The following is a 97,710-nucleotide window of genomic DNA, read 5'->3' as shown; positions in this document are numbered from 1 at the left end:
CACGCTGCGCGTCACGCACGATACGCGCTACCGCTACGCCGCGCGGGTCGAATCGGCCCAGCACCAGGCGCGGCTCAAGCCGCTCGACCTGCCGCGCCAGCAACTGCTCGATTTCTCGCTCCACATCGAGCCCCTGCCGGAAGGCGTGGGCGTCGAGATCGACGCCTTCGGCAACCAGCGCACCTCGTTCGCCCTCAACCAGCCGCACGAGGAGCTGTTCGTGCGCAGTCGCAGCGTGGTGCGCGTGAGCCCGCCCAAGCGCTCGGCCGGCAAGCGCGGCGAGCCGCCGCCCGCGGTCGCGATGCCCGCGCCGGGCACCGCCAGCGCCTGGGAGGCCGTGCGCGACCGGCTCAGCTACCAGGCCGGCCAGCCCTACGACGCCGCCAGCGAGTTCGTGTTTCCGTCGCGGCACGTGGCCAGCCATCCCGAGCTGGCCGCCTACGCGGCCAGGAGCTTCGTGCCGGGGCGGCTGCTGGTGCAGGCGGCCTGGGAATTGATGCGGCGCATTCATGCCGATTTCGCCTACACGCCGAACAGCACCGACGTGAACACCTCGGCGCTCGACGCGCTGGCCTTGCGCAAGGGCGTCTGCCAGGACTTCGCGCATGTGATGATCGGCGCGATGCGCTCGCTGGGCCTGGCCGCGCGTTACGTCAGCGGCTACCTGCTGACCCAGCCGCCGCCGGGCCAGCCGCGCCTGATCGGCGCGGACGCCTCGCATGCCTGGGTCGAGGTCTACGATCCGGCCTGTCCCGAGGACGGCGGCTGGCTCCAGCTCGATCCGACCAACGATCGCGCCCCCGGCAACGACTACGTGATGCTGTCGGTGGGCCGCGACTATGCCGACGTCACGCCATTGCGCGGCGTGATCCGCGGCGGCGGCGCCGACCAGGTGCTGACGGTGGGCGTGACGGTCGAGCCGATCGAGGACGCCGAGCCGCGTCCGGCGTGACCGAGGAATCGCGGCCGGGCCGGCACGGCGCGACGGCTGGCGATCCGGCAGCCCATGACCGGCCGGGAGGTTCCCGGCCGTATCGTTTTCCAGGCTTGCCCCGGGCCACCCGGCGGCGGCGCGCGTCGTCGCAGTCTTTTGCCGTCCATCGCCGTCCATCGCCGTCCATCGCCGGATCGCCGTGATTGCTTAATTCAATCGATACGGATTGAATATTCGCGCGCCTGAACCGTTATCTCCCTCGCAGACCTATTCGAAATCCAGTCCGGCGTCCCATCGGGAGACCAGCGCCGGGCTCACGGGCACACGCGAACACGATGGCGGCATTTGATCGGAAGACGGGGATCGTCGGCTTGGCGGCCGCGCTCGCCCTTTGCCTGGGCGCGAGCCGCGCCTCGGCCCTGGAAGTCCGGGTACAGGATCGGCAGGGCGCGCCGCTGCAGGACGCGGTGGTCTACGCGATCCGCACCGACGGCGCCATGCCGCGCGTGAAGCCGGCGCCGGCCGCGATCGTGCAGCAGGATCGAATGTTCATGCCGCTGGTCACGGTGGTGCAGAAGGGCGCCTCGGTCGACTTCCCCAACCACGACGACATCGCCCACGACGTCTACTCGTTCTCCCCGCCGCGCAGCTTCGAGCTGAAGCTCTATCGCGGCGCCTCGCGCCCGGTGGTGATGAGCCGGGCGGGGCTGGAGGTGATCGGCTGCAACATCCACGACACCATGCTCGCCTACGTGCTGGTGGTCGACACCCCTTACTTCGCCAGGACCGACGCGCAAGGCCTGGCACGGCTGCCCGAGCTGCCGCGCGGCAGCTACCGCGTGCTTGCCTGGGATCATCGCCAGCGCGACCAGCAGGCGCGCGCCGAGCAGACGATCCGCGTGCCGGCGGCCGGCCCGCTGCGCTTCTCCCTGTCACTGGGCCCGCGCTGACGCGCCCCGCCATGAGGAGAGCCGCCGTGCCCCTGCGCAAGCTGCGCTCGAAGATCGCGCTGGTCTTCGTGCTGATGATCCTGATCGTCCAGGCCGGCGTGCAACTGGCCACCGGCGATGCGCTCGATCGCACCGCGCTCGACCAGGTCAACGCCCAGCTGGTGGTGGGCGACCGCCTGTTCCACAACGCCCTGCAATCCGAAGCCGGCAAGCTGTCCCAGGCGGCCGCGATCGCCGCCGCCGATTTCGGCTTTCGCGAGGCGGTCGCGCTGCACGACACCACCACCGTGCGCTCGGCCCTGCAGAACCAGCGCGAGCGGCTGGGCGCCGGCATCTCGCTGCTGGTCGGGCTGGACGGGCAGGTGGTGGCCAGCGCGCCGCCGGCCGAACTGGTCGGCCGGCGCTTCCCCTATCCGGAGCTGGTCGGCGGCGCGCCGCGCGGCACCGGCTCGCTGATCGGCGTGCTCGACGGCCGGCCCTACGAACTGGTCAGCGTGCCGGTCAGGACGCCGCTCACGGTGGCCTGGATGGTGATGGGCTTCGCGATCGACGACCGGCTCGCGCTCGACATGCACGGCGTGGCCGGCCTCGATATCTCCTTCCTGGTGCGCGGCGCCGGCCATCGCTGGCAGGTGCTCGCCAGCTCGCTGGCCGCGTCGGGCCGCGCTTCGTTGCAGGCGGCCGCCGCCGACCTGGTGTCGCACGACGCGCGCGGCGGGCAGCCGCGCGTGGGCCGCTACGTTTCGCGCATCCTGTGGCTCGCGCACGGGCCGGCGCCGGTGGTGGCGGTGCTGCAGAATTCGCTTGACGAGGCCGCCGCGCCGTTCCGCGCGCTGCGCTCCACGCTGCTGCTGCTCACGCTGGGCGGCATCGCCATCTCGATCGCCGGCGCGGCCTTGCTGGCGCGGGGCGTGACGCGCCATTTCGGCGAACTGACGCGCTTTGCCGAGCGGGTCGGCCGCGGCGACTACGGCGCCTCGATCGAGATCGCCAGCCGCGACGAGACCGGCGAGCTGGCCGCCGCGTTCCGGCGCATGCGCGACGACATCGCGCGACGCGAGGCGCGCATCACCGAGCTGGCCTATGTCGACCCCCTGACCGGGCTGCCGAACCGCGTGTCCTTCAACGAATGGCTGCAGCGCGAGATCGACGTGGCGGGCGAGGCAGGCGCGAACGCCGCGCCGTTCGCGATGATGCTGATGGACCTGGACCGCTTCAAGGACGTGAACGACACGCTCGGCCACCATGTCGGCGATCGGCTGCTGAACGAGGTCGGCAAGCGCCTGGCCGGCAGCCTGGCCGGCTCGGGCGCGGCCGCGGCGCGGCTCGGCGGCGACGAATTCGCGATCCTGCTGCGCGGCGGCGACCGGCGCGCCGCGCGCGATTGCGCCGCGATGCTGGTGGCGGCGCTGGAGGCGCCGCTGCTGATCGAGGGCCAGCCGCTCGACGTGGGCGCGAGCATCGGCATCGTCTGCTTCCCGGAGGACGGCGCCGACATGCACACCCTGCTGCGCCGCGCCGATACCGCGATGTACGCCGCCAAGCAGGCCAATGCCGGCGTGGCCGTGTACGAGCACGGCGCCGAGCGCCGCGACCTCGAGCGCCTGTCGCTGATGGGCGAGCTGCGGCGCGCCATCGAGAACCACGAGCTGATGCTGGTCTACCAGCCGAAGATCCATCTCGCCAGCGGCGGCATGCGGCACGTCGAGGCGCTGGTGCGCTGGCGGCATCCCGAGCGCGGCCTGGTGCCGCCCGACGAATTCATCCCCTTCGCCGAGCAGACCGGCTTCATCCGCTCGATCTCGCGCTGGATCGCCGCCGAGGCGATCGCGCAATGCGCGCGCTGGCAGGCGCAGGGGCTCGAGATCGACGTCTCGATCAATTTCTCCGCGCGCGATCTGGCCGATCCGGCCGCCTGCGACTGGCTGGGCGCGCTGCTGCGCGAGCACCGGGTCGAGCCGGGGCGGCTGTGGATCGAGATCACCGAGAGCGCGCTGATGGACGATCCGGCGCGCGCGCTCGACACGCTCGAACGCCTGCGCGGGCTCGGCATCCGCATGTCGATCGACGATTTCGGCACCGGATATTCGTCGCTGGCCAACCTGAAGCGCATGCCGGTCAGCGAGCTGAAGATCGATCGTTCGTTCGTGATCGGCATGACGCGCGACGCCGACGACGCCTTCATCGTGCGCTCGACCATCGCGCTGGCCCACGACATGGGCCTGCAGGTGGTGGCCGAGGGCGTGGAGGACGAGCCGACGCTGGGCCGGCTGCGCGCGCTGGGCTGCGACCTGGCCCAGGGATACGGCATCGGGCGCCCGCTGGCCGGCGGCGACCTGGGCGCCTGGATCGAGGCATGGACCGGCCGGCTCGCCGCCACCGCGTAAGCGGTGCGCGCCGCGCGTTTCCCTCAATTGGCTTGCTCTCTCAAGGTAAAGGGTTCGACATGACCATCGTTCGCCGCCTGATCCTCACCCTCGGCGTGGCGCTCTGCGCGCTGGCCCTGGTGGGGGGCTATGGGCTCTACCAGCTGCATGCTTCCTACCAGCGCATCGACGGGCTCGAGACGCGTACCATTCCCGGCCTGAAGCAGGTGTCGCTGGCGCGCGACCAGGTGGCGGCGATGCGCTTCGCCGTGTACCGCTACGTGGTGGACGGCATCGACGAGGCGAGCCGGGCCGCCAGCCGGCGCGAGGTCGAGGCGGCCGATCGCGGCTTCGACGCGGCGCTGGCCGACTACGAGGCGCACGACATGACGGACGCGCGCGACCGCTCGCTGCTGGCGGCGGATCGCGCCAGCATGGCCGCCTACCGGGCCCAGCGCGCGATCTTCTTCCAGCGCATCGAGGGCGGCGATCGCGACGGCGCGCTGGCGATGCTGCACGACGGCGGCGCCGTGCACGACGTGGCGCTGACGCTGAACCAGGCCCTGCAGGGCCATGTCGAGGCGGTGCTCGGGCATGTGGACCAGGTGCGCGACGAGAACGCCGGCGCCTATCGCGTCGCGCGGGTGCTGATGCTGGGCGTGGTCGGCCTGGCGCTGCTGGCCACCGGCCTGCTCGGCGCGAAGCTCTACCGCGTGGTCAGCCTCGGGCTGGGCCGCCTGCGCGAGACGCTCGACGCGGTCGGCCGCACGCTCGACCTGTCGCTGCGCCTGCGCGTGGAGCGCCGCGACGAGGTCGGCCTTACCGCCGAGGCGATCAACCAGCTGCTCGAACGCATGATGACGGTGGTGTCGGCGGTGCGCGCCTCGAGCGACACGGTGGGCGTGGCCTCGCGGCAGATCGCCGCCGGCAACCTCGACCTGTCCTCGCGCACCGAGGAGCAGGCCGCCTCGCTGCAGCAGACCGCCAGCAGCATGACCGAGCTCGGCGACACGGTGCGCCGCAACGTCGACGACGCGCATGCCGCCCGGTCGCTGGCCGGCAGCACCACGCAGATCTCCGACGAGGGTTCGCAGGCGGTGGAGCGGCTGGTCGGCACGATGAACCAGATCGCCGCGAATTCGACGCGCATCGCCGAGATCACCTCGCTGATCGACAGCATCGCCTTCCAGACCAACATCCTCTCGCTGAACGCGGCCGTCGAGGCGGCGCGGGCCGGCGAGCAGGGACGCGGCTTCAGCGTGGTGGCCACCGAGGTACGCAGCCTCGCGCATCGCTCGGCCGACGCGGCGCGCGAGATCAAGCAACTGATCGACCGCTCGACGGCGACGATCCAGGCCGGCTCGAAGCAGGCCGAGGAAGCCGGCCGCGCCACCGAGCAGGTGCGCCTGGCGATCCGCCGCGTCGCCACCCTGGTGGACGACATCGCCAGCGCCTCCGATGCGCAGCGCCGCGGCATCGACGAGGTCAGCCGCGCGGTGGTGCAGATCGACACGGTCACCCAGCAGAACGCGGCGCTGGTCGAGCAGGCCGCCGCCGCGGCGAGTTCGCTCGACGAGCAGGTGGCGAACCTGAATCGTTCGGTTTCGGTGTTCAGGATCGCCGACGGACTCGCGCTGGCGTGAAGGGGCGGGGCGCCGCTGCCGCCATGCCGTGCTTGCGCGCGGCGCCCATCCCTGTATCCTGCGAGGCGCTCCGAGCGAGCCATGGCGGATCGCGAGGCCGAAGATCGCGACAGGTTGCCGGGATTTCGTCGACGGCCGGCATATAGGGTGGTGAATCGGGTGGTGAATCGAATCGAGCATGCCGGTGCCGCGTCCGAGGAGCAGGCGCCCTCGCTGAAGGCGCTGGCCGAATCGGAGCTGCGCCGCTCGGGTTTTCGCCTCGCCTTCGCCGGCCCGCTCGAGGCCCGCTACTGGCGGGACATCGCCGCCGAGCGGCTGCGCGAGCTGCGCTTCATCGCGATCTGGGGCGTGTCCGGCTATTTCTGCCTGGGCGTGCTGCTGAACCTGATCGTCATCCCGGATCCGGACTGGAAGGGCGTCGCGGTGCAACTGGCGGGCTCCAGCCTGCTGGTCGCCGCGATCATCCAGACCTGCCTTCGCGAGCGCGTCGCCGTGCGGATGCGCGAGCTCGCGCTGCTGGCCTGCTGCCTGATCTGCAGCGTCGCCGCGATCCTGATCGTCGCCGCCAAGCCGACGCCCGCCACGCTGCGCGATTTCCTGCTGGCGATTCCGCCCGCCAGTTTCGTGCTGATCTTCATCCGCCTGCGCTTTCACCAGGCCGTGGCGTTTTTCCTGGCCAATCTCGGCGTGTATGCGCTGAGCCTGTTCGTCCGCCCGGAAATCGGCCACGACGACGCCATGTTCCTGATCGGCTTCATGAACACGCTGCTGCTGCCGGCCCTGGTCGGCGGGCACGCCTTCGAGCGCGCCTCGCGGCGCATCTACCTGCATCAACTGCTCGATCGCCTGCGCAACGAGCGCCTCGCGGCGGAAAACCTGACGCTGGCGGGGCTGTCCTATACCGATCCGCTGACCGGCGTCGCCAATCGGCGGCGGCTCGACGCGGCGCTCTCCGAACTGGTGACGGCGCCCGGCCCGGCCGGCGCGCTGCTGCTGATCGATATCGACCGCTTCAAGGCCTTCAATGATCGCCACGGGCACCTGGCCGGCGACGCCTGCCTGTGCCATGTCGCGCAATGCCTGGCTTCGCAGTTGCAGGGCTTCGACCTGCTCGGCCGCTTCGGCGGCGAGGAATTCGCCGTGCTGCTGCCGCAGGCGAGCGCCGACGATGCGATGCGAACCGCCGGCAAGCTGCGCGAGGCGGTCGGGAACCTGCGCTTTTCGATCGAGGACCGGCGCGTCGGCGTGACCATCAGCGTCGGGGTGGCCGCGCGCGAGGGGCTGGCCACGCCGGAAGCCTTGATCGGCGCGGCGGACGCGGCGCTTTACGCCGCCAAGCATGCCGGCCGCGACCAGGTGCGGCTGGCTCCGTCGGCTGCGGGGCCGCGAGCCGGCTAGTCGGGCGGGGCGAGGATTCGACGGATTGTCGGGAGGGCGGCGCGGCAGGCGTTAGAATGGCAGCCTTTTTCTCGGGAGACGCCCATGTCCTGGTTCCTTTACGAAGTGCCGGAGTACCACGAGGATGCGGCACGCATCGAACCCTTCGGCGACCTGCGTAGCCGCGTGCTGAAGGACAGCGGCCAGGCGATGGCCGACGAACTGGAGAGCATCCGCGAGAATGCCGCGCAGACGGCGGACAAGCCGGCGCATCCGCTGCTCGCGCCCGACAATCCGCAGGTGTTTCCGATCCCCTATGCCGATTCGATGATCCTGGTGGGCTTCATCTTCGATCTGAAGCGCGAGGGCCGGCAACTGGTGGTGTCGCCGGTGGAGATGCCCTGGCTGAAGGAAGCCTGACGCGCCGCCCATGGACGCGAGCGAGCTCGAACGCCTGGTCAGCTTCGTGATGCCCTTCGGCAAGTACAAGGGCAGGGTGATCGCCGACCTGCCCGGGCATTACCTGAACTGGATGGCCCGGGAGGGCTTCCCGCGCGGGGAGGTCGGCCGGCTGCTCGCGCTGATGCACGAGATCGACCATAACGGCTTGAAGGACATGCTCGAGCCCTTGCGCAAGCGGGGCTAGGGCCGAGGCTTCCGGATCGGATGACGGTGTCCCGACCGGGCTCGGTGCCTCGTTTCAGCAGCGATTCAGGACGGCCGTTTCCACCGGCTCGATCCACCGGCCCTGCACCGCCCCCGCCAGCACCACGCAGTTCCGGCCTTTCGCCTTGGCGGCATAGAGCGCCGCGTCGGCTCTCGCCATCGCCGCGGCCAGGGTATCGCAGGCGCGGAACTCGTCGACGCCGGCGCTGAGGGTGCAGGCCACGCATGCGGCCGGCCCTTCGGAAACCGAGCTCGCCACGATCGCGCGCAGGCGATCGACCAGGCGCAGCGCGTCCTCCTTGCCGGTGCGCGGCAGCAGCAGCGCGAATTCCTCGCCGCCGACGCGGCCCAGCACATCGGCTTGCCGGATTTCCCGCGAGATCGTCGCGGCGACGTTGGCGAGCGCCTGGTCGCCGGCCGCATGCCCATGGCGATCGTTGATGCCCTTGAAGTTGTCGATGTCGAGCAGCGCGATCGACAACGGCGACTTCGCTCCCCTGGCCGAACCCAGCAGCGCCTCGGCGCGCGCGATGAAGGCGCGCCGCCCGAACACGCCTGTCAGGTCGTCGATGGTGGCCAGGCGTTCCATGCGCTCGGCCAGTCGATCGTGGGCCAGCATCACCATGCCGACCGACAGGCAGGGCAAGGTCAGGGTGGCCATGCCGAGAAACGCCACGTTGACGGGCGTCGCTTCCAGGAAATCGGTTTCGTGCGCCAGGCCCAGCCCATAGACGGCACATCGGATCACATGGACGAAGGCCCCCAGCAGCGCGACACCCGAGACGAAGTAATAGCCGTATCGCGGCCGGCCCACCGGCCGATGCCGTTGCACCAGCCAGGCGATGACGAAGCGCACATAACCGAGGAAGGCCGAGATGATCACGACCCGGGCATCGATGTCGGGCGAGAGGTAGGTCCAGTAGACCAGCCCGGCCAGGATCGCGCCGACCGCGAGGTATTCGCCGCTCAAGGAGGCACGCAGGTGAAAGAAGCGCCGGAAACCCTGGAGCGCGGACAGCGAGGCCACCACCAGCAAGGCGCTCGCGCCCAGGATGATGCTCGGCGAGCGCTGGAACAGCAGGAGCAGCGCGGTGACCGCCGCCAGCACGCCGCTGGCCAGGCACCAATGGCGGATTCCCGGTATCTGGGCATGGAACAGCGAGCCGAGAACGGCGACGCTCATCAGGCAGGACAAACTCGCGATGCCGATAAGCGCGGTCGGGATGGACATGGCGGCGTAACGAAAGAGGGCGATCCGCGAAGGCACGGGGCGCAACGCAAGGTCGCGCGGCTGGGTCGGATGCCTTCTGGCAAAGCGCGTATCGTACCGGAAGAAGTTTGCATCCCGATGCAATCCGGATTTCTAATTTTTCAGCCGGGTTGGGTGCGCGCGATTAGGTATCAGGGCCTCGATATGGCAGTCGCATCATTTCGGTTGAACCGTTCGGTGGTCGTGATGAAAGACGCGCCGCCGCGCCCATGACGACATGCGACTCCGACACCACGCCACCGAGAGTGCCGGCGAAAACGGGAATATTTTCATAAACGGCCTCAATGCCCGACACGACCCTCGGATTACGTCTGCATTGTTTCCTTGCTTACGGAAATATTGCGTAATATTTGGGCGACGCCTAGAATGCCTCGGCCCGATAGCCATGCTCGGCTGAATCGATTCGCGCAAGGCATGGGGAGTTGTGTCGGCGATACGTTACGGCAGGCGATAGCGGGGCGAGATGTTCGAGCATCTTCGGTAGTTCGTCGTTATAACAATTCAATCAAAGCCCAATTAATATGAAAAAGAAAAATCTGCTTGCAGTGTGCTGCGTCGTGGCATTCGCGGGGTGCGGCGGTGGAGGCGATTCAAATGGCGGTGCGACCGGCGGCGCCAAGGATGCTGGAGCGGGAGACAGTAATACCACGGGGGCCACGAGATTCATCCAGGCAGCGGGAACCCAACGCGTCTGGGACGAAGGGCTGAAAGCCGACGGCACTTTCGTTGCCTTTCCCATCAAGCTGCAGGTCACCCTTGATGACAACGGTATTGCCCTTGCTTCCTGGCGGGATGGTTTCGCAGACAGGCTGATGACCGCGGTTGCCGGTGCCGACGGGCAATGGTCGACTGCGGAAAAGCTGGCAAGCGGGGTGGACGATGGATTCCCTTATGCGCTGCGAGCGAATTCCGCCGGGCGGCGCGTCCTGCTTGTCATGAAAGCTCGCGTCCATGACGGCGATTATCCTTATGCCGCGTATTTTTATACGCCATCGGTCGGATGGTCCGCGCCGGTTCCGCTGACGCGACAACTCGCTGCAAACGATCCAGGTGCTTCGGATCTCACGGTCGACGACGATGGCACGGCATTGATTTCCGTTCGCGGCTACGATCTCCTCGGCTCCAGTTCACAGAATCGCGCGGTACCCGCCGAGTTGTTCCGGCTGAGTCCGGACGGTGCGAAGACGACCGGGGTTCAGACGGTGCCGATGTCGCCGACGGGAAGCCCCATGCCGTCAGGGGGCACGTCGGTTTTCAATACCGTCTACGCGAAACCGCCCAGGAATTCCGCTGGCAACACCGGCACGGGTTATCTTTTCTGGCAGGAAACGGCGCAGCCGGGCAATTTCACGTCGTCGATACTCGGTGCGATGCTCGAGACGCCGCCGCGCTATACGGTCCCCGCCAGCAATATCCAGGTCAGCACGTTGAACGCCGCGGGTAGCTCGCCCACGTATTCCTCGATATGCGGATCCAGTCTTCTGCAAGCGAAAGCGTCAGGCAAGTTCAAGGCGACTGTCCTTTGGGGGGATGTGACCTCCGCCGGTAAATGTCGGCTCATGGCGACGCGCCTGAGCGAGTTGCCGAGCTTTCAGGCGCAGACCGACGTGCTGGATGTGACTCCGGAGGGAAATAATGGCGCCTTGTCCGGCGCGAAGCTGCTGATGGATGATTCCGGGAACGCCTTGGCGATATGGGCGAGTTCGAACGACAGCGGCACGCATTACTGGTGGAGTCAGTCCCTGGCTGGCGCCGCATGGAGTCGCCCCGCCGATTTGAAATCGAGTCTCGGCATTGCGGACGACATGAATGTGTGGAGTTCCGCCGTGGCGATGAGTGCCGGCGGTGACGCCGTGTTTGTCGCCGCCACCAAGTCCAAGTACCAGACTCCCGATGCGAAAGACCAATTGAGCTATGCGCATTTCGGCTTCGGTGCCGGGTGGGGCAGCAGGACGGTGATTGCGGAAGGTGTTTCCACTTCCGGCATCCAGGTCAATGTCGATATCAATCGACGCGGCAAGGCGACGATCATGTACGTGGCGGCGCCGTGTGATGACACGTCGAATGCCGGAAAAACCTGCAAATCGGCTGCCGTCTACGCCTACAACTTCTGAATCGCCATTCAGTGATCGGTGCCCGGCGCGTGCGCGCCGGGTGACGCCGAACCGTGACCGGATCGAAAAACCAGCCCCGCTCGATATCTCGAAGCGGGGCTGGTCGCAATGGGATGCTGCTTACGCCAGCAACTCGGCACGTTACGAGTTCGTGCGTCCGCCCTATCTTGCGGCCGGTTGGTGATGTCCTGATGTTCGTGACTTTACGGAAATCCGGCGGCAGCGGATGTCGGACGGATCCGAAACACGATCGTCGAAGTACGAAATCGAGGGCCGCGGGCGGGGCGCGTTCGGGCGCGTGATGCCTCAGGCCGCCGTGCAGGCCGGGCGGCAGTCGTCGTAGTCCGGCGCGTCGTCGCCCGCATCCGCGCGCACGAAACGGTGCTCGAGGCGGATCCGCAGCACGCCGTCGAGCGCCAGCAACTGCTCGCGCAGCAGCCGCGCGCGGCGCTCGCCGATGCCGTCGAGCACGATGGTCTGGGTCAGCAGTTCGCGACAGCGCGACACGCGCGGTTCACCAAGCGGCGCGCCTTGTTCCGAAAGGAAGCTGGAAACGCGCGCGACGGCATCCTGGCTGGCGGAGGAAACGATCTGGAACAGGTGGATCAGGCGGGAGCCCGGCAGACACGGCGAGGAATCGGCGATCAGGTCGGCAAGGGGGGAAAGGCGAGGATTCTGCTGCATGCAAGCTCCGGTGACTGACTGAATTCGAACCGGTGCCGGCTGGGCCGCTCCCGCTTCGTTGCCGACTATCGGCCGCATCGCCTGGTGGCGTCCACCTTGCCCGGGTAGGCAGGTTGGCGTCGGGGAACCCGACTCTGGATGCAAGTGCACATCATAAGAAAAAACGCAGCCCTTGCCAAGCGGGCCGCATTTCGTCCGTTCAAATGACATCAGGCCCGGGACTGGCCCGCGTCGGCCAGGGGCCTGGCGGCATCGCCGGGTTCGGCGGCGTGCCCGGCGCGGCATTCGGGCGGCGCGACTTCGGTCGCGACCTCGGCCGCGTCCTCCGCCACGTGCACCCGGCTCAGGAACGCGAAGGCGGCCAGCGCGCAGAGCAGGGTGATCGTCGTGAGCCCGTCGAGCAGGTGCGCGAACGCGGCGTGATACGCGGCACGCAGGCCCGCCGCGCCGACGTCCGGCAGCCGCAAGGCCGCCTGCGCGAGATCGCCGGTGGCCAGCCGCGCGGCCGCGTCGGCCACGGCGGAAGGCGCAGCCGGCATCGCGCTCAGCAGGTCACGCTGGGCGAACGCGGCCAGCACGGCGCCCGAGATCGCCAGCGCGATCCCTTCGCCGGCCACGCGCGTGGTGCTGAAGATGCCGGCCGCCATGCCTGCGCGCGATTTCGGCACCACGCCGACCGACAGCCCATCCATCAAGCCCCATGGCAGCCCCGCGCCGGCGCCGATCACCAGCATCGGCAGCAGCACGGCGCTGTCGGCGGCGCCCTCGCGCAGCGCGCCGTTCAGCAGGTGCAGGCCCAGCGCGGCAAGCGCCAGGCCGATCCCCGAGATGGTGCCGGCCGACATCCAGCGCGTCAGCGTCGCGGCGACGAAGGGCACCACCAGCATCGGCGCCGAGATCGCCAGCATCAGCCAGGCCGCGTGGATCTCGTCGTGGCCGTCCACGCCGATGAAGCGCAGCGGCAGCAGCACCAGCAGCACGATGTAGCAGTAGCAGGTGGCGATCGGCAGCAACTGCACGCCGACGAAGCGCGGGTAGCGGAACAGCGTCAGGTCGAGCATGGGCCGCTCGCTGCGCGTTTCGATCAGCACGAACAGCAGCGCGAACCCCACGAAGCCCGCCAGCAGCGAGACCACGGCGGGCGAGGTCCAGCCTAGCGAGGGCGCCTCGATCACGCCGCAGGTGAAGGCGCCGAGCGCGGCCGTGAAGCTCAGCGTGCCGCCCAGGTCGAGCCTGCGCGCCTGCGGGTCGCGCGATTCGCGCATGCGCGGCACGCCGAAGCCCAGCGCCAGCGCGCCGGCGAACGCGCCGCTGGCGAAGATCGCGCGCCAGCCGAAACGTTCGATCAGCGCGCCGGCGATCACCGGCCCGAACGCGAGGCCGATCCCGAAGGTGGTGCCCAGCGCGCTGAAGGCGCGCGTGCGGGCATGGCCGTCGAATTCCTGGGCCAGCGCGGCGGTGCCGCCGGCCAGCGCCGCGGCGGCGGCCACGCCCTGCGCTGCGCGCAGCAGGTCGACCGCCAGGATCGAGGGCGCGAAGCCGAGCGCGGCCGAGCTGAGCGTGAAGCCGGCCACGCCGAAGGCGAACAGCCGGCGGCGGCCGAAGCGGTCGGCCAGCGTGCCGGCCGCCATCAGCAGGCTGCCGAAGCTGAGCATGAAGGCATTGGTGATCCAGGCGATCGCGGCGGGGCTGCCGCCCAGGTCGCGGCCGATCGCCGGCGTGGCGACGGCGCCGCCGGAGAAGGCCAGCGGCAGGGCTAGCGCCGCCATGCACACGGCGCCGAGCACCAGCAGCCGGCGGGTGGAATCGGGAGAGGTCGGGGAAGGCATGTTCGCTCCTGGAAGGGGCGATGCCGGCCGGTCGACATGGCCGGCATCTGGAGCGACCAACGATATTCGGGAATCAATCGACGAAAAACAGGCTGGGATTCCTCAGATAAGGGATTTATATTCCGCAATGTGATCAAGCGATCGGGGTCGAAGCGACATGGACAATCTGAACGGCATCGTCGCCTTCGTGCGCACGGCGGAAACCCTGAGCTTCGTGGCGGCCGGCCGCAAGCTCGGCATCTCGGCCTCGGCGGTCGGCAAGACCATCGCCAGGCTGGAGCGCTCGCTCGGCGTGCGCCTGTTCCATCGCACCACGCGGCGCGTCACGCTGACCGAGGAGGGGCGCCATTTCCACGAGCGCTGCCATCGCATCCTGGAGGAATTGCGCGATGCCGAGGCGACGCTCTCGGCCTCGGCGCAGACGCCGCGCGGCCGCCTGCGCGTGAGCCTGCCGGTGATCGGCTATCGCTTCCTGCTGCCGGTGCTGCCGGCCTTCAGCGCGCGCTATCCCGACATCGAACTCGATCTCGACTTCAACGACCGGCTGGTGGACGTGGTGGAGGGCGGCTTCGACGCGGTGATCCGCAGCGGCCAGCTCAGCGATTCGAGCCTGATGTCGCGCCGGCTCGGCCCGTTTCGCTTCGTGCTGTGCGCCTCGCCCGGCTACCTGGCGCGTGCGGGCGTGCCGCGCGGCCTGGCCGATCTCGCCGCGCACGAGGGCGTGCGCTACCGCTTCCCGACCACCGGCAAGCTGCAGCCCTGGAGCCTGCTGCCCGACGGCGGCGAGCCGCCGAACCTGCGCTGCGCGATGACCTGCAACAACATGGAAGCCTTGCGCGGCGCCGTGATCGCCGGCTTCGGCATCGGCTTCATGCCCGACTTCCTGGCGCGCGACGCGCTGGCCGCCGGCTCGCTCGTCGAGGTGCTCGAGCCGCATTCGATCGCGCCGGGACAGTTCTCGATCCTGTGGCCGTCGAGCCGCCAGCTATCGCCCAAGCTGCGCGTGTTCGTCGACTTCATGTGCGAGCACCTGTTCCCGGCGCCTTGAGACATGCCGGTACGCCGGCGCTCAGGCGTGGCGTTTCGCGTTGCCTTGCTTGCCGCCGCGCCTGGCCACCAGGCACTCGACCAGGGTCGAGACGAAGGCATCGAGATCGTCGGGCTTGCGGCTGGTGATCAGGTTGCCGTCGTGCACCACGCGCTCGTCGACCCATTCGCCGCCCGCGTTGCGGATGTCGTCCTGCAGGCTGGGCCAACTCGTCATCCGGTGACCCTTGACGATGCCCGCCGACACCGGCAGCCAGCCGCCGTGGCAGATCACGGCGATCGGCTTGTCGGCGGCATGCGCCTCGCTGACGAAGCGGCGCGCGGCCGGAATCATCCGGATCGCATCGCCGTTGACCACGCCGCCCGGCAGTACCACGGCGTCGTAGTCGTCGGCGCGCGCTTCGTCGAACAGGCGGTCGACCCTGGTGGGATCGCCCTTGTCGACATGCTTGAAACCCTGGATCTCGCCCGCTTTCTGCGAAATCACCTCGACCTTCGCGCCTTCGGCCTGCAAGGCGCGTTGCGGCTCGGTCAGCTCGACCTGTTCGAAGCCGTCGACGGCGAGAATCGCGATCCTGCAATCGTTCAGTTTGCCTGCCATGACATCCTCCTTGCTCGGTTGCGGCATCGACATGCCGGAACCGGTAAGGAGAGCAAACGGCATGCCGCCGTCGTGCCTGGCGGTGGCGCCGCGCGAGGCGGTGGATTTTTCAAGCGATTGTCGTTTCGCCCGAGCGCGGCGGGGCGCCTAGCGCCAGATATCGAGCGCCATCTTCGCGGCCAGCGAGAACAGCATCAGCCCCATCACCCAGCGCTGCGCCCGCAGCCAGTTCGGCCGCTTCGCCAGGAAGCCCGCCAGCGAACCCGAGCCGATCGCGACGGCGCCATTGACCGCCGCGAAGGCGCCCACCAGCGAGGCGCCGAGCAGCATCGACTGGCGGAACACGTCGCCGGCCTGGTAATCGATGAACTGCGGCAGCAGGGACAGGAACAGCATGGCGAGCTTCGGATTGAGCAGGCTGGTGGCCGCGCCCATCACGAACAGGCGGTGCGGCCGTTCGGCCTGTCGCGCATCCACCTCGAACGGCGAGCGCCCGCCGGGACGCAACGCCTGCCAGGACAGGTACAGCAGGTAGAGCGCGCCGGCCGCCGCCAGCACCCGCGCCGCGCCGGGAATCGTCAGGAAGATCGCGGTGAGGCCGAAGGCGGCGCCGAACATGTAGGTCAGGTAGCCGAGCATCACGCCGGCCAGCGAGGTCAGGCCCGCGCGCGGGCCCTGCGAGACCGAGCGCGACATCACGTAGACCATGTTCGGCCCCGGCGTGACCGCCAGCATCCCGCCCACCGCGACGAATTCGATCATGGTTCCCATTTGCGCCTTCCCTGCTGTCTTGCATGGTGTCGATGAGGCCAGTATCGGCCAGTCGTTTCGACGCGTAAAACGGATTAAACTGAAAAAATTACTCAGCTTTTCTGACGAATATGAAACAGCTCGATCTCGATGTACTGGAAATGGTGGTGGCGATCGCCGACACGGGCTCCTTCGTGCGCGCGGCCGAAGCCGTGCACCGTTCGTCCTCGGCGCTCAGCATGCAGATCAGGACGCTGGAGGAGGCGCTCGGCAAGCCGCTGTTCGCGCGCAGCACGCGCAAGCTGTCGATCACGCACGAGGGCAGGATGATCGTCGACTACGGGCGGCGCATGCTGGCGATGCGCGAGGAAGCCTGGGCCTCGGTGGTGCGGCCCGAGGTGCGCGGCCGCGTGACGATCGGCGTGCCCGACGACTATGTCTCCACGCTGCTGCCTTCGGTGCTGCGCAAGTTCGCGATCGCGCATCCACGCGTCGAGATCCGCGTGATCGGCCTGCCCAGCAGCGCGCTGGTGCCGCTGATCAAGGACAACACGGTGGACCTGGCCTGCATGACGCGCACGCGCGGCGTGTCGGCCGAGTTCATCCGCCGTGAGCCGGTGGTGTGGGCGGCGCTGCCCGACAACCGCCCGATCTGGGAGGAGCGGCCCTTGCCGATCGCCGTGTTCGGGCACGCCAGCGCGGCGCGGGCGCGGGCGGTCGGCGCGCTGAACCAGGCCGGGATCCGCTACCGCATGTCCTACGAGAGCCCGAGCCTGCTGGGCGTGATCAGCATGGTGGAGGCGGGGCTCGCGATCGCGCCGCTGGCGCGTTGCAGCGTGCCGGCGCAACTGATGCAGCTGGGCGAGGCCGAGGGCCTGCCGCCGCTGGAGGACGTCGAGGTGGTGCTGGCGCGCAGCGCGAAGTCGGCGCGCCCGCCCTGCGATTTCCTCGCCGAGCAGATGTTGAGCGACCTGCGCTGAGCTGCCGGGCCGGGTGGACGGGGCACCGGGCCGCCGCCGCGAAGCGGCGCCCGGCTTCGCAAATCGCGACGCGAACGCAGCCCGGAGATGTTTCCGGGCATGCCCTCATGCCATACTGCGCGTTGATTCTTTTGTCAGCTCAATCGATCCCGAGGTATGCCCGAGCGTCTCCCCGCCAGATTCGGCAAGCCGGCGAGCAGCATGAACGCGCCCGAGGCGGCCGTCGACCGGATTCTCGCGGCGCTGAGCGCAGGCGAATTGAAGGCCGGCGACAAGCTGCCCGACGAGGTCGAACTCGCGCAGCACTTCGGCGTGGCGCGCATGGCGCTGCGCACGGCGCTCGGCGTGCTGCGCGATCTCGGGCTGGTCAACACCACGCGCGGGCGTTTCGGCGGCACCTTCGTGTCGACCGAGATCCGCGAGCGCTTGCGCAGCATGGCGCTGGAGCCGCGCTTCAGCGCCGGGGAGCTGCGCAGCCTGTCCGACTGGCGGCGCGCGATCTCGGGCGAGGCCTGCCATCTGGCCGCGCTGCGTGCCACGGATGCGCAACTGGCCCAACTCGCGGCGCTCGCGCAGGACTTCGTCGACGACATCCTCGATACCGACGCGCGGCGCCTGGCCGATGCGCGGCTGCACGTGCTGATCGCCGAAACCACCGGCTCGCGGCATCTGATCGAACAGGAGCGGGCGATCCAGGAGGCCTTCGGGCGGATCTACGACTCGCTGCCGATCGTCCGGCACCCCCTCAATATCGCCTCGATGGACCACGCGCCGCTGCTGCAGGCGCTGCGCGCCCGCGACGGCGAACGCGCGCGGGCCGCGATGCTGGCCCACGTCGAATCGACCTATGCCTGGTGTTGTTCGCTGCTGCGCGTGCAGCGGCTGGACTGAGCGCGGCGCGCCCGGCCGCCGGCGCTACATGATGTAGGCGGCGACGCTGATGAACTGGCAGAGGCTGCCGCCCAGCACGAACAGATGCCAGATGCCGTGGCCGTGGCGGATCCGCTCGTCGTTGATGAAGAAGTAGATGCCGGCGCTGTAGAGCACGCCGCCGGCCAGCAGCCAGGCCACGCCTTCCGAGGACATCGCCACCACCAGCGGGCGCAGCGCGATCACGCCGAGCCAGCCCATCAGCACGTAGAGCACCATCGAGATGATGCGCGTCCTGCGTCCCAGCGTGAGTTCCTGGACGATGCCGAACAGCGCCAGCCCCCAGATCACGCCGAACAGCGTCCAGCCCCAGGGGCCGCGCAGCGTGATCAGCGTGAAGGGCGTGTAGCTGCCGGCGATCAGCAGGTAGATCGCCGAGTGGTCGCATTTCTGCAGGATCGCCTTGAGGCGCGGCTGGTGCACGCTGTGATAGAGCGTCGAGACGGCGTACAGCACCAGCAGCGCCGCGCCGTACACGGCCGCGCTGACCACGCGGTAAGGGTCGCCCTTGAGCGCGCCCATCGTCACCAGGGTGGCCAGTCCGGCCATCGACATCAGCGCGCCGACTCCATGCGTGATGCTATTGAAACGTTCACCGACCAGCACGGCATGACCTCTTGTTGCTTGAATGCTTGCAGACCAAAAACAGCCGCGATGCCGACCGGGCCGATATCCGGGATGTCGGCAACGGGCAGGCAAGGCTGAAGGGGGCGCCACGCGCTCGATCCTGACCACATCCTGCGTCGGTCAAAAAAGCGTGGCGCGTCGTGATGCGCGAAAGCCACGGCGCGGACAAAAACCCTGCGATTTTACGCGAGCCGAGGCGCCGGGGGCGGTTCGGCCGCTGCGTCAGCTTCGCGCGAAGCGGTCGGTGGCGGCCAGCAGGGCGCGCAGGATGCCCGGTTCGTCGTAGGCGTGGCCCGCATCGGGCACGATTTCCAGGCTCGCTTCCGGCCAGGCGCGCGACAGGTCCCAGGCGGTGCGGGCCGGGGTCGCGACGTCGTAGCGGCCCTGCACGATCACGCCGGGAATCTTCGCCAGCCGGTGCGCGTCGCGCAGCAACTGGCCTTCCTCGACGAAGCCGCGATTGACGAAGTAATGGTTCTCGATCCGCGCGAAGGCCAGCGCGTAGTGCGGATCGTCGAAGTGGGCGGCCAGGGCGGGGTTCGGCAGCAGGGTGATGGTGCGGCCCTCCCAGACGCTCCAGGCGCGCGCGGCTGCGAGCTTGGCGGCTTCGTCGTCGCCGGTCAGGCGGCGGTGGTAGGCGGCCATCAGGTCGCCGCGCTCGGCTTCGGGGATCGGCGCGAGGAAGGCTTCCCACAGATCGGGGAACAGCCAGGAGGCGCCTTCCTGGTAGTACCAGAGCAGTTCCGCGCGCCGCATCGTGAAGATGCCGCGCACCACCAGCTCGCTGACGCGTTCGGGATGGGTTTCGGCGTAGGCGAGCGACAGCGCGCTGCCCCAGGAGCCGCCGAACACCAGCCAGCGCTCGACGCCGACCATCTCGCGCAGCCGCTCGATATCGGCCACCAGGTGCTGCGTGGTGTTGTTCTCCAGGCTCGCGTGCGGCGTGGAGCGGCCGCAGCCGCGCTGGTCGAACAGCAGCACGTCGTAGCGCGCCGGGTCGAACAGGCGGCGATGATTCTCGCCGCAGCCGGCGCCGGGACCGCCGTGCAGGAACACGGCCGGCTTCGCTCCCGGCGTGCCGCAGCGCTCCCAGTACAGACGATGGCCGTCGCCGGTGTCGAGGATGCCGTGCGCGTAGGGTTCGATCGGTGGGTACATGCGGCGTGCTCCGAGGCAGGGAGGAAGGGCGATCGCGCGCGCCAGCGGCCGCGCGACCGGTGTGGCGCCATTATGCCGAAGCCCCGAGCGCGTCGCGTTCGCGGCCGCAACAGACTTTACAGATGCTTACCCGAATCCATGCCGACCCGGGCGCGCGGGTTCCCTATACTCATGCCGTTTTCCCGATCGCGGGCCGTCGAGGCCCGTTACGACGATGCCCTCGCGTGTCTCCCGTTTCCCCGGTTTTTCCCGCGCCTCGCGTGTGTTCGCCTTGCATCCCGCTCCGGCGCTGATCCGTGCCGCCTGCTGCGTGCCGCTCGCGGCCGCCGCCTTGTTGCCGATGCAATCGGCCCTGGCGGCCGGGCTCGACGGCGGTGCGAACGGGTCGTGGCTGCTGGCGCAATCGGCGTATGGGCAGCCGGGTTACGGCAGCGATCCGTCGGCCTATGCGCCGCCGGCTTATCGCCAGGACGATGACAATGAGCCGCCCGTCTATGGCCAGCCGGCGAATCCCGCGCAGCCGGCCTATCCGCAGCGCGGCGCCGACGCGCCGGGTTATCCGCAACCGCCTTACGGCGGCCAGGCGAATCCGTTGTACGCGCAACCGAATGGGCAAAACGGCGGGCAGGCCTATCCGCCGGCCACGCGGCAATCCGATGGCGGCCAGGGTTATGGCGGCGCGCAGCAGGCGCCTTATGGACAGCCGAACGGTTATCCGCCGCCCGATGCCGCGCCGCCGCCCGATGACGGCGCCTATGACCAGGGGCAGCAAGATGGCCAGCCCGGTTATGGCGGGCAGCCCGCGTATCCGTCGCGGCAACCCGGTTACGGCGGGCAGCAGTCGGGCTATGGTGCCCAGCCTCCCGGTTACGGCGCGCAGCCGCCGGGCGCGGATGGGCAGGGGCAGGCCTATCCGCCGCCGAGCCCGCCGCCCGGTTATGCGCCGCCGCCTTATGGCGCACCTTCGGCACCGGCGTCGGGCGCCCAGCCCGGCTACGGACAACCCGGCTACGGCCAGCCCGCCTATCCGCAAGCCGCCTACGGCACCCAATACGGCACCGTGGCCGCGATCCGGCCGATCGGCGGCTCGACCAGCCCTTCGGGTGTGGCGGGAACCGTGGTCGGCGCGCTGGTCGGGGGCGTGCTCGGCAACCAGATCGGCCATGGCCGCGGCCGCGGCGCGGCGACCGTGATCGGCGCGCTGGGCGGCGCGGCGCTCGGCAACCAGGTCGGCCAGCAGATGAATGCGCCGGGCGGCTACCGGATCGACGTGCGGCTCTCCGACGGCTCGATGCGCGGCTTCGACGTGCCCGGTGCCGGCGACTGGCAGCCCGGCGATCGCGTGCGGATCGACGGCGGGAATCGCCTGTCGCGGTATTGATATCGAGCGGGGCGGGGCGCCGCCGCGGCGCTTATGGTTGGCGCTTAACGCGGGCGCTTCGGCCGGGTTTTCCTCGCCTCGGCGGCCGCGGCGTTGAGCGCGGCCGCTTCGCGTAGCAGGGCGATGAAGGCAGCTTCGTCGATGCCGGCGCCTTCATGCAGGTCGATCGCGCGCCGCACCTTGCCGTCCAGGCTGGCGTTGAACAGCCCGGCCGGATCCGGCAGCGAGGCGCCTTTCGCGAAGGTCAGCTTGACCACGGCCCGGTAGGATTCGCCGGTGCAGACGATGCCGTCGCTGGACCAGACCGGCGTGCCCATCCACTTCCATTCCTCGACCACCTCGGGCAGCGCCTGCCGGATCAGCTCGCGCATGCGCGCCAGGGTTCGGCCGCGCCAGTCGCCGAGTTCGGCGATGCGCGCGTCGATCAGATCGGAGGCGCCGGCCGGGGCCGCCTCGGCCGGTTTCGCTGCTCGATTCATGGCGTTCCTCCAGGTAGCCGGCGCGCCCGCTGGTGGCGTCGACCGTCTCAGATATTCCACTGCATCGACACGTCCTGCAGCCGCTGGCGCATCAGGTCGCATTCGCGCGCGATCTTGTCGTCGATCGAGACGAAGCCGGAAAGCTGGGCCGGCACCTCGGCGCCTTGCGGCACGCTGATCGCCGGCAGCGGATGCAGGCGCGCCAGCGTGCCGAACTTCAGCGCGCGGCTGGGCCCGATCAGCAGCCCGTGGATGCGGCGGTTCAGGCCGCGCAGCGTGGTCTGCACGTAGCGGCGGCCATCCACGTCGCCGTCGGCCGGCTTCACGCTGGCCAGCATCTCGAGCGAGCTGATCACCAGCCTCAGCGAACGCTGGATCGCGTCGAGCTGGGCCATGGTGATGTCGGTCTCCTTCGACACCCAGGGCATCAGCGAGCGCATCTGCACCAGCAAGGCGTTCAACGCGGCCATCTCCTTCAGGTGGGCGGTGTCGCTGACGGTCTTGTCGGCGACGATCCGCGCATGCACCACGGCGCAGGCGCGCAGGGCGTCGGCGAGCTTGTAGCGCCACGAATAGGTGGCATAGAGCGGCAGCGCGAACGAGAAGGCCAGCGCGATGCCGATCCCGACGATCACGTTCACGGCGCGCCAGAGGCCGTCGACGATCTCGTTGTCGCCGTGGCCGGCCACGATCAGGATCGTGATCGCCGACAGCAGGGCGATATAGCCGGCCTTGCCGATCGCGTAGTAGGCGCAGATCCCGCACAGCACGCTGATCACCAGGTAGGTGAGCAGGGGCCACTGCAGGGCGGATTGCAGGACGATCAGCGCGAGCCCGGCCACCGCGCCGATGGTGGTGCCGAGCGCGCGCTCGGCGGCTTTCTTGCGGATATTGCCGTGATGCTGGAGGCCGCCGATCACGATCAGCACGGTGATCGAGGACCACTCGCCATGCGGGATGTTCAGGCCGGTGGACAGCGCGATCGACACCAGCACGCTGAGGGCCACGCGCGCGGCATGGATCAGCTTGGCGTGGCGGTAGCGGCGATAGGGATCGAGCAGCGGGCGGAACAGCGTGCGCAGCGCGGCGGGCAGGCGGAGCGTCGGGGAAGCGGTCATGGAATGCGGCAGGGATACGACTGGATGCGGGCGCTCGCGCGGATGGCCGTGGTACCGGCCGCGGCCGCGGCCTGTACCACACGTTTCGTGATTCTAAAGGATGGTGTAGGGGGCGCACCCCCGTGAAAACGCGACGGGGAGCGTCGATGCGAACCGATGCATGCGGCGACCGGCGCATCGAGCGGAGATTATAGGTATCCGAATTGTTTCAAAAAAGAGATTCAATCGAGGGCATCGATTCGCGCGTCGGCGCTCGCGGTCTCCAGGGCAGGCGTGCCGCAAAACAAAACTGGTGCCGTTCGGCACCCGTTTTATCGTGGCTTGCGCCCGGCGTCGCGCGCCGCTCGGAGCTCAGCGCGTGAGCGCGCCGAACCCGTCGAGCAGCCGGTCGACATCGGCTGGCGAGATCGCGCCCATGGTCGAGACGCGGAACAGCGAGGCCGACAGGCCGCCCTGGCCGGCGTAGATCACGAAGCCGCGTTCCTTGAGGCCGTCGTGCAGCGACTCGTAAGCCACGCCCGCCGGCAGCTTGTAGGCGCGCAGCACCACCGAGGATTCGCCGTCCGGCAGCACCAGCGGCATGCCGCGCGCGGCCAGGCCGTCGCGGACCTGGTCGGCCAGCGCCTGGTAGCGCGCGTGGCGCGCCTGCCAGCCGCCTTCGTCCTCGAACTCGCGCAGCGCCTCGACCAGCGCGTAATAGGCATGCACCGAAGGCGTGAACGGCGTGTTGCGCTGCGCCTGCAGCTTGGCCAGCCGGCCCAGGTCGAGGTAGTAGGTGCGCGAGGCGGCGCGCGCCAGCGCCGCGCCGCGCACGATCACGAAGGCCGCGCCGGGCACGCCGTGCAGGCACTTGTTGGCGGTCGCGGCCACCGCGTCGGTCACGCCGTCGGCGAAGTCGATCGCCTCGGCGCCGAAGCTGCTGACGCCGTCCACCAGCAGCCGCGCGCCATGCCGGCGGCACAGCTCGGCGATCGGGCCCAGCGCGTTGAGGCGCCCGGTGGTGGTTTCGTGATGGATCACCGCGACGTGCGTGATGGCGCGATCGGCGGCCAGCGCGGCCTCGACGCGGCCGAGGTCGGGCGCTTCCATCCACTCGTGCTTCAGCACCTCGTGGGCGATCCGGTATTGCCTGGCGATCTGCGCGATGCGCTCGCCATACACGCCGTTCTCGATCACCAGCAGCTTGCCGTCCTCGGGCACCAGGGCGGCAATCATGCTTTCGACGGCGGCGGTGCCCGAACCCGTCATCAGCACCGCCTGCCATTCGGCCGGATCGAGCTCGTAGGCGGCCACCAGGCGGCGGCGCGCCTCGTCCTGCAGGTCGAAGAATTCGCTTTCGCGGTGGCAGAGGTCGGTCTGCAGCAGGCTTTGGCGCACGCGCTCGGTCAGCGTGACCGGGCCGGGGTTGAGCAGCAGCATCATTGGGCTCCCGCGCCGATGTGGCGCATCAGACGTTCCTTCACTTCGACCGGCGTCACGGTCGGGCGCGGCAGGCCATCGGGCACGCCGGCGCGGATCGACAGGCTGGCGAAGCGCGTGCCGTCGGCCGGCTCGGCGAACAGCGCGTCGATCACGCCCAGGTCGCCGCCTTCGCGCGCCGAGGCGTAGCCGCAGGCCGCCGCCACGCCCGCGAACGAGACGCAGGGCGAAACCGTCGACTGGCCGCCGGTCGATTCGTGCGCACCGTTGTCCAGCAGCAGGTGGACCAGGTTGCCCGGGCCATAGGCGCCGAGCGTGGCGAACGCGCCCATGCGCATGAGCGCGGCGCCGTCGCCGTCCACCGCCACCACGGTCAGGTCCGGGCGCGCCAGCGCCAGGCCCAGCGCGAGCGGCGTCACGCAGCCCATCGAGCCGACCATGTAGAGCTGGTTGGCGCGATCGTCGAGCGCGTAGAGCTCGCGGCCGCAGAAACCGGTCGAGGCCAGCACCACGGTGGAGTCGAGCGGCGTGCGCTCGATCACGGCGGCCAGCGCCTGCTGGCGCGTCGGCTGCTCGGCGGCCGCGGCGCGGGCCGAGACGGGCGTCGCCGCCTGCGCGCGCGGCGCCGGCATCGGCGCATCCTTGAGCGGATACGAGGCCACGCTGCCTTTTTGCATCACCAGCGCGTAGGGCCGGCCGGTCTCGTCCATGTGGCGGATCGCGCGCTCCAGCGCCGGGGCGATCTGGTCGGCCTCGGTCGGGAACAGCTCCCAAGGGATTTCCATGGTGTCGAGCATCTGCGGCGTGATCGGCCCCATCAGCGCGTGCTGCGGCTCGTCGTGCTCGCCCGGCTTGCCGCGCCAGGTGACGATCAGCAGTTGCGGCAGCTTGAAGGTCCAGGTCAGCGAGGTCAGCGGGCTGACCGCGTTGCCCAGGCCCGAGTTCTGCATCATCGCGATGCCACGCCGCCCGCCCAGCGTGGCGCCCGCCACCAGGGCGACCGCGTCGCCCTCGTTGGCGGCCGACACGTAGTGCAGCGTTGGGTCCTGCAGCACGTAGTTGATGAACGGCGTCAGGTACGAGCAGGGCACCCCCGCGTACCAGTCGAAACCGCGCTCGCGCGCGGCCTCGACGAACTGGGCTGCCTCGATCATTGCGCGTCCCCGGCGGCGGCGCCGTTGGCCAGCGGCGTCTGGCCGTGGGCGAAGTCGCCGGCGCGACGGAATTCGTCGAGGTCGTTCACGCCGCGCCAGTGGCCGTGCACGTATTGCACCGAGATCTGCTCGCCGGCTTCCACCAGCGCGTTGAGCAGGGCCGGGATGTCGAGCTGGTCGAAGTCCGGGCGTGCCTGCAGCTTCGCGATGGTCGCCTTGAGGCGCTCCACGCCGGCGCCGCGCACGTTCAGCAGGCCGACCCAGCGGCCGTGCGGCGCGCCGTTGCCGGCGTCGCCGGCCACGCGCTGCAGCGTGATCTTCTGGCCGAACAGGCCGCGATCGTCGGGCGCCGAGCACAGTGCGAAGTCGCGTACGCTCTGGTTCGGCGAATCGGTCAGCGAGGAATCGACCACCACCGTGAACTCGGCATCGCTCTCGGCCAGGTCGCGCACGATGTAGCTGCGGAACAGCAGGTCGCCGTAGGAGACGATGGTGTCGCCCTTGATGCGCTCGAGCGCGCAGGCCAGCGAGCTCAGTTCGCCGGTCTCGGCGTGGCGCTCGTTGACCACCAGCTTGATGCCGGCGGTGTCGATCGCGTCGGCGCGATAGCCGCCCACCACCGTGATGTCGTTGACGCCTTCCTTCTTGAAGCCGTCCACCAGCCAGCGCAGCAGCGGCTTGCCGGCGATCGGCAGCATCACCTTCGGCTTGTCCTCGGTGACGGCCTCCAGGCCCTTGCCGCGGCTGGCGGCCAGCAAGACCGCCGAGTTCGACGAACGCGAGGAGGAGGACAGGTAGATGCGCTCGGCCGCCGAGTACTCGTCGGCGTCCTGCAGGCGGAAGATCTCGTTGACGGTGGCGACGCGGTCCTCGACGTTCACCAGGGTCTGGTTCTCGAAGATGTCGCGCGCGGTGGCCTGCATCGAGGCCGCCGCCGAGCGGACCAGGTGGTTTGCCCAGATCACGGTGCTGATGCCGGCCTGGCGGAACACGTCGGTCGGCGTGCTGTAGTACTTGGTCGGCACGATCACGATCGGCGCGCGGTTGTTCCACTGGCGCGCGAATTCGAGGATCTCGTCCGGACGCGACAGCTTGCTGTGCATCAGGATCGCGTCGGCGCCGGCATCGGCGTAGGCATGCGCGCGGCGCAGCGCCTCGTCCATGCCCCAGCCGGCGATCAGCGCCTCGACGCGCGCCACGATCGAGAAGTCCGGATCGGTCTGCGAATCCTTGCCGGCCTTGATCTTGCCCGCGAACTCGTCGATCTCGGCCAGCGGCTGGCGCTCGCCGTCGATGAAGCTGTTGGTCTTGGGGAACTGCTTGTCCTCGATGCACACGCCGGCGATGCCGCGCTGCTCGAGCTTGCGCACCAGGCGGCGCATGTTGTTGAAGTTGCCGTAGCCGGTGTCGCCGTCGAGCAGGATCGGCAGGTCGCTGGCATCGGCCATGAACTCGAGCACGTCGACCACCTGGGTCCAGCTCGCCTCGTTGTTGTCGCGCACGCCGAGCGCGGCCGAGATCGACAGGCCCGAGCCCCAGATGCCCTTGAAGCCGGCCTCGCGCACGATGCGCGCCGACAGGCCGTTGTGCGCTTCCATCAGGAATTCGAGGTTGCTGCTGGTCAGCATGCGGCGCAGCCGAGCCGCGCGGGATTCGGTGAAATTGGGTTCGCGTGCGTTCATCGTGCGGCTCCTACGGTATTGCGCTGAATCAGCGGCAGAACTTCGTCGCGGGCACGCGCGACGTCGTTGGGGAAGTCGATTTCGATCCACGGGGCGCCGGTCACGTCGGCGACGTCGAAGTCGCGGCCGCCTTCGAGCAGCAGGTCGCGCACGGCTTCCTCGTGGGGCAGGTTGGCGCGGCCGGAATCGACATAGCCGGCCACGATCTCGGCGAGACGGCGGGCGGTGCCTTCGCTGAAGCGGAAGAAACCGACCGATTCGCCGATGGTGTCGTATTGGAGGTCGACGGCCAGCTGCTTGCGCAGCTCGACCGGCACGCCGTCCTTCACGCAGAGCTTGACCGGCTCGTCGCCGGCCTCGAAGTCGCGGTCGATCAGCAGGCGATCGACGGCCTGCTCCGGGTTCGCGACCAGCGCCTGCATGATGCTGTCGTCATAGAGCACGTCGGCGTCCATCAGCAGCACGTCGCCGCCGCGCGTGAGCGCCTCGGCCGCGGTATGCACCGTCAGCACGCTGCCGAGGTCGAAACGCGGGTTCAGGACGATCTCGGCCTGGCGGCCGAGGCGGGCCAGCTCGGCCTCGACCTTCTCGTGCTGGAAGCCCAGCGCGAGCACGATCTCGGTCACGCCGAGCGTCTCGAGCAGGCGCAGGTGGCGCTCGAGCAGGCTCACCTCGTCGAAGCGCAGCAGGCACTTCGGATATTGCGCCTCGGGGGGCAGTTGCAGACGCAGGCCGAGGCCCGCGGCGAGAATGATGGCTCGCATTGATTACTCCACGCAATGATTGTCACATGGCCGGAAGAGGGTCCGGCCGAGGGGCCGCCTGACGTCGATATCGGGTCGAACGGCTCCTAATCCGCGAGCTGCGGCGAACGGCGCCGCTGCCAGTTTCTTTCGCTGAAATGCAGGTACAGGATGCCGGGCAGGCCGAACGCGAGCTCGCGCGCGCGTTTGGCGAGCGAGAGCGCGAGCGCGGCATCCGGCGGCAGCCCGACGAGCGGGGCGAGCAGCAGGTAGCCGCCCTCCTGCGCGCCGAGCGAACCGGGAATCATGAAGGCCGCGCCGCGGATCGCCTGACCGACGCTTTCCAGCAGCAGCGCATCGACCCAGCTGACCGGGTGGCCCAGGAAATGCAGCGCGAGCCACACTTCGCCGGTGCCGAGCACCCAGCCGGCGAAGCTCAGCCAGAAGGTCGAGATCACGCGATCGCGCTTGCCGTACAACTCGCCGACCGCCGCGTCGATCGCGTCGGCGCGGGTGGCCAGCGAGGGCCAGTCGCGCGGGCCGAGCGCCTTCGAGACGATACGCAGGCCGCGACCGAACAGGCCGCGGCGCTGGGCGAGGTAGAAGCCGAACGCGCAGGCGGCGAGCAGGGCGGTGGCGATCAGGGCCGGCGTGCGCAGGTGCGCGGCGGCCGCGCTGTTGGCGCCGAAGCTGAAGATCGCGATGCCGGCCAGCGCGAACACGATCTGCGCGAGCGCCTGCATGGTGGTGCTGACGGTGACGGCGGCCGCCGCGCGCGGCATCGGCACGCCCTTTTGCGACAGGTAGCGCGCCATCAGCACCGGGCCGCCGATCTGGCCGGCCGGCAGCAGGCTGTTGACCGATTCCAGCACCCAGCGCGCGAACAGCGTGTCGCGCAGCGAGACGCCGGGCGTGCCGCGCGGGAACATCACGGCGATCGCGCGCGCGTCCACCACCAGCGGGATCAGATGGAAGGCGGCCACCAGCAGCAGGCCCCAGCCGGCCGTGGCGAGCGTCGACACGACCGCGCCGAAGCCCTGCCAGGACAGCAGGGCAATGAACAATGCCGTCCCGATGGACAGCAGGATAAGGCCGGCACGAGTCATTTCTGCTGGGGCGGACGGCGCGTGGCGAGTTGCTTGAACACCTGGCGGAAGCCGAAATACGCGATCGCGTCCTTCATGTTCGAGATGAAACGCTTCCAGGGCCGCATGCCGGGGTCGGTCACGTATTCGAAGGTCAGCGACACGCGGAGCTCGTTTTCCAGCATAGGCGTGATGCGGTGGCGCAGCTTGTCGCCGTCGAACAGCACGATGCCGCCGTCGGCGATCTGCACCGAACCCGGTTCGTCCTTCACCGCCGGGTTGCGCGTGTGCAGCTCGTAGTCGAGCCGGCACGAGGACTGGTCGATCACGCCGATCAGCAGCGTGTAGCGGCGGCCGTCGTAGTAGGAGGTGTCGTAGTGCCAGCCGATATGGTCGCCCGGCTTGGTGTAGTAGTAGAGCGCGTAGGCGTGCGGGTCGTCGGCGGGCGAGACCTGCAGCGTGTCGCCGGTGAGCTTCTCGAGGAACGAGATCAGCGCCTTCGAGCGGTACAGCTCGGCGATGAAGGGCGCCTTCTCGTCGATCTTGTGACGGCTCACGCTGCCGCCCTGCTTGTGGCCGGGCAGGTAGTTCCGGTTCAGCTCGGGCAGCAGTTCGCGCGCCAACTCGGCCAGGCGCCCATGGGCGTCCTTCGGCAGGAACTGGTCGAGGTAGATGAAGGCGCCCTGGCGGTCGAATTCGCCGCGCAGGCGGGCGGTGTCGAGCGGGGCGACCACCGAGGCGACGGCGCGCTCGGCGTCGGGCGCGGGAGTCGCGGCCGGGGCCGTCGCCGGGGCGCGCGGCGCGAGGCCGGCATCGATCTGGGTACTCATGGCTGGGGCTGGGTGGGGTTGGCTGCCGGGGCGCTGCCGCGGCGCACGACGCGCCAGTAGTCGATCACGACCCAGGCGGCGAACAGCGGCGCGCCGATCGCGGCGGCCAGCACGAAGCGCTCGACGCCGTCGAGCAGGGTCACGATCGGCAGCAGGTAAAGCACGTCCTCGGTCTCGAAGCCGCCCACCGACGCCTGCTTGGTGCCGGCCTTGCCGGCGAGGGATTCGATCCGCATGCGCAGGAAGAAGATCAGCGCGACGGCCGCGCCCGCCACGGTGCCGAGCAGCACCGGCGAGGCGAACATGTGGCCGCCCTGGGCGACGATGCCCGCGCCCATGCAGACGAACAGCGCCACGGTGATCACCGCGTCGCTGGCCAGGTCGTAGAAATGGCCGATCTTGCTGGTCTTGCCGCTGATGCGCGCCAGTTCGCCGTCGGTGTGGTCGACGAAGTTCGACAGGACGATCAGGAAGGCCCCGGCGTTGATCCAGCCGAAACCGCCCTGCGCGAGGCACACGGCGCCCGCCAGGCCGATCAGCAGGCGCAGCGTGGTCAGGTGGTTCGGGGTGACGGGGGTATCGACGAGCGGCGTGACGAGCCGGCGCGCGAGCCGCGCATCCCAGGTGCGGGGCGGCGGCGGCGCGATGAGTTTTCTTTGGTCCATCGGCGGATGTTATACGGATTTGTAACGATTTGCTTTTTCCAGGGCTCAATTTTGACACGGGGATGTCGAAACCGGGTTCGACCAAAATGCCCGGCGCGCCTGGGTGACCGGAAGCGCACGATGGATTTTGAGGCGTTTAGTCGCGTTTCTTGGCGTCGAGGCCGTGTCGAGCGCCTCCGCGGATGCCGTCGGCGCCTTGTCGGGATTGGCTCGAGGCGCGATTCTACAGGCTCGTGGCGGGAGCTGAATCGGCTGTATTCATCTGGATACGACCGATTTGTGGGCGCCTCGGAAATGTTGCGCGGATCCCAGTCCCGGGTGCCCGGCGGAACGCCCGGTTCGCGTACCGATTGATTCGGTTCGCCTGGCGGTGCAGGGCGTCGGGCCGCCGGCCCATCCGTCCCGGAATAATCGACGGCCGCCGCCTGTTCTTTGCTGGCGGAGCGGACGTGCCGATGGCGCCGTCCAGACGATTCCGATCTCAATCCATTTCAATCCAATTCAATTCCCGGGTAGATCATGAACATCCTGAAAACGAGCGCATGCGCGCTGCTGCTGGCCAGTTCGTCGGTTTTCGCCGCCCAGCCCAGCTGCATGGACAAGGCCACCACGCAAGCGGCGATGAATGCCTGCGCGGCCGGCGCCTACAAGCAATCGGACGCGGCGCTGAACAGCACCTACCGCGCCCTGGTCGCCAAGCTCGGCGAACCGGGCAAGACCCGGCTGAAGGAAGCGCAGCGCCGCTGGCTGGCCTGGCGCGACGCCCAATGCGCCTTCGAGGCGAGCGGCGTGGACGGCGGCAGCGCCGCGCCGATGGTCACGAGCCAGTGCCTGGACCAGCTCACCCAGGCCCAGACCAAGCTGCTCGACAGCCATCTCCATTGCCAGGAAGGCGATATTTCCTGCTCCAACTGAGGCCGATCCGGCGCGCCTGCCCGGGCGAATCCGCGTCGCCCGCCGCGCAGAAAGCTGCAGATACAGCGCCGATTTTCGTCTGATCAAAGTAGACTGTCGAACCCCGTGGATCCGTCCCCGATGGTCTCGCCCATCGGGCGGATTCGCGGGTGCCGTCGCGCGCTCCGGCAGCGGCTGGCCGATCGGCTCGGGCCGAGCCTGGCGCCGCCGCCCGGCGCGCGACACCGCGTTTCATTCCTATTCCACTGGAGGAGCAAATCCATGAAGCAGAACCACACGATCGACACGCGCAAGAAAATCGTGATCGGCGCCGCCGCGCTGTTTGCCCTGGCGGCCGCCGGCAACGCGATGGCGGACCAGATCGTGAAGATCGGCAGCGTCGAGCCGCTGACGGGCGGCATCTCGCACCTCGGCAAGGACAACGAGAACGGTGCCCGTCTGGCGATCGAGGAGATCAACACGAAGGGCCTGACCATCGGCGGCCAGAAGATCACGCTGCAACTGGATGGCCAGGACGACGCGGCCGACCCGCGCACCGCCACCCAGGTCGCGCAGAAGCTGGTCGACGACAAGGTCGTCGCCGTGGTCGGCCACCTGAACTCGGGCACCTCGATCCCGGCCTCGAAGATCTACAGCGATGCCGGCATCCTGCAGATCTCGCCCTCGGCCACCAACCCGGCCTACACGCAGCAGGGCTTCAAGACCACCTACCGGGTGGTCGCGACCGACGCGCAGCAGGGCCCGGCGCTGGCCGCCTACGCGCAGAAGGCCGGCGTCAAGACGGTGGCCGTGATCGACGATTCGACCGCCTACGGCCAGGGCCTGGCCAACGAGTTCGAGAAGAAGGCGAAGGCGCTGGGCCTGAAGGTGGTCTCGCATGACGCGACCAACGACAAGGCCGTCGACTTCCGCGCGATCCTGACCAAGATCAAGGGCGAAAACCCGGACGCGATCATGTACGGCGGCATGGATGCCACCGGCGGCCCGCTGGCCAAGCAGGCCAAGCAGCTCGGCCTGCGCGCCAAGCTGTTCGCGGGCGACGGCGTGTGCACCGAGCAGCTTTCCGACCTGGCCGGCGCTGCCGCCGACAACGTGGTCTGCTCGCAGCCGGGCGCGGCGCTCGAGAAGATGCCGGGCGGCGCCGAATTCCAGGCCAAGTACCAGAAGCGTTTCGGCCAGATCATCAAGTTCGACGCGCCGTTCGCCTATGACTCGGTGTACATCATCGTCGACGCGATGAAGCGCGCGAACTCGGTCGATCCGGCCAAGATCCTGGCGCAGATGCCCACCACCGACTACAAGGGCGTGATCGGCGAGACCGTGTTCGATGCCAAGGGCGACCTGAAGCACGGCGTGATCTCGCTGTACGGCTACAAGTCGGGCAAGAAGTCCTTCGTGGATGAAGTGAAGATGTAAGAAGGATGCCCGTTCCGGCCGTGCGGCCGGGACGGGCATGCGGCTTTACCTTTACTCGGCGTATGTCTCGCGGCGTTCGGATTCCGAGGTCTCGATGACGATCAGGCTGATGCCGCCCGAAGGATCGTCCGTCTCCGACGGCGGCAGCAGTTCGGGCGGAACGGTGCCATCTCCGCTGCTGCGCAACAGCTTGCGGGCCGATGCGCCGAGCACCTCGTCGAGAATCGAGTGGGCCGCCTGGCCATAACCGGCGCAGAAGCAGGCGTAAGCCGGAATCGAGTCGCCCTCGAAGCGCGAACTCGTCTTGGGATCGTGCGCCGTTCTGGTTCTGGTGAAGCCTTTTTTCAGGCCGTTGTCGATCAGGTCCCAGATCATGTGCGACCAGCCTCTCGCGCCGGTTCGGGTACCGAATTGCCTGCCATTGGACATCGCCAGGAATTCGAGCAGGGTTTCGCCGAGCGAGACGATCGTAAAGAGTGGTGACTCGGCCATCCATACCGCCATCGGATATTGCATAAATGGCGTCGGCGAATGTGAGAAGACCGGGTCGGAATCGACCAGCAGATACTGCGCGCCGGCATGTCGATTATGTGGCGTGACCGTCCTGGATTTGCCATGAAGCGTGCCGCCGTTCTTCATGTCGTATGTGAAGGTCGGCCAATGCTGATAAAGGAACAACTGATGCTGTTCGCTTGTCGGGACGGTCAGGCGCGGCGCCGATGGATCCGTCATTTTCGCCTGCAGCAACAGGGCATTGCGCTGCACGCTGCCTGATGTTCCCTGGTGGATGTGCACGAACAGGATATCGCCCAGTTCGCAGCGGGCCTTGGGCGTGGGGGCGGTGAATTTCACCATCGGCGACTGATGGCAGAACACGCCCGAGGTGGCGATCTGAATGCCTGAGCCCGCGAATACGGCGTCGAGCGCGGTCTTGATCAGGGGCACGCCGTGCTTGACCAGGCTGGCGATGAAATCCGGTTCTTCTGGAGGTTTCCCGCTTGGCTTCGCGCGGCGATAGGCATCGGACATCGATTTTATTGCAATGTCGTCGAAATCTTTTCGCAACTTTCCGCCATTCGCGTGCAGCAGAGTCAGATAGCTCACCAAGTTTATTCCCCGAGGAAATTATGCTGTTTTTGATTTTTGCCGATATTAAGGGATTTCAATTCGCCGCGGAATGAATTCTGCCTGATCGGAATGCCGGTCGATACGAATTCCGATCGAAACTCGATGTAAGCGGCATGGCGACGCCTATCATGTGAGCTTCTCGTCCCGATGCGCGTGAGGATGCATTCGCGCTTTCCGCCATGACCGAACCCACCACCCCCGCCCCCGACAGCACCGCCGCGCGCGTCGCCCTCTGGCGCGCCTTGCACGTCGAAGCCGACCCGCCGCCGCACGTGCTCGACGACCCGATCGGCCTGCAACTGCTCGCGCCCGGCGACGACTGGCGCAGCCGCGGCGACATGGATCTCGCCTTCACGCGGCCGTTTCGCGCCGCGATCGTCGCGCGGGCGAGATTCATCGAGGACTGGGTGGCCGAGCAGCTTGCGCGCGGCGTCGATCAGTACGTGATTCTCGGCGCGGGCCTCGACAGCTTCGTGCAGCGCCGCCCGGATCTCGCGGCGCGCCTGCGCGTGTTCGAGATCGATCGCCCCGGGCCGCAGGCCTGGAAGCGCGCGCGACTGGTCGAACTCGGTTTCGGCATTCCCGATTCGCTGCGCCTGGTCCCCGTCGATTTCGAGGCGGGCGCGAGCTGGCGCGAGGCGCTCGCGGCGACCGGCTTCGACGCCGGCAAACCCGCGGTGGTGGTCTCCACCGGCGTCAGCATGTACCTCAGCGACGAGGCGAACCGCGCCACGCTGGCCGAGGTCGCCGCGCTCGCGCCGGGTTCCAGCCTCGTGATGAGCTTCCTGCTGCCGTTGCACCTGGCCGATCCGGCCGTGCGCCCCGCGCTGGAAATGGCGGAAAAGGGCGCCCGCGCCAGCGGCACGCCCTTCATCAGCTTCCATACCCCCGGGGAGATTCGCGCGAAGGCTCGCGAGGCCGGCTTCGGCGAAGCCCGCCATGTCCCGGCGAGCGAACTCGCGCTGCGCTATTTCTCCACGCGCGAGGACGGCCTGCGCCCGCCCGACAACGCCGAGGAACTGCTGGTCGCGATCCGCTGAACGCGCATTCAGCGTGCCCCGCGCCGCGCCGACACCAGCATCATCATCGGCCGCTCGCGTTCCTCGGCCAGCGCCGGCTGCGCCTCGACCTGGGCCGGCGACGGCCCCCATTCGTCCAGGTGCGCGAGCGCGAAGCCCGATTCGATCAGCAGGTTGAGCAGGGTGCCGATGGTGCGGTGCTGCTTGACCACGCCCTCGGCGAGCCAGTCGGTCACGCGCGGGCCTTCGTTCTGGTAACCGTCCAGCGGCCAATGGCGCCAGCCCTCGGCATCGGTGCGAAAGCCCTGCCGGCTCGGCGCGGTCAGGATCGGGTGCTCGATCGAGAACACCAGCCGTCCGCCCGGCACCAGCGCGCGATGGATCGCCGCGAACAGCCCCGGCAGGTTCTCGATGTAGTGGAAGGCCAGCGAGCTGTAGACCAGGTCGAAGGCGGCGGCCGGCAGGTCGAGCCGTTCGAGGTCGGCGCGCCGGTAGGCGATGCGCGGGTTGGCGGTGTCGGCCCGGGCGCGCTCCAGCATCCGCTCGGAAACATCGAGGCCCAGCACGCTGGCCGCCTCGTGCTCGGCGGCCCAGCGGCAGAACCAGCCGTAGCCGCAGCCGAGATCGGCGATGCGCAAGCCGCGCGGCTCGGGCAGCAGCGCGCGCAGGGCCGGCCATTCCGGCGCGCCGTCGAGGCCCTCGACCGAGCGCTTGAGCTTCGCGTAGTTGTCGAAGAACGTCGGATCGTCGTAGATGTTCTGGGTCATCGATGCGCTCTCTCAGTGCCGTGGTCGACGGCCGGCGGCGCGAGGCCCGGGCACGCCGCGCCCTCGCGCCGCGAGGCGGCAGGTCGGCGTCATGCGGGGCCCGGCGCGCGCGGCATGCGCGACGGCGGTTGTCATGAACGAATTCGACGATCCTAGCGCGTAACGGGCGTGCCGCGCGAGCCCCCGATGCGTCGAAGCGGCCGCTTGGCGCCGCCCCTTGCACGCCTGTCCCTCAATTCCCGGACAACAGGCCGCCCGCGGCGCGCAATGCATCGGTGACGATCGCGGCGGCCGGCGTGGGCAGCCGGTCCGAGCGCGTGATGAGCCCGTAGTCGTCCATCTGGCATTGCATCGCCAGCGGCAGGATCTCGACCACGCGATGCGCGGCGTAATACTGCGCGACGTCGGCGGCCAGCACCGCGATCATGTCGCTCTCTTCCAGCAGCCGCGTGATGAACAGCAGGGCGGCGGTCTCCACGATGCGCGCCGGCGGCGCCAGGCTGGCGCGCTGGAACATGCGCTCGAAGCGGTGGCGCAGCACGCTGCCGGCGGGCGGCACCACCCAGTTGGCCTCGCGCACCTCGGCCAGCGTCAGCGCGGGCCCGCCCAGCAGCGGATGGCCCTGGCGCACCACCGCGTGGACGAATTCGTCGGCGAGAGTCTCGTAGCGCAGCGGCAGCTTGTCGTGCTCGGCCGACAGCCGGCCGACCACGATATCGAGCTTGTCCTGCGCGAGCCGTTCGAGCAGCACGTTGCTGGTCTCGATCTCGACCGAGATCCGCATCGCCGGATGCTGCTTCTTGACCGCGGCGATCGCGGCCGGCAGCAGGCGCACACCGGGCGAGGTGATGGTGCCGATCGCGACATGGCCGAGATGGCCGGCCTTGAGCGCATCGAGCTCCTCCTGCGCCTGCTCGAGGCTGCCGAGCACGGCGCGCGCATGGCGGATCAGCGCGTCGCCGTAGAGCGTGGGTTTCACGCCGCGCGGCATGCGCTCGAACAGCACCGTGCCGAGCATGTCCTCGAGCTCGCGCAGCAGCTTGGAGGCGGCCGGCTGGGTCATGTTCAGCACCGCCGCGGCGCGATGGATATTGCCTTCCTCCGCGAGCGCGACGACCAGCAGCAACTGCCTGGTTTTCAGTCGCGTGCGCACGTACCAGGGGTTCGCGTCGAGCATCGATTCAGTGTTTACGAGGATATGGAAACGTGTATCGGAGACGTCCGATTTTTCATTAGTAGGTTATCAACGATCTGACTAGACTGCTCGCAAATCCTGCTACCCACCTACGAGCATGTCGGACTCCAAACCCAAGCTGCGCTCCCAACACTGGTTCGGTCCCGCGGACAAGAACGGCTTCATGTACCGAAGCTGGATGAAGAACCAGGGTATTCCCGATCACGAGTTCGACGGCCGGCCGATCATCGGCATCTGCAATACCTGGTCCGAGCTGACGCCCTGCAACGCGCATTTCCGCAAGCTCGCCGAGCACGTCAAGCGCGGCATCCACGAGGCGGGCGGCTTCCCGGTGGAATTCCCGGTGTTCTCCAACGGCGAATCGAACCTGAGGCCCACCGCGATGCTCACGCGCAACCTCGCCAGCATGGACGTGGAGGAGGCGATCCGCGGCAATCCGATCGACGCGGTGGTGCTGCTGGCCGGTTGCGACAAGACCACGCCGGCGCTGCTGATGGGCGCGGCCAGTTGCGACGTGCCGGCCATCGTGGTGAGCGGCGGGCCGATGCTCAACGGCAAGCTGGAGGGCAAGGACATCGGCTCGGGCACGGCGGTCTGGCGGCTGCACGAGGCGCTCAAGGCCGGCGAGATCGACCTGCACCGTTTCCTCTCGGCCGAGGCCGGCATGTCGCGCTCGGCCGGCACCTGCAACACCATGGGCACCGCCTCGACGATGGCCTGCATGGCCGAGGCGCTCGGTGTGGCGCTGCCGCACAACGCGGCGATTCCTGCGGTCGACGCGCGCCGTTACGTGCTGGCCCACATGTCGGGCATCCGCATCGTGCAGATGGCGCTGGAGGACCTGAAACTGTCGAAGGTACTCACGCGCGCGGCCTTCGAGAACGCGATCCGCACCAATGCCGCGATCGGCGGCTCGACCAACGCGGTGATCCACCTGAAGGCGATCGCCGGCCGCATCGGCGTGCCGCTCGAGCTCGAGGACTGGATGCGGATCGGCCGCGATACGCCGACCCTGGTCGACCTGCAGCCCTCGGGGCGCTTCCTGATGGAGGAGTTCTATTACGCGGGCGGGTTGCCGGCGGTGCTGCGCCGGCTCGGCGAGGCCGGGCTGCTGCCGCATCCGGGTGCGCTGACCGTCAACGGCCGTTCGCTGTGGGACAACGTGCGCGAGGCGCCGAACCACGACGAGGAAGTGATCCGCCCGCTCGACAGGCCGCTGATCGCCGACGGCGGGATCTGCATCCTGCGCGGCAATCTCGCGCCGCGCGGCGCGGTGCTGAAGCCCTCGGCGGCGACGCCCGAGCTGCTGCGCCATCGCGGCCGCGCGGTGGTGTTCGAGAACTTCGACCACTACAAGGCCGCCATCAACGACGAGGCGCTGGAGGTCGACAAGGACTCGGTGCTGGTGATGAAGAACTGCGGGCCGCGCGGTTACCCGGGCATGGCCGAGGTCGGCAACATGGGCCTGCCGCCCAAGCTGCTGCGCCAGGGCGTGAAGGACATGGTGCGGATCTCCGACGCGCGCATGAGCGGCACCGCCTACGGCACGGTGGTGCTGCACGTGGCGCCCGAGGCCGCCGCGGGCGGCCCGCTGGCGGCCGTGCGCAACGGCGACTGGATCGAGCTCGACTGCGAGGCCGGCCGCCTGCATCTCGACATCAGCGACGAGGAACTGCAGCGGCGCCTGTCCGACGTCGATCCGGCCGCCGCGCCGGGCGTGGCCGAGCAGCAGGGCCGCGGCGGCTATGCGCGGCTCTATGTCGACCACGTGCTGCAGGCCGACGAGGGCTGCGACCTGGACTTCCTGGTCGGCATGCGCGGCGCCGAGGTGCCGCGCCACTCGCACTGAAATGACGTAGCGAGGCCGGCCCCGGGCCGGCACGTCGCATGACCGGGCCGCGCCCACGAAGCGGCCCGGCGGCCGACAGGGACGAGGGGGCCGTGAGGGCGCGAGGCGATCGCCGGGCCGGCCAGGGCCACCTGGCCCGCTTCGCGAATACGCCCGGCGGCAGCGGGCAAGGCGCCGTCGAGCGGCGCCCGACGAGATCCGCGCGAGCGCGAGCGCCGGGCGCCGCTGCACGACGCGGGCAGACGACATGGTGGAAGGAGACGCAATGACGAAATCGCAGGCAGCGCGTTCCGGCGAGACCGGTGCACGCGCAACCGATCCGGCGGCCGACGGCGAGGAGACACGCGTGGTCGGCCTGGTCGCGCGCCGGCTCCTGCCGTTCCTCGCGCTGATCTACGTGGTGGCCTATATCGATCGCACCGTGGTCGGCTTCGCGAAGCTGCACATGAACGCCGCGATCGGCCTGAGCGACGCCGCCTACGGCCTGGGCGCGGGCCTGTTCTTCATCGGCTACTTCCTCTGCGAGGTGCCGAGCAACCTGGCGCTGTCTCGCTTCGGCGCGCGCGTCTGGTTCGCGCGGATCCTGTTCACCTGGGGCGCCATCACCATGGCGACCGCCTTCGTCACGGGGCCGAACGGTTTCTACACGCTGCGCTTCCTGCTCGGCGCGGCCGAGGCCGGGCTCTATCCCGGCATCCTGTACTTCCTCACCCACTGGTTCCCGATGCGCCACCGCGCGCGCGTGATCGGCCTGCTGGTGCTGGCCCAGCCGATCGCCGGCATCATCACCGGGCCGATCTCGGGCCTGGTGCTGGAGATGCACGGCGTGGCCGGGCTCGCGAACTGGCAGATGCTGTTCATCCTGAGCGGGCTGCCGGCCGTGCTGCTGTGCTGGCCGACCCTGCGCGTGCTGCCCGACACGCCCGCCCAGGCGCGCTGGCTGGCCGAACCCGAGCGGCGCTGGATCGAGCAGGCGCTGGCCGCCGATCGCGGCCGCTACGCGCTCGATCCGCACCTGAGCCCGTTCGCGGCGCTCAAGGACCGCCGCGTGCTGCTGATGGCGCTGCTCTACCTGCCGTTCCCGATCAGCATCTACGGCCTGTCGCTGTGGCTGCCCACCATCATCAAGGCCTTCGGCGTGAGCGATTCGACGGCGGGCCTGATCTCGGCCGTGCCCTACATCTGCGCCGTGATCGGGCTGCTGATCGTGCCGCGCCATTCCGACCGGCATCGCGAGCGTCACTGGCACATCGTGGCGGTCACCGCCTTCGGCGCGCTGGCGATGGCGGCCAGTGCCTGGTTCCGCGCCCCCGCGCTGCAATTGCTGTTCATCAGCCTGACGGCCTTCGCGGTCTATTCGATCCAGGCCGTGGTCTGGGCGCTGCCGGGGCAGTTCCTGAGCGGGCCGAGCGCGGCGGTGGGGATTGCGACCATCAACTCGATCGCGAACCTCGGCGGCTACTTCGGCCCTTACAGCGTCGGCCTGATCAAGGACGCCACCGGCAGCCTGGCCGCCGGCCTGTACTTCCTCGCGGCCACTCTGCTGGTGGCCGTGCTGATGGCCTTCGCGGTGCGCGCCGCCTTGCGCGCGAGCTCACCGGCCGGGGCGCTGGCGGGCGACGCGCTCGCCCATCAAGAATCCTGACGTGCCCGCGCGGCGCATGCCGCGCGACTCAACCGACAACCGAAGCAGGACCGATGCCATGACTTCAAGCCGTCCCCCTCGCTACCGCGGTGTGTTCCCCGTGGTGCCGACCACCTTCAGCGATACCGGCGAACTCGACCTGGCCAGCCAGAAGCGCGCCGTCGACTTCATGATCGACGCGGGCTCGGACGGCCTGTGCATCCTCGCCAACTTCTCGGAGCAGTTCTCGCTGTCCGACGAGGAGCGCGAGATCCTCACGCGCACCGTGCTCGAGCACGTGGCCGGCCGCGTGCCGGTGATCGTCACCACCACGCATTACGGCACGCGGCTGTGCGCGGCGCGCAGCCGGCGCGCGCAGGAGCAGGGCGCGGCGATGGTGATGATCATGCCGCCGTATCACGGCGCCACCTTCCGCGTACCCGAGACGCAGATCCACGAGTTCTACGCGCGCGTGTCCGACGCGATCGACATTCCGATCATGATCCAGGACGCGCCGGCCAGCGGCACCGTGCTGTCGGCGCCGTTCCTGGCGCGCATGGCGCGCGAGATCGAGCAGGTGTCCTATTTCAAGATCGAGACGCCGGGCGCCGCCAACAAGCTGCGCGAGCTGATCCGCCTGGCCGGCGACGCGGCGCAAGGCCCCTGGGACGGCGAGGAGGGCATCACCCTGCTGGCCGACCTGAACGCCGGCGCGACCGGCTCGATGACGGGCGGCGGTTTCCCCGACGGGATCCGCACCATCGTCGACGCGCATCGCGAGGGGCGCCTCGACGAGGCCTTCGCCGCCTACCAGCGCTGGCTGCCGCTGATCAACCACGAGAACCGCCAGGCGGGCCTGCTGGCCTGCAAGGCGTTGATGAAGGAGGGCGGCGTGATCGACTGCGAGCTGCCGCGCCATCCGCTGCCCGCCATGCAGCCCGAGACCCGCGCCGAGCTGGTCGCGATCGCGCGCCGGCTCGATCCGCTGGTGCTGCGCTGGGGCCATTGAGCCGCGAGGAGATCGAGCAAGCATGAACGCTACCTATACCCTCGGCATCGTCGGCGTCGGCAAGATCGCGCGCGACCAGCACCTGCCCGCCATCGCCGGCAACGACGGTTTCGCGCTGGTCGCCAGCGCCAGCCGCAACGCCCACGTCGAGCAGGTCCGCAACTACCCCGATATCGACGCGCTGCTGGCCGCCGAGCCCGAGCTCGACGCCGTCTCGCTCTGCGCGCCGCCGCAGGTGCGCTACGCGCAGGCGCGCGCGGCGCTGCTGGCCGGCAAGCACGTGATGCTGGAAAAGCCGCCCGGCGCGAGCATCAGCGAGGTGGAGGCGCTGCACGCGCTGGCGAAGCGCCAGGGCCGCACGCTGTTCGCCACCTGGCATTCGCGCTGCGCCAGCGCCGTGGAGCCGGCGCGCGACTGGCTCGCCACGCGCGTGGTGCGCGCCGTGCAGGTGCGCTGGAAGGAGGACGTGCGGCACTGGCATCCGGGGCAGCAATGGATCTGGGAGCCGGGCGGGCTCGGCGTGTTCGATCCCGGCATCAACGCGCTGTCGATCGTTACGCGGATCCTGCCGCACGAGCTGCTGCTGCGCGCGGCCACGCTGCACGTGCCCGCCGATTGCGCCACCCCGATCGCGGCCGAGCTCGACTGCATCAACGCGGCCGGCGCCCCGGTGCGCGCCGAGTTCGACTGGCGGCACGGCCCGGTCGAGCAATGGGAGATCGTGGTCGAGACCGACGGCGGCCTGCTGCAGATCGCCGAGGGCGGCAAGCGCCTGACCATCGCCGGCCGGCCCGTGACGCTCGCGCCCGAGCGCGAATACGCGACGCTCTACGAGCGCTTCCACTGGCTGATCGCGCACGGCACCGACGAGGTCGACCTGAGCCCGCTGCGGCTGGTGGCCGACGCCTTCCTGCTCGGCCGCCATGTCGAGGTCGAGCCCTTCGGCCGCTGAACTGAACCCAATCCATACCGGCAAGCGCCATCAAGAGGCCATCGCCAATATCAGAGGAGACAGCAAGATGACCGGATTCACCCGCCGTACCACCCTGCGCGCCGTCCTGGCCGGCCTGTGCCTGGCCTCGTTCGGCGCTGCGCTGCCTGCCGGCGCCGACACGCCCGCCAAGATCGGTTTCCTGGTGAAGATGCCCGAGCAGGCCTGGTTCATCAACGAGCAGAAGGCCGCCACGGCGCTCGGCCAGAAGGAGAACTTCTCGGTGGTCAACATCGGCACGCCCGACGGCGAGAAGGTGCTGGCCGCGATCGACAACCTCGGCGCGCAAGGCGCGCAGGGCTTCGTGATCTGCGCGCCCGACGTGCGTCTGGGGCCGGCGATCCAGCAGCGCGCCAAGCACTACAACATGAAGTTCGTGACCGTCGACGACCAGTTGGTGGATTCCTCCGGCAAGCCGCTGGCGGGCGTGCCGCACCTGGGCATGTCGGCCTTCAAGATCGGCAACCAGGTCGGCCAGGCAATCACCGACGAGATGAAGAAGCGCGGCTGGAAGCCCGAGGAAGTCGGCGCGCTGCGCATCACCGACTACGAGCTGCCGACCGCCAAGCTGCGCACCGACGGCGCCACGCAGTCGCTGCTGGCCGGCGGCTTCAGGAAGGAGAACATCTTCGACGCGCCGCAGAAGACCACCGACGACGAAGGCGGCTTCAACGCGGCCTCGCCGGTGCTGGCCCAGCATCCCAACATCAAGAAGTGGGTGGTGTTCGCGCTCAACGAGGAAAGCGTGCTGGGCGCGGTGCGCGCCACCGAGCAGCTGCACCTGCCGTCCGCGGACGTGATCGGGGTGGGCATCAACGGCGCCGGCGAGGCCTTCGCCGAGTTCCAGAAGAAGCAGCCGACCGGCTTCTACGGCACCATCGCGGTCAGCTCGACCAACCACGGCAAGGACAGCGCGCAGAACCTGATCGACTGGATCCGCTCGGGCAAGCAGCCGCCCGCCGACACGCAGACCACCGGCAAGCTGATGACGCGCGAGAACTGGCAGGCCGTGCGTGCCGAGCTGGGTATCTGAGGCGGGCATGAGCGAGCGGGAGACGGAACCGATGAGCGATACCCTGGGCACCCTCGAGCGCTCGCCCGAACCGGGCGGCGCGCCTGCCGCCTGGCTCGAGCTGGACGGCATCGGCATGAGCTTTCCGGGCGTGCGCGCGCTCGACGGCGTGTCGCTGTCGGTGCGCGCCGGCGAGGTGCACGGTCTGATGGGCGAGAACGGCGCGGGCAAGTCGACCCTGCTGAAGGTGCTCTCGGGCGTGAACCAGCCGCAGCAGGGCCGGCTGCGGCTGGGCGGCGTCGAGCAGCGCTTCGCCGGCACGCGCGCGGCGATCGACGCGGGCGTGGCGATCATCTACCAGGAGCTGCACCTGGTGCCGGAGCTGACGGTGGCCGACAACCTGATGCTCGGCCAGTTGCCGAACCGCTTCGGCGTGCTCGACGAGCGGGGCCTGGTGCGGCGCGCCACCGAGGCGCTGCAGCGCCTGGGCGAGCGCATCGACCCGCGCACGCCGGTCAAGGAGTTGTCGATCGGCCAGCGCCAGATGATCGAGATCGGCAAGGCGCTGATGCGCGACGCGCGCGTGATCGCCTTCGACGAGCCGACCAGCTCGCTGTCCGCGCGCGAGACCGAGAACCTGTTCCGCATCATCGACGCGCTGCGCGCCGACGGCCGCGCGATCATCTACGTCACGCACCGGATGGACGAGGTCTACACGCTGTGCGACCGCGTCACGGTGTTTCGCGACGGCCGGCATATCGAGACCTTCGAGTCGGTGGCCGAGCTCGACCGCAACCGCCTGATCGCGGCGATGGTCGGCCGCTCGATCGCCGACGTCTACGGCTACCGGCCGCGCGAGGCCGGCGAGGTGCTGCTGGAGGCCAAGGCGCTGCTCGGGCCGGGGCTGGCCGAGCCGGTCTCGTTCGCGGCGCGGCGCGGCGAGATCCTGGGCTTCTTCGGCCTGGTGGGCGCCGGCCGCTCCGAGCTGATGAAGCTGATCTACGGCGCCACCCGTGCCAGCGCCGGCCATGTCGAGCTGGCCGGCCGCCGCGTGGCCTTCGCCAGCCCGCGCGACGCGGTGCGGGCCGGCGTCGCGCTGTGCCCCGAGGACCGCAAGCAGGAAGGCATCGTGGCGATCGCCTCGGTGGCCGACAACCTCAACATCAGCGCGCGCCGCCACTTCAGCCCGGCGCGCTTCCTGCTCGACGAGAAGCGCGAGCGCACGCTGGCGCGCGACTACATCGAGAAGCTGGCGATCAAGACGCGCGACGGCGATACCGCGATCGGTACGCTGTCGGGCGGCAACCAGCAGAAGGTGATCCTGTCGCGCTGGCTGGCCGAGCGCATCGAGGTGTTCCTGATGGACGAGCCCACCCGCGGTATCGACGTGGGCGCGCGCGCCGAGATCTACGCGCTGCTGTACGGCCTGGCCGAGGCGGGGCGCACCGTGCTGATGGTGTCGAGCGACCTGGCCGAGGTGATCGGCGTGGCCGACCGCATCGTGGTGATGCGCGAGGGGCGCATCGCCGGCATCGTGCCCAAGGCCGAGGCCACTCCCGACCAACTGATCAAGCTGGCGCTGCCGCGCTGAACCGACTCACCGCGGCCGGCGAGCGCCGATGCGCCCGCCGCCGCACCGAACCGATGGACCCGAGATGAACCAAGCCATGCCGAAGGGAACGCCCGCCAGCAACGACACCGCGCCGATCACGCCGTCGCGCGCGCGGATGTGGGACATGATCAACAAGTCGGGCATCGTGGTGGTGTTCGTGGTGCTGTTCGCGGTGCTGTCCGCGACGGTGCCGGACTTCCTCACGGTCCGCAATATCCAGGGCCTGCTGTTGTCGGTCACGCTGATCGGCTCGATCGCGGTGACCATGATGTTCGTGCTCGCGCTCGGCGAGGTGGACCTGTCGGTGGCCTCGATCGTCGCCTTCTCGGGCGTGGTGGCCTCCACCGTGATCACCGCCTCGCACAGCGTGCTGCTCGGCGTGGCGGCCGGCATCCTGGCCGGCGGCGCGGTGGGCCTGGTCAACGGCGTGCTGATCGCGCGCTTCCGGATCAATTCGCTGATCGCCACGCTGGCCATGATGGAGGCGGTGCGGGGCCTGGCCTTCCTGACCTCGAACGGCGATGCCGTGATGATCTCCGAGGAGCGTTTCTTCGAGCTCGGCAGCGGCGCCTTCCTCGGCATCTCGTTCCCGATCTGGAGCAACATCGTCGGCTTCGTGGTGTTCGGCTTCCTGCTCAAGAAGACCGTGTTCGGCAAGAACGTGCTGGCGGTCGGCGGCAACAGCGAGGCCGCGCTGCTGGCCGGCCTGCCGGTCACCCGCATCAAGGTCGCGGTGTTCGTGCTGCAGGGCCTGGTGACCGGCTTCGCCGGCGTGATGCTGGCCTCGCGCATGAGCCTGGGCGACCCCAAGACCTCGGTCGGGCTCGAACTCGGCGTGATCTCGGCCTGCGTGCTCGGCGGCGTGTCGCTGACGGGCGGCGTGGCCACCATCGCCGGCGTGCTGGTGGGCGTGCTGATCATGGGCGCGGTGCAGGACGCGATGAGCCTGATGAACGTGCCGACCTTCTACCAGTACCTGATCCGCGGCGGCATCCTGCTGCTGGCGGTGCTGTTCGACCAGTTCCGCCGCAGCAAGCGGGCGGTCTGAGCCGCGCGTGCCTAGCGCGCGTCGCGGATCAGTTGCACGAGGCGCCGGCAGTCCTTGGCCAGCCGCGCCTCGTCGAGGTTGGTCACGCTCAGCAGCAGGCCCTGCGGCCGCGGCGCCCGGCTGTACCAGGGCGACAGCGGCGTGGGCGCGATGCCGAAGGGCAGCGCCTGCAGCGCCAGCTCGGTATCGACCACGGAATCGGGCAGGCGCGTGACCACCGCCGTGCCGGCCACTGCCAGCACCGACATCAGGTCCGCCGGCACCGCCCGCAACTGGCGCAGCAAGGCTTCCCGCTGCGCGGCATAGAGGCGCTTCATGCGGCGCAGATGGCGCAGATAGTGGCCGTCGCGGAGGAATTCGGCCACCGCGTGCTGGATCGAGGCCGCCGGGGCCGGCGCCAGGCAGGCCGCGATCTCGCCGAAGCGGGCCGCCAGCTCGAGCGGCACCACCAGGAAGCCCAGGCGCAAGGCCGGGCTGATGGTCTTGCTGAAGCTGCCGATATGCAGCACGCGGCCGTGCTCGTCGAGCGAGGCCAGGGCGGGGGCGGCGCGCCCCGTCAGTTGCAGCTCGCTCAGGTAGTCGTCCTCGACGATCCAGCCGCCGCTGCGCCGGGCCCAGGCGAGCAGGGCCAGCCGCCGGGGCAGCGAGAGCGTCATGCCGAGCGGCGCCTGCTGGCCCGGCGTGATCACCGCCAGGGCGGCGCGCGGCGCGAGCGCGATGCCGGCTTGCACGTCGATTCCCTCGGCATCCACCGGCACCGGCTGCGTCTGCATCCCCGCCAGGTCCAGCGCGATGCGCGTGAGCGAAAAGCCGGGATCCTCGATCCAGGCCGGCCGGCCCTCGATGCCGAGCCCGCGGATCGCCAGCCCGAGCGCGCCGGAAAAGCCGGTGGTGACCAGCACTTGGGAGGGCTGGCAGCGCAGCCCGCGCGCAACGCCCAGGTAGGCCGCGATCTCCTTGCGCAGCGCCGGGTCGCCGCGCGGATCCGGGTAGCTGACGGGCGCCGCCGCGGCCTGGCGCGCGCCGCGCGTCAGCACGCGCGACCACAGCTTGAAGGGGAACTCGGCCTGCGAGGGCACGCCCATCTGGAACGCCAGCGGCGCCGCGCCGAAGTCGCGGAACAGGCCCGCCAGCGGCAGCGCATCGGGCGAGCGCGCCGGCGCCTGGGCCAGCGGCGGGCGTTCGGCCACGCGCGTGCCGGCCGGGCCGAGCACCACCGCGAACTGCTCGTCGACCAGCCGCTCGTAGGCCACCCGCACCGTGCCGCGCGCCACGCCGAGCTGGGCCGCCAGGTCGAGCCAGGACGGCAGGCGCGCGCCGGCGGCGAGCTGGCCGGTCTCGATGGCGTGGCGGATCTCGCGGTAGATCTGGGTGGACAAGGAGGCGCCGGCGGCGCGGTCGAGTCCGATGCGGAGCTGGGTCATGGGCGCCATGGTACAGCCGGAATCCGCATTCTTGGGTCTGTTTTCTGGTCCGGGCCGGACGTAATCTGGCACGCTTGCGCCAGTGCCCGCGCGAGCAGGCGCGCGCGGCGGGCGGCGCCATCACCCCACAGGATCCGACCATGACGAGCCATGCCGCCTTCGGCATCGACCTTCCCGACAGCCAACTGGCGCGCGAGGCCACCCAGTTGATCCGCGATACCGAGAGCGAGTTGCTGTTCCGGCATTCGACGCGCGTGTATTGCTGGGCCGCGCTGCTCGGCGGCCAGCGCGGCCTGGTGTTCGACCGTGAACTGCTCTACGTGGCCGCCATGTTCCACGACATCGGCCTGTGCGAGCACTACCACCACAGCCCGCTGCGTTTCGAGGTGGACGGCGCGAACGCCGCGCGCGATTTCCTGCGCGGCCACGGGATCGACGCGCACGATGTCGACAAGGTCTGGGCCGCCGTCGCGCTGCACACCACGCCCGGCATCCCCGAGCACATGCACCCGGAGATCGCGCTGATCCAGGCCGGCGCCGGCATGGACGTGGCGGGGCGCGGCTTCGAGCAGTTCAGCGATGCGCAGCGCGAGGCCGTGGTGGCCGCCTACCCGCGCGAGCGCGGTTTCGCCGAGCGGATGATCGAGGTGTTCTACCAGGGGCTCAGGCACCGCCCGGCCACCACCTTCGGCACCTTCAACGACGATTTCCTGGCCCACAAGGATCCCGGCTTCGCGCGCGTGAACCTGTGCAGCGTGATGCTGAATTCGCGCTGGGAGCGCTGAGCGCCCCCCGTGGCGACGCCGTTCTACACGGCTTCGAGCGCCTGCGCGAGATCGGCCAGCAGGTCGTCGAGATGCTCGATGCCGATCGACAGCCGCACGGTTTCCTCGCGCACGCCGGCCTTGGCCAGTTCCTCGGGCGAGAGCTGGCGATGGGTGGTCGAGGCGGGATGGGTGGCGAGCGACTTCGCGTCGCCGATATTGACCAGCCGCGTGAACAGCTTCAGCGCGTCCTGGAAGCGGGCGCCGCCGGCGCGGCCGTCGCGCACGCCGAAGGTCAGGATGCCGGGGCCGCGCCCCGACAGGTAGCGCTGCGCCAAAGCATGGTCGCGATGCTCGGGCAGTCCCGAGTAGTCGATCCATTCCACCTTGCCGTGGCCTTGCAGGAAGCGCGCCACGCCCAGCGCGTTGGCGCTGATCCGGTCGATGCGCAGGCCGAGCGTCTCGATGCCCTGCAGGATCAGGAAGGCGTTGAAGGGCGAGATCGCCGCGCCGGTATTGCGCAGCGGCACCACGCGCGCGCGGCCGATATAGGCGGCCTCGCCGAAGGCTTCCGTGTAGACCACGCCGTGATAGCTGACGTCGGGCTCGTTGAGGCGGCGAAAGCGCTCGGCGTGCTCGGCCCAGCGAAAGCGCCCCGAATCGACGATCGCGCCGCCGATCGCGGTGCCGTGCCCGCCCAGGTACTTGGTCAGCGAGTGCACCACGATGTCGGCGCCGTGCTCGAAGGGCCGCAGCAGGTAGGGCGAGGGCACCGTGTTGTCGACGATCAGCGGCACGCCGTGGCGATGCGCGATCTCGGCCAGCGCGGCGATGTCGGTGATGTTGCCGAGCGGGTTGCCGACCGATTCGACGAAGATCGCCTTGGTGCGGGCGTCGATCAGGGCGGCGAAGCTGTCCGGCTCGCGCGGATCGGCGAAGCGGGTGCCGATGCCGTATTGCGGCAGCGTGTGGGCCAGCAGGTTGTAGGTGCCGCCGTAGAGCGTGCTCGACGAGACCAGGTTGTCGCCGGCCTCGGCGATGGTCAGGATCGCGTAGGTCACGGCCGCCTGGCCCGAGGCCAGCGCCAGCGCGCCGACGCCGCCCTCGAGCAGGGCGAGGCGCTGCTCCAGCACGTCCTGGGTCGGGTTCATGATGCGCGTGTAGATGTTGCCGGGCACCTTCAGGTCGAACAGGTCGGCGCCGTGCTGCGTGTCGTCGAAGGCGAACGCCGCCGTCTGGTAGATCGGCACGGCGGCGGCGCGCGTGGTCGGATCGGGGCGGTAGCCGCCGTGCACGGCGATGGTGTCGAGATGCCAGTCGGCGGGTTCGCGGGCGGTGGTCATGCGGGCTCCTCCTGATGGTTCGTCGGTTCGGGATCCCGACGATTATAGGAAGCGCCGTCGCGCCGGCTTAGCGCGATTTCTTCGATCGATATGCCTGCTGCGCGGCCGTCGCGGCCCCTCGCGAGGTGGCCTGCGAGGGGCGGCGACGAATCATTGCGCGTAGCCGGGATTGTGCCGGTCGAGCTTGCGCAGCAGCGACGGCCAGACCAGGGTGCCCGGGCCCTGGTTGGTGGTGACGGTGGCCATCTGGCGGGTGATGCCGTCGAGGATCGGTTGGCCGATCGTGCGCAGCTTGCCGCCGCCGGCCTGCGCGCGCACCTGCATCATGCAGGCGGCCTCGAAGAAGTACATCGCGACGAAGGCCTCGGCCGGCGAGGCGCCCACCGTCAGCAGGCCGTGATTGCGCAGCATCAGGTGCGTGTGGCTGCCGAGGTCGGCCACCAGGCGCGGTTTCTCCTCGTCCTCCAGCGCGATGCCCTCGTAGTCGTGGTAGCCGAGCGAGCGCAGCACGATCAGCGAATGCTGGGTCAGCGGCAGCAGCCCGTCCTCCTGGGCCGACACCGCCGTGCCGTTGATCGAATGCACGTGCATCACGCAGTGCGCGTCCTCGCGCGCGGCATGCACGGCGCTGTGGATCACGAAGCCGGCCGGGTTGATCTCGTAGGGCGAATCCGACACCTTGCGCCCGTCCAGGTCGACCTTCACCAGCGAGGAGGCCGTCATCTCCTCGAAGCCCATGCCGTAGGGGTTGATCAGGAAGTGATGCTCGGGGCCCGGCACGCGCGCCGAGATGTGGGTGAAGATCAGGTCGTCCCAGCCGAACAGCGCCGTCAGGCGGTAGCAGGCCGCGAGGTTGACGCGCATCTCCCATTCCTCGGGGCTGATGTCGGAACGGCGGGCGGATACGATGGCGTTCATCCGTGTCTCCTGTGGTTCGTCGTCTCGTGAGGGGCCGGCGCGGCAGGGCGCGCGCGGCGGCCATGCCGCGATCATCGGCAATCGGGCTTGGCCTCGCTGTCGGCTGGCCGACACGGCAGCCGGTTTGCGCATTCTGCCGCGAAACGGGAGCAAGCGAGACGGAGCGGTCTGCTCACCGCTTCCGGCTCCCGCCCGGCCGCCGGCGCGCCCCGGAGCGACCTGCTACACTGAGCCGCCCCGATTTCCCCCTCAAGCGCCATGACCCTCGCGCCAGCCGGCATCCTCGCCGGCGCCACGCCGCTCAATCCGCAATGGCTGCGAACCTTCGAGATGCTGGTCGAGACCGGCAACTTCACGCGCGCGGCCGAGCGGCTCGGGCTCACCCAGGCGGCGGTCAGCCAGCACCTGCGGCACCTGGAGGACCAGCTCGGCCTGCTGGTGATCCGGCGCCCGCGCGGCATCGACATCACGCCGACCGGCCGCGTGGTGCTCGATTACTGCGCCGAGCTGGCGCGCGCCGACCAGCGCCTGCGCAGCCGCCTCGCCGAGGCCGACGCCGATTGCGGCGAGATCAGCCTGATCACGCCGGGCAGCATCGGCCTGGTGATGGCGCCCTGGCTGCTCGACATGCAGCTCGCCACGCCGGGCCTGGTGGTGCGCCATCGCTTCGCGCCCGATCGCGAGGTGCTCGACGCGGTGCTCTCGAATCTCTACGAGGTCGGGCTGGTCACGCTCAAGCCCGACGACGAGCGGCTCGCCGTGAGCCGCTTCGCCGAGGAGCCGCTCGAGCTGGTGGTGCCGGCCGACGACTACGTGAGCAACTGGGCGGACCTGGAACGGCTCGGCTTCGTCGATCATCCCGACGGCCTGGCGATGGCCAGCCGCCTGCTGAGCCGGCGCTTTCCCGACAATCCCGGCGTGCGCGGCCTGCCGCGCCGGGCCTTCACCAACCAGGTGGGGCTGATCCTGGAGCCGGTCGCGCGCGGCCTGGGCTTCACCGTGATCCCGCGTTACGCGCGCCAGGCCTTCGCGCGCCAGGAGGCGATCCGCGTGATCGAGTGCGGCGCCTCGGTGGTCGATACGCTGTGGCTGATCCACCGCTCGGAATGGACGCTGTCGGGGCGCATGCTGCGCGCGGTCGAGGCGTTGCGGCATCGGCTGCATACCACCTGCCCCTGTCCCGAGCCGGGCAGGACGGCGGCGCGCCTGGCCGGGGAAAAAGGTTCCGATCGCGCCGCGACGCTAGAATGAGCGATCCCGAGCGAGGCGCGTCCGGCGCCTCGGGCATCACCGGAACAGGAGAGTCCATGCAGCGATCCCCGCAGCGCGCCGCCCGGCGCCACGACGTCCGCGATTTCTTTCGCCGCCCCGAGCGCACCGGCTTCCAGCTTTCGCCGGACGGCCGTCACCTGTCCTTCCTGGCGCGCCATGAGGGCCGGCTCAACGTTTTCGTGCAGGCGATCGACGAGCGCGGCCGCCCGCTCGGCGAGGCGCGCGCACTCACGCATGAATCGCAGCGCGACATCGGCGGCTACGCGTGGAAGAACAACGATCGCGTGCTGTTCGTGAAGGACTTCGGCGGCGACGAGAACTACCACGTGCTGTCGGTGCCGATCGACGGCGGCGAGATCCTCGACCTGACGCCGTTCGAGCGCGTGCGCGCCGGCATCATCGACGCGCTGATCGAGGACGAGCGGCACGTGCTGATCTCGCACAACCAGCGCGACGCCAGCGTGTTCGACGTGTTCCGTGTCGACGTGGCGAGCGGCGAGGCCACGCTGATCGCCGAGAACCCCGGCAACATCCTCGGCTGGATGACCGACCACGACAGCAAGCTGCGGGTGGCGGTGGCCGGCGACGGCGTGAACCAGACCCTGCTGTACCGCGAGCGCGAGGACGAGCCGTTCCGCCCGGTCGTCACCACCAACTTCCGCGAGACGCTCGCGCCGCTGATGTTCAGCTTCGACAACCGCAAGCTCTACGTGCTGTCGAATCGCGGGCGCGACCGCGTCGCGATCTACGAGTTCGATCCGGTCACGGGCGAGGAAGGCACGCTGCTGTTCGAGCACGACAAGGTCGATGTGAAGGGCATGGGTTATTCGTACCAGCGCCGCGTGCTGACCACCATCTGGTACGAGGAAGCCAAGATCGGCTGGCATCACCTGGACCCGTTCACCGAGCAGCTGCATGCCGATCTCGACGCGCGCGTGCCGAGCGGCGAGGCCAGCATCGTCAGCTACACGCGCGACGAGTCGCGCATGCTGGTGCGCAACGCCTCGGACGTGTCGACGGGTTCGATCTGGCTCTACGACGTTGCCTCGCGCGAGCTGACCGAGCTGGCAACGCTGACGCCCTGGCTCGACGCGGCCGACATGGCGCCGATGCGGCCGATCGAATACCGCTCGCGCGACGGGCTGACGATCCACGGCTACCTGACGCTGCCGGTCGGCCATGAACTCGACGGCGGGGCGCTCGCCGATGCGGACAAGCTGCCGCTGATCGTCAATCCGCACGGCGGCCCCTGGGCGCGCGACCACTGGGGCTTCAACCCCGAGGTGCAGATGCTGGCCAACCACGGCTACGCGGTGCTGCAGATGAATTTCCGCGGCTCGATCGGTTATGGCCGCGCGTTCTGGGAGGCGAGCTTCGGCCAGTGGGGCCGCACCATGCAGAACGATATCGACGACGGCGTGGACTGGCTGGTCGAGCAGGGCATCGTCGACGCGAAGCGGATCGGCATCTACGGCGCCAGCTACGGCGGCTATGCCACGCTGGCCGGCGTGACCTTCACGCCCGAGCGCTACGCGGCGGCCATCGACTACGTGGGCGTGTCGAACCTGTTCACCCTGCTCGAATCGATGCCGCCTTACTGGAAGCCGCTGCTGGAGATGATGTACGAGCAGATCGGCGACCCGACCACCGAGGCCGGGCGCCAGCAACTGCACGACGCCTCGCCGCTGTTCTTCGCAGATCGCATCGTCACGCCGCTGTTCGTCGCGCAGGGCGCCAACGATCCGCGCGTCAAGCAGGCCGAGAGCGACCAGATCGTCGAGGCGCTGCGCTCGCGCGGCATCGACGTGCAGTACATGCTCAAGGAGAACGAGGGGCACGGCTTCGCCAACGAGGAGAACCAGTACGAGTTCTACGAGGCGATGATCGCCTTTCTCGACACGCACCTGGGCGGCAAGCGGGGCGCCTGAGGCGCGCCGCTTGCCCGACGAGCCTGCCTCCCGCGGTCTAGGCCCCGGCCGCGGCGCGCCTGGAGGCGCCGCGAATCGGTTTGGCCGGTTTGGCCGGTTTGGCCGGCGCAACCGATGCGCTCGTGTCGCCCGATGCCACCCCGCCTTTCTGGCTCTCCCCGCCGGCCTTCGCGCCGGCTTTTTTTTCACCTGCGTGCGCCGCGCCCAGGCATTCCTGGAACAGCAGCGCGGCCCGCGACGGCTGCGGCGAACGGCGGAACAGGCTGACGAAGCGGCAGCGATAGTGGAAGCGCCGCGGCGCGATCGCCTGCATGCGCCCGGCGCGCTCGAAGCTCTCGGCGTAATGGTCGGGCAGGAAGCCGAGGAACTTGCCCGACAGGATCAGGGTGGCCACCGATTCCTGGTCCGAGGCGGTCGCGCTGCGCGTGAGCCTGGCGCGATGCGTGAGCTTCAGGTTGGGCGAATGGAAGCCGAGCCCGGCGAAGGCGTGTTCGCGGATGCCGTCCCAGTTCAGCTTGTCGTGGGCGGCGCCGAACAGCGGATGGCCGGCGCCGCAGTAGAGCAGCATGCGTTCCTCGAACAGCTCGGTATAGACCAGGCTGCCGGAGCTGCGGTGCTCGGGGATGATGCCGATCTGGTAGCTGCCGTCGATCACGCCGCGCTCGATCTCCTGGATCGAGGCCACGTGCAGGTTCAGCACCACCTCGGGCGCGGCCTCGGTGAAACGGCGGATCGCCTCGGCCACGCGCGCCGCCGGGTTGGTGGCGGTCTTGTCGAACATGGCCACCTGCAGCTCGCCGCCCATGCGGTCGTGGATGCCGTCCACGCGGGCGCGGAACGCCTCCAGCGAGACCAGCAGGCGCAGGGTTTCCTCGTAGACGGTCTGCCCCTCGGGCGTCAGCGTGAAACCGGCGCGGCCGCGCCGGCACAGCACCAGGCCGAGCCGCGTTTCCAGGTCCTTGACGTGGCGGCTGATGGTGGAGATGCCGATATTGAGTTCCAGTTCGGCGGCGGCCATCCCGCCGCACTGCACCACCACCTTGAAGACGCGCAGCAGGCGCAGGTCCATGTCGCTGAGCTGGCCGAGCAGGGCGCGATGCTTGGGGTTTCTTACTTGCATGAATGCTCAAGTGAACATTGATATTGCGATATTCACAAGACTATCTGGCGACCCAACAATGCGCAACACACTGAACCCACCGAGGAGCGCCGCGCGCCTGCCGACATGACCGACACCGTGACCACCCCGCAAGCGGACGCGATCCGCACCGACGCCGCCTGGCTCGAGGCCCACTGGATGCCGTTTACCGGCAACCGCCAGTTCAAGCGCGACCCGCGCCTGATCGTGGAGGGCAAGGGCGCCTATTACACCGACGCCGAAGGCCGCAAGATCTTCGACGGCCTGTCCGGCCTCTGGTGCTGCGGGCTGGGCCATGGCCGCAGCGAGATCACCGAGGCGGTCAGCCGCCAGATCGCCAAGCTCGATTATTCGCCGGCCTTCCAGTTCGGCCATCCGCAATCCTTCGAACTGGCCAACAAGATCAAGGACCTGACGCCGGCCGGCCTCGACTACGTGTTCTTCACCGGCTCGGGCTCGGAAGCCGCCGATACCTCGCTGAAGATGGCGCGCGCCTACTGGCGCGCCAAGGGCAAGGGCAGCAAGACGCGCCTGATCGGCCGCGAGAAGGGCTACCACGGCGTGAACTTCGGCGGCATCTCGGTGGGCGGGATCGGGCCGAACCGCAAGCTGTTCGGCCAGGGCATCGAGGCCGATTTCCTGCCGCATACGCAACTGGCCCAGAACAAGTTCTCGCGCGGCCTGCCCGAGCAGGGCGCCGAGCTGGCCGATCGCCTGCTCGAGCTGATCGCGCTGCACGACGCCTCCAACATCGCCGCGGTGATCGTCGAGCCGTTCTCGGGCTCGGCCGGCGTGGTGGTGCCGCCCAAGGGCTACCTGAAGCGCCTGCGCGAGATCTGCACCGCGCACGATATCCTGCTGATCTTCGACGAGGTGATCACGGGCTTCGGCCGCGCCGGCGCGATGACGGGCGCGGATGCCTTCGGCGTGTCGCCCGACATCCTGAACTTCGCCAAGCAGGTCAGCAACGGCACCCAGCCGCTGGGCGGCGTGGTGGCGACCAAGGAGATCTACGACACCTTCATGGCCGCGGGCGGCCCCGACTACATGCTGGAATTCCCGCACGGCTACACCTACTCGGCGCACCCGGTGGCCTGCGCGGCCGGCAACGCGGCGCTGGACCTGCTGGTCAAGGAAGACGGCGTGGGCCGCGTGCGCGCGCTGGCGCCGCATTTCGAGAACGCCGTGCATGGCCTGCAGGGCGTGCGCCACGTGACCGACATCCGCAACTTCGGCCTGGCGGCCGGCATCACCATCGAGGGCGCGCAGGGCGAGCCGGGCCGCCGCCCGTTCGAGGTGGCGATGCGCTGCTGGGAGAAGGGTTTCTACGTGCGCTACGGCGGCGACACGATCCAGCTCGCGCCGCCGTTCATTTCGGAGCCGCGCGAGATCGACAACCTGGTCGGCGCGCTGGCCGAGGCGCTGAACGCGACGGCCTGAACCGGCGTCGAGAGGATTAGAGGCACGAGGAGACACCGGCCGGCGCCGCCCATGCGGCGCTGGCCCGGGCAGAAACGAAGCGGCACCGGTCATGCATGGCCGGTGCCGCTTTTTTCATGGCTGCGGCCTATCCGCCGGCGGCGATAAGCAATTGCCGCCGGCGCCGATAAGGTTTGCCGGAATCGATATTGGTCGCGATCCAGGCCATTCGATAGATTCGACGGATTGTCGTCCGACCGCGCGGCGGCTGCCCGGCGCGGTCTTTCCGAGCGGAGATATCGAATCATGAGCAAACCCATCCGGTTCAACGCCTTCGAGATGAACTGCGTCGGGCACCAGTCGCCGGGGCTGTGGGCCCATCCGCGCGACCGCTCCTGGCAGTACAAGGACCTCGAATACTGGACCGACCTGGCCAGGACGCTCGAGAAGGGCATCTTCGACGGCATCTTCATCGCCGACGTGATCGGCTATTACGACGTCTACCAGGGCAGCAACCATCACGCGCTGCACCAGGGCGTGCAGATCCCTGTCAACGACCCGATCCAGCTCGCCGGGCCGATCGCGCTGGCCACCGAGCACCTCGGCATCGGCATCACCGCCTCGACCTCGTTCGAGCATCCCTATACCTTCGCGCGCCGGCTCTCGACGGCCGACCATCACAGCAAGGGGCGGGTGGGCTGGAACATCGTCACCTCCTACCTGGAAAGCGGCGCGCGCAACCTGGGCCAGACCGGCCTGGAAGGGCACAACGACCGCTACGAGATCGCCGCCGAATACCTGGAGGTGCTCTACAAGCTGTTCGAGGGAAGCTGGGAGGACGGCGCGGTGCTGCGCGACCGCGAGCGGCGCATCTTCACCGACCCGGCGAAAATCCACCCGATCCGCCACCGGGGCAAGCATTTCGACGTGCCCGGCTACCACCTCTGCGAGCCCTCGCCGCAGCGCACGCCGGTGCTCTACCAGGCTGGCGCCTCGGGCTCGGGCAAGGCCTTCGCGGCGCAACACGCCGAATGCGTGTTCGTGGCCGCGCCCACCCGCGCGACCCTGCGCGACTACGTGGCCGACATCCGGCGGCGCGCGATCGAGGCGGGCCGCGATCCGGCCGAGCTGCTGATCTACACGCTGGTGACGATCGTGGTCGACGAGACCGACGCCAGGGCGCAGGCGAAGTTCGAGGACTACCAGCGCTATGTGTCCTACGACGGCTCGCTGGTGCTGATGTCGGGCTGGACCGGCATCGACTTCGGCCAGTACGCGCCGACCGACCTGGTCAAGCGGGTCGAGACCAATGCCATCGTCTCGGCCGTCGAGCATCTGGCGGGCGGCGACAAGAGCTGGACCATCGACGAACTGGCGCGCTTCGGCGGCATCGGCGGGCTGGGGCCGGTATTCGTCGGCTCGCCCGCGACGGTGGCCGACATCCTGCAGGAATGGGTCGAGGAGACCGGCGTGGACGGTTTCAACCTCGCCTATGCGCTGGCCCACGAGAGTTTCGAGGACGTGGTCGGCTATCTGGTGCCGGAACTGCAGCGGCGCGGCGTGTACCCGAACGCCTACCGGCCCGGCACGCTGCGCGAGAAGCTGTTCGGCGAGGGGCCGCGGCTCGGCGAGGCGCATCCCGGCGCGGCCTATCGCGACCTGTCGCGGTTCGCGCCGCCCGAGGCGGGCGGGGAGTCCAAGGCGGATGAAGCCGCCGGCGCCGAGGCGCTCGCGCGATAGGTGCACGAAGGGCGGCGCGATGCCGTCCTTCGGCCGCGCGCCGCCGGTTCACGGGCAGGAGAGGCGGTTCGGCAGGCGCCCGAACCGCTATCGCGCCACCGGCGGCGAGGCGCGGCGCCTCAGGTCGAGAACGACCAACTGAGCGCGAACGGATTCGCGCCGTAGTTCCCCTTCACGCTGACGGTATAGCGCGTCCCGGCCTTCAAGGGCGCCAGCGGCGTGCAGATCGCCGACGACTGCAATTCCGTGCGCGTCTGCTGGGGCAGGCTGGCCGTCGAGCGGGCCGCCAGCAGGCAGGGCACGTCGGCATTGGCGGCATCGACCAGGGTGAAGCTCGTCACGTCGAGCGTCGCGCCGGTCTTCAGCGCCTGCAGGCTGATCGGGTAGCCGAGTGTCTTGCCGTAGTAGCCGGGTGCGGGATCGGGGCTCTCGTAGTCGGCCCAGCTCGCGGGCACGCCGGACTGGCCGGCATAGGGATAGGCCAGCAATTGCGTGTCGGTGCCGATCTTCAATTCGTCGGCCATGTCGATCACCTGGTAGAACGAGGCGGTGGTGCCGCCGCTCGAGGTGGGCTGTACCTGGCTCGCAAAACCGGAACCGGCGGATTGGAAGTTGCCGAGCAGGCCCATTCGATGGAAGGGCGCATCGATCAATTGCGCGACCAGCGCATCGTTGGACGACAGCGCCAGCGGCGCACGCGCCTGCGAGGTCGTGATGCCGCTGAAGGCCAGTACCTCGCCGCTCATGTTGGTCGGGTAAAGCGCCTGGATCCGGTCGTTGGGCGTGGCGCCGGTATAGCCGGTCTTGCCCGCGATCTCGTCGTGCGAGGGGGCGCCGCTCCAGAGCATGTAGTCGGAATGGTTCTGCGCGGCGGTCGCGAGCGGGGCACGGCTGGCGAGGGCCGGCAGCCCGACCAGGGCACGCCGGTAATTCGCCAGGCACATGCCGGCCGATTTCGGATTGTCGAGGACCCGGTAGTGACTCACATAGGCGGCGCCTGGAGCCGGGTAGAGCGAAACCACCGAACTGTCGCCGGCCGATGCCGAGAAGCCCGGCTGCAGCGTGTAGCAATCCTGGCCATCCACCTGGACCGTCGTGCCTGCTGCCGCGCTGGGTGTGGCGGCAGGCGCGGACGGGGCCGCCGGGGCGGGTGTTGTCTCGGGACTCGACGCCGACGAGGCGCCGGCCGCGGCTCCGCTGTTGTCGCCGCTGCGCGTGGGCGCGACCGCGCTGCGGTCGCCGGGGCCGCCGGCGTTGATCACCGAGGGGCCGTTACCATCGCCGCCGCAGGCGGCGAGCAGGAGAAGAGAGAGCAGGCCAAGCTGTTTGATGTTTCCCATTTATCGAGAAGTCCTGATTGGATGGGCCGGGAGTCCGGCGCCGACGCGGGCATGGGCAGGATGCGCGGGCGACGGGGAGCACGAATTCGCCCTGCCTGCCGTCCTGCCTTTCTTATCGAATTTCCGTTCGATTTTCCTGGGGTTTTATCTTAAAAAAATGAAGAAATCCATATCGGAATGCGGCGTGGATGATTCATTGGCAGGCAGGATTTTTCAATCGGACGGCGAATGATTTTCACTGTTTTTCAGTGCTTATCCGGCCAATGAAATATCAATTGACATTGGCCAATTTCGGGGGGAATCGGAAGACTCTTATCCCGAAGAAGTCAATCGGTCTGCTGTTGACGGCGGGAGGGAGGGGGGAATGTGCGCGTCCGGCACGGTGGTGATGCGTGGGCGCTCGATGCCGTTGTTGATCGCGAGGCAAAAAAAAGCGGACGCCACGCGTCCGCCAAGAGGTTTGAGCAAAACGAACTACTGTTGCCGGCGGCAGGGCACCGCCGGCAAGCGCATGATACCGAATTTGATACGTTATATCATCGCCGATTCCTCAAGAATCAGCAGCGATTGATCGACATCGGGCAGGCCGAAAAAGACCAAGCCCGGCGCCAGGCAGGGCCTGGCGCCGGGCTTGCAGAGCACCGCTTCGGGGCAGCCTGGCGGCGGCTTAGACGCGGCGATCGTTGCGCACGGTGGCGCGAACCGGGCCGCGCGCGTAGCTGGTGGCGGCCTTCAACTGGAGTTGCGACTGGAGTTCGAACAGCGCCCATGCGTCGCGCAGCATCGCGCCGACCTGGGACAGGAACGAAGGCTTACGGGTTTGGGATTGCTTGGCGTTCGACATGATGATCGTATGTGCAAGAGTGACTAGGGTTACTGCTTAGGTGTTAACCCTAACGATAGACCTGGGGCGCGCCGAAGTCAACGGTCGCGATGCGAGGCTTGACTCGAATTGACGAAGCGTTGCGAAAACGCCGCGATGGGAAATATCGTGCCGGGTCACCGGCACGGGAGAGGAAAGGAAGACGGGGCGGGGAAGATGGGGTTCGAACCGCGGCCGGGGCTGGCGCGCCGGCCACGGCCCACGGCGTGGCTTACAGGTAGCCGTAACAGGCCTTGAGCCTGACGTAGTCGTAGAAATGGCTGCCGGCCGAGAGCTTCGCGCCGTCGCAGGCGGCCTGGAAATCGGTCTCGCGTTCGTTGTAGAGCATGCGCACCGCCAGGCTGGTGCCGTTGCGGTACACGTCCCATTGCACGTTGGCCGCCATCGGCGAGACCTGGTCGCCGCGCCAGGGGTTGTTGTCGTAGCTGTAGGTCTGCGCGGCCGGCATTGGCATGAACACGTTCTTCAGGTTCATCGCCGAGGCGAACGGGATGATCTCCTCGGCGTGCGTGAAGCGCAGCTTGGCGGCATTGCCCAGGTCGCCGCGCGCCACGGCGTCCACCTGGGCGAAGAAATCGTCGCGCAGGACGGTCGCCATCCGGTAGGTGACCGGGTTGGCTTCCTGCACGCCCGGCCCTTTCTGGTAGAAGTCGGCCGCGTCCTGCAGGTAGGCGAGATAACGCGCCTGCGGCGCCGCGATGTATTTCTCCATGCTCACGCCGCCGGTTTCGCTCTTCATCGCCGGCGCCACCTGCAGCAGGTTGTAGAGCACGTTGGCGGCGTCGACGGCCGACTTGATGGTGGTCTTGCCGTCGCCCTTGAGCGTGTTGCTGAACAGCGCGTCCGACGAGGCGAAGCTGTAGCTGCCGGTATTCGCGAAGGTATAGCCGGTGGTGCCGAGCCTGGCGAGGAAGGCCGGCGTGACGAGCGCCGACATCACCGTCTGGGCGACCTCGCCGGCCTGTGGCGAGGCATTGATCTCGGCGAGCTTGGCGGCGACGGTCGCGTCGCTCGAATAGGCCTGGTAGGCGAGGCTGTCGCGGTAGGTGGCGTAGTTCGCGTCGCTGGTGGTGCCGACCAGGTCGGTGGCCGCCTTCAGCGAGTGGAAATAGAGCAGGAAGCGGTTGGTGCCCGCGGGCTGCGCGACCGGCGCGCCTTCCGGATAGGGCGCCGGCGCGGCCGGCAGCGTGATGCTGGCCGCCAGCACCGGTCGCGCGGCCACCAGCGCGCCGGAGAAATAGGTCGAGCTGTCGACCGCGCGATCCTGGCCGGAATTGACCACCACCACCTTGCGCGAGCCGTCGAACAGCGGCGACATCCGCTGCAGCAGGCGCGCGGCGAGCTGCTGGTGCTCGCGGATGCCGGCTTGCGTGAGGTTGCCGTAGCCGGGCGTCGAGATACCGGCCACGCCGTAACCGAGCAGCGCATTGGCCTTCATCATCGCGAAGGTATCGGCCTTCAGTTGCTTGCCGAGCTCGGTCAGCGCGCCGTCGGCCTCGGCCTTCTGCAGCATCGCGTAGATCGCGCCGTCGTACTTGAAGCCCGACAGGCCGCGCGAACCATGCCGCGCCACCAGTTCCACGTAGATCGGCGCATAACCTGCCGGCGGCGCCTCGTAGGTCGAGGCGTCCTGCTGCGGTTGGTAGGGCGTCTTGGTCTGGTAGAAGGTCTCGGCGGCCGCCGCGGGCGGCGTGGCCGGCGGGGTGGCGGGCGATGGCGGCTGCTGCGCGGCCGGGCTGGCCGGCGTGTCGGTCGAATCGGGGCCGCAGGCGGCAAGGAAACAGGCGGCGGCGATCAGGGTCGCGCGGCAGGTCAGGGCAATCATGTTCGCGGGCGGGCTCGCTGCTGGCGGCCCCGCGCGGCGGGCGCGGGACAGCGGTGGAAAAATCGAGCCGCGAGTGTCGCAGAGGATTTTGACAGCAGAAAGTCGGCGAATAGAAAGCTTGGCTTCGATGGCGCGCCGCGAGCTGGCCGCGCCGGCCGCCGGCGGGCGATGCTCAGCTGCCGAAATAGATGTTGCAGAAGCTGGCCGGGCCGACGCAATCGGGCGGCGTCTGCGCGGGCACCTGCTGCGTGTGGCGGGCTCGATGCGCCTGCGCTTGCGAGGCCGGCGCGGCGCCGCCGTCGTTCGGGGCGGCGGGAGCCTGGGCATGAGCGATGCAGGCGGCGGACAGGGCGAGCGAGGCGAGGGCGAATTGCAGCGACTTCATGATGTGTTCTCCTGAACAGATGCCGTTGTTGCGGCGGTGAAGTCACTATAAAAGCGGGCCCTGGCGCGATTAAGCCGTCCGCCTGGAGAGCATCTTTCCATTTCGTGGAGAGATCGACGCGCGATCAGCGCCGCGGTTCGCGCAAGCGTCGCCGCGCACGCGCGAACGGCGCGTCGCGGTCGAGCAGGGCGGTGCGGATGAAGTGCAGCCCGACCAGCAGCCTGCGCATCCGCCGCCGTTCGCCGTCGATGGCGTCCCAGGCAGGTCGGGCGCGCAGGATCGCGCGGATCGCCAGCTCCACCGATCGTTGCGCCCGCAACAGCCGCCGCGCGTCGGGCGCCTCGAACAGCTCGGGCAGCAGGCGCAACGCGCGACGCACCGGCGCGAGCCAGCGTAGCGCGCCGGCCGCGCGCGCCGTCGCGAACGGCGCCAGTTCGCCGCGCAGGTCGATCACGGCATGACCGATCTCGAGCGTGACGAACAGCCAGCGCAGCGCCTGGCGATGCCGCGCCGAGCGCTTCATCAGCAGTTGCCGCAGATGCGAGGCCAGTTCGTGCGCGCCGCTCTGGAAGCGCGCGTGCAGGCCGTCGAGCGGCGCCTCGCAGGCCAGCCTGACGCGGCCGCGCAGGTCGTGCTGGATGCGCGCGATCAGCCAGGGCATCTCGGTCGGGAAGATCACCGCGAACACCAGCGCGGCCGTGAGCATCGCCGCGACCACCGCGATGCCGTTGTTGAGCAGCAGCTCGGGCTGGTAGACGGTGAGGTTGTCGGGGCCGGCCAGCAGGCAGAAGAACACGATGAAGCCGACGCCGACGCCCGACAGGGCGGGCCGCGTCGTCAGGTAGACGCCGGCGGCGAGGATCGGCGCGAGCGTCGCGCAGAGCAGCGCGAAGCCGTCGATGTTCGGATAGAGATGGCAGGTGACGAGATAACCGGCCAGCGTCGCCAGCGCGGCGCCGGCCGCCATCTGCGCGACGAAGCGCGGCGCGCGCGGCGAGGTGGAGCTCAGCGCGCAGGCGATCGCCGCGGCGATGGTGGCGAGGCCGCCGCTGGGCCAGGCCGTCGCCAGCCAGAAGGCGCCCACCACGGCGAGCACCACCACGCTGCGCACGAAGGTGAAGGCGACGAACACGCCATTGGTGCGCAGCGTGTAGCGCGGCACCTCGCCGTCGGTGTCGAGCACGTGCGTGTCGTGGGCCAGCGAGGCTCGGGTCTGCGCGTATCCGAAGAATTCGTCGGCGAAACGCGACAGCAGGTCGATCGCGGTATCGAAGTCGAGCAGGTCGTCGGGCGTGCCGGCGGCGATCGCGAGCCGCGACTCGCGCGCCTGTGCCGGCAGCGTGGCCAGTTGGCGGCTCAGGTCGAGCAGGGCGCCGGCCGGCTGCGGCGCGGCGTTTCCCATGCCTTCCCCACTTTCCGCACCTTCCGCCTGCAACGCGCCGAGCGCGGCCGCCAGCCGTTCCAGGTGCGGGGCCAGCGCTGCCAGCACGGCTTCGGCCCGCCGATGCACCAGCCGCTTGTGCAACTGGCGCAGCGCATGCAGCCGCGTGCAGGTGCTGACGAATTCGCCGTTCAGGCGCGCCAGGCGCCGGCTGCGCGCGCGGATGCGCGGATCCTCGAAGGAGGCGTAGGCGCGGATCGCGTCGAAGCCGACGATATCGTCGACGAAGTCGGCGAAACGCCGCTCGAACTCGCCGCGTTCGAGCCGGCCGCCCAGCGCCGCCGCCGCGAAGGCCACGAAGCGCGCGTGCCGCGCGTTCAGCGAGCGCATCAGCGCGCGGCTCGAACTGAGCGGCAGCACCAGCGCGCTGACGGCCGCCGAGCAGACGATGCCCACCGTGACCTCGGCCGCGCGCGTGAGCGCCGAGAGGAACAGCGCGTCGGGCGTCATCACGGCCGGGATGCCGATCAGCGCGGCGGTGTAGCCGGCCAGCACGTAGCCGTACCAGCGGAAGTGGCGGTTGCGCACCGCGCAGGCGATGCACAGGCCGATCCACAGCGTGATGCCGGCCATGTAGAGCCCGGGCTGCTGGGCGAACAGCCCGCCCAGCGCCAGCGCGGCCGCCAGGCCGACCACCGTGCCGATCGTGCGATAGAAGGCCTTGGCGAACACCATGCCGCTCATCGGCTGCATCAGCACGAACACGGTGGTCATGGCGATGCGCGGCTGGGACAGATCGAAGCGCATCGCGATACCCATCGCCAGCAGCGCGGCGCCCACCGTCTTGGCCAGGTGCAGCCAGACCAGGCCGTCCGAGAGCGCCCAATCGCGCGCGAGGCGCCCGAGCGGCGCGAGTCGTGCCGGCGCGCGACGGATTCCGGCGGCGGCACGGGGGGAGGCGGAGGCGGATTTCATCAAGGCGACGAGAGGCTGGTGGGGCGCAGGCGCGGCGGTTCAGGGAGGGAGGGCCGGTGCGCCGCAGATTGTAGAAGTCCGATAAACGCCCATTAACGCGGGTCAGGGGAAACCAGAGTTGCTGTACCGGTAACAATCGGATAAGCGCGCGGTAGGACAATGGCGCCTTCCCTGGCCGTCCCCCGATAAGCATGGACACCTTGCAAAACATGCGGGTCTTCGCCCGCGTGGTGGAAGCGGGCAGCTTCACCGCTGCCGCGCTGTCGCTCAACTCGACCACCGGCGCCATGTCGCGCGCCGTCTCGGAGCTGGAGGCGCGTCTGCGCACGCGGCTCATGAACCGCTCGACGCGCCGTCTCTCGCTGACGCCGGCTGGCGAAAGCTACCTGCTGCGCTGCCGGCAGATCCTCGCCGACGTCGACTCGGCCGAGGAGGAGGCGAGCTGCGCGCACCAGCGGCCATCGGGCCTGTTGCGCCTGCACAGCTACGCCAGCATCGGCCAGCACTACGTCCTGCCGGCGCTCAACGCCTATCGCGGGCAGCGTCCCGAGGTCTCGGTCGAGCTGACCCTGTCGCAGCGCGTGCCCGACCTGTTCGACGGCAGCAGCGACATGGCCGTGGTGACGGCCTCGTCCCTGCCCGATTCCGAGCTGGTCTCGCATCGGCTCGGCGAGACCTTCAGCATTCTGTGCGCTTCGCCCGCCTACCTGCGCTCGCGCGGCGCGCCGGCCACGCCCGCCGAACTGGCCGCGCACGACTGCCTGACGCTGCAGACGCCCGCCTTCCCGACCCACGACTGGCTGCTCGAAACCCGCGAAGGCCAGGTCGAGCAGATCCGCGTCAGCGGCCCGGTGCAGACCAATACCGCCGAATCGCTGGCGGTGGCGATCGGCGAGGGCGTGGGTATCGGCATGCTGCCGCTGTATGCCGCGATCGGCCTGCTGCGCGACGGCTCGCTGATGCGCGTGCTGCCGGCGCACACGCTGCAGCGCATGAGCATCTACGCGCTGTACCCGTCGCGCCGCTTCGTCGACGCGAAGGTGCGCACCTGGGTGGAGTTCCTGCGCGCCGACCTGCCCGATCGCATCGCGCGCGACGAGGCGATGCTGGCCTCGCTCGACGCGCGCATGCGCGCCGCGCTCGAGTCCACGCGCCGCAGCGGCGTCACGCCCTGAAGCCGCGGCGCTCGCGCGCGGCCAGGCCGAAGCGCGAGCGCGGGATTGGGGCGTTGTCATCGTCGACAGCCGAGGTTCGACATGGCGGCAGGCGGCCGAGGTCATGGCGCGCGTGCCGCCCGAATGCGGGCCGCCCGCGCGCCGGCCGTCTTACTGCTTGGCCTTGCCGGCTTCCGACACGGCTTGCCCGTTCGGGCCGTAAGCCTGCTTCGCGGCCTCGGCCTGCGCGAGTCGCCTGGCCTGCAGGCGCTGCTGCGCGGCCAGTACGTTCTCCGGGTAGTTCGCGTCGTTGCCGCTGGCCGGCGAGTAGCCGACCGATTCCAGGTCGACCAGTTCCTGGATCACCTGGGCGCGCGTCAGGCCGTGGTTGGCGGTCTGGGCGAAGGCGAGGGCGGGGGCCGCGATCACGAGGGCGGCGGCGGTCGAGGCGATGAACGTTTTCATGGTTTGGCTCCTTCTGGCGTTCCGGTTCGATGTCAACGCAACGATCGAATCCATGCAGGCAGTGTAGGGAGCGGCCGCGGCAGGAAACACCGGGCCGGCTGGAGGGCAGCCTTCCGGATCTCGCAACAGTGGCGCGGCTCGACGCCCGCTGCGCGGCGGTGATTTTGGTGGCGCGGGCGTTTGATTAGAATGAACGTCGGCCGGTGCCTGCCTCGCGCGCCCGGCACCCGCGATATCGCCCGGCACGCGCTTGCGGCGCCGGTTGCCCACCACAGGAACGACCATGAAGATCGTCAACGCGACGCTGCGCCGGCGCAGCGGCCTCCATACCCTCGAACTCGACGGCGCGAGCATCGCGCGGATCGTCCCGCAGGCGGCGCGCATCGCGCCGGGCCAGCCGAACGCGCCGGCCGCGCCGGACCTGATCGACGCCGAAGGCCGCCTGGTGATCCCGCCGCTGGTCGAGCCGCATATCCACCTCGACGCCGTGCTGACGGCGGGCGACCCCGAATGGAACCGCAGCGGCACGCTGTTCGAGGGCATCGAGCGCTGGAGCCAGCGCAAGGCCACCATCACCCACGAGGACACCAAGACGCGCGCCCACACGGCGATCGCGATGCTGCGCGACCACGGCATCCAGCACGTGCGCACCCACGTCGACGTGACCGATCCGACGCTGGCCGCGTTGGCGGCGATGCTGGAGGTGAAGGAGGAGGCGCGCGGGCTGATCGACCTGCAGATCGTGGCCTTCCCGCAGGAGGGCATCGAGTCCTTCGACGACGGCCGCGCGCTGATGGCGCGCGCGATCGAGATGGGCGCCGACGTGGTGGGCGGCATCCCGCACTTCGAGAACACGCGCGAGCAGGGCGTCAGTTCGCTGAAATACCTGATGGAACTGGCCGAGCGCAGCGGCTGCCTGGTCGACGTCCATTGCGACGAGACCGACGATCCGCATTCGCGCTTCCTGGAGGTGCTGGCCGAGGAGGCGCGCGTGCGCGGCATGGGCTCGCGCGTGACGGCCAGCCATACCACGGCGATGGGCTCCTACGACAACGCCTATTGCTCGAAGCTGTTCCGCCTGCTCAAGCGCTCGGGGATCCACTTCATTTCCTGCCCGACCGAGAGCATCCATCTGCAGGGGCGCTTCGACAGCTTCCCGAAGCGGCGCGGCGTGACGCGCGTGGCCGAACTCGACCGCGCCGGCATCAACGTCTGCTTCGGGCAGGACTCGATCCAGGATCCCTGGTACCCGCTCGGCAACGGCAATATCCTGCGCGTGCTCGATGCCGGCCTGCATATCTGCCACATGATGGGCTACGACGACCTGCAGCGCTGTCTCGACTTCGTCACCGACCACAGCGCGGCGGCCTTGTCGCTCGGCGAGCGCTACGGGCTGGAGGCGGGGCGGCCGGCGAACCTGGTGGTGCTCGATGCAGACAGCGATTACGACGCGCTGCGCCGGCAGGTCAAGCCGCTGCTGTCGATTCGCGCGGGGCGCGTGATCCTGCGGCGCGAGCCGGAACGGATCGCCTATCCCGCGTAAGCCGCGGCGCTGGCCTGAACAGGCGGCGGCACCTTGCGCGCCGAAGCCGCCAACGTATCTCGTCCATTGCCCCCGCTTATAGTCGTTGCCGCGGGCCTCTCGCACAGGCAAGATTCCGCCATCGTCGATTTCCGCCGGACCCCAGACAGTCGTGAAGATAACGGACGCCCCCACGCAGCGGCAATTCAGGACATCCAGCACCGAGGACGTGGTGAGCTCGGCGCTGGCCGCCGATTTCCCGGTGCGCTTTTCATGCCGCGAAGGCTTCTGCGGCCAGTGCCGCGGCGAGGTGCTGGCCGGGCGCTACCGCAGCGGCCGCGACGGCGAACCGCGCGAGGTCGCGCCGGGCGCCCGCGCCGAACCGGTGCTGCTGTGCCAGACCTATCCGCAGGCCGACCTGCTGCTGCGCGTGCCGCGCGCAGGCGACACCGCCTCGGGCGTGCGCGCCGCGCGCATTGAATCGATCGAGCTGGCGGCGGCCGATATCGCGGTGGTGCGCTTCACGCTGCTCGACGGCGAGCCCCTGCGCTACGAGGCCGGCCAGTTCATGGAGATCCGCTGGTCGGCGGCCGGCTACAAGCCGTTCTCGCTGGCGCGCGCCTGCGAGGGCGGGGCGAGCTTCGAGATCCATGTGCGCAAGATGGCGGGCGGCGAATTCACCGAGTGGCTGTTCGCCGAGGACGGGCGGCGCGCGGTGGGGGCGATCCTCGGCGTCGAGGGGCCGCTCGGCGAATTCGGCTGGCAGACGCCGCTGGATAGGCCGGCGGTACTGGTCGCCACCGGCACCGGCTTCGCGCCGCTCGAGGCGATGATCGAGGCGCATCGGCTGTGGGAGCGCGCCAGCCCCGTGCATCTCTATGTCGGCGCGCGGACCGCGGCCGATCTCTACGCGGATGCGCGGTGCCGCGCCTGGGCAGCGGCGCCCGGGCAGGCCGGCCTGCGTTACGTGCCGGTGCTGTCGGGCGAGTCGCGCGAGGGAATGCGCAGCGGCAGGGTCGACGCGGCCGTGATGGCGGATTTCCCCTCGTTGGCGCAGGTCGACGTCTATGCATGCGGCGCGCCGGCCATGGTCGAGGCGGCGCGGGCTGGTTTCGTCGGCGCGCGCGGCCTGCCGGCCGGGCGTTTCTTCGCCGATCCGTTCGCGCCGCCGCGCCCTTCGTCGGCGCGGCGCGACACGCTGCTGCGCATGAACCTGCGCCTGCCCGACGGCCGGCAAGGCCACTTGATGGCGGTGCAAGGGCGCCCCCTGCTGGGCGAACTGATGCGCGCCGGCATCGCGCTCCAGCATCTGTGCGGCGGCCATGCCGTCTGCGCGACCTGCGCGGTTGAGATCCAGGCCGGCGCCGACGCGCCGCCGCCCGCCGAGGACGAAGCCGAGCTGCTCGACTTCCTCGGCGCCGCGCCCGGCACGCGCCTGGCCTGCCAGTTGCGGCTCGCCGCCGGCTTCGAGCATGCGCAAGTGAGCTTGCCGCGAGGCCTGCTGCTCGACGGCCCGCAAACGGAGGCGGCGCGATGATGAAGCGCGAGGATTACGAGGACGTCGGCCCGCATTTCGACATCGAGGGCATGCTCGAGGTGCGTCGCCGCAGCCGCGAGGCGGTGCACGCGATCGCGGCGCGCATCGAGCCGGGCATGCGCGAGGAAGACGCGGCGCGCCTGGCGCGCGCGGTGCTGCGCGAGCGCGGGCTGCTGCGCGGCTGGCACAAGATCGTGGTGCGCTTCGGCCCGAACACGCTGCGCGAATACGGCAACCCCTCGGCGCCCGACGTGGTGCTGGGCGCCGACGATATCTTCTTCATCGATGTCGGTCCGGTCTGGCAGCGCTGGGAGGGCGACGCGGGCGAGACCTTCGTGGTCGGCCACGATCCCGAGATGCATCGTGCCCGCGCCGAGGTGTTCGCGCTGTGGAAGGCGGTGCATGCGCAATGGCGCGAGGCGCGCGTCAGCGGCCGCGCGCTCTACGAATTCGCCACGCGCGAGGCCGAGGCAATGGGCTGGGAGCTGAACCTGAAGCGGATGTCGGGGCACCGGATCGCCGACTTCCCGCACGAACCGAAGTTCGCGGGCACCTTGTCGACGGCCGATATCGTGCCGAGCGCCCATGTCTGGATCCTGGAGATGCATATCCGTCATCGCACGCGCGGCTTCGGCGCCTTCTACGAGGACCTGATGCTGGAGCGCGAGGTGCTGGCGCGCTGAATCATGAGGCAGGCAAGCGGGCCCGGCCGGAACGATCGGCCGGGCCCGCCGCGTTTCAGTGGAGCAAGGCCTGCTCGATGCCGGCCGCCACGCGCAGCACGCGCGCATCCTCCAGCGCGAGCCCGCCGACGCTGAGCCCCACCGGCGCGCTGCCGGCCGGCGTGCAAGGCAGCGACACGGCGCAGCCGTCGAGGAAGTTCACCACCGAGGGATTGCGCAGCACCAGCCCGTTGGTGCTGGCGAAGCGCGCCGCGTCGGCTTCGAGCGGGGCGATCGCGGGCGGCACGATCGGCACGGTCGGCATCAGGAAGGCGTCGAAGCCCTCGAACGCGGCGCGCGCCTGTTCGATCGCCTCGGCGCGCGCCGCCTGCAACTCGATGTAGTCGGCCGCGAGCGCCGGCTCGCCGATCCGCAGCCGCGCCAGCACGCGCGGGTCATAGGCGTCGGCGCGCGTGGCCAGCGTCTTGCGATGCAGCGCATAGGCCTCGATCGGCGAGAAGCCGAAGCGGTTGATCGAAGGCAGCATGTCGAGCACCGGCAGGCGCACCGGCACCAGCTTCGCGCCGGAGCGCGACAGGCGGCCCAGCGTCTCGTCCCAGGCGCGCGCGACGGTCTCGTCCATCTGCTCGGTCACGTAGTTCGACAGCACCGCCAGGCGCAGGCCGTCGAGCGGCGCCGCCGGCTGCGAGAAACCGCCGGCCTCGACGGTCTCGCCGGCCAGCAGCCGGTCGATCAGCGCGCAGCAGGCCACGCTCGGCGCGATCGCGCCGGTCGAATCGAGCGTGGTGGAGAGCGGGAACATGCCGCGCGTCGAGATCCGCCGCGCGGTGGGCTTGAAGCCGGTCAGCCCGCAGAACGCGGCCGGAATCCGCAGCGAGCCGCCGGTATCGCTGCCCAGGCCGGCCGCGGCCATGCCTTGCGCGACCGAGGCCGCGGCGCCCGAGGAGGAGCCGCCCGCCACGCGCGGCTCGTCGGGCTGCCAGGGCGAGCGCGGCGTGCGGTGCCAGGGGTTGACGCCGAGCCCCGAGAAGGCGAACTCGCTCATGTTGGTGCGGCCCACCAGCACCGCGCCGGCGCGGCGCATCAGCGCGATCGCGGGCGCGTCGGCCGCGGCGGGCGGCGCGTCGTCGAGCACGCGCGAACCGGCGCGCGTGACCTGGCCCGCCACGTCGTAGAGATCCTTGACCGAGACGGGCAGGCCCGCCAGCGGCGACAGGCGCACGCCGGCGCGACGCAGCGCGTCCTGCGCATCGGCCTGGCGGCGCGCGTCGTCGGCATCGACCCGGCAGAACGCGTGGGCGCCGTTGCCGCCCTCGGCGTCGATGCGCGAGAGCGCGATATCGACCAGCTCGCGGCTGGTGGTGGTGCCGGCATCGAGTTGCGCGGCGAGAGTCAGCAGCGGGGTGGCGGGCGTGAAGCGCATCGGGGTGTCTCCGGCAGGTTGGTAGGGCGCGCGCATGGCGGCCGCTCAGGCGACCACGGGCAGCGCCTGGACCGCATAACGGTGGCGCAGGCTGCGGCCGAGCACGGGGTCGTGCAGCTCGAGCTCGAAGGCGTCGCCGCTCTTCATCGCGGCCATCTCGCCGAGCACGGCCAGGGTGCCGCTGTACATCGCGCTGCCGGCCGGCAGGGCCTCGATGTCGATGCCGCCGTGGCGTTGCCACAGCGCGGCGGGCGGCAGCAGGCCGTCGACGCTGCCTTGCTGGTAGGCGCGCGCGCTGCCGTCGGCGGCGACCAGGCGCGCGCGCAGCTCCAGGCGGTCCCAGTGCGCGGCCACCTCGGCGTAGCGCCAGGCCTCGCGCGCCACCGGCTTGACGCAGACCTGCTTGGAGACGGCCACGCTATAGGCCTCGGTCTTGCGGTCGGTGTGATCGGAGCCGATCGTCACCAGGGTGCCGAGCGGGCTGCCGAACAGCACGCATTCGATCTCGCCGCTGGTGTCGGTGCCGAGCACCTCGACCGTGTCGGCCTGGCTCAGTTGCTGGGCGGCGACGCGGTAGAAGCAGGGCGTGCTGGAGGGCGGCGCCACGCCGAGCGCGGCCAGTTCGTCGATGTGGTGCTGGATCGCGGCCGCGTCGCGGCCGGCCCAGCCGGCGATGACGAGCGTGTCGAAGCCGAGTTCGAGCGTGCAGGCGGCGCCGTCGGGCGAGGAAACGGTGAAGGAAAGCTGGGTCATGTCGGGTTCGGGTCGTGCGGGAGCCGGCGTCGCGCCAGGCGCGCGGCCGGCCTCGCGCGGCGCCCGGGCATCGCGGCCCGGGCATCGGCTAAGACGGCCGCGCCGGCATGGCGCCGGCGGGGAGCGCGGCGGCTGCCGCGCGGGAGTTTCATGGGCGAGGCTTCAGTCCTCGAGCGCGCGATGCGCGGTCTCGCGCGCGGCGAGCAGGGCGATCGCGGTGACGACCAGCGCGCCGGTCACGTACAGCGAGACGGCGATCGTGGTGTGCCAGTTGCGGAACAGCGCGACGATGATCAGCGGCGCGAATCCGCCGCCGAGGATGCCGGCCAGCGTGTAGGCCAGCGAGGAGCCGGCGTAGCGCACGCGGGTCGGGAACTGCTCGGTGACGAAGGCGGCTTGCGGGCCGTACATCACGGCGTGGATCACCAGGCCGATCACCACCGCCAGCACGATCAGCCCCGGCTGCGAGGTGTTGACCAGCGAGAAGAACGCGAAGGCCCAGACGATCGCCGCCAGCACGCCGCCGAGATAGACGGGGCGCCGGCCGAAACGGTCCGACAGCGCGCCGAACAGCGGCACCGTCAGCGCGTTGCAGGCGGTGCCGCACAGCACGGCGGTGAGCGCCAGCGAACGCGACAGGTTCAGCACCGTGGTCACGTAGGTCAGCGTGAACACCACGATCAACGCATAGAGCACGTCCGAGCCGATCCGCGAGCCGCCGGCCACCAGCAGGCGGCGCCAGTGCTGGGAGAACACCTCGGCCACCGGCACCTTGGCGGTGTTGTGCGATTCGCTGAGCTTCTCGAAGGCCGGCGTCTCGCCCACGCTGCGGCGCACCCACAGCCCGAAGACCACCAGCAGCAGGCTGGCCAGGAAGGGCACGCGCCAGCCCCAGGCGAGGAACGCGTCGGAGGACACCGAGATGGTGATCAGCGCGATGAAGCCGGTGCCGAGCAGGGTGCCGAACGAGGGCCCGACCTGGGCCCAGGAGGCATTCAGGCCGCGCTTCTTCTGGTTGCCGTGCTCGACCGAGAGCAGCACCGCGCCGGCCCATTCGCCGCCCAGCGCGATGCCCTGCACGAAGCGCAGGCTCACCAGCAGGATCGGGCTCAGGATGCCGGCCGACTGGTAGGTGGGCAGCACGCCCATCAGCGCGGTGGTGATGCCCATCAGCAGCAGGGTCAGCATCAGCACGGCGCGCCGGCCGAGCTTGTCGCCGAGGTTGCCGAACACGAAGCCGCCCAGCGGCCGCGACACATAGCCGACCGCGTAGGTCGAGAAGGCCAGCAGGGTGCCGGCCAGCGGATCGACCGAGGGGAAGAACAGGTGGTTGAAGACCAGCGCGGCGAGCGTGTTGTAGACCGTGAAGTCGTACCACTCCAGCGAGGTGCCGATCATGCTCGCGGTGGCGAGGCGTCCGCGTCCGGCGCGCGGTTGCTCCAGCGTCGGTGACGTGCTGGCGAGAGCGTTCATCTTTTTCTCCATCAGGTGGGGCAGCGGTGGCACATCGGGTTTCAGGCCGCCAGGCGCCAGAGCAGGTCGAAGGCGCGCACGTTCGCGGCTTCGACGTCGGCGAGCGCGGCCAGGCGCGTGGCGAGGGCGTGCGCGGCGGCGGCCGAGCTGCCTTCGACCAGCACCAGCGCGTCGCCGAGCGCGGTGCCGGGTGCGCCGGCGCCGGTGGCGATCGGTGCCGACAGCGAGGCGTCGGTCGCGAACACGCGCACCGCGTGCACGCCCGGGGTGGCCTGCGCGGCGGCGCTGGCCGCCTCGCGCCAGGCGCCGCCGGTCAGCGCGGCAGGCGCGGCCACGAACAGCGCCAGCCGGCCGCCTTCGCCGGCACCGGCCGCGAATGCGAGCTCGCCGACGCGACGCTGGTTGTCGCGCATGCGCTCGAAACTGCGCAGCGACCACTCGGTCTGTTGCGCGAAGGCCTGGCGATAGGCCTCGCTGCGGAACACCTCGAGCGAGACGGTTTCATAAAGCGCCAGGTAGCGCCGCGTCGCGCCATCGCTGGCGAGGAAGCGCCGCGCATGGCTGAAGCCGGGGATCGCGACGCGCTCCTGCATGTGCTCGCGGTCGTACCACGCGTTGAAGTCGTCCTCGGTTCGAGGGTCGGTATCGGTCCAGATGCAAAGCTGGCCCGGCCGTTGCGTCGGCTGTTCGCTCATCGTGGCGTTCCTGCGTAAGGTTTCGGACAGGCGCAGTTTGGCGAGGGCGGGCCGGATCGGTCCAACAAGAAAAAAAATACGGACTGAACGGGTTTTCTTATCGCTTGCGGGCGCGCCGCGGCGCCGCCGGGCCGGCTTCGGCAGGCTGGGCCGGTTCGGGCGCGGGGCCGTGCTCGGCGATGAAGTCGCGCGCCGTCTCGGCCGCCAGCTCGGCGATCCGCGCCGACAGCGGGTGCGCCAGCCGGTGGCTGGCCACCAGCGGCATCGGCGTGAAGCGGCTGTCGGTATCGAGCACCAGCAGCGAAGCCTCGCGCAGCTCGCGCTCGATGATGGCCGGCGGCAGCGCGGCCACCCCGAAGCCGTCCACCACCAGGCGCACGATCGCCGCCACCGAGCTGATGCAGTTGATCCGCACCGGCCGCTCGACCGCGCGCGAGAATTCGCGCTCGATCGCCGTATGCGGGCCGGAATGCCGCGAGAAGCTGATCACCGGGTGCTCGGCCAACTGGCCCAGCGTGACGCCCTTGCCGCCCAGGCCCAGCGAGGGGCTGGCCACCCAGCGCATCGGGAATTCGCAGAGCGGTGCGTTGACGAATTCGCGATCGGCCAGCGTATCGGTATGAAGAATCAGGTCGACCGCATCGGCGCGCAGCCACTGCACCAGGTGGATGGTGGTATCGCTGGTGACCTCCACCTCGAGGCGCGGGAAACGCTCGCGGATGCGCGCCATCAGCGCCGGGAACCAGCTATGGACGATCGATTCGATCACGCCGAGGCGGATCAGGCCCGCGTCGGCATCGGTGTCCTCCACCTCGCGGCGCATCTCGTCGCCCAGGCGCACGATCCGCTCGGCATAACCGAGCATCTTGCGACCGGCCGGCGTAAGCGTGGCCGAGCGCGAGTTGCGGTCGAACAGGCGCACGTCGAAGCTCTCCTCGAGCGCGGCGATGCGGCTCGACACGGCGGCCTGCGTGGTGTGCAGCTTCTCGGCCGTGAGGCGGAAGTTCTGCAGGCGGGCCAGCCAGATGAAGGTCTCGAGGAAGCGGATGTTCATGATGCGGGTGGGGAGTCGCGGAATCGAGCCCGATGATAACGCGGCGCTTTTTTGAGAAGGAAGGCGCCCGCGCGGGCGACGACGGCCAGGCCGGGCCTGGGTCGCGGCGATAGCAAAAAGTGTTCGGCGCGAATTTATTTTCTTGTTGGAGCGAAGCGGGGCGGCTGGGCAACACTTCGGCATCCGAATGCGCGGTGCCCCGAACCGGCGTCGCGCCGCGGCCGGCCCGGCCCGACCCAGCGTCGAGGCGAGCCTGATCAATCGCAGTCCTGACGATACGAAACGGTTCAAGAGGAGCCAGCATGACCCCTTCGCGCTACCTGCGCCACGCGCGCGACGCACGCCATCCGCAATCCCTTCGCACCCGCGCCCGACGGCGACTTGCCTCGTCGCTGCGTTCGCCACTGGCTTCGGGCCTGGCCGCCGGCGTCGCCGGCCTGGCGCTCGGCGCCGCGGCCGGCCCGGCGCAGGCGCAATCGAGCGTGACCTTGTACGGCACCATCGACACGGCGATCGTCTACGCCAACAACGCGGGCGGCAAGCGCCAGTTCGAGATGAACAGCAGCAACGTGCTCGGCAACCGCTGGGGGCTGCGCGGCAGCGAGGATCTCGGCAACGGCCTGCGCGCCGTGTTCGACCTGGAGAACGGTTATTCGTCGACCACCGGCGGCTTCCAGCAGGGCGGCGACCTGTTCGGCCGACAGGCCTGGGTGGGGCTCGCCTCGCAGCGCGCCGGCACGCTGACGGCGGGCCGTCAATACGACGCCGTGGTCGATTTCATCGGGCCCTTCATCGCCGGCACGCAATGGGCGACCTACCTCGGCGGCCACCCGGGCGACCTCGACAACACCAACAACGACTACCGCTCGAACAACTCGGTGAAGTACACCACGCCGACTTATCGTGGCCTGCGCGCCAGCGGCCTATACAGCTTCGGCGGCACGCCGGGGCAGTTCGGGCGCAATTCGATCTGGTCGCTCGGGGTGGGCTACACGGGCGGGCCGATCGTGCTCGGCGCGGCCTACGTGCACGTCAAGGACCCGAACTTCTCCTACTTCGGCAACAACTCGAGCTCGAGCGCCACCGGCAGCAACATGGCGGCGAGCCGCGTCTATTCGGGTTACGCCTCGGCCGGCGACGAGCAGATCGTGGCGGTCGGCGGCACCTACACGGCGGGGCCGGCGATCATCGGCGCGGTCTATACCAACACGCGCTTCGGCGAACTGGGCGCGCATGCGAGCCTGGACCCGCTCGGCTATCGCGGCTCGGCCAGCTTCCACAACGCCGAGCTGAACCTGCGCTACTACCTCACGCCGGTCTGGCTGCTCGGCGCGGCTTACGACTACACGCGCGGCTACGGCGTCAACCACGTGACCTACCAGCAGGGCGACCTGGGCATCACCTACATCCTCTCCAAGCGCACCCAGCTCTACCTGGTCGGCCTCTACCAGCACGCGTCGGGCACCGATTCGAGCGGGCAGGCTGCGGTGGCCAACATCAACGGGCTGAGCGCCTCGTCGACGCCGAACCAGGTTTCGGTATTGGCGGGCATCACGCATCGGTTCTGAGCGGCTCGCATCACGCAAAAAGGCCATCGCGAAGACTCGCGATGGCCTTTTGTTTCGTTTCGATTCGACGAGCCTGCCGCGCGATGCTTATTCCCCGCCGTGCCTCAACCTGAGCGCGACCACCGCCGCGATCGCCAGCGCCACGGCCAGCAGGGTGAGGCCGTTCTTCGCGTCGCCGGTGGCCTGCTCGATCGCGCCCACCACGGTGGGCCCGACGAAGCCGCCGAGCAGGCCGCAGGTATTGACCAGCCCCAGCCCGCCCGCCAGCGCATTGCCGGACAAGCGCGAGGCCGGGAAGGTGAAGATGATGGCCTGCACCACGAAGAACATCGCGGCGGCCACGCACACGCTGAGCAGGGCCAGCCCCGGCGAGGCATGGGCGGCGCTGACCAGGCCCGCGGCCATCACCAGCAGCCCCGCGCAGAGCAGCGAGCGCGAGCGCTTCGAGTCGCGCGCCAGGCGCGGCAGCGTCGAGGCGCCGAGCGCGGCGGCCACCCAGGGCATCGCGCTCAGCAGCCCGACCGCGAACGACGAGAACTGCCCCGAGGCCGAGATGATGCCGGGCAGGAAGAAGATCATCGTGTAGATCGTCAACTGGTGGCAGAAGTAGACGAAGATCGCCAGCCAGATCTGCGGATCGCGTACCGCCAGCCCGAACGAATGGCCGCCGTGCGAGGCGCTGCCGGCCTGCTGCTCGGCCGCCAGCGAGCGCTCCAGCGCGCGGCCCGTCTCGGCGTCGAGCCAGGGCGCGCTGCTGGGCCGGTCGGGCAGCTTGCGCCAGACCACGAAGGCCAGCAGCACGGCCGGAACCCCCTCGATCGCGAACAGCCATTGCCAGCCGTGCAAGCCGAAGGCGCCGTCGAGTTCGAGCAGCGCGCCGGCCAGCGGCCCGCCGACGATGTTCGCCACGCACACGCCGAGCAGGAAATAGCCGGTCGCGCGGGCCCGCTCCTCGCGGCCGAACCAGTAGGTCAGGTACAGCATCACGCCCGGGAACAGGCCGGCCTCGGCCGCGCCGAGCAGCAGGCGCATCAGGTAGAACGAGGTTTCGCCGCGCACGAAGGCCATCGCGATCGACAGCAGCCCCCAGGTGATCATGATGCGGGTGATCCAGAAGCGCGCGCCGACGCGGTGCAGCACCAGGTTGCTGGGAATCTCCAGCACCGCGTAGGTCAGGAAGAACAGGCCGGCGCCCAGGCCGTAGGCGGCCGAGGAAATGCCGAGATCGACGCTCATCGCGTGCTTGGCGAAGGCGATGTTGGTGCGGTCGAGGAAGCTGATGACGTAGGCGACGATCAGGATCGGCATCAGCTTGCGGAACAGCAGCCGGTTCAGCGCGACGCGGGCATCGCCGTCGACGGCGGACAGGGTGGCGGGTTGGGACGACATCGAATGGACTCCATCGGCAACAGTCCGGCGCGCGCCGCAAGCCGGGCGCACCGCGAGGTTCGGACGACAGGCGGGGGCGCCCGGCGCGTGCTCGCGCCGCGCCGGCCCGGCTTGCCGTGCGCTCCCTTCATCTCATGGAGCCCGGCCTTGCTCGGGGCGGCGCGCGCGACGGCGTGCCAGGGGCGCGGAGCCCGCGCTTGCTTGTCGGTCGTGCGTCAATACAGGAACGATTGCTTGTGGCTTCGGTTCAGAACCTGACCGCGTCGGGCCCCTTCAGGCCGAGCATCGCGCGGGCCTCGGCGGGCGTGGCGATCTCCAGCGATAGCCCTTCCAGCACCTGGCGCATCTTCAGCACCTGGGCGGCGCTCGATTCGGCCAGCTTGCCGGGGCCGATCCAGAGCGAATCCTCGAGCCCGACGCGCACGTTCGCGCCCTGCGCGGCGCCGATCGTGGCCAGCGGGATCTGGTTGCGGCCCGCGCCGAGGATCGACCAGACGTAGTCCGCGCCGAACAGCCGGTCGGCGGTGCGCCGCATGTGCATCAGGTCCTCGGGATGCGCGCCGATCCCGCCGAGCAGCCCGAACACGCTCTGCACGAAGAACGGCGGCTTGGCCAGTCCGCGATCGACGAAGTGCGCGAGGTTGTAGAGATGCGAGATGTCGTAGCACTCGAATTCGAAGCGCGTGCCGTTCGCGCCGCAACTGGTGAGGATGGTCTCGATGTCGGCGAAGGTGTTCTTGAACACCAGGTCGCGACTGTTCGCGAGATGCTCGCGTTCCCAGTCGTGCTTCAGCTCGGGGAAGCGCTCCAGCATCGGGTAGAGGCCGAAGTTCATCGAGCCCATGTTCAGCGAGGCGATCTCGGGCTGGAAGTGATGCGCGGGGCGCAGCCGCTCGGCGATCGTCATGTGCGGGCTGCCGCCCGAGGTCAGGTTGATCACGGCATCGCAGCGCGCCTTGATGCGCGGCAGGAACTCCGCGAACACGGCCGGGTCCTGGGTCGGCTTGCCGTCGGAAGGGTTGCGCGCGTGCAGGTGCAGGATCGCGGCGCCGGCCTCGGCGGCCGCGACCGCGGCGTCCTCTATCTCGCGCGGCGTGACGGGCAGGTAGGGCGACATCGACGGCGTGTGGATCGCGCCGGTCGGGGCGCAGGTGATGATGACTTTGCGGGCGGAGGCCATGTGGGTTCCTCGTGAAGCGTGGATTCGGATCGAGCGGGAGGGCGGGGCGCGTGGGTGGGCTCAGAGCACCTCGACGTTGCCGCACACGGAGATCGCCTGCCCCGAGATGCCATGGCCGCCCGGCGAGCAGAGGAACAGCGCGGTGGCGGCGATTTCCTCGGGGTCGGTCATGCGGCGCAGCGAGATCTTCTCCAGGTAGCGCGCCTCCATCTCCTCGTAGGCGAGGCCGAGCTGCTTCGCGCGCGCCTCGATCACGCCGCGCATGCGCGGGCCGCGCACGATGCCGGGCTGGATCGCGTTGACGCGGATGCCGGTCGGCCCGAGCTCGATCGCGAGGCTCTTGACCAGGCCGACGATCGCCCACTTGGTGGCCGCGTAGGGCGTGCGGAACGCGTAGCCGAGCCGCCCGGCCACCGAGGACAGCGCGATGATCGAGCCGCCTTGCGGCGAGGCGCGCAGCAGCGGCACCGCGCGCCGCGCGAAACGGTATTGCGCGTCGAGGTTGATCGAGATGGTGCGTTGCCAGTCGCCCGGGTCGATCTCGTCGATGCCGCCGGTCGGCCCGGCGATGCCGGCGTTGTTGACCAGCACGTCGAGCCCGCCCAGCGTTCGGCCGAGGTCCTCGAACACGCGCTCGATCGCGGCCGGGTCGGCCACGTCGGCCAGCGTGGCGCCGTGCACGGGTTTGCCCGCGCGCTCGCCGAGCGCGGCGATGGCCGCCTCGGAGGCGTCGCAGACATGCACGCGCGCGCCGGCCTCGGCGAACGCGTCGGCGATCATCAGGCCGATGCCGGAGGCGCCGCCCGTGACGAGCACGCGCAGGCCGGGGAAGGGTTTGAGCAAATCGAGGATGGCCATGCCGGTTTGTCTCCTGTTTCGTTCTACTGAGAGTCGTGCTTGCAAGCGCGCCCTGGTGGGCCGCGCTTTCCGTGTTGCCGTGCCGCCCGTGCGTGGTTCAGGCGCGCGCCGGCTTGAGTCGTGCCGCTGCTTCCTTGTTCGCGGGCTCGGCGCCATCCTCGGCGTCCCGCGCCGTGCCTAGCGTGGTCGCCAGGTCGTGCGCGGCGCCGTCGATGTCGAGCGCGATGCCCGCCTTCGCGCCGGCGCCGTCGCCGCGCGCGATCGCCTCGACGATCGCGCGATGCGCCACCATCGAGCGGCGCATATGCGGGATGTCGGGCGCCACCATGTTCAGGAACGGGCCGATCCGCATCCACAGGTTCTCGATGATCGCCAGCGTGCTCTCGCTCGCGCCGTGCCGGTAGATCGCGCGGTGGAAGGCGAAGTTGGCGCGCAGGTATTCGCGCGTGTCGCCGGCCTCGGCGTGCGTGTGCATGGTCTCGCAGAGCGCGCGGACCTCGGCCACCTGCGCCTGGTTCATGCGGGCGGTGGCACGCGCGGCCACGCAGCCCTCCAGGGCGATGCGCACGTCGCGCAGCTCGTCGAGCATCTCGACCGTCATCGGCGGCACCACCAGGGCGCGGTTCGGGCCGTCCACCAGCGCGCGCTCGGCGGCCAGCCGGGTGAGCGCGGCGCGCACCGGCATGGTGGACGAGCCGACCGCCTCGGCCACGCCGCGCAGGCTCAGCGCCTGGCCCGGCGCGAAGCGGCCGCTCATCAGCGCCTCGCGCAGTTGCTGGTAGACCTTGTCGGCCATCGTTTCGGATTCGACGAGCTGCAGGGCGGGCGGGGTGATGCGCGGTGACAAGGCGGTGGGCTCCGGGTTTGATGTGTGATCACACTGGAATGGAATGCAGTGTTGTCGATTCGCGTGGGCGAGTCAAGACTAGCGCGCTCAGGGAAAACGCGGGGGCGCCGGCATGTCGCGGGGAGCGGGGCAGGTGCATGATCGAGGCGGGCGCGGGGCGGTTGGGATCGCGCTCGGGATCGCTGGCGGACCGGATCAACGTCGGCCATGCGCGATGTGAATGAATCAAGTAGAAAAATCCATTTGTCTCATGAGTTTTCGCTCACTAGGATGTCGCCATGGCGGGCCCACGTGGTCCGCGCCTTCCTGACTCGCAGGCTCATTCCAAGACTCACCCACCACCGCCCATCATGTCCTCGCCGACCACTCCCTCCACCGCCCAGGCCGTCGTGCCGCCCCAGCCGGCCGCGCCCGCTTCGGCCACGGCCGCCGCCACCGCGACATCGTCCCAGGCCGCCAGCCGCCCGCTCGCGAGGCTGGCCATGGTCACCGTGCTGACGGGGATCGGCGCCGGCATCGGCGGCATGCTGCTGGCGCTGCTGCTGCACGAGATCCAGCATCTCGCCTATGGCTACAGCGTCGGCCAGGTGATCAGCGAGGAGAGCTTCCTGCACGGCGTGAGCGCGGCCTCGCCGCTGCGCCGGGTGCTGGTGATGACCGGCTGCGGGCTGGTGGCCGGCTTCGGCTGGTGGGCGCTGTACCGCTGGGGCAAGCCGCTGGTCAGCATCAAGCGAGCCGTGAAGGCCGCCGACCCGCGCATGCCGATCCTCAGCACCACCGTCCACGCGCTGCTGCAGATCGTGACGGTGGCGCTCGGCTCGCCGCTCGGCCGCGAGGTGGCGCCGCGCGAGATCGGCTCGCTGTGGGCCGGCTGGATCGCGCATCGGGCCGGGCTGTCGGCGGCCGACCAGCGCCTGATGGTGGCCTGCGGGGCCGGCGCCGGCCTGGCCGCCGTCTACAACGTGCCGCTGGGCGGCGCCGTGTTCGTGCTGGAGGTGCTGCTCGGCAGCTTCGGCTGGTCGGCCGCGGTGCCGGCCCTGGCCAGCTCGGCGATCGCCGCCGTGGTGGCCTGGATCGGCCTGGGCAACGAGCACCAGTACACGGTCGCGCCGCTCGCCATCGACGCCTCGCTGGTGGTGTGGTCGGCGCTCTGCGGGCCGGTGTTCGGGGTGGCCGCCTACGGCTTCACGCGCCTGACCACGGCCGCGCGGGCCAGCGCGCCGCGCGACTGGCGGCTGCCGGCGCTGTCGGTGCTCAATTTCGCGATCATCGGCGGCCTGTCGATCGCCTTGCCGGCCCTGCTCGGCAACGGCAAGGGGCCGGCCTCGCTGGGCTTCGACAGCGCCCTGACGATCGGCATGGCCGCCGTGCTGCTGGTGGCCAAGGTGGCGATCGAGTGGGGCAGCCTGCGGGCCGGCGCCGAGGGCGGCCTGCTCACGCCGGGCCTGGCCAACGGCGCGCTGCTCGCGATCGTGCTGGGCGGTCTCTGGCATGTCGTGTGGCCCGGCACGGCGCCCGGCGCGTTCGCCATCGTCGGTGCCGCCGCCTTCCTGTCCGCCTCGATGCAGATGCCGCTGACCGCGATCGTGCTGGTTGTCGAATTTACCCGCGTCGGCCACGATTTCCTGGTGCCGGTGCTGATCGCGGTGGCCGGTTCGATCGCCGCGTTCCGGCTGGTCTCGACGCGCGCGCGGGGCTGAGCGGCGCGCCGGGCGCGTTGCCCGGCATGGGTCGAAGCACGACATGAGCCGGCGCCGTCTCGCGCCGGCTTTTCCTTTCTTACAGGCACGAAGCCTGCCGCGCTCGATACCGCTGGAACGATTCACGGCGAATGCGCGCGGCGTTCGCCGAATCGGCGGCCTTTACCTTTGCCGAGGATGGTTTATTGTTGATGCGTGCCGGCCGCCGTCGCGCGCCCGGCATGGTGGATTCGTCCGGCATGCACCGCGTCGCCACCCAGTCATGTTTCTCGGGCATCATGCCGGCTTGGTTCAATCGATGCGCGAGCAACCATCGACGTGCCGCCGGCGAAGCGGGCCGTCGATGCCCGTCCCGCGCGTCACCCGCAAGCCCAAGGCAGGAGAGGCCGCATGGAGATCTTCGACGCATTGCATCTGGCGCGCCTGCAGTTCGCGTTCACGGTGTCGTTCCACATCGTGTTCCCGGCGATCAGCATCGGCATGGCCAGCTTCCTCGCGGTGCTCGAAGGCATGTGGCTCAAGACCGGCGATTCGTCCTACAAGGACATGTTCCTGTTCTGGTCGAAGATCTTCGCGGTCGGCTTCGGCATGGGCGTGATCTCGGGCGTGGTGATGGCCTACGAGATCGGCACCAACTGGGGCGGCTTCTCGCGCATCGCCGGCAGCGTGACCGGCCCGCTGCTGACCTACGAGGTGCTGACCGCCTTCTTCCTCGAGGCCGGCTTCCTCGGCGTGATGCTGTTCGGCTGGCAGCGCGTGAGCCCGCGCGCGCATTACTTCGCCACGCTGATGGTCGCGCTCGGCACCCTGATCTCCACCTTCTGGATCCTCGCCTCCAACAGCTTCATGCAGACCCCGCAGGGTTTCGGCATCGAGAACGGGCGGCTGGTGCCGGTCGACTGGTGGAAGATCATCTTCAATCCCTCGTTCCCGTATCGCCTGTTCCACATGACAATCGCGGCCTTCATCGTGGCCGGCTTCCTGGTGGCCGCCTGCAGCGCCTGGCACCTGCTCAAGGGGCGGCGCGACGCGGCCGTCACGCGCAGCTTCTCGATGGCGCTGTGGCTGCTGCTGCCGCTGGTGCCGCTGCAGATCGCGATCGGCGACGCGCACGGCCTGAACACGCGCGAATACCAGCCGGCCAAGATCGCGGCGATCGAGGGCATCTGGGAGACCGAGCACGGCGGCACCGCGCTGAACCTGGTGGGCCTGCCCGACATGGACGCCGAGGTCACGCGCTACGCGATCCAGCTCCCGCACCTGGGCAGCCTGATCCTCACCCACAGCTGGGACGGCGAGATCCGCGGCCTCAAGACCTTCCCGCGCGAGGACCGCCCCTATTCGCCGATCATCTTCTGGACCTTCCGCGTGATGGCCGGGCTCGGCTTCCTGATGCTGTTCGCGGTGCTGCTGGGCTGCTGGCTGCGGCGCGGCGCGCGGCTCTACGATTCGCGCGTGTTCCAGCGCTTCATGCTGTGGATGGGCCCGTCGGGCATCGTCGCGCTGCTGGCCGGCTGGATCACCACCGAGGTGGGCCGCCAGCCCTGGACCGTCTACGGCGTGCTGCGCACCGAGCATTCGGTCTCGCCGCTGAGCGGCCAGCAGGTCGGCGTGACCCTGCTGCTGTTCGTGATCGTCTATTTCCTGGTGTTCGGCACGGGGGTCTACTACATGCTCAAGCTGATGCGAAAGGGCCCCTCGATCGGCCATGACGAAGGCCAGGCCGCCCATCCGGTGCTGCAGAACCGGGCGCTGTCGCGCCCCCACGACGCGATCGACGAGGAGTGACGCGATGAGCCTCTATCTTCCCGTGCTGTGGGCCTTCATCGTCGGGCTCGGCGTGTTCCTCTACGTGATGCTCGACGGTTTCGACCTCGGCCTCGGCCTGCTGTTTCCGTTCTTCGACGCGCGCAGCGAGCGGCAGGTGATGCTCAACACCGTCGCGCCCGTGTGGGACGGCAACGAAACCTTCCTGGTGCTGGGCGGCGCGGTGTTGTACGGCGCCTTCCCGGTGGCCTATGCCACGCTGCTGCCGGCCAACTACCTGCCGCTGGTGCTGATGGTGATCGGCCTGATCTTCCGCGGCGCGGCCTTCGAGTTGCGCGCCAAGGCACGGCGTACCCAGAACCTCTGGGACCTGGCCTTCATCGGCGGCTCGATGCTGGCCACCTTCTGCCAGGGCGTGGTGCTCGGCTCGCTGCTGCAGGGCACCACCATCGTCAACGGCGCGTTCGCCGGCGACCCGTTCGGCTGGCTCTCGCCGTTCAGCGTGTTCTGCGGCTTCTGCCTGCTGATCACCTACGCCACGCTCGGCTGCGGCTGGCTGATCTGGAAGACCGACGGCGCGCTGCGGGAGAAGGCGTATTTCCTGATGAAGCCGCTGTGCCTGATCCTGCTCGGCGCGATCTTCCTGGTCAGCGCCTGGACCGTGATCGGGCTGCCGTCGGTGGCCGAGCGCTGGTTCGGCGGCGGCCGGCTGATCGTGTTCTCGCCGGTGCCGATCCTGGTGCTGGCCTGCGCCACCGGCATCCTGCGCGCGGTGAACCATCGCCGTCGCGACCTGCAACCCTTCGTGCTGACGCTGGCGATCCTGTTCCTCGGCTACACGGGCCTCGCGATCAGCATCTGGCCCAACCTGGTGCCGCCTTCGCTGTCGATCTGGGACGCGTCCTCGCCGGCCGAGAGCCAGTGGTTCATCCTGGTCGGCACGGTGATCGTGCTGCCGATCATCCTGGTCTACAACTTCATGCAGTACCGCGTATTCCACGGCAAGGTCCGCGAGGGCGACGCCGGGTATCACTGAGCGCGGGCACGCGCCTTGCCCCGCCCTGGAGCGAGGCTCCGGCGAGCCGGACGATTGCATCCGGGACGGCGTTCTATCGCATCGTTTGTTGCGCGATTCGCGCACGCCGCTTGAAGATCGCGATGGCCCGCCAGGCCCGCGAACGTGCAGTCCGATGGAAAAAAAGATATATTTGCGACCCTAAACGAAACGAGCCGAATGTTTCAGAAGTCTTTCATGCCGTGATGGTTCGCGCCTGAGATGCGCCCCGTCGCGGCATTCGATGTGCATGCCATGCATTCACGTGACGGGAAGGACATGACAGCCAGGCAAACCGGGTGGGCGTTTCTTCGGGCAGTCGGGCCTCGCGCCGCGTCAAGCGCGCAGCGGGCCGGGCTCCCGCCGACATGATGCACGCGCCGTCGTCGCAGCGATTCGAATTCGCGCGGCCGGACGCGTCGCACGCTTCGTGGTGTGTTCCCAGAATCCTGCCGTGCCGCACGCGCGTGATCGCGCCTGCGTGCGCGGTCTTTCGTATTGCGCCCGTGGCCGCCGGAAGCTCGGCGGCGCGGGTGCTGGCGTCGCGCGGGCAGGCCGTCCCGCGCGACGCGAATCCGTAGCGCCATAACAAAACAAGGATGGAGGATGACCTGCGTGTCTCGCGCACGCAGTCTGTTGATAACCGTCTCAAACAAAAGGTTGGGATCATGACAAAACAATCCTCGTCGCTCGGAGTCGTCGGCGGGCTGACATTGCTGTTCGCCGTGCTGGCCGGGCTGTACCTGCTGGTCGGCGGCGCGTGGCTGGTCGCCATCGGCGGCTCGGCGTACTACGTGGTCGCCGGCATCGTGCTGCTGGTCTTCGCCTGGCTGGTGCGCGGCCGCCGCGCCGTCGCGCTGACGCTCTACGCGCTGCTGCTGGTGGGCACCGCGATCTGGGCCGTCGGCGAATCCGGTTTCGATTTCTGGGCCCTCGCGCCGCGCTCCGGCGTGCTGGTCATCTTCGGCGTCTGGCTGCTGGTGCTGGTCACGCGCAAGCTCAACGGCGCCCGCGCCGCCAACGGCTGGGCCTTGGCGATCTCGCTGGTGATCTGGGGCGGCGTGCTGTTCTACGCGAACTTCAACGATCCGCAGGAACTGAACGGCACCCTCGCGGCGCAGACGCCCGCGCAGACCTCGCCGATCCCCGGCATCGCCGACGCCGACTGGCCGGCCTATGGCCGCACCCAGGACGGCACGCGCTACTCGCCGCTCAAGCAGATCACGCCCGATAACGTGAAGAACCTGCAGGTGGCCTGGACCTTCCGCACCGGCGACATGAAAGGCCCGAACGATCCGGGCGAGATCACCAGCGAGGTCACGCCGATCAAGATCGGCAACCTGCTGTACCTCTGCTCGCCGCACCAGATCCTGTTCGCGCTCGACGCCGCCTCGGGCAAGCTCGCGTGGAAGTTCGACCCGGGCCTGAAGGCCGATCCGTCGTTCCAGCACGTGACCTGCCGCGGCGTGTCCTACGTCGACCTGTCGGCTTCCGCGCAAGGCGACGCCGCCAGCGCGGCACCGGCCGCCGATACGGCTGCCGCCGCGTCCGCCGCCTCGGGTGCCGCCGCCGCTAACGCGGCCACCGACGCCGCCAGCGCCACCGACGCGGCTGCCGCCGCCAGCGCCCCGGCCGCGCCGGCGCCGATCACGGCCGATGCCGCCACCGGTGCCGCCTGCGCGCGCCGCATCTACCTGCCGGTCAACGACGGCCACCTGTATGCGCTCGACGCGCAGACCGGCCAGCGCTGCGCCGACTTCGGCAACAACGGCGACCTGGACCTCCAGCATCTGCAGCCGGTCACCACGCCGGGCATGTACGAGCCGACCTCGCCGCCGATCGTCACCGACAAGGTGATCGTGGTGGCCGGCTCGGTCGAGGACAACTTCTCGACGCGCGAGCCTTCCGGCGTGATCCGCGGCTTCGACGTGCGCACCGGCAAGCTGCTGTGGGCATTCGATCCGGGCGCGAAGGACCCGAACCACATCCCGGGCCCGGGCGAGCACTACACCTGGAACTCGCCGAACTCGTGGGCGCCGGCCGCCTACGACGCCAAGCTCGACATCGTCTACCTGCCGATGGGCGTGACCACCCCCGACATCTGGGGCGGCCATCGCACGCCGGAGCAGGAGCGCTACGCGAGCGGCCTGCTGGCGCTGCATGCCTCGACCGGCAAGCTGGCCTGGTTCTACCAGACCGCCCACCACGATCTGTGGGACATGGACCAGCCCTCGCAGCCGACCCTGGCCGACATCACCGACAAGAACGGCAACAAGGTGCCGGTGGTCTACGCGCCGGCCAAGACCGGCAACATCTTCGTGCTCGACCGCCGTACCGGCGCCACCGTGGTGCCGGCGCCCGAACTGCCGGTGCCGCAAGGCGCCGCCAAGGGCGACCATCTCTCGCCGACGCAGCCGTTCTCGGACCTGACCTTCCGTCCGAAGAAGAACCTGACGGACGCGGACATGTGGGGCGCGACGATGTTCGACCAACTGGTCTGCCGCGTGATGTTCCACCGCCTGCGTTACGAAGGCACCTTCACGCCGCCGTCGGAGCAGGGCACGCTGGTGTTCCCGGGCAACCTGGGCATGTTCGAGTGGGGCGGCATCGCCGTCGACACCGACCGCCAGATCGCCATCGCCAACCCGATCGCGCTGCCCTTCGTGTCGCGCCTGATCCCGCGCGGCCCGGGCAACCCGATGGAACCGGAACCGGGCGCCAAGGGCAGCGGCACCGAATCCGGCATCCAGCCGCAGTACGGCGTGCCGTTCGGCGTGACGCTCAACCCGTTCCTCTCGCCGTTCGGCCTGCCGTGCAAGCAGCCGGCCTGGGGCTACGTGTCGGCGATCGACCTGAAGACCAACGAGATCGTCTGGAAGCGCCGCATCGGCACGGTCCGCGACAGCTCGCCGATCCCGCTGCCGTTCCGGATGGGCATGCCGATGCTGGGCGGCCCGGCCACCACGGCGGGCGGCGTGTTCTTCATCGGCGCCACCGCGGACAACTACATCCGCGGCTACGACACCAACAACGGCAAGCTGCTGTGGGAACAGCGCCTGCCGGCCGGCGGCCAGGCCACGCCGATGACCTACGAGGTCAACGGCCGCCAGTACGTGGTGATCGCCGCGGGCGGCCATGGCTCGTTCGGCACCAAGCTCGGCGACTACGTGATCGCCTACGCGCTGCCGGACGGCAAGTAATCCGGCAGGCGAGGGCGCGGCGCGCGATGCAGCACAGCGCGCCGCGCCCGATCCGATGCGCCGGCGGGAAAGGGCTCCTGGATGGGGGCCATGTCCCGCCGGCGTTTTTCGTGGCTGGCTGTTTTTCGGCCGGCCGCGTATCCACGGGCATCGACTCGATGCGCCGGCGTCGCCCGTGGATACGCGTGTCGGCGAAGTCTCTTTCCCTCCTTCGCTCATGCGTGATGAATCCGTTGCGCGCGCAAGCTTCGGCGCGCGTCGTCTCGCGCTGCCGTTGCGGGCAGCCCGGCAGCTTGCCTTGGCCGCCTTGTGCGGCGGAGCCGCCGCGCCCGCCTTCGCGCAGGGCTCGGTCACGCTCTATGGCGTGATCGACACCAGCATCGAGCTGACCAATCCCGGCTCGGGCTGGGTGCCGCGGCTCGATTCGGGCGCCTATCGCGGCTCGCGGATCGGGCTGCGTGGCGACGAGCCGATCGGCGGCGGCATGCGCATCCTGTTCGACCTGGAAAGCGGCTTCGGCTCCAACGACGGCACGCTCTCGACCGCGGGCACGCTGTTCAACCGGCAGGCCTGGGTGGGGCTCGGCGCGCCCTGGGGCGAGATTCGCGTGGGCCGGCAGTATTCGCCGATCTACATCCCGTTCAAAGGGCAGATCGATGCCTTCGGGGCAGGCACCATCGCATCCGGGCTCAACAACCTCTCGAAGATCACGCCCTACGAGAGCAATGCGATCACCTACCTGTCGCCCGATTTCCATGGCTTCTCGAGCACGCTGATGGTGTCGATGCGCGACCCGTCGGCGGGCGGCGCGAACGGCCTGGGCGGCACCATCGCGACCTTCGCCTATCGCCGCGGGCCGTTCCGGATCGCCTTCGCGCACCAGCAGACCAACGATTCGGGCGCGCTGCGCTCGAACCTCGGCGGCGTGTCCTACACGCTGGGCCGCGTGACGGGTTTCGTCTCGGTGTTCAACGGCGACGGCGGCGGCACGCCCCGTTATCACGACGACGGCGCGGCCGTGTCGCTGCGCTACGCGGCGACGTCGAGGCTGCGCGCCATGCTCGGTTACGCCTACCTGCGCGATCGCTCGGGCGCCGGCAACGATGCCGACCAGTTCAGCGCGATGGGGGAATATGACCTGTCGCGGCGCCTGCTGCTGTACGCGAGCGCGGGCTGGCTGCGCAATCGCGGCAAGGCCAGCTTCACGCTGCGCGGCGTGAACGTGACGGGCCTGCCGCCGGCTTATCCGGGCGCGATGGTGAAGGGCGTGCAGATCGGCATGATCGAGCGCTTCTGAACCTGGTGGCTCAGGCGCGCCGCGCCGGCTTTCGCTTGCCCGCCGTCTTGCGGGCCGCCTTGGCGGCGGATTCGACACGCGGCGGCTCGCCCGAATGCTGGGCCGCCGCCACGATCCAGTTCCTGAACGCCTTGACGGCGGCGTCCCCGATGCGATCGGTATTCACCACCAGGGTGTAGTCGGGGCCGCGCCACACGGGTTCCGGGATCGGGCAGACCAGGCGCCCGGTCGCCATCTCGCGCTCGATCAGCGGCAGCGAGGCCAGGGTCACGCCGAGGCCTTCGGTGGCCGCGCCCAGTTGCAGGAACACGTGATCGAAGTGCTGGTGGCGCATGCCCTGCAGCCCCGGCGCGCCGGCTTCCCTCATCCAGTCCGACCAGGCCGTGCGCGTGCTGGAGGAGTGCAGCAGGGTGTGCTGGCGCAGGTCGGCGACGCCGCGGATCGGCTGGCTTTGCAGCAGCGCCGGGCTGCAGGCGGGCAGGCGCAGGTCGGGCATCAGGCTCAATGAGGTGAGGCCGGCGGCATGCTCCGGGCCCGAGCGCACGCCGATGTCGAAGGCGTCGCCCACGTAGCGCAGGCGGCGCGAGGTGGTGGAGAGCCGGACCTCGATCTCCGGGTAGCGGGCCTGGAAATCGGCCAGGCGCGGGATCAGCCAGCACAGCGCGAAGCTCGCCAGCGCGTTGACGCGCACCAGGCCGGTGATGCGGCGCGTGATGGATTCATGGCGCAGCCGCGTGACCGAGCTGCTCAGCCGCGCGAAGGCGCCGTTGACGTCGCCGAGCAGCGCCGCGCCCTCGTCGGTCGGCACCACGCCGCGCGGGCGGCGCTCGAACAGCGGCACGCCGAACCAGTCCTCCAGCAGGCGGATCTGCTTGCCGACCGCCCAGTGCGTGACGTGCAGCTCGGTGGCCGCCGCCGCGAAACTGCCCAGCCGCGCGACCGCCTCGAAGTGCCGCAAGGCATTCAGCGGGGGCAGCTTGTCCGCGTCCTTCTCGATGCGCTCGTTCATGTCCATACGTGACTTTTTCTCCCGGCTGGCGCAATTTTACGTCAGTTGTGGCACCTGCCGGGCGAACCTAGACTAGGGCATTCCGAAACCGAACCTCGAGCAGCCGCCAGGGCCTGCCTTGCCGCGATCCGGCCGATCCATGAGACTTTTTTCCTTTTCCTCCCCGAGCGCCGACGTATCCGGCGGCCCCGAGCAAGCCGGCCCCGTCTCGCGCAAGCGGGTACTTTGGCTCTCCTGCACGGCGCATGCGCTGCACGACGGCTACACCGACATGATCTACGCCCTGCTGCCGGTCTGGCAGGCGGATTTCGGCCTCAACTACGGCGCGCTGGCGATCCTGCGCGGCATCTATGCCGGCACCATGGCGACCCTGCAGTTGCCGGCGGGGCGCATCGCCGCCATGCTCGGCACGCGCGCCACGCTGGTGCTCGGCACCTTGCTGGCCGCGCTCGGCTACGCCTTCGCCGGCATGTCGGGCAGCCTGCTGGGCCTGTGCGTGGCGCTGGCCATCTCCGGGAGCGGCTCGAGCACCCAGCATCCGCTGGCCTCGGGCGCCGTCTCGCGCGTGTATGGGCGCCAGGCGCGCGGGCCGCTCAGCATCTACAACTTCTCGGGCGACCTGGGGAAATCCGCGCTGCCGGCGGCCATCTCGCTGCTGATCACCTTCATGCCGTGGCGCCATGCCTTGTGGGCGATGTCGGCGCTCGGCATGGTGGTGGCGCTGGTGATCGCGCTGTGGCTGCCGAACGTGCCGCGTGACGCGGCCCCCGCCGACGAGGCGTCGAGCCGTCACGCGGAGGGCTCCGGCTCGGGCTTCTCGCTGCTGTTCACGATCGGCATGCTCGACACGGCGGTGCGCATGGGGCTGCTGACCTTCCTGCCGTTCCTGATGAAGGCCAAGGGTATCTCGACGCCGATGATGGGCACCGCGCTCGCGCTGGTGTTCATCGGCGGCGCCGCCGGCAAGTTCGTGTGCGGCTGGCTCGGCGAGCGCATGGGCGTGATCGGCACGGTGCTGTCCACCGAAGGCGGCACGGCGCTGCTGATCCTGGCCGTGATCTACCTGCCGCTGGCGCCCGCCATGATCCTGCTGCCGCTGCTCGGGGCGATGCTCAACGGCACCTCGTCGGTGCTGTATGGCACGGTGCCCGAGCTGACCACGGTCGAGCGCACCGAGCGGGCCTTCGCGATCTTCTATACCGGCATCATCGCGGCGGGCGCGCTGGCGCCGGTCGGCTACGGCTTCCTGGGCGACCGGATCGGCGTGGTCGGCGCGACCATCGCGACGGCCGCCACCGCGCTGGCCATCTTCCCGCTGGCCTTGGCGCTGCGGCCGCATCTGCGCGCGGCTTGATACCGCCGGGCACGATTTCATCCTCTTCCGGAGTTTCACCACATGAATACGGATTCGCAGATCCCGTTGATCCTGATAACGGGGGGCGGCCGCGGCGTGGGCGCGGCCACCGCGCGGCTCGCCGCCGGGCAGGGCTACGACGTGGCGATCAGCTTCGTCTCCGACGAGGCGGCCGCGCGGGCGGTGGCCGCCGATGTCGAGGCGGCGGGGCGCCGGGCCCTGGCGATGCGCGCCGACAGCGCCGATCCCGGGCAGGTCGTCAGCTTGTTCGACGCGATCGACCAGGAATTCGGCCGCCTCGACGTGCTGGTGAACAATGCCGCGATCATCGCGCGGCAGTCGCGGCTGGAGGATCTGGGCTTCGAGCGGATGCAGCGGATCTTCGCGGTCAACGCAATCGGGCCGATGCTGTGCGCGCAGCAGGCGGTGAAGCGGATGTCGACCCGGCACGGCGGCCGCGGCGGCGCGGTGGTCAACGTGTCGTCGGCTTCGGCGCGGCTTGGCAGTCCGAACGAATATGTCGATTACGCCGCGTCGAAGGGCGCGCTGGAGACGTTCACCACCGGGCTCGCCAAGGAAGTGGCGCGGGAAGGCATTCGCGTGAACTGCGTGCGCCCGGGGCATATCTACACCGACATGCATGCCAGCGGCGGCGAGCCGGGGCGCGTGGATCGCGTCAAGGACTCGATCCCGATGGGGCGGGGCGGGCAGCCCGAGGAGGTGGCGAGGGCGATCCTGTGGCTGGCCGGCGCGGAAGCCTCGTTCGTCACGGGGACGTTTCTCGATGCCACGGGCGGCAAGTAGGTGGTAAGGGCCTGTTGTGGTGATTGTCCACACCCCGCCGCCTGGGGAGCGTCAAGCGTTGCCGCCGGGCTTGGCCTCAGGATCGGGTCGTCAGGCCATCCAATACGTCAGCGTGTAATCGTGCCTCCCGGCTTCGCGCCGGATCTGCAACTGCCCCTTGATCCCCGCCAGCTCGCCGGTTCCGGAGCCGGGCACGATGCCGATCCGCAGGAACTCGCTGCCCGCATCCATCTCGCCGAGATGGGCCAGCGCGAATCCGCCGGATCGGCCATCCAGGGTGCCTTCGAAGGACTCGATCGCCACGTAGCCGGCCTTGGCCTGTTGCGGCTGTCCGGCGCTCAGCATTTCTCCGAGCGAGTGGCCTGCCAGGCCGCCGTGGTAGGTCTTCTCGATCGCGTGACGGCCGATGGCGGACGCGCCGGGCGCAACGGCGACCGGCTCGGGGGGCGAGATCTTCACGTCGAATCCGCCGGTGGCGACGGACGAGGGCGAGTCGGAAGGAGCAAGATTCACGGGATGCCTCACAAGGGGATGCGATGGATCGCGGCCATCCGGGATCGCCGGATCGGAAGCGAGCCAGGCCTGATGATCGACGAAAAGGCCTGCCCGGTATTGCCGTCTTGAACGCCGGGCAAGACCGCCTATGCTGTCTGGGGCGGCTTACGGAATCCGAATCATGGGGCGAGCGACGAAGACAATGATCGCGACCGTATTGGTCATTTGTGTGATGTGCATCGTCGTCGGCATCCGCGATTTCAGATGGCTGGGCGTCGATCTCTCGTTTGCCGGCGATCCGATCCTGCCTCATTGGAGAAGCTTCGCGAGCGGGAAGCGATGAACGATCGGACGTTGATGCGCATCTGAGTTGCCTACGCCTCGTCTCGCCAGCCCCTCAAAACCCCACCTCCCGCTGCAACACCGCCGCCACGAACCGAACCCCGTTCCCCGCCAGGCTCTCGCGCCCCGCGCCGAGCTGCACCGTCCCCGGTACCTCCCGCCCGATCCCCGGATCGCCGTCGCAAGCGGCGAAGCGAACCTGCCAGGTCGCCTGCAGCGGCACGATCTGGCGCGTCTTCATATCCTGCTCGGCCGGAATCGGCCCGCCATAGACGCTCGCCACGGTCGGCTCGTCGAGCGTGGCGACATTGACCTTGTCGATCGCGTCGATCCGGCAGCGTCGCGCCGCGAGCTCCGGCAGGTTCGCCACGAAGCTGGCCGACTGCCCGGCCTTGAGCCGCGCGATATCGTCCTCGCCGACATAGGCATCGCCCTTCACGCCGCCGGGCGCGACCAGGTCGTAGAGCCGCTCGCCGCGCGGCAGCCAGGTGCCGGGCGCCTGCGCGTCGTCGTTGGCCTGCACGGTGCCGTCGAAGGGCGCGCGAATCGTCAGTTGCGCGATCTCGGCGCGCAGCCCGTCCACGGTCTGGCGCGAGGCATCCCAGCGTCGCGCCAGCGCCGTGCCTTGCTTCTGCAGGCGATCGTCGAAGGACTGCTGGTCGACCTCCCAATGCAGTTGCGTCTCCTCGGCGGCCGCGGCGGCCAGCTTCGCCTCCAGGTCCGGCGAGACCAGCACCGCCAGCGTGTCGCCCGCGCGCACGCGCTGGCCGTCGCGCGCCGGCGGCGGCGTCTCGGCCAGGTAACCGGCCGCGACGGTGTACAGCCCCTGCGCGCGCTGCGGGCCAAGCACGGCCGGCGCGCTCACGCCGGCATGCCAGGGCAGCACCAGGAAGGCCAGCAGCGCGCCGCCGAGCAGCGCGCTGCGCCGGGTCTCGCGGCGCCAGTGCAACTCGTCGCGGCGCTGCCAGCAGACCTGCGCCTCGCGCCAGACCGGCCGCGCGATGAACCAGCCGAACTCCACGCAGAACAGCAGCATGCCCAGCAGCTTGAAGAAGGCGTGATAGACGATCAGCGCGATCGACATGAACACCACCACGCGATAGAGCCAGGTGGCGAACGAGAACGCGATCAGGAAGCGCCGCCGCTGCGTGCTGCAGGGCTCGGGCTGCGGGTCGCCCAGGCCGAACAGCCATTCGCGCAGCCACCAGCGGCCCAGCGCGAAGGCGCGGTCGTGCAGGTTCGGCATGTCCAGCCAGTCCGACAGCAGGAAGTAGCCGTCGAAGCGCATGAAGGGGCTGGCGTTGATGCCGAGCGTGGCCACCCAGGTGGTGGTGGCCAGCAGGAACGCGCCGGCGCGCAGCGGGCCGTCGGGCAGCACGGTCCAGGCCAGGGTGGCGAAGGCGGCCAGCGCGATCTCGCTGAGCATGCCGGCCGCGCCGATGCGCAGCCGGTCGCGTCGCGCTGGCACTTTCCAGGCCTCGGTGGTATCGGTATAGAGCACCGGCACCATCACCAGCAGGGCCACGCCCATGGTCGGCACGCGGCAGCCGTGGCGCTGGGCCGTGTAGGCATGGCCGAACTCGTGCAACACCTTGGCGAAACCCAGCGCGATGCCCACCCCCACCAGGCCGCGCCAGTCGGCATAACCGTGGAAGGTGTGCAGGAACTCGTCCCAGCGCCGCGAGACCAGGAACAGCCCGAGCAGCGCCACGCCGGCCACCAGGTACCAGAACGCCGGGCGGAACGCGAAGGCGACATGGCGGGCGGTGGCGCGCAGGAAGGGCATCGGGTGCCACAGCGGGATCCGCACCATCAGGTAGTGCTTGAGCAGCCACATGCCGCGCGAGGTATGGTGCGCGGCTTCGTGCTGCTCCAGCCGCGCGGTGTCGGCGGCCGAGTTCGAGACCAGCAGGTTCTGGTGGCGCAGCAGGCGCAGCAGCGCGTCCAGGTCGTCGAGCGTCACCGTCAGCGTGGTATCGCGGTTGACGGCCTCGACCATCGCGCGCGGATCGTCGAGCGGCCAGCGCGACAGCAGCTCGAAGGCGGGCCAGCCGAGCTGGAAGAAGCGGTTCGCGGCGGGATCGTGCAGCATCCAGGTGGGCGCGCCCTCGGGCGTCGCGGCACCGGGCGAGAGCGTCAGTTCCTGGCGCAGTTGCGGAAGTCGTGGCATGGAGCGCGGGCGCCGGCAATCACCAGCCGAGCCACTGGCGAGCCAGTGTCAGCGGACGGCGCAATACGTAGTAGATCGACGGCACCCAGCCGCCGCGAATCCGCGCGGTGCCCATCGCGCCGAGCGGTGCGCGGGCCTCGCCGGCATCGAGCGTGGCGCGCACGCGATAGGCCAGCACGCCCTCGGGCGTGGGCTCGGCGCGCCAGGCCACCGAGTCGATGCGCGCGTCGTAGCTCGACAGCGGCGAACTCTTCGGATAGAGCGTGAGCGACATGCCGGGCTTGACGTCGATGTTGTCGGCCACCGGCAGCCAGGCGGTCACCTCCACGTGGGCCGGGTCGGCCAGCACCAGGATCTTCTCGCCGACGGCCACCGCCTTGCCGGTCCACTCGTTCGGATCGCTGAAGATCGCCACGCCGGCGCGCTGCGCGTTGACGCTCACGCGCGCGAGCTGGCGTGCCGTGTAGTCGAGCTCGACGCGGCTCTGGTCGAGCTTGCCCTGGCGCTCGGCCATGTCCAGCCGGGTCTTGTCGTCGGTGACGGCGAGCTGGGCGGTCTGCCGGTATTCCTCCTGGGCGGTGTCGTAGTCCTTGCGGGCCAGCGCGTAGCGCGACTGCAGCGTGGTGGCGTCCAGGCCGAGCAGGGGCGTGCCGCGCTGCACCGGCTGGTTCGGCTGCACGTAGAGGCGGTCGATCACGCCGTCGAGCGGCGCGCGCACCACGAACGGGTCCTTCGGCGTGACCTCGGCGGGCGCCAGCACGGTCAGCCGCACGGGGATCAGGCACAGCACCGCCAGACCGATCAGCACGCGGCGCTGCTGGCGGCCGGGCCGCAGCAGGGCGCGCGCGCGTTCCTGCCACGAGGCGCGCGGCGCGAAGGATTCGAAGGCATGCGCCCAGACCTGGCCGAGTTCGGTCAGCAGGGCCGAGTCGGTGGCGCTCCAGGCTTCCTCGCGGGCGAACACCACGCCGCCCACCGCGTGCCCGCCGCGATCGGTCAGCGGCAGCCAGGCGCCGTGCGCCGGCCACCAGGCGCTCCATTCCTCGGCCACGTGCGGCGCGCCGGCCTGCAGGTCGGCGGCCGTGAAGGCCCGCACCTGCAGGCCGGCGCGCCGA

At 69.6% G+C, this 97,710-nt stretch carries 81 protein-coding genes, 1 pseudogene and 1 riboswitch; of the genes and pseudogenes, 39 read left to right on the top strand and 43 right to left on the bottom strand.

Translation table 11 applies throughout. The features are described 5' to 3' along the window. Positions 1–4: 4 nt before the first annotated feature. From F3J10_RS05380 to F3J10_RS05350, 7 genes are all read left to right on the top strand, one after another. Entirely contained in the window at positions 5–952 is a 948-nt protein-coding gene (locus tag F3J10_RS05380) for a transglutaminase family protein (protein ID WP_240155392.1), read from the top strand. A gap of 317 nt (positions 953–1,269) precedes the next feature. After that, the gene (locus F3J10_RS05375) at positions 1,270–1,884 is read left to right on the top strand and encodes a methylamine utilization protein (RefSeq protein WP_240155386.1); all 615 of its coding nucleotides are present in this window, start codon (positions 1,270–1,272) and stop codon (positions 1,882–1,884) included. Between the two features lie 26 nt (positions 1,885–1,910). Then, the gene (locus F3J10_RS05370) at positions 1,911–4,271 is read left to right on the top strand and encodes an EAL domain-containing protein (protein WP_345791190.1); all 2,361 of its coding nucleotides are present in this window, start codon (positions 1,911–1,913) and stop codon (positions 4,269–4,271) included. A 59-nt stretch (positions 4,272–4,330) separates the two neighbouring features. Continuing rightward, positions 4,331–5,893, top strand: coding sequence for a methyl-accepting chemotaxis protein (locus tag F3J10_RS05365; RefSeq protein WP_025098327.1), 1,563 nt, complete (start codon positions 4,331–4,333; stop codon positions 5,891–5,893). A 162-nt stretch (positions 5,894–6,055) separates the two neighbouring features. Continuing rightward, the gene (locus F3J10_RS36610; protein ID WP_167241442.1) at positions 6,056–7,291 is read left to right on the top strand and encodes a GGDEF domain-containing protein; all 1,236 of its coding nucleotides are present in this window, start codon (positions 6,056–6,058) and stop codon (positions 7,289–7,291) included. 84 nt (positions 7,292–7,375) lie between these two features. Then, positions 7,376–7,690, top strand: a complete 315-nt coding sequence (locus tag F3J10_RS05355) for a helicase (protein WP_167241440.1) — start codon at positions 7,376–7,378, stop codon at positions 7,688–7,690. Positions 7,691–7,700: 10 nt separating this feature from the next. Continuing rightward, positions 7,701–7,916 (top strand): DUF3820 family protein, encoded by a 216-nt coding sequence (locus F3J10_RS05350; protein ID WP_013690094.1) that lies wholly within the window; start codon positions 7,701–7,703, stop codon positions 7,914–7,916. A gap of 54 nt (positions 7,917–7,970) precedes the next feature. Here the strand turns inward: F3J10_RS05350 and F3J10_RS05345 are convergent, their stop codons facing one another. Continuing rightward, the gene (locus tag F3J10_RS05345; RefSeq protein ID WP_167241438.1) at positions 7,971–9,167 is read right to left on the bottom strand and encodes a GGDEF domain-containing protein; all 1,197 of its coding nucleotides are present in this window, start codon (positions 9,165–9,167) and stop codon (positions 7,971–7,973) included. A 560-nt stretch (positions 9,168–9,727) separates the two neighbouring features. Between F3J10_RS05345 and F3J10_RS05340 the strand changes: the two genes are divergently transcribed. Next, complete coding sequence (locus F3J10_RS05340) at positions 9,728–11,320, top strand: hypothetical protein (protein ID WP_167233537.1); 1,593 nt, start codon at positions 9,728–9,730, stop codon at positions 11,318–11,320. Positions 11,321–11,626: 306 nt separating this feature from the next. Here F3J10_RS05340 and F3J10_RS05335 read toward each other — a convergent pair whose 3' ends face one another. Then, positions 11,627–12,004 (bottom strand): hypothetical protein, encoded by a 378-nt coding sequence (locus F3J10_RS05335; RefSeq protein ID WP_025098323.1) that lies wholly within the window; start codon positions 12,002–12,004, stop codon positions 11,627–11,629. A 44-nt stretch (positions 12,005–12,048) separates the two neighbouring features. Then, positions 12,049–12,151: riboswitch (SAM-I-IV-variant riboswitch) on the bottom strand. A gap of 62 nt (positions 12,152–12,213) precedes the next feature. Beyond that, complete coding sequence (locus F3J10_RS05330) at positions 12,214–13,833, bottom strand: MFS transporter (RefSeq protein WP_167241436.1); 1,620 nt, start codon at positions 13,831–13,833, stop codon at positions 12,214–12,216. Between the two features lie 157 nt (positions 13,834–13,990). Here F3J10_RS05330 and F3J10_RS05325 point away from each other — a divergent pair, with 157 nt between their 5' ends. Then, a complete protein-coding gene (locus F3J10_RS05325; protein ID WP_098182841.1) occupies positions 13,991–14,881 on the top strand; it encodes a LysR family transcriptional regulator in 891 nt (296 codons plus the stop codon). A 21-nt stretch (positions 14,882–14,902) separates the two neighbouring features. Here F3J10_RS05325 and F3J10_RS05320 read toward each other — a convergent pair whose 3' ends face one another. Together F3J10_RS05320 and F3J10_RS05315 are read right to left on the bottom strand one after the other, a co-directional pair. Next, positions 14,903–15,481, bottom strand: coding sequence for a type 1 glutamine amidotransferase domain-containing protein (locus tag F3J10_RS05320; RefSeq protein ID WP_167241434.1), 579 nt, complete (start codon positions 15,479–15,481; stop codon positions 14,903–14,905). A 147-nt stretch (positions 15,482–15,628) separates the two neighbouring features. Beyond that, the gene (locus F3J10_RS05315) at positions 15,629–16,252 is read right to left on the bottom strand and encodes a LysE family translocator (protein WP_167241432.1); all 624 of its coding nucleotides are present in this window, start codon (positions 16,250–16,252) and stop codon (positions 15,629–15,631) included. A 110-nt stretch (positions 16,253–16,362) separates the two neighbouring features. On the opposite strand from F3J10_RS05315, the gene F3J10_RS05310 reads away from it, so the two are divergent. Further along, on the top strand, positions 16,363–17,211 hold the full coding sequence (locus F3J10_RS05310) for a LysR substrate-binding domain-containing protein (RefSeq protein ID WP_167241430.1): 849 nt from the start codon (positions 16,363–16,365) through the stop codon (positions 17,209–17,211). A gap of 156 nt (positions 17,212–17,367) precedes the next feature. After that, the gene (locus F3J10_RS05305) at positions 17,368–18,102 is read left to right on the top strand and encodes an FCD domain-containing protein (RefSeq protein WP_025098317.1); all 735 of its coding nucleotides are present in this window, start codon (positions 17,368–17,370) and stop codon (positions 18,100–18,102) included. Positions 18,103–18,126: 24 nt separating this feature from the next. Here the strand turns inward: F3J10_RS05305 and F3J10_RS05300 are convergent, their stop codons facing one another. After that, on the bottom strand, positions 18,127–18,747 hold the full coding sequence (locus F3J10_RS05300; RefSeq protein WP_025098316.1) for a hemolysin III family protein: 621 nt from the start codon (positions 18,745–18,747) through the stop codon (positions 18,127–18,129). Positions 18,748–18,990: 243 nt separating this feature from the next. Beyond that, positions 18,991–19,926 (bottom strand): prolyl aminopeptidase, encoded by a 936-nt coding sequence (gene pip / locus F3J10_RS05295; RefSeq protein WP_167241428.1) that lies wholly within the window; start codon positions 19,924–19,926, stop codon positions 18,991–18,993. Between the two features lie 985 nt (positions 19,927–20,911). Between pip and F3J10_RS36170 the strand changes: the two are divergent. Beyond that, positions 20,912–21,307: pseudogene (locus F3J10_RS36170) on the top strand (glycine zipper 2TM domain-containing protein); the annotation flags it as partial. 44 nt (positions 21,308–21,351) lie between these two features. Here the strand turns inward: F3J10_RS36170 and F3J10_RS05285 are convergent. The 9 genes from F3J10_RS05285 to F3J10_RS05245 all read right to left on the bottom strand — a co-directional run bounded on the left by F3J10_RS05285 (position 21,352) and on the right by F3J10_RS05245 (position 30,482). Then, entirely contained in the window at positions 21,352–21,786 is a 435-nt protein-coding gene (locus tag F3J10_RS05285; protein WP_025098314.1) for a DUF1801 domain-containing protein, read from the bottom strand. A gap of 47 nt (positions 21,787–21,833) precedes the next feature. Then, positions 21,834–22,904: an FUSC family protein gene (locus tag F3J10_RS05280; protein WP_166914028.1), complete on the bottom strand. Its 1,071-nt coding sequence runs from the start codon at positions 22,902–22,904 to the stop codon at positions 21,834–21,836. A gap of 351 nt (positions 22,905–23,255) precedes the next feature. Beyond that, entirely contained in the window at positions 23,256–24,323 is a 1,068-nt protein-coding gene (locus F3J10_RS05275; RefSeq protein WP_167241451.1) for a 2-aminoethylphosphonate aminotransferase, read from the bottom strand. Beyond that, on the bottom strand, positions 24,323–25,477 hold the full coding sequence (gene aepY / locus F3J10_RS05270; protein WP_025098311.1) for a phosphonopyruvate decarboxylase: 1,155 nt from the start codon (positions 25,475–25,477) through the stop codon (positions 24,323–24,325). Before aepY ends, F3J10_RS05275 begins: the two co-directional genes overlap by 1 nt. Further along, entirely contained in the window at positions 25,474–27,159 is a 1,686-nt protein-coding gene (gene aepX / locus F3J10_RS05265; RefSeq protein WP_025098310.1) for a phosphoenolpyruvate mutase, read from the bottom strand. The genes aepY and aepX overlap by 4 nt, the downstream gene beginning before the upstream one ends. Continuing rightward, positions 27,156–27,923: a phosphocholine cytidylyltransferase family protein gene (locus F3J10_RS05260; RefSeq protein ID WP_013690110.1), complete on the bottom strand. Its 768-nt coding sequence runs from the start codon at positions 27,921–27,923 to the stop codon at positions 27,156–27,158. Before F3J10_RS05260 ends, aepX begins: the two co-directional genes overlap by 4 nt. Positions 27,924–28,009: 86 nt before the next feature. Next, entirely contained in the window at positions 28,010–29,008 is a 999-nt protein-coding gene (locus F3J10_RS05255) for an HpnL family protein (protein ID WP_025098309.1), read from the bottom strand. Continuing rightward, entirely contained in the window at positions 29,005–29,817 is an 813-nt protein-coding gene (locus F3J10_RS05250; protein ID WP_167241426.1) for a 2OG-Fe(II) oxygenase, read from the bottom strand. The genes F3J10_RS05255 and F3J10_RS05250 overlap by 4 nt, the downstream gene beginning before the upstream one ends. Next, complete coding sequence (locus F3J10_RS05245; protein WP_025098307.1) at positions 29,814–30,482, bottom strand: CDP-alcohol phosphatidyltransferase family protein; 669 nt, start codon at positions 30,480–30,482, stop codon at positions 29,814–29,816. The genes F3J10_RS05250 and F3J10_RS05245 overlap by 4 nt, the downstream gene beginning before the upstream one ends. A 519-nt stretch (positions 30,483–31,001) precedes the next feature. Here F3J10_RS05245 and F3J10_RS05240 point away from each other — a divergent pair. Together F3J10_RS05240 and F3J10_RS05235 are read left to right on the top strand one after the other, a co-directional pair. Continuing rightward, positions 31,002–31,397, top strand: a complete 396-nt coding sequence (locus F3J10_RS05240) for a lysozyme inhibitor LprI family protein (RefSeq protein WP_166915476.1) — start codon at positions 31,002–31,004, stop codon at positions 31,395–31,397. Positions 31,398–31,658: 261 nt separating this feature from the next. Then, positions 31,659–32,813 (top strand): branched-chain amino acid ABC transporter substrate-binding protein, encoded by a 1,155-nt coding sequence (locus F3J10_RS05235; protein WP_013690115.1) that lies wholly within the window; start codon positions 31,659–31,661, stop codon positions 32,811–32,813. Between the two features lie 51 nt (positions 32,814–32,864). Here the strand turns inward: F3J10_RS05235 and F3J10_RS05230 are convergent, their stop codons facing one another. Beyond that, entirely contained in the window at positions 32,865–33,917 is a 1,053-nt protein-coding gene (locus tag F3J10_RS05230; RefSeq protein ID WP_167241424.1) for a hypothetical protein, read from the bottom strand. A 203-nt stretch (positions 33,918–34,120) separates the two neighbouring features. Here F3J10_RS05230 and F3J10_RS05225 point away from each other — a divergent pair, with 203 nt between their 5' ends. Continuing rightward, the gene (locus F3J10_RS05225; RefSeq protein ID WP_167241422.1) at positions 34,121–34,981 is read left to right on the top strand and encodes a class I SAM-dependent methyltransferase; all 861 of its coding nucleotides are present in this window, start codon (positions 34,121–34,123) and stop codon (positions 34,979–34,981) included. Between the two features lie 8 nt (positions 34,982–34,989). Here the strand turns inward: F3J10_RS05225 and F3J10_RS05220 are convergent, their stop codons facing one another. Both F3J10_RS05220 and F3J10_RS05215 read right to left on the bottom strand, forming a co-directional pair. Further along, complete coding sequence (locus F3J10_RS05220) at positions 34,990–35,727, bottom strand: class I SAM-dependent methyltransferase (protein WP_025098302.1); 738 nt, start codon at positions 35,725–35,727, stop codon at positions 34,990–34,992. A gap of 232 nt (positions 35,728–35,959) precedes the next feature. After that, the gene (locus F3J10_RS05215; protein ID WP_105827459.1) at positions 35,960–36,904 is read right to left on the bottom strand and encodes a LysR substrate-binding domain-containing protein; all 945 of its coding nucleotides are present in this window, start codon (positions 36,902–36,904) and stop codon (positions 35,960–35,962) included. Between the two features lie 115 nt (positions 36,905–37,019). Here F3J10_RS05215 and F3J10_RS05210 point away from each other — a divergent pair, with 115 nt between their 5' ends. From F3J10_RS05210 to araH, 7 genes are all read left to right on the top strand, one after another. Then, positions 37,020–38,771: an IlvD/Edd family dehydratase gene (locus F3J10_RS05210; RefSeq protein ID WP_167241420.1), complete on the top strand. Its 1,752-nt coding sequence runs from the start codon at positions 37,020–37,022 to the stop codon at positions 38,769–38,771. Between the two features lie 265 nt (positions 38,772–39,036). Next, positions 39,037–40,416 (top strand): MFS transporter, encoded by a 1,380-nt coding sequence (locus F3J10_RS05205; RefSeq protein ID WP_167233328.1) that lies wholly within the window; start codon positions 39,037–39,039, stop codon positions 40,414–40,416. A gap of 58 nt (positions 40,417–40,474) precedes the next feature. After that, positions 40,475–41,404 carry a dihydrodipicolinate synthase family protein gene (locus F3J10_RS05200; RefSeq protein WP_166915485.1) on the top strand — a complete coding sequence of 310 codons (930 nt, stop codon included), beginning with the start codon at positions 40,475–40,477 and terminating at the stop codon, positions 41,402–41,404. Positions 41,405–41,426: 22 nt separating this feature from the next. After that, a complete protein-coding gene (locus F3J10_RS05195) occupies positions 41,427–42,356 on the top strand; it encodes a Gfo/Idh/MocA family oxidoreductase (RefSeq protein WP_167241418.1) in 930 nt (309 codons plus the stop codon). Positions 42,357–42,423: 67 nt separating this feature from the next. Further along, a complete protein-coding gene (locus F3J10_RS05190; RefSeq protein WP_025098296.1) occupies positions 42,424–43,428 on the top strand; it encodes an arabinose ABC transporter substrate-binding protein in 1,005 nt (334 codons plus the stop codon). Between the two features lie 31 nt (positions 43,429–43,459). Further along, entirely contained in the window at positions 43,460–44,998 is a 1,539-nt protein-coding gene (gene araG / locus F3J10_RS05185) for an L-arabinose ABC transporter ATP-binding protein AraG (RefSeq protein WP_166915491.1), read from the top strand. Positions 44,999–45,062: 64 nt separating this feature from the next. Then, a complete protein-coding gene (araH, locus tag F3J10_RS05180; protein ID WP_025098294.1) occupies positions 45,063–46,067 on the top strand; it encodes an L-arabinose ABC transporter permease AraH in 1,005 nt (334 codons plus the stop codon). A gap of 11 nt (positions 46,068–46,078) precedes the next feature. On the opposite strand, the gene F3J10_RS05175 is transcribed toward araH, so the two are convergent. Then, positions 46,079–47,491, bottom strand: coding sequence for a PLP-dependent aminotransferase family protein (locus tag F3J10_RS05175; protein ID WP_167241416.1), 1,413 nt, complete (start codon positions 47,489–47,491; stop codon positions 46,079–46,081). A gap of 140 nt (positions 47,492–47,631) precedes the next feature. Here F3J10_RS05175 and F3J10_RS05170 point away from each other — a divergent pair, with 140 nt between their 5' ends. Further along, complete coding sequence (locus F3J10_RS05170; RefSeq protein WP_167241414.1) at positions 47,632–48,276, top strand: HD domain-containing protein; 645 nt, start codon at positions 47,632–47,634, stop codon at positions 48,274–48,276. A 23-nt stretch (positions 48,277–48,299) separates the two neighbouring features. On the opposite strand, the gene F3J10_RS05165 is transcribed toward F3J10_RS05170, so the two are convergent. Next, positions 48,300–49,598, bottom strand: coding sequence for an O-acetylhomoserine aminocarboxypropyltransferase/cysteine synthase family protein (locus F3J10_RS05165; RefSeq protein WP_167241412.1), 1,299 nt, complete (start codon positions 49,596–49,598; stop codon positions 48,300–48,302). A gap of 150 nt (positions 49,599–49,748) precedes the next feature. Next, on the bottom strand, positions 49,749–50,516 hold the full coding sequence (locus F3J10_RS05160; protein WP_167241410.1) for a class II aldolase/adducin family protein: 768 nt from the start codon (positions 50,514–50,516) through the stop codon (positions 49,749–49,751). Positions 50,517–50,774: 258 nt separating this feature from the next. Between F3J10_RS05160 and F3J10_RS05155 the strand changes: the two genes are divergently transcribed. Together F3J10_RS05155 and F3J10_RS05150 are read left to right on the top strand one after the other, a co-directional pair. Continuing rightward, the gene (locus F3J10_RS05155) at positions 50,775–51,767 is read left to right on the top strand and encodes a LysR family transcriptional regulator (protein ID WP_025098289.1); all 993 of its coding nucleotides are present in this window, start codon (positions 50,775–50,777) and stop codon (positions 51,765–51,767) included. Between the two features lie 56 nt (positions 51,768–51,823). After that, positions 51,824–53,716, top strand: a complete 1,893-nt coding sequence (locus F3J10_RS05150) for a S9 family peptidase (RefSeq protein ID WP_167241408.1) — start codon at positions 51,824–51,826, stop codon at positions 53,714–53,716. Positions 53,717–53,753: 37 nt separating this feature from the next. On the opposite strand, the gene F3J10_RS05145 is transcribed toward F3J10_RS05150, so the two are convergent. Then, positions 53,754–54,836: a LysR family transcriptional regulator gene (locus F3J10_RS05145; RefSeq protein WP_167241406.1), complete on the bottom strand. Its 1,083-nt coding sequence runs from the start codon at positions 54,834–54,836 to the stop codon at positions 53,754–53,756. 105 nt (positions 54,837–54,941) lie between these two features. Here F3J10_RS05145 and F3J10_RS05140 point away from each other — a divergent pair, with 105 nt between their 5' ends. Together F3J10_RS05140 and F3J10_RS05135 are read left to right on the top strand one after the other, a co-directional pair. Beyond that, entirely contained in the window at positions 54,942–56,294 is a 1,353-nt protein-coding gene (locus F3J10_RS05140) for an aspartate aminotransferase family protein (RefSeq protein WP_167241404.1), read from the top strand. Between the two features lie 285 nt (positions 56,295–56,579). Further along, positions 56,580–58,013, top strand: a complete 1,434-nt coding sequence (locus tag F3J10_RS05135; protein ID WP_167241401.1) for an LLM class flavin-dependent oxidoreductase — start codon at positions 56,580–56,582, stop codon at positions 58,011–58,013. A gap of 119 nt (positions 58,014–58,132) precedes the next feature. Here F3J10_RS05135 and F3J10_RS05130 read toward each other — a convergent pair whose 3' ends face one another. From F3J10_RS05130 to F3J10_RS05110, 5 genes are all read right to left on the bottom strand, one after another. Next, a complete protein-coding gene (locus tag F3J10_RS05130) occupies positions 58,133–59,353 on the bottom strand; it encodes a CAP domain-containing protein (protein ID WP_167241399.1) in 1,221 nt (406 codons plus the stop codon). A gap of 667 nt (positions 59,354–60,020) precedes the next feature. Next, positions 60,021–60,197, bottom strand: a complete 177-nt coding sequence (locus F3J10_RS05125; RefSeq protein ID WP_017919012.1) for a hypothetical protein — start codon at positions 60,195–60,197, stop codon at positions 60,021–60,023. 250 nt (positions 60,198–60,447) lie between these two features. Next, positions 60,448–62,061: a histidine-type phosphatase gene (locus F3J10_RS05120; protein ID WP_167241396.1), complete on the bottom strand. Its 1,614-nt coding sequence runs from the start codon at positions 62,059–62,061 to the stop codon at positions 60,448–60,450. A 172-nt stretch (positions 62,062–62,233) separates the two neighbouring features. Next, on the bottom strand, positions 62,234–62,446 hold the full coding sequence (locus F3J10_RS05115) for a hypothetical protein (RefSeq protein ID WP_025098282.1): 213 nt from the start codon (positions 62,444–62,446) through the stop codon (positions 62,234–62,236). 124 nt (positions 62,447–62,570) lie between these two features. Beyond that, entirely contained in the window at positions 62,571–64,802 is a 2,232-nt protein-coding gene (locus F3J10_RS05110) for an FUSC family protein (RefSeq protein ID WP_167241394.1), read from the bottom strand. 191 nt (positions 64,803–64,993) lie between these two features. Here F3J10_RS05110 and F3J10_RS05105 point away from each other — a divergent pair, with 191 nt between their 5' ends. Continuing rightward, positions 64,994–65,977 carry a LysR family transcriptional regulator gene (locus F3J10_RS05105; RefSeq protein WP_167241392.1) on the top strand — a complete coding sequence of 328 codons (984 nt, stop codon included), beginning with the start codon at positions 64,994–64,996 and terminating at the stop codon, positions 65,975–65,977. Positions 65,978–66,127: 150 nt separating this feature from the next. Here the strand turns inward: F3J10_RS05105 and F3J10_RS05100 are convergent, their stop codons facing one another. Beyond that, entirely contained in the window at positions 66,128–66,421 is a 294-nt protein-coding gene (locus tag F3J10_RS05100; protein ID WP_167241390.1) for a DUF4148 domain-containing protein, read from the bottom strand. A 283-nt stretch (positions 66,422–66,704) separates the two neighbouring features. Here F3J10_RS05100 and codA point away from each other — a divergent pair, with 283 nt between their 5' ends. The 3 genes from codA (at position 66,705) to F3J10_RS05085 (ending at position 70,163) form a co-directional block, all read left to right on the top strand. Then, positions 66,705–67,964: a cytosine deaminase gene (gene codA / locus F3J10_RS05095; protein ID WP_166914706.1), complete on the top strand. Its 1,260-nt coding sequence runs from the start codon at positions 66,705–66,707 to the stop codon at positions 67,962–67,964. A gap of 151 nt (positions 67,965–68,115) precedes the next feature. Beyond that, positions 68,116–69,480, top strand: a complete 1,365-nt coding sequence (locus F3J10_RS05090) for a 2Fe-2S iron-sulfur cluster-binding protein (RefSeq protein WP_167241388.1) — start codon at positions 68,116–68,118, stop codon at positions 69,478–69,480. Continuing rightward, a complete protein-coding gene (locus F3J10_RS05085) occupies positions 69,477–70,163 on the top strand; it encodes a M24 family metallopeptidase (protein WP_167241386.1) in 687 nt (228 codons plus the stop codon). Before F3J10_RS05090 ends, F3J10_RS05085 begins: the two co-directional genes overlap by 4 nt. Positions 70,164–70,218: 55 nt before the next feature. Here the strand turns inward: F3J10_RS05085 and F3J10_RS05080 are convergent, their stop codons facing one another. The 5 genes from F3J10_RS05080 to F3J10_RS05060 form a co-directional block, all read right to left on the bottom strand. Further along, positions 70,219–71,586, bottom strand: a complete 1,368-nt coding sequence (locus F3J10_RS05080; protein WP_167241383.1) for an amidase — start codon at positions 71,584–71,586, stop codon at positions 70,219–70,221. Positions 71,587–71,631: 45 nt separating this feature from the next. Beyond that, positions 71,632–72,339, bottom strand: a complete 708-nt coding sequence (locus tag F3J10_RS05075; protein WP_167234959.1) for a DUF2848 domain-containing protein — start codon at positions 72,337–72,339, stop codon at positions 71,632–71,634. 162 nt (positions 72,340–72,501) lie between these two features. Continuing rightward, positions 72,502–73,812: an MFS transporter gene (locus F3J10_RS05070; RefSeq protein WP_167241381.1), complete on the bottom strand. Its 1,311-nt coding sequence runs from the start codon at positions 73,810–73,812 to the stop codon at positions 72,502–72,504. A gap of 41 nt (positions 73,813–73,853) precedes the next feature. Further along, entirely contained in the window at positions 73,854–74,507 is a 654-nt protein-coding gene (locus tag F3J10_RS05065) for a DUF4286 family protein (RefSeq protein ID WP_167241378.1), read from the bottom strand. A 97-nt stretch (positions 74,508–74,604) separates the two neighbouring features. Next, positions 74,605–75,561 (bottom strand): LysR family transcriptional regulator, encoded by a 957-nt coding sequence (locus F3J10_RS05060; RefSeq protein WP_105827441.1) that lies wholly within the window; start codon positions 75,559–75,561, stop codon positions 74,605–74,607. A 302-nt stretch (positions 75,562–75,863) separates the two neighbouring features. Here F3J10_RS05060 and F3J10_RS05055 point away from each other — a divergent pair, with 302 nt between their 5' ends. Beyond that, positions 75,864–77,129: a porin gene (locus F3J10_RS05055; RefSeq protein WP_240154668.1), complete on the top strand. Its 1,266-nt coding sequence runs from the start codon at positions 75,864–75,866 to the stop codon at positions 77,127–77,129. An 87-nt stretch (positions 77,130–77,216) separates the two neighbouring features. On the opposite strand, the gene F3J10_RS05050 is transcribed toward F3J10_RS05055, so the two are convergent. From F3J10_RS05050 to F3J10_RS36165, 5 genes are all read right to left on the bottom strand, one after another. Continuing rightward, positions 77,217–78,518 (bottom strand): MFS transporter, encoded by a 1,302-nt coding sequence (locus tag F3J10_RS05050; RefSeq protein ID WP_025101647.1) that lies wholly within the window; start codon positions 78,516–78,518, stop codon positions 77,217–77,219. A 247-nt stretch (positions 78,519–78,765) separates the two neighbouring features. After that, positions 78,766–79,698 (bottom strand): 3-keto-5-aminohexanoate cleavage protein, encoded by a 933-nt coding sequence (locus F3J10_RS05045; protein ID WP_025101646.1) that lies wholly within the window; start codon positions 79,696–79,698, stop codon positions 78,766–78,768. A gap of 60 nt (positions 79,699–79,758) precedes the next feature. Then, a complete protein-coding gene (locus tag F3J10_RS05040; RefSeq protein WP_025101645.1) occupies positions 79,759–80,556 on the bottom strand; it encodes an SDR family oxidoreductase in 798 nt (265 codons plus the stop codon). Positions 80,557–80,653: 97 nt separating this feature from the next. Further along, a complete protein-coding gene (locus F3J10_RS05035) occupies positions 80,654–81,403 on the bottom strand; it encodes a GntR family transcriptional regulator (protein WP_167241376.1) in 750 nt (249 codons plus the stop codon). A 331-nt stretch (positions 81,404–81,734) separates the two neighbouring features. Beyond that, positions 81,735–81,887, bottom strand: a complete 153-nt coding sequence (locus F3J10_RS36165) for a hypothetical protein (protein WP_240155384.1) — start codon at positions 81,885–81,887, stop codon at positions 81,735–81,737. On the opposite strand from F3J10_RS36165, the gene F3J10_RS05030 reads away from it, so the two are divergent. The 5 genes from F3J10_RS05030 to F3J10_RS05010 all read left to right on the top strand — a co-directional run bounded on the left by F3J10_RS05030 (position 81,880) and on the right by F3J10_RS05010 (position 90,421). Next, a complete protein-coding gene (locus F3J10_RS05030; RefSeq protein ID WP_345791191.1) occupies positions 81,880–83,103 on the top strand; it encodes a chloride channel protein in 1,224 nt (407 codons plus the stop codon). The two genes, F3J10_RS36165 and F3J10_RS05030, sit on opposite strands and share 8 nt — an antisense overlap. A 390-nt stretch (positions 83,104–83,493) precedes the next feature. Further along, positions 83,494–84,891 (top strand): cytochrome ubiquinol oxidase subunit I, encoded by a 1,398-nt coding sequence (locus F3J10_RS05025; RefSeq protein ID WP_025101642.1) that lies wholly within the window; start codon positions 83,494–83,496, stop codon positions 84,889–84,891. Positions 84,892–84,895: 4 nt separating this feature from the next. Continuing rightward, the gene (gene cydB, locus F3J10_RS05020) at positions 84,896–85,906 is read left to right on the top strand and encodes a cytochrome d ubiquinol oxidase subunit II (RefSeq protein WP_025101641.1); all 1,011 of its coding nucleotides are present in this window, start codon (positions 84,896–84,898) and stop codon (positions 85,904–85,906) included. A 686-nt stretch (positions 85,907–86,592) separates the two neighbouring features. Further along, positions 86,593–89,124, top strand: coding sequence for a glucose/quinate/shikimate family membrane-bound PQQ-dependent dehydrogenase (locus tag F3J10_RS05015; RefSeq protein WP_167241374.1), 2,532 nt, complete (start codon positions 86,593–86,595; stop codon positions 89,122–89,124). A gap of 217 nt (positions 89,125–89,341) precedes the next feature. Next, a complete protein-coding gene (locus F3J10_RS05010) occupies positions 89,342–90,421 on the top strand; it encodes a porin (RefSeq protein WP_167241371.1) in 1,080 nt (359 codons plus the stop codon). A 10-nt stretch (positions 90,422–90,431) separates the two neighbouring features. On the opposite strand, the gene F3J10_RS05005 is transcribed toward F3J10_RS05010, so the two are convergent. Further along, complete coding sequence (locus tag F3J10_RS05005; protein ID WP_166916234.1) at positions 90,432–91,436, bottom strand: LysR substrate-binding domain-containing protein; 1,005 nt, start codon at positions 91,434–91,436, stop codon at positions 90,432–90,434. 133 nt (positions 91,437–91,569) lie between these two features. Here F3J10_RS05005 and F3J10_RS05000 point away from each other — a divergent pair, with 133 nt between their 5' ends. Together F3J10_RS05000 and F3J10_RS04995 are read left to right on the top strand one after the other, a co-directional pair. Then, positions 91,570–92,784, top strand: a complete 1,215-nt coding sequence (locus F3J10_RS05000; protein ID WP_167241369.1) for an MFS transporter — start codon at positions 91,570–91,572, stop codon at positions 92,782–92,784. A 42-nt stretch (positions 92,785–92,826) separates the two neighbouring features. Further along, positions 92,827–93,588 carry an SDR family oxidoreductase gene (locus F3J10_RS04995; RefSeq protein ID WP_167241366.1) on the top strand — a complete coding sequence of 254 codons (762 nt, stop codon included), beginning with the start codon at positions 92,827–92,829 and terminating at the stop codon, positions 93,586–93,588. A gap of 90 nt (positions 93,589–93,678) precedes the next feature. Here the strand turns inward: F3J10_RS04995 and F3J10_RS04990 are convergent, their stop codons facing one another. The 3 genes from F3J10_RS04990 to F3J10_RS04980 form a co-directional block, all read right to left on the bottom strand. After that, a complete protein-coding gene (locus F3J10_RS04990; RefSeq protein WP_025100522.1) occupies positions 93,679–94,101 on the bottom strand; it encodes a DUF3224 domain-containing protein in 423 nt (140 codons plus the stop codon). 379 nt (positions 94,102–94,480) lie between these two features. Continuing rightward, complete coding sequence (locus F3J10_RS04985; RefSeq protein WP_167241364.1) at positions 94,481–96,595, bottom strand: HlyD family efflux transporter periplasmic adaptor subunit; 2,115 nt, start codon at positions 96,593–96,595, stop codon at positions 94,481–94,483. A 19-nt stretch (positions 96,596–96,614) separates the two neighbouring features. Next, a partial coding sequence (locus F3J10_RS04980; protein WP_167241362.1) for an HlyD family efflux transporter periplasmic adaptor subunit occupies positions 96,615–97,710 on the bottom strand: 1,096 nt, incomplete at its 5' end.

Origin of the sequence: Burkholderia sp. Cy-637 (assembly GCF_011753175.1) — a bacterium.
GTDB lineage: Bacteria > Pseudomonadota > Gammaproteobacteria > Burkholderiales > Burkholderiaceae > Burkholderia > Burkholderia gladioli.
The sequence above is the reverse complement of the archived record's forward strand: the minus strand, read 5'-3'. Positions and strand labels throughout refer to the sequence as shown.

What these genes read in the sequence shown, in the direction of transcription:
- F3J10_RS05375 (WP_240155386.1), top strand. Translation starts at nt 1,270, where the DNA reads ATGGCGGCATTTGATCGGAAGACGGGGATCGTCGGCTTGGCGGCCGCG.
- F3J10_RS05145 (WP_167241406.1), bottom strand. Translation starts at nt 54,836, where the DNA reads ATGCAAGTAAGAAACCCCAAGCATCGCGCCCTGCTCGGCCAGCTCAGC.
- F3J10_RS05215 (WP_105827459.1), bottom strand. Translation starts at nt 36,904, where the DNA reads ATGCTCGACGCGAACCCCTGGTACGTGCGCACGCGACTGAAAACCAGG.
- F3J10_RS05245 (WP_025098307.1), bottom strand. Translation starts at nt 30,482, where the DNA reads ATGGACCAAAGAAAACTCATCGCGCCGCCGCCGCCCCGCACCTGGGAT.
- F3J10_RS05100 (WP_167241390.1), bottom strand. Translation starts at nt 66,421, where the DNA reads ATGAAAACGTTCATCGCCTCGACCGCCGCCGCCCTCGTGATCGCGGCC.
- cydB (WP_025101641.1), top strand. Translation starts at nt 84,896, where the DNA reads ATGAGCCTCTATCTTCCCGTGCTGTGGGCCTTCATCGTCGGGCTCGGC.
- F3J10_RS05335 (WP_025098323.1), bottom strand. Translation starts at nt 12,004, where the DNA reads ATGCAGCAGAATCCTCGCCTTTCCCCCCTTGCCGACCTGATCGCCGAT.
- F3J10_RS05315 (WP_167241432.1), bottom strand. Translation starts at nt 16,252, where the DNA reads ATGGGAACCATGATCGAATTCGTCGCGGTGGGCGGGATGCTGGCGGTC.
- F3J10_RS05125 (WP_017919012.1), bottom strand. Translation starts at nt 60,197, where the DNA reads ATGTCGAACGCCAAGCAATCCCAAACCCGTAAGCCTTCGTTCCTGTCC.
- F3J10_RS05310 (WP_167241430.1), top strand. Translation starts at nt 16,363, where the DNA reads ATGAAACAGCTCGATCTCGATGTACTGGAAATGGTGGTGGCGATCGCC.
- F3J10_RS05110 (WP_167241394.1), bottom strand. Translation starts at nt 64,802, where the DNA reads ATGAAATCCGCCTCCGCCTCCCCCCGTGCCGCCGCCGGAATCCGTCGC.
- F3J10_RS05320 (WP_167241434.1), bottom strand. Translation starts at nt 15,481, where the DNA reads ATGGCAGGCAAACTGAACGATTGCAGGATCGCGATTCTCGCCGTCGAC.
- F3J10_RS05120 (WP_167241396.1), bottom strand. Translation starts at nt 62,061, where the DNA reads ATGATTGCCCTGACCTGCCGCGCGACCCTGATCGCCGCCGCCTGTTTC.
- F3J10_RS05130 (WP_167241399.1), bottom strand. Translation starts at nt 59,353, where the DNA reads ATGGGAAACATCAAACAGCTTGGCCTGCTCTCTCTTCTCCTGCTCGCC.
- F3J10_RS05015 (WP_167241374.1), top strand. Translation starts at nt 86,593, where the DNA reads ATGACAAAACAATCCTCGTCGCTCGGAGTCGTCGGCGGGCTGACATTG.
- F3J10_RS05075 (WP_167234959.1), bottom strand. Translation starts at nt 72,339, where the DNA reads ATGACCCAGCTTTCCTTCACCGTTTCCTCGCCCGACGGCGCCGCCTGC.
- F3J10_RS05330 (WP_167241436.1), bottom strand. Translation starts at nt 13,833, where the DNA reads ATGCCTTCCCCGACCTCTCCCGATTCCACCCGCCGGCTGCTGGTGCTC.
- F3J10_RS05210 (WP_167241420.1), top strand. Translation starts at nt 37,020, where the DNA reads ATGTCGGACTCCAAACCCAAGCTGCGCTCCCAACACTGGTTCGGTCCC.
- F3J10_RS05005 (WP_166916234.1), bottom strand. Translation starts at nt 91,436, where the DNA reads ATGGACATGAACGAGCGCATCGAGAAGGACGCGGACAAGCTGCCCCCG.
- F3J10_RS05285 (WP_025098314.1), bottom strand. Translation starts at nt 21,786, where the DNA reads ATGAATCGAGCAGCGAAACCGGCCGAGGCGGCCCCGGCCGGCGCCTCC.
- F3J10_RS05190 (WP_025098296.1), top strand. Translation starts at nt 42,424, where the DNA reads ATGACCGGATTCACCCGCCGTACCACCCTGCGCGCCGTCCTGGCCGGC.
- F3J10_RS05355 (WP_167241440.1), top strand. Translation starts at nt 7,376, where the DNA reads ATGTCCTGGTTCCTTTACGAAGTGCCGGAGTACCACGAGGATGCGGCA.
- aepY (WP_025098311.1), bottom strand. Translation starts at nt 25,477, where the DNA reads ATGATCGAGGCAGCCCAGTTCGTCGAGGCCGCGCGCGAGCGCGGTTTC.
- F3J10_RS05045 (WP_025101646.1), bottom strand. Translation starts at nt 79,698, where the DNA reads ATGGCCTCCGCCCGCAAAGTCATCATCACCTGCGCCCCGACCGGCGCG.
- F3J10_RS05225 (WP_167241422.1), top strand. Translation starts at nt 34,121, where the DNA reads ATGACCGAACCCACCACCCCCGCCCCCGACAGCACCGCCGCGCGCGTC.
- F3J10_RS36165 (WP_240155384.1), bottom strand. Translation starts at nt 81,887, where the DNA reads ATGGCCAGCCTCGCGAGCGGGCGGCTGGCGGCCTGGGACGATGTCGCG.
- F3J10_RS05040 (WP_025101645.1), bottom strand. Translation starts at nt 80,556, where the DNA reads ATGGCCATCCTCGATTTGCTCAAACCCTTCCCCGGCCTGCGCGTGCTC.
- F3J10_RS05070 (WP_167241381.1), bottom strand. Translation starts at nt 73,812, where the DNA reads ATGAACGCTCTCGCCAGCACGTCACCGACGCTGGAGCAACCGCGCGCC.
- F3J10_RS05000 (WP_167241369.1), top strand. Translation starts at nt 91,570, where the DNA reads ATGAGACTTTTTTCCTTTTCCTCCCCGAGCGCCGACGTATCCGGCGGC.
- araH (WP_025098294.1), top strand. Translation starts at nt 45,063, where the DNA reads ATGAACCAAGCCATGCCGAAGGGAACGCCCGCCAGCAACGACACCGCG.
- F3J10_RS05170 (WP_167241414.1), top strand. Translation starts at nt 47,632, where the DNA reads ATGACGAGCCATGCCGCCTTCGGCATCGACCTTCCCGACAGCCAACTG.
- F3J10_RS05340 (WP_167233537.1), top strand. Translation starts at nt 9,728, where the DNA reads ATGAAAAAGAAAAATCTGCTTGCAGTGTGCTGCGTCGTGGCATTCGCG.
- F3J10_RS05350 (WP_013690094.1), top strand. Translation starts at nt 7,701, where the DNA reads ATGGACGCGAGCGAGCTCGAACGCCTGGTCAGCTTCGTGATGCCCTTC.
- F3J10_RS05135 (WP_167241401.1), top strand. Translation starts at nt 56,580, where the DNA reads ATGAGCAAACCCATCCGGTTCAACGCCTTCGAGATGAACTGCGTCGGG.
- F3J10_RS05275 (WP_167241451.1), bottom strand. Translation starts at nt 24,323, where the DNA reads ATGCTGCTGCTCAACCCCGGCCCGGTCACGCTGACCGAGCGCGTGCGC.
- F3J10_RS05220 (WP_025098302.1), bottom strand. Translation starts at nt 35,727, where the DNA reads ATGACCCAGAACATCTACGACGATCCGACGTTCTTCGACAACTACGCG.
- F3J10_RS05345 (WP_167241438.1), bottom strand. Translation starts at nt 9,167, where the DNA reads ATGTCCATCCCGACCGCGCTTATCGGCATCGCGAGTTTGTCCTGCCTG.
- F3J10_RS05240 (WP_166915476.1), top strand. Translation starts at nt 31,002, where the DNA reads ATGAACATCCTGAAAACGAGCGCATGCGCGCTGCTGCTGGCCAGTTCG.
- F3J10_RS05080 (WP_167241383.1), bottom strand. Translation starts at nt 71,586, where the DNA reads ATGCGCTTCACGCCCGCCACCCCGCTGCTGACTCTCGCCGCGCAACTC.
- F3J10_RS05085 (WP_167241386.1), top strand. Translation starts at nt 69,477, where the DNA reads ATGATGAAGCGCGAGGATTACGAGGACGTCGGCCCGCATTTCGACATC.
- F3J10_RS05260 (WP_013690110.1), bottom strand. Translation starts at nt 27,923, where the DNA reads ATGCGAGCCATCATTCTCGCCGCGGGCCTCGGCCTGCGTCTGCAACTG.
- F3J10_RS05105 (WP_167241392.1), top strand. Translation starts at nt 64,994, where the DNA reads ATGGACACCTTGCAAAACATGCGGGTCTTCGCCCGCGTGGTGGAAGCG.
- F3J10_RS05200 (WP_166915485.1), top strand. Translation starts at nt 40,475, where the DNA reads ATGACTTCAAGCCGTCCCCCTCGCTACCGCGGTGTGTTCCCCGTGGTG.
- aepX (WP_025098310.1), bottom strand. Translation starts at nt 27,159, where the DNA reads ATGAACGCACGCGAACCCAATTTCACCGAATCCCGCGCGGCTCGGCTG.
- codA (WP_166914706.1), top strand. Translation starts at nt 66,705, where the DNA reads ATGAAGATCGTCAACGCGACGCTGCGCCGGCGCAGCGGCCTCCATACC.
- F3J10_RS05140 (WP_167241404.1), top strand. Translation starts at nt 54,942, where the DNA reads ATGACCGACACCGTGACCACCCCGCAAGCGGACGCGATCCGCACCGAC.
- F3J10_RS05115 (WP_025098282.1), bottom strand. Translation starts at nt 62,446, where the DNA reads ATGAAGTCGCTGCAATTCGCCCTCGCCTCGCTCGCCCTGTCCGCCGCC.
- F3J10_RS05010 (WP_167241371.1), top strand. Translation starts at nt 89,342, where the DNA reads ATGCGTGATGAATCCGTTGCGCGCGCAAGCTTCGGCGCGCGTCGTCTC.
- F3J10_RS04995 (WP_167241366.1), top strand. Translation starts at nt 92,827, where the DNA reads ATGAATACGGATTCGCAGATCCCGTTGATCCTGATAACGGGGGGCGGC.
- F3J10_RS05155 (WP_025098289.1), top strand. Translation starts at nt 50,775, where the DNA reads ATGACCCTCGCGCCAGCCGGCATCCTCGCCGGCGCCACGCCGCTCAAT.
- F3J10_RS04985 (WP_167241364.1), bottom strand. Translation starts at nt 96,595, where the DNA reads ATGCCACGACTTCCGCAACTGCGCCAGGAACTGACGCTCTCGCCCGGT.
- F3J10_RS05325 (WP_098182841.1), top strand. Translation starts at nt 13,991, where the DNA reads ATGGACAATCTGAACGGCATCGTCGCCTTCGTGCGCACGGCGGAAACC.
- F3J10_RS05050 (WP_025101647.1), bottom strand. Translation starts at nt 78,518, where the DNA reads ATGTCGTCCCAACCCGCCACCCTGTCCGCCGTCGACGGCGATGCCCGC.
- F3J10_RS05060 (WP_105827441.1), bottom strand. Translation starts at nt 75,561, where the DNA reads ATGAACATCCGCTTCCTCGAGACCTTCATCTGGCTGGCCCGCCTGCAG.
- F3J10_RS05365 (WP_025098327.1), top strand. Translation starts at nt 4,331, where the DNA reads ATGACCATCGTTCGCCGCCTGATCCTCACCCTCGGCGTGGCGCTCTGC.
- F3J10_RS05305 (WP_025098317.1), top strand. Translation starts at nt 17,368, where the DNA reads ATGCCCGAGCGTCTCCCCGCCAGATTCGGCAAGCCGGCGAGCAGCATG.
- F3J10_RS05195 (WP_167241418.1), top strand. Translation starts at nt 41,427, where the DNA reads ATGAACGCTACCTATACCCTCGGCATCGTCGGCGTCGGCAAGATCGCG.
- F3J10_RS05250 (WP_167241426.1), bottom strand. Translation starts at nt 29,817, where the DNA reads ATGAGTACCCAGATCGATGCCGGCCTCGCGCCGCGCGCCCCGGCGACG.
- F3J10_RS05175 (WP_167241416.1), bottom strand. Translation starts at nt 47,491, where the DNA reads ATGACCCAGCTCCGCATCGGACTCGACCGCGCCGCCGGCGCCTCCTTG.
- F3J10_RS05255 (WP_025098309.1), bottom strand. Translation starts at nt 29,008, where the DNA reads ATGACTCGTGCCGGCCTTATCCTGCTGTCCATCGGGACGGCATTGTTC.
- F3J10_RS05235 (WP_013690115.1), top strand. Translation starts at nt 31,659, where the DNA reads ATGAAGCAGAACCACACGATCGACACGCGCAAGAAAATCGTGATCGGC.
- F3J10_RS05065 (WP_167241378.1), bottom strand. Translation starts at nt 74,507, where the DNA reads ATGAGCGAACAGCCGACGCAACGGCCGGGCCAGCTTTGCATCTGGACC.
- F3J10_RS05160 (WP_167241410.1), bottom strand. Translation starts at nt 50,516, where the DNA reads ATGAACGCCATCGTATCCGCCCGCCGTTCCGACATCAGCCCCGAGGAA.
- araG (WP_166915491.1), top strand. Translation starts at nt 43,460, where the DNA reads ATGAGCGATACCCTGGGCACCCTCGAGCGCTCGCCCGAACCGGGCGGC.
- F3J10_RS05205 (WP_167233328.1), top strand. Translation starts at nt 39,037, where the DNA reads ATGACGAAATCGCAGGCAGCGCGTTCCGGCGAGACCGGTGCACGCGCA.
- F3J10_RS05165 (WP_167241412.1), bottom strand. Translation starts at nt 49,598, where the DNA reads ATGACCACCGCCCGCGAACCCGCCGACTGGCATCTCGACACCATCGCC.
- F3J10_RS05025 (WP_025101642.1), top strand. Translation starts at nt 83,494, where the DNA reads ATGGAGATCTTCGACGCATTGCATCTGGCGCGCCTGCAGTTCGCGTTC.
- pip (WP_167241428.1), bottom strand. Translation starts at nt 19,926, where the DNA reads ATGTACCCACCGATCGAACCCTACGCGCACGGCATCCTCGACACCGGC.
- F3J10_RS05150 (WP_167241408.1), top strand. Translation starts at nt 51,824, where the DNA reads ATGCAGCGATCCCCGCAGCGCGCCGCCCGGCGCCACGACGTCCGCGAT.
- F3J10_RS05280 (WP_166914028.1), bottom strand. Translation starts at nt 22,904, where the DNA reads ATGACCGCTTCCCCGACGCTCCGCCTGCCCGCCGCGCTGCGCACGCTG.
- F3J10_RS05055 (WP_240154668.1), top strand. Translation starts at nt 75,864, where the DNA reads ATGACCCCTTCGCGCTACCTGCGCCACGCGCGCGACGCACGCCATCCG.